Below are 87734 nucleotides of genomic sequence, written 5' to 3' on the forward strand. Positions count from 1 at the left end.
GAGGCCGCTCGTGCCGCCGTGCGCGAGGAGCTCGCGGCGGCGACCGGCGAGGCCGGCCGCGCACCCCAGGCCGACGCCGAGGGCGAGCAGGCCGCGGAGCAGCCCCGCCAGGGTCGCAGCCGCAACCGCGGCCGCCGTGGCGGAGAGCGCGAGCGCGCCGAGCGCACGGGCGACGACGCGCAGAAGGGCGCCGACGCGCAGGGCCAGGGCCGCCAGAACGGGCAGAACGCCCAGAACGGCAACGGTCAGGGCGGTCAGGGCGGCAACGCCGAGCCGCGCAAGGCCGACGAGCAGGGCGGCCGCCAGCCGCGCGAGCGCCAGGGCGCCGACACCGAGACCAAGCAGGGCGAGAACCGCCAGCAGGGCCAGCAGAACCGCGGCGGCAACGCCGAGGTGCTCGACGCCGACGGCGGCCGCCGCAACCGCTACCGCGATCGCAAGCGTCGCGGCCAGGCCGGTGGCGACGAGCTCGAGCCCGAGGTGCTCGACGACGACGTGCTGATCCCCATCGCGGGCATCCTCGACGTGCTCGACAACTACGCCTTCGTGCGCACGACGGGCTACCTGCCCGGCCCGAGCGACGTCTACGTCTCGCTCGGCCAGGTCAAGAAGTACAACCTGCGCAAGGGCGACGCGGTCGTCGGCTCCATCAAGCAGCCCCGCGACGGCGAGTCGAACAGCCGCCAGAAGTACAACGCCCTCGTCAAGGTCGACTCGGTCAACGGCCAGACCATCGAGGAGTCGGGCGCGCGCGTCGAGTTCCAGAAGCTCACGCCGCTCTACCCGCAGGAGCGCCTGCGCCTCGAGACCGAGCCCACCAAGCTCACCCAGCGCATCATCGACCTCGTCGCGCCCATCGGCAAGGGCCAGCGCGGCCTCATCGTCGCGCCCCCGAAGGCGGGCAAGACGATCGTGCTGCAGCAGATCGCGAACGCCATCTCGATCAACAACCCCGAGGTCCACCTCATGGTCGTGCTGGTCGACGAGCGCCCCGAAGAGGTCACCGACATGCAGCGCACGGTGAAGGGCGAGGTCATCGCCTCGACCTTCGACCGTCCGGCCGAAGACCACACGACGGTCGCCGAGCTCGCCATCGAGCGTGCCAAGCGACTCGTCGAGCTCGGCCACGACGTCGTCGTGCTGCTCGACTCGATCACGCGCCTCGGTCGCGCCTACAACCTGGCTGCGCCCACCTCGGGCCGCATCCTCTCGGGCGGTGTCGACGCCTCGGCGCTCTACCCGCCGAAGCGCTTCTTCGGTGCTGCGCGCAACATCGAGAACGGCGGATCGCTCACGATCCTCGCGACCGCGCTCGTCGAGACCGGCTCCAAGATGGACGAGGTCATCTTCGAGGAGTTCAAGGGCACCGGCAACAGCGAACTGCGCCTGAGCCGCCAGCTCGCCGACAAGCGCATCTTCCCGGCGGTCGACGTCAACGCTTCGTCGACGCGTCGCGAAGAGATGCTGCTGAGCCCCGACGAGGTCAAGATCACCTGGAAGCTGCGTCGCGCCCTCGCCGGGCTCGACCAGCAGCCGGCGCTCGAGGCCGTGCTGGGTCGCCTCAAGGAGACCCAGTCGAACGTCGAGTTCCTGATGCTCATGCAGAAGTCGATGCCGGTCGGTGCGAACGGCCACGGCGCTTCGCACGCGAACGAGCACGACCACCGCTGAGGCATCCGTGTTCGAATCCGTCAACAGCCTGCTCGTCGAGCACGGCGAGCTCCAGGAGGCACTCGCCGACCCGGCGCTGCATGCCGACGCCGCGCGCGCGAAAAGGGTGAACCGGCGCTACGCCGAGCTCAGCCGCATCGTGGCCGCGAACTCCGCGTGGCATCAGGCGCAGGACGACCTCGCCGCCGCGCGTGAGCTCGCGAAGGAAGACGACGCGTTCGCCGAAGAGGTCCCCGCGCTCGAAGAGGGTCTCGCGCAGGCTCAGGAGAAGCTCCGGCGACTCCTGATCCCGCGCGACCCCGACGACGGCCGCGACGTGATCATGGAGATCAAGGGCGGTGAGGGCGGCGCCGAGAGCGCGCTCTTCGCGGGCGACCTCCTTCGCATGTACATGCAGTACGCGCAGTCGAAGGGCTGGAAGGTCGAGCTCCTCGACCAGAACGAGTCCGACCTGGGCGGCTACAAAGACGTGCAGGTCGCGATCAAGTCGAACGCGACCGATCCGTCGCAGGGCGTCTGGGCGCACCTGAAGTACGAGGGCGGCGTGCACCGCGTGCAGCGCGTGCCCGTCACCGAGACGCAGGGCCGCATCCACACGTCGACCACCGGCGTGCTCGTCTTCCCCGAGGTCGACGAGCCCGAAGAGGTCGAGATCAACCAGAACGACCTCAAGATCGACGTGTACCGCTCGTCGGGCCCCGGCGGACAGTCGGTGAACACGACCGACTCGGCCGTGCGCATCACCCACCTGCCTACGGGCATCGTGGTGTCGATGCAGAACGAGAAGTCGCAGCTGCAGAACCGCGAGGCCGCCATGCGCGTGCTCCGCGCCCGCATCCTCGCGCGCCAGCAGGAGGAGCTCGACGCCGCGGCATCCGATGCCCGCAAGTCGCAGATCCGCTCGATGGACCGTTCGGAGCGCATCCGCACGTACAACTTCCCCGAGAACCGCATCGCCGATCACCGCACCGGCTACAAGGCGTACAACCTCGACCAGGTCATGAACGGCGCGCTCGAGCCGATCATCGAGTCGGCCATCCAGGCCGATGAAGAGGCGCAGCTCGCCGGCCTCGGCGACAGCTGATCCCGAACCGATGAGACCCGTCTCGCCGCACGAGCGGTGAGAACACGAAGGGGCGGATGCCGCGGCATCCGCCCCTTCGTCGTGCTCGGCCCGTTCGGCCTGCGTCAGATGTGCCAGTCGTGCACGCCGCGCGACGAGTCTGCGGCGGCGGCGCTGAGCGGTCGGGCCGTGGCGGGCACGCCGACGAGCAGCGAGTGCGGGGGAGCGCTGCGCGTGACGACCGCGTTCGCGCCAACGGCACTCCACTCGCCGATCGTGATGTCGCCGAGCACCTTCGCGCCGGCGCCGATCGTGACGCCTTCGCCGAGGGTGGGGTGCCGCTTGGTGCCCGGCGGCGTGTTGCGCGGCGCCTTTCCGCCGAGTGTGACGCCGTGGTAAAGCATGCAGTCGTCGCCGATCACTGCGGTCTCGCCGATCACGACGCCCATGCCGTGGTCGATGAAGAAGCGCCGCCCGATGGTCGCGCCCGGGTGGATCTCGATGCCGGTGAGGAACCGCGCGAGCTGGGAGACCACGCGGGCGGGGAACCGCAGGCCGGAGACCCACAGCCGGTGGGTCAGACGGGAGGCCCACACCGCGTGCAGGCCGGAGTACACGAGGAAGACCTCGAGATCGCTGCGTGCGGCGGGGTCGTGCGCACGAGCGGTCGCGAGGTCTTCCTTCAGTCGGGAGAAGAAGCTCACCCGGTCAGTCAAGCAGACCTTCGTACAGCACCGTGGACAGGTAGCGCTCACCGTAGCTGGCGAGGATCACGACGATGGTCTTGCCGGCGTTCTCGGGGCGCTTCGCGATCTCGAGCGCGGCGTACACGGTGGCGCCCGACGAGATGCCGCCGAGGATGCCCTCTTCGGTGCCGAGGCGGCGCGCGGTGGCGACGGCCTGGGTGATGTTGACGTCGAAGATCTCGTCGTAGACCTCGCGGTCGAGGATGTCGGGAACGAAGTTCGCGCCGATGCCCTGGATCTTGTGCGGGCCGGGTGCGCCGCCGTTGAGGATGGGGGACTCCTCGGGCTCGACGCCGATGATCTGGACCTCGGGCTTGCGCTCTTTGAGGACCTGGCCGACGCCCGAGATGGTGCCGCCCGTGCCGATGCCCGAGATGAAGATGTCGACGCCGCCGTCGGTGTCGGCCCAGATCTCCTCCGCCGTGGTGCGGCGGTGGATCTCGACGTTGGCCTGGTTGGCGAACTGCTTCGCGAGCACGGCGCCGGGGGTCTCGGCGACGATCTGCTCGGCGCGGGCGACGGCGCCCTTCATGCCCTCGGAGCCGGGCGTGAGCACGAGCTGCGCACCGTAGGCCTTGAGGAGCGCCTTGCGCTCGGCCGACATGGTCTCGGGCATCGCGAGGATGACGTTGTAGCCGCGCGCCGCGCCGACCATGGCGAGGGCGATGCCGGTGTTGCCGCTGGTGCCCTCGACGATGGTGCCGCCGGGGGCGAGCTCGCCGGAGGCCTCTGCGGCGTCGACGATGGCGATGCCGAGGCGGTCCTTGACGCTCGCGGAGGGGTTGTAGAACTCGAGCTTGCCGAGCACGGTGGCGCCCGCACCCTCGGTGACGCGGTTCAGGCGAACGAGCGGCGTGCGACCGAAGGCCTCGGTGATGTTGTCGAAGATCTGGGCCATGGGGCTTCCTCTCGGGTGTGGGTGCGGCAGCGAACGCCGTCGCCAAGCCTAGGCCGGGGGTTCCTCACGGTCACGTGCATTACATTCCATTTCATGGATGCACGGATGCCGGGGCCCGCCGACGATCGTTCGGTCAGGGCGGTGCGCGAGGCGATCGTCGCGCGCCTGAGCGCGGCCGGCGTGCCCGACGCCGAGGTCGACGCCGAGCTGCTCATGGGCCACGTGCTCGACCTCTCGCGCGGCGGCGTGCAGGCCCGCCTCATCATGGGCGGCGAACTCGGCGAGGCGGATGCCGCCGCGCTCCAGGTGCTCGTCGAGCGCCGCGCCGAGCGCGAGCCGTTGCAGCACATCACGGGGCGGGCGCCGTTCCGCAGCCTCGACCTGCTCGTCGGCCCGGGGGTCCTGGTGCCGAGGCCCGAGACCGAGACGGTCGCCCAGCTCGCGATCGACGCGTTGCGGGCGGTCCCCGCGGAGGCGCCGATCGCCGTCGATCTCGGCACGGGCAGCGGGGCGCTCGCGCTCGCGCTCGCGACCGAGGTGCCGCATGCTCGCGTCCACGCGGTGGAGCTCTCGCCCGAGGCCGCGGCCTGGGCCGCACGCAACATCGCCGAGGCCGGCGTCGACGTCGGGCTCGTGATCGGCGACCTGGCCGACGCGCTGCCCGAGCTCGACGGGCTCGTCTCGGTCGTCGTGTCGAATCCGCCGTACGTCCCGTCGGCCGAGCTTCCGCGCGACGTCGAGGTGCTCGTGCACGATCCGGATGTCGCGCTCTACGGCGGCGCAGACGGGCTCGACGTGATCCGGGCGCTGTCGGTGCGGGCGTTCGCGCTCCTGCACCCCGGCGGCACGCTCGTGTTCGAGCACTTCGAGACGCAGTCGGCGGCGATCGCGGAACTGCTGCGCGCCGACGGCTGGCGCGCGATCTCCCACCACCGCGACCTGACCGGGCGCGATCGAGCGACGACCGCGACGCGCTGACGCGCCGACGCGCTGACGCGCCGACCCGGTGACGCGCGCCGCACGCAGCGCCGCGACCCGCTGGGCGCCACCGCAGGCGGCTGAGACGCGCCACGACCCGCTGAGGCCGGCCCGCGGCATCCGCTCGACTCAGCCCTTGCGCTGCGCGCATTCCTGCTCTCGTTCGGCGCGTTCCCGGTCGCGTTCGGCTCGCTCGCGGGCGCCCTTGACCGCCTCGCGCTCCCGCTTCCGGGCTTCCCGCAGCGCCCGCTCGGCCTCGCGTCGCAGCCTGGCCGCCTCGCGGACCGCCTTGTCGCGCGGCGGGTCGAGCGTCGGCGGCAGGGCGGTCGGCGCCACCGGTGCGCCGTCGGCGTGCTGCTCGACATAGGTCTGGATGCCGTCGAGCATGCGCTGGAGGCCGAACACGAAGTCGTCGGCGGTGTTCGGCCCGGGCGGGGTGTCGGCCGCGCCCTCCTCGACGTAGCCGCCGCCCAGGAACAGCGGCGCCAGGTACGGGAACCGTTCGGGCGTGACGAACTCGGTGAGCGTCGCGAGGTAGCGCTCGCCGGTCACCTCCGCGGGGTCCGTCGCCGCCGCGGCCCGCGCGATGTCCCGGTCCTGTGCGCTCGTCGCGCGCGCGTAGCTGGTGAACATGAGCAGGCTCGACATCTTCTCGCCGTCGCTCAGCGGCAGGTCGCGCACCTCGCGCAAGAACCAGTCGACGATCATGAGCGCGTTCGGCGTGATCGGGGCACCGGAGACCGGGATGTCGACGAGCCAGGGGTGCTCCCGGTAGCCCGCCCTGATGCCGAGCACCCAGGCGGTGATGCCGTCGCGCCAGCCGTGTTCGAGGCTCGCATCGGGCACGGGCAGGTCGCTCGCGGCCTCCTGCATGAGCAGGATCAGGTCGTCCTTGCTCGTGACGTATCGGTAGAGCGACATGGTCGTGAATCCGAGCGTCGAGGCGACGCGGCTCATCGAGACGGCGGCGAGGCCCTCGGCATCCGCGATCTCGATGGCGACTTCGACGATGCGCTCGATCGAGAGCTCGCGCTTCGGGCCGCGCTGCGGGTGCGCGGCGACGCCCCAGGCGAGGGCGACGCCGCGGGGGAGTTCGGGGTCGGGCCGCTGCTCGTTCATGGACATCCGTTCGTCTCGGTGTTGACGACAGTCTAGAACTGTGTATTACTTATACAACTGTAGATGACATAAACAGTTTGCACCGCACGCAGAGGCGATCGAAGCCCGCGGAGGTGCAGGCCAGACCGATCGGAGGAACCATGCCACTCGCCATCGAAGCCCACAGGCTCCGCAAGCGCTTCGGCCGCACCGACGTGCTCGCGGGGCTCGACCTCGCCGTGCCCGCCGGCACGGTCTTCGCGCTGCTCGGCCCGAACGGTGCTGGCAAGACGACCACCGTCAACATCCTGACCACGCTCGTGCGGCCCGACGAGGGCACGGTGTCGGTCGCCGGGCACGACGTGCTCGCCCGGCCCGACGAGGTGCGGCGCCGAATCAGCCTCACCGGCCAGTCCGCCGCGGTCCACGAGGTGCTCACGGGCACCGAGAACCTCGTCATGCTCGGGCGGCTCTCGGGCCTCCCGGTCCGCGACGCACGGGACCGGGCCGCCGAGCTCCTCGAGCGCTTCGACCTGACGGATGCCGCGGGCCGCCGCGTCGGCACCTACTCGGGCGGCATGCGGCGGCGCCTCGACCTCGCGCTCAGCCTGGTCGTCGCCGTGCCCGTGATCTTCCTCGACGAGCCGACGACCGGACTCGACACCCGCAGCCGCCAAGAGCTCTGGGCCGTCATCCGCTCGCTCGCCGCCGACGGCGCCACGGTGTTCCTCACGACGCAGTACCTCGAGGAGGCCGACCGCCTGGCCGACCGCATCGCAGTGCTCGACCACGGGCGCATCGCCGCCGAGGGCACGGCCGACGAGCTCAAGGCGCGCATCGGGGGAGAGGTCGTCGAACTCCGCGACGAGTCCGGCGCGGTGCTCGCCGAGCTGCCGACCGACGGCACCGTGCACGGGCTCCGCGCGGCGGTCGAGCGGATCGACCTGCTGCCGGGGGCCGCGGCGGTCGGTGCGACGGTCGCGATCCGGCGGCCGAGCCTCGACGACGTGTTCCTGTCGATCACCGGCCGCGACGCGGTATCCGGCCCCGAGTCGACCGCCCATGAGACATCCGCCCCCGAACTGCAGGAAGCGAAGTGAGCAGCATGACCACCGTCACCCACCCCGCTGGGCCGAGCGCCGCCACGCTGATCGGCGAACGCCCGCGCATCGGGGCGCTCACGGCCGAGTCCGTGTTCATCGGGCGCAGCTTCCGCCACTCGGTGCGCGATGTCGAGTCCATGCTCATGGCCGTCATGCTGCCGGTGATGCTCATGCTGATGTTCACGTGGATCTTCGGCAACGCGATCGACCCCTCCGGCGGCTACGTCGACTACGTCGTGCCCGGCATCATCCTGCTCTGCGCCGGCTTCGGCGCGTCGTCGACCGCCGTCTCGGTGTCTCGCGACATGACCACGGGCGTGATCGACCGCTTCCGCACGATGCCGATCCGGAGCGGCGCGGTGCTCACCGGGCACGTCGTCGCGAGCCTCGTGCGCAACCTCGTCGCGACCGCGGTCGTGATCTGCGTCGGCCTGATCGTCGGGTTCCGCCCGTCGGCGACGCCGCTCGAGTGGGTCGCGGTCTTCGGCCTCGTCGCGCTCTACATCCTCGCGATCACCTACCTGTTCGCGGCGATCGGCCTCGCCGCGGGCACGCCGGAGGCGGCGAGCGGCTACGGCTTCATCCTGCTCTTCCTGCCCTACATCTCGAGCGCGTTCGTACCTGTGGCGACGATGCCCGAGTGGCTTCAGCCGATCGCCGAGCATCAGCCCATCACCCCGGTGATCGAGACCATCAGGGCGCTGCTCTCCGACGCCCCGCTCGGCGACGAGGGCTGGTGGGCGGTGGGCTGGTGCGTCGCGATCATCGTCGTCGCGGCGGTCTGGGGCGCGTGGCTGTTCGCACGCAAGGCCGGTCGGCGCTGACCCGCGCCCGAGCGAAGATCCGAACGGCGGATGCCGCGTGCCCGGCCAGGCACGCGGCATCCGCCGTCCGCCCGGTGCGCGGGCCCGAGACCACGGGGCCGGCTGGTCTAGAATCGACCGCGTCATGACTGCCATCTACGACTGTTCGGTCGAATCCCAGCTGCTCACGGGCATGCGCCTCGCGCGCGGAGCGATCGGCCGCGGCCAGCTCGTCGTGATCCCCACCGACACCGTCTACGGCCTCGCCGCCGACGCGTTCGACCCGGCCGCCGTCACGCGACTGCTCGATGCCAAGGGCCGCGAGCGCACGTCGCCGCCGCCCGTGCTCATCCCGGGCATCCCCACGCTCGACGCGCTCGCCCGCGAGGTGCCCGAGCCCGTGCGCGACCTCGTGGCCGAGTTCTGGCCCGGCGGGCTCACCGTGATCCTGCACGCGCAGCCGTCGCTCACCTGGGACCTCGGCGAGACCCGCGGCACGGTCGCCCTGCGCATGCCCGACAACCGCTTCGCGCTCGAACTGCTCTCCGAGACCGGCCCGCTCGCGGTCTCGTCGGCGAACCTCAGCGGTGAGCCCGCGGCGACGACCGCGGCCGAGGCCGAGGCCATGCTCGGCGAGTCCGTCGCCGTCTACCTCGACGGCGGCGCCGCCGGGGTCGACTACGACGCGATCGGCGAACGCCCCGGCGACACCTCGTCGACGATCATCGACGCCACCGGGCTCACCGGCGGCAGCGGCACGATCCGCATCGTGCGCGCGGGCGTCATCTCCCGCGAGCGCATCGCCGCGGTCGTCGGCGAGCAGCTCCTCGCCCCCGCGGCGGAGCCGGTCGTGCCCGCGGCCGATGCCTCCGGCGCCGACGCGGCGGCGACCGATGCCGCCGCCGCTGACGTGCCCGCGGCATCCGACCACGAGACCGGTGCCGCCGCCTCATGACCCTGTTCCTCGCGCTCGCGATCATCGCCGCGCTCGTGACCCTGGTCGGGTCGTACGTCGTCTGGAAGCTGAGCCTGAAGTACCGGCTCTACCCGAAGATCCGCGAGCGCGACGTGCACACGCGGCCGACGCCGCGCCTCGGCGGCATCGCGATGTTCGTCGGCATCCTCGTCGCGTTCGGCGCGGCCTGGTTCGTGTCGAGCCTCGGCCCGACGCGGTTCGCCAACGTCGCGATCATCTTCCAGGACCCGACGCAGGTGCTCTCGATCCTCGGTGCGGCGCTGCTCATCGTGCTCATCGGCGTGGCCGACGACATCTGGGACCTCGACTGGACCACCAAGCTCGCGGGCCAGTTCATCGCCGCGGGCCTCATCGCCTGGCAGGGCGTGTCGATCGTCTCGCTGCCCATCGGCGGCATCCTCGTCGGCTCCTCGTGGATGTTCGCGACCCTCACGGTCTTCGTGATCGTGCTCGTCATGAACGCCGTGAACTTCATCGACGGCCTCGACGGCCTCGTCGCGGGCGTCTCGCTCATCTCGAACGGCGTGTTCTTCGTCTACACCTACCTGCTGGTGCAGCAGACGTCGCCGACGAACTACTTCAACCTCGCGTCGATGATCGCCATCATCCTGGTGGGCGCCTGCGCGGGCTTCCTGCCGCTCAACTGGCGCCCGGCCAAGCTGTTCATGGGCGACGCGGGCGCGCTGCTCGTCGGACTGCTCATGGCGACGTCGGCGATCGCGGTGACCGGGCAGCTGAACCCCGCGGGCGTCGGATTCAACCAGCTCTTCGCGGCCTTCATCCCGATCATCCTGCCGGTCGTGGTGCTGCTCATCCCGCTGCTCGACTTCGGCCTCGCGGTCGTGCGCCGCCTGCGCGCGGGCAAGTCGCCGTTCGCGGCCGACCGCAAGCATCTGCACCACCGCCTGCTCGACATGGGGCACTCGCACCTGAACGCCGTGCTCATCTTCTACGGCTGGACCGCGGTCGCCTCCATCGGATGCCTCCTCACGTATGTCTTCCCGGTGTACATGGGCATCAGCGCACGCTGGGCGTTCCTGCTGCTCGGCGTCGGCTTCGTGGCCTGCGCGATCGTCACCCTCGCGCCGCTCGGCCGGCGCAAGCGGCTGACCGTCGCCGCCGAGGCGACGAGCGCCGCGCCCGTGGCGCCGCATCTCGACGAGCTCGAGACCGGTGCCGTCCCGATCGTCGACGCTCAGGCGACGGATGCCGCGGCGCAGGCGCCCGCGGCCCCGCAGGCGCCCGCGGCCCCGCAGGCGCCGCCCGCCCCGTAGGCACGTCGCAGTCGCAGTCGCAGTCGCGGTTGCGGGCGTCGTCGGTGTCGTCGTCGGCAGATTCGGCTCAGGCCGCATCGGTACAATCGGGCGACCCACGACTGGAGCCTGATGAACGACGCACGACCTGACAACACGCCCACCTCGAACCCCGTCCTGCGCCAGGCGCTCGTCTGGGGCGGCATCGTCGCTGCGGCGCTGCTCCTCGTGAGCGGGGTGCTGGGCTTCGTCTTCGCGGGGGCCGAGGGGCTCATCGGCGCGCTGATCGGCACGGCCATGGCGGTCGTGTTCATGGGCATCACCGCCGCGACCATCCTCATCGCGAACCGCTTCGCCTCGAGCGACCTCTTCGTGGGGGCGTTCTTCGGCATCGTGCTCGGCGGATGGATCGTGAAGTTCATCGTCTTCATCGTGCTCGTCGTGCTGTTGCGCGATGCGGCATGGCTCGACACGACCGTGCTCTTCCTCAGCCTCGTGGCCGGCGTGCTGGCCTCGCTCGTCGTCGACGTGGTCGTCATCACGAAGTCCCGGATGCCGCATGTCAGCGATGTCGAGCTGCCGCCGGCACCTCGAGAGGACTGATTTTCGACGCGTTGTCGAAAATGTCGGCTGAGACACGTCCGGCGATTCGTCCGATGCCCGAACTCTTGCTAGAGTAATGGGGATCCCCCCGGTAAACGCCTGCTTCGGCATGTGCGTGAGACCGTTCCGATGTTCGTCGTCGCGAGAGCCGAGCTCCACGCCCCGAAACAGGAGATAGCGCTGCTAGCTAACGCTCTGAACCTTCTGGTTCCGATGTCAACCAACGATGGTGAATTCCACGGGCCGTCGATCGACGAATTCTTCCCTGGAGCACTTTTCTTCGAAGGCACCAACTTCGAGATCAACCGCATCATGCTCGTCCGCTTCATCGCGGTCGTCGCATTGCTCCTGGTCTTCTGGCTCGGCACGCGCCACCTGCGCGTCGTGCCCGGTCGATTCCAGAGCCTGCTCGAGATGGGTCTCGACCTGGTGCGGGTCAACGTCGCCGAGGACCTCCTCGGCAAGAAGGACGGCAAGCGATTCCTGCCGATCCTCACGACGATGTTCTTCATGATCCTGTTCATGAACATCACGGGTGTCATCCCGTTCCTGAACATCGCCGGCACCTCCGTCATCGGCGTGCCGCTGGTCCTCGCGATCGTGTCCTACGTGACGTTCATCTACGCGGGTGTCAAGAAGAGCCCCGAGAACTTCTTCAAGAACTCCCTCTTCCCCTCGGGTGTTCCGTGGCCGGTGTACATCATCGTCACGCCGATCGAGCTCCTCTCGACCTTCGTGATCCGTCCGGTCACGCTGACCCTTCGACTCATGATGAACATGATCGTCGGTCACCTCCTGCTCGTGCTCTTCTTCGCAGCCACGCAGTTCTTCGTCTTCTCCCTCGGCGGTTGGTGGACCCTCGTCGGCGCCGGAACGCTGGCCTTCGGGTTCGCGTTCACGCTGTTCGAGATCCTCGTCGCCTTCCTGCAGGCATACGTCTTCACCCTTCTCACCGCGGTCTACATCCAGCTCGCGGTCGCCGAAGAGCACTGAGCCCGGGCACCCGCCCAGAAACATCCCTAGGAAAGGAAACCCAACGTGGACGCAACCACCGTTCTCGCTGAGATCAACGGCAACATCGCGACGGTCGGCTACGGCCTCGCAGCCATCGGCCCGGCCATCGGCGTGGGCATCGTCGTCGGCAAGACCATCGAGGGCGTCGCTCGTCAGCCCGAGCTGGCCGGCCGCCTCCAGGTCCTGATGTGGATCGGTATCGCCTTCACCGAGGCGCTCGCCTTCATCGGTATCGCGACCTACTTCATCTTCGTCTGATCCACCCGCCGCAACTGAGGAGGCCAACGTGCTCCATGCAGTACTGAGCGCTGCAACCGAGGGTGGCGAGACCCACAGCCCGGTCATTCCCGAGGTGTACGACATCCTCTGGTCGTCGGTCTGCTTCGTCATCATCCTGATCTTCTTCTGGAAGTACGTGCTCCCGCGCGTCCAGACGATGCTCGATGAGCGCGGCGAGGCGATCGAAGGCAACATCGCGAAGGCCGACGAGGCCCAGCGCAAGGCCGAGGCCGCCCTCGAGGAGTACACCGCCCAGCTCGCCGACGCGCGCGCCGAGGCCGGTCAGATCCGCGAGACCGCTCGTGAAGACGGCAAGAAGATCGTCGCCGAAGCCAAGGACACCGCGGTGTCCGAGGCGGCTCGCGTCACCGCGAGCGCACAGGCGCAGATCGAGGCGGAGCGCCAGTCCGCGCTCGTCTCGCTCCGCTCCGAGGTCGGCACCATCGCGATCGACCTTGCATCCGGCGTCATCGGCGAGTCGCTGACCGACGACCAGAAGGCCCAGGCCGTGGTCGACCGGTTCCTCGCCGACCTCGAGGCGTCCGAGACGGCCGCCGCAGGGGAGACGAAGTAACCCATGGGTAGCGCTACGAGAGAGGCCCTGGCCGCCTCGCGAGCCGGGCTCGCGTCGTCGGGCCGGGCCGACCTGTCGGTCGCCGAGGACCTCCTCGCCGCGGTTCGACTCATCGCCGGTTCCGGTCACCTGCGCACCGCGCTCACCGACACCGAAGCCGATGACGCCCAGAAGAGCGCGCTGGTCTCCAGCGTGTTCGGCGGTCGCATCGTGCCCGGCGCGGTGACGCTGCTCACCTCCGCGGCTTCGCAGCGGTGGTCGAACCAGGCCGACTTCCTCGACGGCGTCGAGGAGCTGGGCCTCCGGGTCGCGGCCGATGCCGCGGGCGAAGGCGTCGACCTCGACGACGAGCTGTTCACGTTCGAACGCGCGGTCGCCTCCGACGCGGAACTCGAGCTCTCGCTCGGTTCCAAGCTCGGCGCGAACGACGCCAAGGCACGTCTGGTCGAGCGTCTGCTCGGCTCGGGCAAGGCCGACCCGGCCACGCTCGTCGTCGTTCGCCACCTGGTGCTCTCGCCGCGCGGTCGCCGCATCGGTGCGATGCTTCGCGCCGCCGCCGGCGTGATCGCCGACCAGCGCGGATTCGAAGTCGCGACGGTCACGACCGCAGTGACGCTGAGCCCCGCTCAGCTGGCGCGACTCGAGCAGGGACTCGCCATCAAGGCGGGTCGCCGCATCCGATTCGACACCATCGTCGATCCTGCCGTGCTCGGCGGGGTCCGCGTGCAGATCGGCGACGACGTCATCGACGGCAGCGTCGCCTCTCGCCTCAGCTCGCTGAGGCAGAAGCTTGCCGGCTGACGCCGGACGACACCGACCGGCGTCCCGCGCCGTGACACACCAGTAGCTGTACAACCGGTACAGAAAAGGAAAAGACAATGGCAGAACTCTCCATCAGCCCCGATGAGATCCGCACGGCTCTCACGGAGTTCGCCGCGGCCTACGAGCCGGGCACGGCGCAGAAGACCGAGGTCGGATACGTCACCGATGCCGCCGACGGCATCGCGCACGTCGAGGGACTGCCCTCGGTCATGGCCAACGAGCTCATCCGCTTCGCGGACGGCACGCTGGGTCTCGCGCTGAACCTCGAGGAAGACGTGATCGGCGTCGTCGTCCTCGGTGAGTTCACCGGCATCGAAGCGGGCATGGAGGTGACCCGCACGGGCGAGGTCCTCTCGGTCCCCGTCGGCGAGGGCTACCTCGGCCGTGTCGTCGACCCGCTCGGCAACCCGATCGACGGTCTCGGCGAGATCACGGGCCTCGAGGGCCGCCGCGCCCTCGAGCTCCAGGCTCCCGGTGTCATGCAGCGCAAGTCGGTCCACGAGCCGCTCCAGACCGGCATCAAGGCGATCGACGCCATGATCCCCGTCGGCCGCGGCCAGCGTCAGCTGATCATCGGCGACCGCCAGACCGGCAAGACGGCCATCGCGATCGACACGATCATCAACCAGAAGGCCAACTGGGAGTCCGGCGACGTCAACAAGCAGGTTCGCTGCATCTACGTCGCGATCGGCCAGAAGGGCTCGACCATCGCTTCGGTGAAGGGCGCGCTCGAAGACGCCGGTGCGATGGAGTACACCACGATCGTCGCGGCTCCGGCCTCCGACCCCGCAGGCTTCAAGTACCTCGCTCCCTACACCGGTTCGGCCATCGGCCAGCACTGGATGTACGACTCCAAGCACGTCCTCATCATCTTCGACGACCTGTCGAAGCAGGCCGAGGCCTACCGTGCCGTGTCGCTCCTCCTCCGTCGTCCGCCGGGACGCGAGGCGTACCCCGGTGACGTCTTCTACCTGCACTCGCGTCTGCTCGAGCGTTGCGCGAAGCTGTCCGACGAGCTCGGCGCCGGCTCGATGACGGGTCTCCCGATCATCGAGACCAAGGCGAACGACGTCTCGGCGTACATCCCGACCAACGTGATCTCGATCACCGACGGCCAGATCTTCCTCCAGTCCGACCTGTTCAACGCCAACCAGCGTCCCGCTGTCGACGTCGGCATCTCGGTCTCGCGTGTCGGTGGCGACGCGCAGGTCAAGTCGATCAAGAAGGTCTCGGGCACGCTGAAGCTCGAGCTCGCCCAGTACCGCTCGCTCGAGGCGTTCGCGATGTTCGCATCCGACCTCGACGCGGCCAGCCGTCGTCAGCTCGCCCGTGGCGCCCGCCTCACCGAGCTGCTCAAGCAGCCTCAGTACTCGCCGTACCCCGTCGAGGAGCAGGTCGTCTCGATATGGGCCGGTACGAACGGCAAGCTCGACGAGGTCCCCGTCGAAGACATCCTGCGCTTCGAGCGCGAGCTGCTCGACTTCCTCGGTCGCAACACCTCGGTGCTGACCGACCTCCGTGAGACGAACGTGCTCTCCGACGAGACCGTGGCGACCCTCGAGTCGTCGGTCGACAAGTTCAAGCTCGAGTTCCAGACGGGCGAGGGCAAGCCGCTCGCATCCGTCGGCTCGGAGCAGTTCGAGCCGATCGACGCCGAATCCGTCAACCAGGAGCAGGTCGTCAAGTCGAAGCGCTGAGCGCCTCGACACGACTGATCGATCGACTCTAGGACTACAGGAGAGACATGGGAGCGCAACTTCGGGTCTACCGGCAGAAGATCAAGTCTGCCCAGACGACGAAGAAGATCACGAAGGCGATGGAGCTCATCGCCGCCTCGCGCATCCAGAAGGCGCAGGCTCGTGTGGCCGCGTCGTCGCCGTATTCGCGAGCCATCACGCGTGCCGTCTCGGCGGTCGCGACGCACTCGAACGTCGACCACGTGCTGACCACCGAGCCCGAGCGCATCGAGCGCGCGGCCGTCGTGATCCTCACGTCGGACCGCGGCCTCGCCGGTGCGTTCAACTCGCAGGTGCTCCGCGAAGCGGAGCAGCTCAGCGAGCTGCTCCGCTCGGAGGGCAAGGAAGTCAGCTACTTCCTCGTCGGGCGCAAGGCGGTCGGATACTTCGCGTTCCGTCGTCGCGAGTTCGAGCAGCAGTGGGTGGGCAGCTCGGAGAACCCCGACTTCGACCTCGCCAAGGAGATCTCCGACGCGGTGCTCGAGGCGTTCCTCCGCGATGCCTCCGACGGCGGCGTCGACGAGATCTTCGTGGTGTACAACCGGTTCGTCAGCATGATGACCCAGACCCCCTCGGTCGTGCGGCTCCTGCCGCTCGAGGTGGTCGAGGGCGTCGCCGAGGCGAACGCGCAGATCGAGCCGCTGTACGAGTTCGAACCCGACGCCGAGACGGTGCTCGACTCCCTGCTTCCGGTCTACATCGAGAGCCGCATCTTCAACGCGCTGCTGCAGTCGTCCGCGGCCAAGCACGCGGCGACCCAGAAGGCGATGAAGTCGGCGAGCGACAATGCCGACAAGCTCATCACCGACTACACCCGCCTTGCGAACAACGCACGCCAGGCCGAGATCACGCAGCAGATCTCCGAGATCGTGGGCGGCGCCGACGCGCTCGTCGCCGCCAAGTAGCAACTCAGAAAAGAGAGAGCAGAATGACTGACACCGCAACCGCGCCGGTCGCCGAGCGTGCCGCCGGCGCCGTCGGGCGCATCGCACGCGTCACCGGCCCCGTCGTCGACATCGAGTTCCCGCACGACTCGATCCCCGAGATCTACAACGCGCTGAAGACCACCGTCACGATCGGTGACCAGAGCACGGTCCTGACGCTCGAGGTCGCACAGCACCTCGGCGACGACCTCGTCCGCGCCATCGCACTGAAGCCGACCGACGGCCTCGTACGCGGCCAGGAGGTCACCGACACCGGCGAGGCCATCTCGGTGCCCGTCGGCGACGTCACCAAGGGCAAGGTCTTCAACGTCATCGGCGAGGTGCTGAACGGCGAGCCCGGCGAGCAGATCGAGATCACCGAGCGCTGGCCGATCCACCGCAAGCCCCCGGCATTCGACCAGCTCGAGTCGAAGACGCAGCTCTTCGAGACCGGCATCAAGTCGATCGACCTCCTGACCCCGTACGTGCAGGGTGGAAAGATCGGCCTCTTCGGCGGTGCCGGTGTCGGCAAGACCGTCCTCATCCAGGAGATGATCCAGCGCGTCGCGCAGGACCACGGTGGTGTGTCGGTGTTCGCCGGTGTCGGCGAGCGCACCCGTGAGGGCAACGACCTCATCCACGAGATGGAAGAGGCGGGCGTCTTCGACAAGACCGCCCTCGTCTTCGGCCAGATGGACGAGCCGCCGGGAACGCGTCTTCGCGTCGCCCTCTCCGCGCTGACGATGGCGGAGTACTTCCGCGACGTGCAGAAGCAGGACGTGCTGCTCTTCATCGACAACATCTTCCGCTTCACGCAGGCCGGTTCCGAGGTCTCCACGTTGCTCGGCCGCATGCCGTCCGCTGTGGGCTACCAGCCGAACCTCGCCGACGAGATGGGCATCCTGCAGGAGCGCATCACCTCGACGCGTGGTCACTCGATCACCTCGCTGCAGGCGATCTACGTGCCGGCCGACGACTACACCGACCCGGCTCCCGCGACCACGTTCGCGCACCTCGACGCGACGACCGAGCTCTCGCGTGAGATCGCGTCGAAGGGTCTCTACCCGGCCATCGACCCGCTGACCTCGACGTCGCGCATCATGGACCCCCGTTACCTGGGCGCCGACCACTACCGCGTCGCGACCACGGTCAAGCAGATCCTGCAGAAGAACAAGGAACTCCAGGAGATCATCGCCATCCTCGGTGTCGACGAGCTCTCCGAGGAGGACAAGATCACGGTGTCGCGCGCACGCCGTATCCAGCAGTTCCTCTCGCAGAACACCTACATGGCCAAGAAGTTCACGGGTGTCGAGGGTTCGACGGTTCCGCTCAAGGACACGATCGAGTCGTTCGACGCGATCGCCCGAGGCGACTTCGACCACGTCGCAGAGCAGGCGTTCTTCAACGTCGGCCCGATCACCGACGTCGAAGAGAACTGGGCCCGCATCCAGAAGGAGAACGGCTGAACATGGCCGCACTCAAGGTGAGCGTCGTCTCGGCCGACCGGGAGATCTGGTCGGGCGAGGCGTCCATGGTGGTCGCTCGCACCGTCGAGGGCCAGATCGGCATCCTGCCGGGCCACGAGCCGATGCTCGCGGTCTTGGCGGCAGGCGAGGTCAGGGTGTCCCTGCCCGATGGTGAGAAGATCACCGCCAACGCCGAAGACGGCTTCCTGTCGGTGCAGTCCAACGCAGTGCAGATCGTCGCCTCGCGCGCCGAACTGGCCTGAGGTCGAGCGGATGCCGGGGGAGCAGCCGCTGGATCGGCAGTTCGGTGAACTTTCGATCACGCAACTCGTCGTCATGGCGGGTCTGCCCGGAGCCGGGAAGTCGACGATCGCTGAGATCGTCGGCGCCCGGCTCGGGGCGACCGTCGTATCGGTCGACCCGATCGAGTCCGCGATTCTGCGGGCTGGGATCGACGCCGACGAGCCCACCGGGCTCGCGGCCTACCTCGTGGCCGAGGAGATCGCCGAGAAGGAGCTCTCCTCGGGCCGCACGGTCATCGTCGATGCCGTGAACGCCGCCGAGGCGGCTCGTCTGCAGTGGCGCGACCTCGCCGTGCGCACCGAGGTGCGGCTTCGCGTCGTCGAGGTGGTCTGCTCCGACGAGGAGCTCCATCGTTCGCGGCTCGTCAAGCGCGAGCGAAACCTGCCGCATCTCGAAGAGACCACGTGGCGCGCCGTCGAGCAGAGCCTCGAGGGATACGCCGCCTGGACTGGTCCGTCGTCGGCGCTCCCGCGCGTGACGATCGACAGCATCGAGTCCCTCGGCGCCAACGTCGACGCGACGCTCGCGTTCCTCGCCTCGTAGATGCTGTTCCTCCTGCCGCCTTCTGAGACGAAGCGCGCGGGTGGCGCCGGTGCGCCGCTCGACATGTCGACGCTCTCCTTCGCCGATCTCGCGCCGTTGCGCACCGAGCTCGCCGAGCGCCTCGTCGCGTTGAGCGCCGATGACGACGCCGCCATGCGTGCGTTGAAGCTCGGCCCACGTCTCATCGGGGAGATCGGGCACAATCGCGCGCTGTGGACATCTGCCACGATGCCGGCACTCGACCGGTTCACGGGCGTGCTCTTCGACGCGCTCGACGCCGAGACGCTCGACTCGAGTGCGCGTGCGTTCGCCGCCGACACGGTCTTCGTGCACTCGGCGCTCTTCGGGCTGGTCGGCGCCCTGGATCCGATTCCGGCGTATCGTCTCTCGCACGACTCCCGGATTCCGGGCGTGGCGCTCAAGCGCTTCTGGCGCGATTCGATCGCGCAGCGCATCGCGTCGCACGAGGGCCTCGTCGTGGATCTCCGCTCGGAGGCCTACGCGGAGCTCGGGCCGGCACCCGTCCGTGACGGCAGCGTCTTCGTGCGGGTCGTCGCGATCGACGACGGTGGACGCAAGCGTGCGCTCAACCACTTCAACAAGCAGGCCAAGGGCAGGTTCACGCGGCGTCTGCTGGAGACTCGACCGCAGCTCGAGTCGACGGACGATCTCGTGCAGTGGGCGGGAGCCGAAGGCTTCCGCATGGCCCTCGGTGCCGCGCCCGCGGGTGCTCAGGTGGAATTGGATCTCGTCGCCTGAGCCCGGCCGACGGGGTCGTGCGCCCGCGTCACCCTCGGAGCCGTGCGGCGTCGTGCCCGTCGTCGGGGCCCGTCGCGCTCGGCGATCGGAAGCACCCTCCCAGGTGGTCGTCGACGAGCCCGGCCGCCTGCATCAGCGCATACATCGTCGTGGGACCGACGAAGCGGAACCCTCGCGCGCGCAGCTCCTTGCTGAGCGCCGTCGACTCCGGCGTCACCGCTGGGACCTCGGCGAACGTGGACGGTGCCGAAGCGCGTGAGGGCGGCGCGAATCGCCAGATGAGCTGATCGATCGGCTGGTCGAGCTCGAGCGTCGCACGAGCGTTCTGGATCGTGGCCTCGATCTTGCCGCGGTGCCGGATGATGCGCTCGTCGCCGAGGAGGCGCTGGACATCGGGTTCGCCCATCGCGGCGACCTGTTCGACGTCGAAGTCGTGGAACACCTCGCGGAACGCCGGGCGACGGCGCAGGATCGTGATCCACGAGAGTCCGGCCTGGAACCCCTCGAGGCAGACCTTCTCGAACAGGCGCACGGGGTCGTGCTGCTGCGTGCCCCACTCGTCGTCGTGATACCGGCGGTACTCGGGATCGGTGCCGCTCCACCCGCATCGAACGAGGCCGTCGTCGCCCTGGACGAGCTCCGGTCGGGGGATGACGCTCACGCGGCGAAGCCGATGTGCTCGTGGCCGAGGAGCCAGAGCTTGGTCGGCACGCCCTCGCCCGCCGAGTACCCGGTGATGCGGCCGTCGGACGCGAGCACCCGGTGACAGCCGACGAGGATCGGCACGGGGTTCGCCCCGACGGCACCGCCGATCGCTCGCGCGGACCCGGGCTTGCCGACGGCGGCGGCCAAGGCGCCGTACGACGTGGCGTCGCCCCACTGCAACTGCTGGAGCCGGTTCCATACTGCGAGCTGGAAGGCCGTGCCGTGCAGCCGCACCGGCACGTCGAAGTCGGTGCGCTCGCCCGCGAAGTACTCGCGGAGCTGCGTGAGGGCGGCGTCGAGCACGGCGTTGCGGTGTTCGGGCTCGGCGTCGTGGGGGAGCGCACCGTCGCGTTCGATGGAGAGCGAGGTGACGGCGTCGTCGTCTGCGAGGAGCTCGAGTCGCCCGATGGGGCTGTCGAGCCGTGCAAGGAACTGATCGGTCATGTTCCGAGCGTAGCCGCGGCATCCGACATCGACTCGCGGGAATCGGACATGGCGGAACGGGTCGCGTTCACCGAGCTGTGGAGGACGGGAGGACCAGTGCTCCTCAACATGCTGCGTCTCTTCGCAGCAGACTCGTGAGCGGCGTCGTCGTCGACACCGTGCCGTTCCGGTGCTCGATGCTCGCCGCATGACCGCCATCATCCGCGCCGCCTCGGCGCACGACTTCCTCGCCCTCGTCCCCGCTCTGGCCGGGTTCCTGCCCGAGCGATCGCTCCTCTGCATCGTCTTCGCCGGCAACCGATCGGTCGGCGTGCTCCGGCACGACCTGCCCGCGACCGAAGCCGAGCACGACCGACTGGTCTCCGCGGTGATCGGAACCATCTGCCGTATCGCCGAGGTCGATGCGATCGTTCCGGTGGTCTACACAGACGACCGATTCGCCGACGGTGGTGGGATGCCGCAGCGAGCGCTCCTCGAACTCGTCGCCGATCGCGCCGGGCAGGCCGGGTTCCTCGTGCGTGACGCGCTCTGTCAGGCCTCCGACGGATGGAGTTCCCTGCTCGACCAGGACGCGCCCGCCACGGGGCGTCCGCTGGCCATGGTCGAGTCGAGCGCTGCGCTCGGCGACGTGCCCCATCGGGACCGCATCCCGACGGGCGCCGGTGGCGGCGCGATGCTGCCGTCGGCGAGTGCCGACCGTGTTGAGGCGGTCGCGAGGGCGCTGGAGGAGTTCCGCGACCTGCCGAGCATCGAGAGCGCCATGTCGGGGCTCGGGCGCGACGCCGATCCCGTGGAGCTCGTCGAGACGCTCGTCGGCAGAGCACGACGGCGGCCGGTCGACGCGCGGCGACTCGCATGGTTCCTGCACCTCGCCTCGCGGCCTCCCTTCCGCGACGCCATGATGCTGCAGATCGCGTTCGGGCGCATGGTCGGCGAACTCGCGCACGAGGTCTCGCACGTGCCGGGCGACACCGGCGACGTCGAGGACGAGGCGGAGGACGGGGGCCGGCAGGCCGGGGGCGGGGGCCGGCAGGTCGGGCAGACCGGGCGGGCCGGCAAGACCCGGAGGGCGAGGCGTGCCGAAGCCTTCGACGACGCCGAGCACGAGGGCGTCGACGACGTGCTCGCTCGGCTCATCATGGGCCGTTCGATGCTGCGGCCCGATCCGGCGCGCGTCGAACGCGGCCTCGCGGCACTGCGCGACGCCATCGCGCATGCTCCGGCGGCCGAACGCAGCGGATCCCTCTGCATCGCGGGCTGGCTCGCCTGGACTCAGGGGCGCGGATCGGACGCGGGCGCGTTCCTCGACTCCGCGCTCACATGCGAGCCGGGGCACTCGATGTCGAGCCTGCTCGCCGAGTACATCGGATCCGGAGCTCTGCCCGAATGGGTGTTCGTCCGCCCGGACCGGACGGACGAACACCACGGAGCCGTCAGCGGCCTGTAGCCGGTCGTCAGTGGCCAGTGAGGCGGCCGACGGCCTTGGCGACGAGCGAGGGGCGGCCCGTCGCCCGCTCCTCGAGGTCGGCGACCTGCATGCCGATCACGCCGAGGTTCGCGCCGACGAATCGCAACGGCTCGGGCTCCCAGAGGGGCGAGCGGTGGTTCGCCCACGGCAGCCGGGTCAGCTCGGTGTCGCGCTCGAACACGAGATCGGCGAGCGTGCGGCCCGCCAGGTTCGTGGTCGACAGCCCGTCGCCGACGTAGCCCCCGGCGAACCCGACGCCGGTGCGGGGGTTGTAGCTCGCCGTCGCGTTCCAGTCGCGCGCGACGCCGAGCGGCCCGCCCCAGCGATGGGTGACCGCGGCGTCGCCGACCGCGGGGAACAGGGACTTCAGCGTGCGGTGCAGATGCTCGAACACGCTGTCGACGCGCTCGAACGACGGATCGACCGCGCTGCCCCAGTGGTAGTTGGCTCCACGGCCGCCGAACGCGAACCGGTTGTCGGCCGTGCGCTGCCCGTAGATCAGCAGGTGCCGGTAGTCGCTGAAGGTCTGCCCGTGCTCGATGCCGATCTCGTTCCACACCTCGTCGGAGAGCGGTTCGGTCGCGATCATGAGCGAATACAGCGGCAGGATGCGACGCCGGACGCGCGGCAGCTGCGAGCCGAACCCCTCGAGCGCGACGATCACGCGCCGGGCGGAGACGGTGCCCTCGAAACCGCTGTCGACGGCGCGGAAGCGCACCCGGCCCGCGGCCCAGTCGAGCACCTCGGTGCGTTCGAAGATCGAGACGCCGGATGCCTCGACGACGCGCGCGAGTCCGCGCACGAGCTTGCCGGGATGCACTCGGGCGCAGTCGGGGTCGAACGTCGCCGTCGGTCGGGTCTCGCCGATGCCGGTCACGCCGAAGCGCGATGCGACCTCGTGCTCGTCGAGGAGTGCGGTGCGGTCGACCCCGTACTGCGCGGCCTCGGCGACGTCGGCGGCGGCGGCCCGCTGCTGCACGGCATCACGTGCGAAGACGAGGGTGCCGCCCTGCACGAAGTCGCAGTCGATCTCCTCCCGTCGCGTGACCGCGCCGACCTCGGCGACGGTGTCGAGCATCGCGCGTCGCATCGCGACCGCAGCCTCGAGCCCGTCGTGGCGCTCGATCGCTCCGGCCGTGCGCGGGAACAACGCGGAGCACCAGCCGCCGTTGCGTCCGGACGCGCCGTACCCGGCGATCTCGCGTTCGAGGATCGCGATGCGGAGCGTCGGGTCCTGGGCGAGCAGCGAGTGCGCCGTCCAGAGTGCGGTGAGCCCGCCGCCGATGAGGCACACGTCGAAACGGGCGTCGGAGGTGAGCGCGGGCCGGGGGCGGAGATCGTCGAGTCCGGCCTCGACGAGCGAGTCGAACCAGAAGCCCGTCGACCGGTATGCCGCCACGGACGAGTCCGTGGCGGCATGCATGGGTCGCGGCATCAGATCTTCGTTGCGGCTTCGGTCAGCACCCCGCGGAGGATCTGCTCGATCTCCTGGAACTCGGCCGGGCCGATGGTGAGCGGCGGCGCGAGCTGGATGACGGGGTCGCCACGGTCGTCGGCGCGGCAGTACAGGCCGGCGTCGAAGAGCGCCTTCGAGAGGAAGCCGCGGAGCAGTCGCTCGGCCTCGTCGTCGTTGAAGGTCTCCTTGGTGCCCTTGTCCTTGACCAGCTCGATGCCGAAGAAGTACCCGTCGCCGCGCACGTCGCCGACGATGGGCAGGTCGAGCAGCTTCTCGAGCTCGGCGCGGAAGAGCGGCGAGTTCTCGCGAACGCGCTCGTTCAGGCCCTCCTCCTCGAAGATGTCGAGGTTCTCGAGCGCGACGGCCGCGGAGACCGGGTGACCGCCGAACGTGTAGCCGTGGTAGAACGACGTCTCGCCGGTGGAGAAGGGCTCGTACAGCTTCTCGGAGATGATCGTCGCGCCGATCGGGGCGTAGCCCGAGGTCATGGCCTTGGCGCACGTGATCATGTCGGGAACGTAGCCGTACGCGTCGCACGCGAACATGTGGCCGATGCGGCCGAAGGCGCAGATGACCTCGTCGGAGACGAGCAGCACGTCGTACTGGTCGCAGATCTCACGCACCCGCTGGAAGTAGCCGGGGGGAGGCGGGAAGCAGCCGCCCGAGTTCTGCACGGGCTCGAGGAAGACCGCGGCGACGGTCTCGGGGCCCTCGAAGAGGATCTGCTCCTCGATGCGGTTCGCCGCCCAGATGCCGAAGGCCTCGAGGTCCTCGGCGGGGGCGCCCATCTCGGCCGCACGGTAGAAGTTCGTGTTCGGCACGCGGAAGCCGCCGGGGGTGACCGGCTCGAACATCTCCTTGATGGCCGGGATGCCCGTGATGGCCAGTGCGCCCTGCGGGGTGCCGTGGTAGGCGACCGAGCGGGAGATGACCTTGTGCTTGGTGGGTCGGCCCTGCAGCTTCCAGTAGTACTTGGCGAGCTTGAAGGCGGTCTCGACCGCCTCGCCGCCGCCGGTCGAGAAGAACACGCGGTTCAGGTCGCCCGGTGCATTGGTCGCGAGACGGTCGGCGAGCTCGATGGCGGCGGGGTGCGCGTACGACCAGATCGGGAAGAATGCGAGTTCCTCGGCCTGACGGGCGGCGACCTCGGCGAGGCGCCTGCGCCCGTGTCCGGCGTTCACCGTGAACAGGCCGGCGAGGCCGTCGAAGTACTTGCGGCCCTCGATGTCGAACACGTGGTGGCCCTCGCCGCGCGTGATGATCGGCACCCCGGAGGAGTGCAGCGTCGACTGCCTGGCGAAGTGCATCCAGAGGTGGTCGTTCGCCATCTGCTGCAGCGTGGCGTTGTCCCGTACCCGATCGGTCATGGTCGATCCCTTCTAGCGAGTGCCCCAGTTGTAGAACTGCTTCTGGAGTTTGAGGTAGACGAACGTCTCGGTCGAACGCACTCCTGGCAGGTTCCGGATGCGCGAGTTGAGCAACGTGATGAGCTCGTCGTCGTTCTCGCAGACCACCTCGGCCAGCACGTCGAAGCTGCCGGCGGTGAGCACGACGTAGTCGATCTCCGCCAGTTCGGCGAGGCTCGCCGCCAGCTCCCTGGTGTCGCCCGATGCCCGGATGCCGATCATCGCCTGGCGGGTGAACCCGAGCTGCATCGGATCGGTCACCGCCACGATCTGCATCACACCGGATTCGGTGAGGCGCTGCACGCGCTGGCGCACGGCGGCCTCCGACAATCCGACGGCCTTGCCGATGTCGGCGTAGGAGCGGCGTCCGTCGGCCTGGAGCTGTTCGATGATCGCCTTGGAGACGTCGTCGAGATGCACGGGCCGCGTCGCAGCCGTTCGTGCCGTGTTCGTCATGCGACCGATTGTGTCAGCGCGGAACGCCTTCGGCAAGGGATTCCGTTGAAATCCATTCGATACGCAACGAATTCCCACCAGATCGCTCCCGCTTCACGACGAGATCCGATGGGCGGGCAGCGCGCCGCCGCACGAGTTCCCGCGCATCGCGCCGTGGCTACGGCGGTCGCGGTGGCACCGGCCGGGGGCCTTCGACGCCGAGAGCACGGCGGGCGGTCGCCGTCGGGGCGACTCGGACTGGTGCAGACTGGGCACATGGTCGCCGGAACCGTGACGAGTGCGTCTCGCGTCGGGGCGATGGACTGGGACGTCGTGATCGGCGATCGGTTCATCGCCGCGCTCGCGGCCCCCGCCGACGAACGGGCGCTCGCCGCGCTCGCCGCGCTCACGGCCGACGCGATGGTGGGCATCGAACGGCTCGTCCAGGAGATCCCGGGTGCACCGGATGCCGGGGGCGAGGTGGATCGCGGGTTCGCCGTGGTGTGGTGGCCGGCCGACGGCTCCGCCGGTGTCACGGCCGTCGTCCGCGGCGAGGCGGTCGTCGACGTCGACTCGCCCGGAGGGTCGCGACGCTTCGATGCCCGAGGCATCCGCCCATGGCATCTGGCGGAGTTCCGCGATGTCAGCGGTGTCCGCATCACGGATGTCGGAGCTCCGCTGCACAACCAGGGCACGGCCGTGGGCGCCCTGGCGCCGGCCCGGGCGAGCCTTCGAGCGACCGACATCGAATGGGCGCCGGCGGGCGATGCGTCTCGTGGCGGTGGGTCTCGCGGGGATGCGTCCCTCGGGGGTGCCGCCCGCGGGGGTGCGTTCGACGCCACGCTCGCGTCGGCGGCCGACCCGCGCGGCGAGGCCGACGACGTCCTCGAGACCGGCGACGCGACGAGCGCCTTCTCGCCGGGGCCGCCGCCGCGGGTCCGCATCGACGGCGACGGGGCGCGCACGGTGACGGTGCCGATCCTGGTCGGCCGTCGTCCGCTCGCGCCGCGCGCACCCGCCGCCGCGACGACCGCGCCCGAACTCGTGCCGGTGCGCTCGCCGACGGGAGTGGTCTCCGGAACCCACCTCGAGCTCCGCGTCGAGGGCGAGCGCCTCGTCGCGACCGACCTGCGCTCGACCAACGGAACCGTGCTCCGCACCGCGACGGGTGTGCGGCGGATGCGCGCCGGCGAGTCGATCGTGGTCGTGCCGGGCAGCACCCTCGACCTCGGAGACGATACGATCATCGAGGTCCTCCCAGCCAGCGACGAAGCTCCTCGTCCGACCCGAACCGACAGGCCCCACTCGTGACACAGATCGGAAACGGCAACTCCCGCCATCCGGTCGTGCTGCCCGACGGCACGAAGATCACGCTCTCGTGGGCCGCGGGCACCGACGTCGGGCACCGTCGACAGGTCAATGAAGACAGCTTCGTCGCGCAGGCGCCGATCTTCGCCGTCGCCGACGGCATGGGCGGCCACGCCGCCGGCGACTTCGCCAGCGCGGCCGTCGTGACCCGCCTCGCCGAGCACGGCGGCAAGATCGTGATGGGCACCTCCGACATCGACCAGTCCCTGCGGCTCGCGGTGCAGGACATGCATCGCGGCACCGGTGTCACCGACGAGGGCAGCGGCACGACCGTGACGGGCGTCGCCCTCGGCCTCATCTCCGACGAGCCGGCCTGGATCGTGTTCAACATCGGCGACTCGCGGGTCTACCGACTCGTCGGCGGCATGCTCGAGCAGCTGACCGTCGACCATTCGATCGTGCAGGAGCTCGTCGACGCGGGGCAGATCACGCGCGACGAGGCCGACACGCATCCGCACTCCAACGTCATCACGCGTGCCGTCGGCTTCCACGAGTCGCCCATCCCCGACTACCGTGCGATCGCCGTCGAGCCCGGCATGCGACTGCTGATCTGCTCCGACGGGCTCACGAAGGAGCTCACCTCCTACGGCATCCGGCACTTCATGACGGCCGACCGATCGGCCGAACGCGTCACCGAGCACCTGCTCGACGCGGCGCTCGGCAACGGCGGGCGCGACAACGTCACCGTCCTCGTCGTCGACGTGCTCGACGTGACCCGCCCCGAGCGTTCGCCCGAACAGGCGGCGGCCGACGGCGCCCTCGATTCGCCCGCGGCATCCTGAGCCGTCGACCTCACGGGCCCGGGCACCGGCCTTCGGAGCGGCCCTCGAACGCGGGTCGGGCCGACTTAGAATGAGCAGACCGGATGCCGCCGGCATCAGCCGCGACGGCACCCGGACCAGGCACCGAGGTCAGGGAGGATCGTGTCGAGACGACTGCCTTCCACCGCGCCGAACCTCCCGGGGTTCTCGTTCATCCGCGTGCTCGGATCGGGCGGATTCGCCGACGTGTTCCTCTACGAGCAGAACATGCCCCGGCGCCTCGTCGCGGTCAAGGTGCTGCTCGCCGAGGTCGTCGACGACGCAGCTCGGCAGATGTTCCAGTCCGAGGCCGATGTCATGGCCCAGCTCTCGTCGCATCCGTCGATCCTGACGGTCTACCAGGCGAGCGTCGCGGCCGACGGCCGGCCGTACCTCGTCATGGAGTTCTGTCCGGCGACCCTCGGCCAGCGCTACCGCAACACGGCCCTGCCGCTGGCCGAGGTGCTCTCGATCGGCGTGCGCATCGCGAGTGCCGTCGAGACCGCGCACCGCAACGGAGTGCTGCACCGCGACATCAAGCCGTCGAACATCCTCACGACCGCCTACGGGCACCCGGTGCTCTCGGACTTCGGCATCGCCGCGAGACTCGGAGCGATCTCCTCGACCGACGCGGTGGGCCTGTCGGTGCCGTGGTCGGCGCCCGAGGTCCTCGTCGACGACGCGGGCACCGTCGCGAGCGAGGTGTGGTCGCTCGGCGCGACCGTGTACTCGCTGCTCGCGGGCCGCAGTCCGTTCGAGCAGCAGGGCGGCGACAACGCCGTCGGGCGCGTCTCGGCCCGCATCCGTGCCGCGAAGCCGCCCCGGACGGGTCGTGACGACGTGCCCGAATCGCTCGAACGGGTGCTGGCGCGAGCGATGTCGAAGCGACCCGCCGACCGGCAGTCGAGCGCCCTCGAGTTCGTGCGCGACCTGCAGGCCGTCGAGGAGGAGCTCGCGTTGCCGCAGACGCCGCTCGAGGTCGTCACCGAGGACTGGGCGCTCGCCGTCGGCGTCGACCTCGATGAGCGCACGCGGATCCTCTCGGCCCCGGCCGGGGCGGGCGTGCCGGGTGCGTCGGACCGTCGAGCCCGTCGCACGAGGCGATCCGCGGACCGGACCGGCGCGACCACGCTGCGGTCGGAGACCCGGTCCGGATCGACCGGGCCGCACCCGCCGTCGCCCCGCGCCCCGCGACGGGCGCTCTGGGCGATCTCGGCGGTCGCCGTCCTGCTCGTCGGGATCGCGATCGGGGGAGCGTACCTCGTCGCCTCCGCGACGTCCCCAATCCCGGTGGTCACCGGCGTGCGCGCCGTCACCGACGGCGTCGTCGTGACGTTCACCTGGGACGACCCCGGCCTGCAGAGCGGCGATGCCTACCTGGTGACCGTCGACGGCGCGGCCAGGCCGGTGCAGCGCGAGGCGCGTGCCGACGTGGTCGGCGCCGACGGCGACCACGTCTGCGCCGAGGTGACCGTCACCCGCGACGGCAAGACCGGTCGGCCGAGCGAGGAACGCTGCGTCGACATCGACGCGGAGGGCTGATGAGGCTGCGCTCGGTCGTCTCCAGACACCGATCCGCCGTTGCGACGGCGGCCGTCGGCGCAGCCGTCGTCGCCGTCATCGTGGGCGTCGCCGCGGCATCGGGAGGGTACTCGGCCGAGCGCATCGACCTCGGCGATGCGGCCGTGTGGGTCGCCAACGACGACCTCGAATCCGTCGGCCGGGCGAACACCGCAGTCCATGAGCTGAACTCGATCGTCGAGACCGGAGGGTCGACGCTCAGGATCGCGCAGCGCGGTCAGACGGTGCTCGCCTTCGACCCCGACCGGGCGACGGTCGCCGTCATCGACCCGACGACCTCGACCGTGGCCGAGACCGTCGTCGTGCCGCCCGATAGCAGCGTCGCGATCACGGAGTCCAAGGTCGTCGTCGCCGCCGGCGGCGACGTCTGGACCATGCCGTCCGACCAGATCGTCGACCTGCAGGTCGACTCCGACCCGACCCTGACGTTCGGTGCGGGGAGCGTCGTCTCCGTCGCGCCCGACGGACGGCTGTTCGCCTTCACCCCCTCCACCGGCATCGTGCGGCGGGTCGACGTCGACGAGTCGGAGTCCGTCGTCGAGCAGTGGCAGACCGACGTGGCCGACCCCGAATCGACGTTCCAGGTGACCTCGGTCGGCGGCCGATGGGCGGTGCTCGACGAGCGCACCATGGTGCTGCACCTCGCCGACGGCGCCGTCCCGCTCGCCGACGTGATGGGTGCGGCCGACGATCCGCACCTGCAGGAGCCCTCCGTCGACGGCGAGGTCGTGGCCGTCGCGTCGCGCACGGGCCTCGTCACGGTCGGACTCTCCGATCGCGCCGTCCGCGCAGCCGAGGTGGACCGCCCCGGTGAGACCCCGACCGCGCCGGTCCGGCACGGCGAGTGCCTCAACGCCGCGTGGTCCAACGGCTCGGCCTGGCGGTCGTGCGACGGCGAGGCGCCCGAGCCCTTCACGCTCGACATGCCGGCCGGCGCCGACCCCGCATTCTTCGCGAACGGGCGCTCGCTGGTGCTGAACGACCGTTCCTCCGGTCGCAGCTGGGCGGCGGCGACCGACTACCGCGTCATCGACAACTGGGCCGAACTGCTCGCGACCGAGACCGACGACGAGAAGGTCGAGCGACCCGACGCCGACAAGCCCGCCGAGCTCGAGCGAAGCCAAGCGGATCCCATCGCCGTCGACGACACGTTCGGCGCTCGCCCCGGGCGCGCCTCGGTGCTTCCCGTGCTCCTGAACGACTACGACCCGAACGGCGACGTGCTCGTGATCGGAGCGCTGGACGTCGCGCCTCCGGCGGGCGTGCGCCTCGACCTCGTCGCCGACCGTCAGCAGGTGCAGGTCACGTTGGATCCGAGCGTCACCGAGGGATTCACGTTCGGCTACGAGGTCGACGACGGTCGCGGCGGACGCGCGAAGGCGTCGGTCAACGTGCAGGTGCGCACCGACGACGAGAACGGGGCCCCCGAACAGGTTCGCGATCGCACCACGACGGTCGCGGTCGGAGCCCGATCGACCGCGGCGGTGCTGGGCGACTGGGTCGACCCCGACGGCGACCCGTTCTTCCTGCTCCGGGCCACCGCCCCCGATGGCGATTCGGTGTCCTTCACCGCCGACGGGTCCGTGGTGTACGACGAGCACGGCGGGCAGGGTGCCACGCGCCGTGTGCCGCTCATCGCCTACGACGGGCGCGACGAGGGCGCGGGCTCCCTCCAGGTGGACGTGCGGGAGCCGGGGACCGTCCCGCTCATCGCGGAGTCGTTCGTCGTGCTCGCGACGGCCGGCGAGGAGGTGCGCATCGATCCGCTCCGCCACGTGCACGGGGGCACGGGGCACATCGTGCTCACGAGCGTCCCGGCGAAGCAGGACACCCTGATCACGCCCGACTACGACGGCGGGACGTTCCGCTTCAAGAGCTCGGCCGAGCGCACCCACTATCTCGAGTACGTCGTCACCGACGAGACCGCGAACCCCGTCACCGGGCTCATCCGCGTCGAGGTCCAGGCCGGATCCGACCGGGACACGACACCGGTCACGGTGCCGCACACCGCGTTCCTCCGGGTGGGCCAGCCGATGGACGTCGACGTGCTCGCGACCGACATCGACCCGACGGGCGGGGTGCTCGTGCTCACCGACCTGCTCGGCGCCGACGCCCCCGAGATGCGGGTGGCGGTCATCGACCACCGCATCCTCCGCGTGCAGCTCCTCGGTCCGCTGCCGCTCGGATCGCTCACGTTCGGGTACCGCGTCAGCAACGGACTCGGCGATGCGGAGGGCGCCGTCACGGTGGTGGAGGTTCCGCCGCCGACCGTCTCGCAGCCGCCCGTCGCGAATCCCGACACGGCCTCGGTGCGCACCGGCGACGTCATCGACGTGCCCGTGCTCGCGAACGACGAGCACCCCGACGGACTCCCGCTCACCATCGATCCCGAGCTCGTGGTCGAGCCCACCGACGGGCTGCTGTTCGTCAGCGGCGATCGCCTGCGATACCTCGCCCCCGAGACGCCAGGCGAGTACGAGGCGACGTACCTCGTCCGCACGCCGGGGCAGACCGCGAGCGCGACGGTGCACCTCTCGGTGCGGGCGGCCGACCCCGAGACGAACGCCGCCCCGGTTCCGCCCGAGATCACCGCGCGGGCCCTCGCCGGAGACAAGGTCCGCATCGCCGTCCCGCTCGGCGGCACGGACCCCGACGGCGACTCGGTGCTGCTCGTCGGCCAGGAGTCCAACCCCGAACTCGGCACCGTCGTCGAGACCGGGCCCGACTGGCTCGACTACGAGGCCGGCGACTACTCGGCCGGCACCGACACGTTCACGTACTCCGTCGTCGACGCGCTCGGCGAGCGGGCGACCGGCACGGTGCGCGTGGGCATCGCCGCGCGCCCTGAGGGCGCCAGGAACCCGGTCGCCGTCGAGGACAGCGTGGTCGTGCGGCCCGGCCGCACGGTCTCGGTGCGCGTGCTCGAGAACGACAACGACCCCGACGGCGGCGTGCTCGAGCTGACCGGCGTCACCGCACAGCAGGACGGTGCCCCCGCGCAGATCGTGGGCGATCGCATCGACGTCGTGGTGCCCGACGTGGAGGGCTCCTTCAGCTTCCAGTACACGATCGGGAACGATCGGCTCGGCACCGCCTCCACCTTCCTCACGGTCGTCGCGAGCGAGGATGCGCCGTTCGCCAGGCCCGAGGTCGACGACGTGGTCCTGAACCTCACCGACATCCTCGACCGGCAGCGGGTGGACGTCGACGTGCTGGCCGACGCGTTCCTCGCCGACGCCGACGTGTCCGACCTCGAGGTACGGCTCGTCGACGGGTTCCAGACCGGCGCGGAGGTGCTGCGCGACGGTCGCATCCGCGTCGAGGTGGAGGATCGTCGGCGGATCATCCCGTTCTCGTTGACGCACCCCGACGACCCGGAGGTGGTCTCGTACGCGTTCATCCGCGTGCCGGGGCGCGACGACGCGATCCCGCAGCTCCGGCGTGATGCGCCCTCGGTCGCCGTGCGCAGCGGGCAGAGCGTCGAGCTCGACATCGAGGACTTCGTGATCGCGGCATCCGGTCGTCCCGTGCGCATCACGGATGCCGCGACGGTGCGTACCGCGCACGGCGACGGCAGCGACCCGTGGGTCGACGAGCGCACCCTGCGGTTCCGGAGCGAGGAGGGGTACTTCGGACCCGCATCGATCTCCTTCACGGTCACCGACGGCGAGTCCGGATCGGATCCGACCGGCCGCACCGGCACGATCGTGATCCCGATCCAGGTGAATCCGACGTCGAATCAGCCGCCGGTGTTCTCGGGCGGCTCGATCGACTTCGAGCAGGGCAAGGCGAAGACGATCGACCTCACCAGGCTGACGACCTACCCGTACGCCGACCAGAACGACGAGCTGCGGTACCGGATCGTCGATCCGCCGCCCGAGGGGTTCGGATTCGAGCTCGACGGCGACCAGCTGACCGTCACCCCGGCGGCGTCGAAGGCCGCGGGCACGCGGGCCTCGGTCGCGGTCGACGTCACCGATGCGTCGGGGCAGGGGGTTCCGGGGCGCATCGACCTCCAGGTCGTGCCGTCCACGAGGCCCCTCGCGCGGCCGGTGGCCGATTCGGCCGTCGTGCGGCGCGGTGCGACGACCAGCGTCGACGTGCTCGCGAACGACGTCGGCACGAACCCGTTCCCGGATTCGCCGCTCCGGGTCGAGGACCTCCGCGGACTCGACTCGCTGCCCGCCGGGGTCTCGATCACTCGCGATGAAGACGGGTCGACCCTGCTCGTGCGGGTCGCCGACGACGCGGAACCCGTGAACACCACGCTGCAGTACCAGGTCTCCGACGCGACCGGTGATCCCGACCGCTTCGCGTGGGGCACCGTGACGGTCTCGGTGCAGGACCGCCCCGACCCCGTCACGGCGCCCAGGGTGACCGGCTTCGGCGACCGCAGCCTCGACCTCGTGTTCGGTGCGGGCGCCTTCAACAACTCGCCGATCGTCGGCTACCGCATCAGCCTCATCGACCCGAGCTCGTCCGAGGCGGTCGCGACGAGCGAGTGCGCGGTGACGACCTGTCGTGTTCCGACCCTCGGCAACGGCCGTGCCGACGCCGTGGTGCTGCGCGTGCAGGCGCGCAACGGCATCGGGCTCTCCGACCCGGTCGACGCCCCCGGGCCGATCTGGTCGGACGTCGTGCCGCCGGCCCCGACCGCGCTCGGAGCCGCGCCGCTCGACGGCCGCCTCCGCCTCGGCTGGGCGCCGGTCTCGGCCGGCACCGGAAGCGCGGTGCACTCGTACGTCGTGGTCGTCGGGGGCGTTCCGATCGAGGTCGACGCGGCGTCGGTGTGCACCAGTTCGCGCTGCGAGGTCGACTCGCGCACGCTCGAGAACGGCAGCCTCGTCGAGTTCTCCGTGAGCGCGAGGAACGAGGCCTACCCGGCGATGGCCGTCTGGGCCGAGGCCACGGGCTCCGGCACGCCGTTCGGTCCGCCGGTTCCGGGCGACATCAGCGTGGCCGGCGACGCGCTCGCCGGAACGGTGACCGTGACCTGGAGCCCGTTCGACGGCAACGGCGACGCGATCGGCGGCTACTTCGTGCAGCGGCTCGCCGAGGGCGAGACCTCGCCGCCATCCGGCCCGCAGAGCTGCTCGGTCACCTCGCCCGCCCCGGGAGTCGTCGTCTCGCCGTCGCGCGGCGGCGCGGTGCTTGACATGGTGAGGACCGGACCGGATGCCTCGAGCGTGCAGTTCTCGGGGACGACCACCGAAGCGGCGAGCTACTCCTTCGTGGTCTGGGGCTTCAACCGTTCGGCGTGCGTGAGCACGGGGGTCGGCACGATCGTCGTGCGGCAGCCGCCGGGGCCGATCGCCTCGGTGCAGAGCGGCATGGACTGGATGACGCAGGATGCCTGGGACCGGTACATCTCGAAGGTCGAGCCGGGCAAGCGGCTCCAGATCGTCGCGGTCGACGCCGACGGGGCCCAGCTCGGCGCACCGAAGGACTTCGCCGGCACGGGGTGGCTCCGGGCGGTGCTCGGCCGCCCATTCGGCGAGACCGCGCGCTTCCAGCTGCGGGCCTGCTCTCCGTGGGGGAGCTGCGGCCCGTGGTCGGAGATTCTTCCGGCCGACGCCTCGCCGTCGCTGACCTTCGCGCTGCCCTCCCGCACGTGGGACCCCGATGCGGCGACCTGGACGTGGGACTCCGAGCCCGACAACTCGGGGATCCCCGCGAACTTCCGATGCGGGCTCGACGGCGACGAGGCGGGGGTGGTCGCGCAGCGTGCGACGAGCTGTCGAGTCCCGGGAGCCCGGCCCGGCGACCGCGTCTGGTTGGATGTTGAGGTCGCCGGCGTGAGAGTGAGGTATCAGAACCCGTGACGCACGATGGAGCCCGTATGACGATGACGCCCGACGAGGCCGCGCGCTTCGCCTCGAACCTCGACCGACTGGTCGGTGCGGTCGAGACCGTGCTGCTCGGCAAGAACCGGGTCGTGCGACTCGCCTTCACCGCCTTCCTGTCCGAGGGGCACCTGCTGCTCGACGACGTGCCCGGAACGGGCAAGACCTCGCTCGCCAGGGCGATGGCGCAGTCGGTGCACGGCACGAGCAACCGGGTGCAGTTCACGCCCGACCTCCTGCCCGGCGACATCACGGGGGTCACCGTGTACGACCAGCGCAGCGGGGCGTTCGAGTTCCACCCCGGGCCGGTCTTCGCCAACATCGTGCTCGCCGACGAGATCAACCGGGCGAGCCCGAAGACGCAGTCGGCGCTCCTCGAGGTCATGGAGGAGGGGCAGGTCACCGTCGACGGGCAGACCCACCCGGTGGGGCATCCGTTCATGGTCATCGCGACGCAGAACCCCGTGGAGCAGGCCGGCACCTACCGCCTGCCCGAAGCGCAGCTCGACCGGTTCCTCATGCGCACGTCGATCGGCTACCCCGATCACGCGTCGACGATCCGGATCCTCGAGGGCGCCGACCAGCGCGCGCACGACGTGCAGGTCGAACCGCAGCTCCACGCCGCCGAGATCGTGCAGATGGCGGCCTCCGCACGCACGGTGCACGTCGACCCGACGATTCACGACTACGTGTCCCGCCTCGTCGACGCGACGAGGACCACGCGGGAGGTGCGCCTCGGCGTGAGCGTGCGCGGCGCGCTGGCGCTCATCCGCGCCGCGAAGACGCATGCCGCGGGCCGCGGTCGCCACTACGTGGTGCCCGACGACGTGAAGGCGCTCGCCGAGCCGGTGCTCGCGCACCGACTGATCCTCGACGCCGAGGCCGAGTTCGACGGCGTCACGGCATCGAACCTCATCGCCCAGGTGCTCATCGAGACCCCACCGCCCTCGTCGAGGCAAGCAGTGTGAGCCTCGCCGAGACCCGCACCTCGATGCCGGAGGACGCCCGTCGGGAGGGCGTGCTCGCGGCGGTGATCGCGCATCTCGTGCGCGCGGTCGGGGGCGCTCTCGGCAGGCTCGACGAGTGGCGTCGCGTGGTCGCGTCCGTCGTGACGGCCCGCGGCTGGTCCGTGATCCTCGGCTCGGCCGCGGCGTTCGTGGTGGGTGCCGCGTTCGGCTGGCGCGAGTTCATCGCACTCGGGTGGGGTCTTGCGATCGTCGCGTGCGCGGCATCCGTCTGGCTGCTCGGTCGCGGTGCGTCGACCATCGGGCTCTCGTTGCCCACCCCTCGCGTCGTCGTCGGCGAACCCGCCGAGGCCCGACTCGTCGCCGAGAACCCCGGGCGACGCAGGTGGGGCGGCGTCAAGCTCGAGGTGCCGGTCGGGCGGGAGATCATGGAGTGGGTCCTGCCGGGGCTCGCGCGCGGCGCGGCGTTCGACCGCTCCTTCCGCGTGCCGACCGAGCGCCGAGGCGTCGTCGCCGTCGGCCCGGCGCGAACCGTCCGGGCCGATCCGCTCGGGCTCATGCGACGCGAGATCGTCTGGTCCGAGGTCGCCGAGCTGCACGTGCACCCTCGTACGGTGGCCATCGCCGCCCTCAGCTCCGGCTTCATCCGAGACCTCGAGGGCTCGCCGACGCGCGACCTGACCGCGAGCGACATCGCCTTCCATGCGCTCAGGGAGTACCTTCCCGGCGACGATCGGCGATTCATCCACTGGAAGAGCAGTGCGAAGACCGGCACGTTCATGGTGCGGCAGTTCGAGGAGACGCGACGCAGCCGACTCCTCGTGGTGCTCGATCTCGACCCCTCGGCGTACCGCGACGATGCCGAGTTCGAACTCGCGGTGAGCGCTGCGGCCTCCGTCGGGGCGAGGGCGATCCGCGACGCGCGCACCGTGTCGTTCGTCGTGTCGGGGCCGGGCTCGGCGCACGCCACGACGAGGGCTCCCGGCACGGGTGCCCACCACGCCGGCAGTGCGAGACGCACGTCGGCGCGCGGTCCCATCGGCATCGTTCGCGAGCTTCCGACCGTGAGCCGCGACCGCCTGCTCGACTCGTTGTGCACGATCGAGCGCGACGAGCGAGCGGCGATGATCACGGATGTCGCGCCCGCCGCGGCCGAGGCGCTGCCCGGCGTCTCGCTCGCCTTCCTGGTGACCGGCACGGCTCGCGGCACGGCGCCGCTCCGCGCAGCGGCGTCCCGACTGCCGATGGGCGTGGATGCGATCGGCGTGCAGTGCTCGCCCGAGGGCGACGCGTCGGCACGCACGGTCGCCGGGCTCACCGTCTTCGGCATCGGGTACCTGGAGGACCTGCGCGCCATGCTCGCCCGAACGGCGTCGGTCGCATGAGCGCGCGGCAGCGGGGCGACGTCGGGGCGGCGGCCGGCACCGCGGCCCGGGTCCGCGCCGGCATCGGCTCGGCGAGCGGGGTCGGTCGATCGGCCTGGTCGACGGCGATCTCGATCGCGCTGCTCGTGCTGTTGCTGGCCGCGGCGCTCATCCCGTGGTGGCCGGTGTACGAGAGCACGGAGTTCCTCGTCGCCGCGGCCGTCGCCGTCGTCGCGGGCATGGGCGTCGGCCTCCTCGGCGCGTGGCGGGCATGGCCGTCCTGGAAGGTGCTCGTCGCGCTCGTCGCCGCCTTCCTCCTGCTCGGCGTCCCCGCGGCCGTTCCGTCGCGTGCGTACGCCGGCGTGCTCCCGACTCCGCAGGGCGTGCTCGACCTGATCGCCGCGACCGCGTTGTCCTGGAAGCAGCTCGTGACGATCGCCGTTCCCGTCGGCTCCTATCAGGCGCTGCTCGTTCCGCCGTTCCTGCTGACGCTGCTCGCCTCGGCGGCGGCGGTCACGATCGCCTTCCGCACGCGGCATCCGGTCGTGGCCGTGCTGCCGTCGGCGCTCCTCATGGCCGCGGGCATCCTGCTCGGCGTCGTGCACGACGCGTTCGCGATCGCGGCCGGCCTGTGGTTCCTCGTCGCGACCGTGGCGTGGCTGGTGAACGTCGCGATCCTCGACCGCCAGGCGCTCGGCGGACGGTCGGCGGTCGAGCGGGCGCTCGGCGACGCCCGGCGCCTGCTCGGGGCATCCGCGGTCCTCGCCGTCGCGCTCGTGGGGGCGAGCGCCGCGGCGTTCCTCACGCCGGTGTCCGCCCGGACGGTCGTGCGCTCCGAGGTCCAGCAGCCGTTCGAGCCGCGCGCCCACGAGAGCCCGCTGGCCTCGTTCCGGGCCGCGTTCGACCCGCTCGCGGCCGACGACGTGATGCTCGAGGTTCGGGGCCTGCCGCCCGGAACGGGCCTCGCCGTGGCCACGCTCGACACGTACGACGGCATCGTCTACTCGGTCGGCGGCGCCGACGGCACCTCGGTGTCCGGCAGCTTCACGCGGCTCCCGTACCGACTCGACCAGACGGGCGTGGAGGGCGAGCCCGTGCGCATCTCCGTCGAGGTCGCCGCATACGACGACGTATGGGTGCCCGGCGTCGGCCAACTGGAGCGCATCGACTTCGGCGGCCCGAGGGCGGAGACGCTCGCCGACGGATTCGTGTACAACGACACGACCGGCACGGGGGCCGTCGCGACCGGCCTCGCTCGCGGTGACGCGTACACTGCCTGGTCGATCGCGATGCTCGACCCCTCGGAGCTCGCCGAGATGCAGCCCGGAACCAGCGTCGTCCCGGCCGCGCCCGAACCGCCGCCCGAGCTCGAGGAACTCCTCGACGCGTGGGCTCCGGTGTCGGAGGCCCCCGGCCAGCGGCTCGCGGCGGTCATCCAGGGCTTCCACGCCATCGGGTACGTGAGTCACGGAACGACCTCCGACTCCGTCCCGAGCCGCTCGGGGCACGCGCTCGACCGGATCGCCCAGCTCGCGACCGATCAGCCGATGGTCGGCGACGGCGAGCAGTACGCCGTCGCGGCCGCGCTGATGGCGCGGAGGATCGGCTTCCCCGCGCGGGTCGTCGTTGGCTACACGGTGCCCGAGCCGGCCGCCGGCGAGACCGCATCGGGCGAGACCGCATCGGGTGGCGCCGCGGCGGGCGACGCCGTCGCCGATGCGACGGCGACGACCACGGTGCTCCGGCGCGACGACCTGCAGGCGTGGATCGAGGTGCAGCGCGCCGACGGAGCGTGGATCGCGCTCGACCCGAACCCCGATCCGCGGGACATCCCCGAGCGCGAGCCCGACCAGCCCGAGATCGTGTCGAGGCCCGAGTCGGCGTTGCCGCCGCCGCCCGAGCGCACGCAGGTCGACGAGAACGACTCGCCCGCCGACGGCACCGACGAGCGACCGCAGGACGATCTCGGGCGCTGGCTCGGCGTGCTCACGACGGTGGCGACGATCGTGGGGCTCAGCGTGCTCGTGCTCGCCCTGATCGCGAGCCCGTTCCTCGCGGTCATCGTCGCGAAGATCCGCCGTCGACGCGTGCGTCGCCTCGCCGAGTCTCCCGTTGATCGCATCGAGGGCGGGTGGCAGGAGTTCGCCGACACGGCCGCCGACTACGGCTATCCGATCAGGGCCAACTCGACGAGGGCCGAGCAGGCGGTGACGGTCGGCGGGCTCGCCCCGCTCGTGCTCGCGTCGGTCGTCGACCGTGCGGTGTTCGCGCCCGGCGGGCCGCAGGACGGCGACGACGAGCGCGTGTGGAGGTCGGTCGACGAACTGCAGCGGCGGCTCGCGGCACCGCGCACTCGACGCGAGCGCCTGCGGGCGGCGATCTCGCTCACCTCCCTCGGCGGGTACGCTGTCAGCCGGAGAGGGGGTCGACGATGAGATGTCGCATCTGCGGCGCGGCACTGCCCGACGGGGCGATGTTCTGCGGACACTGCGGCAGTTCGACGAGCGCGACGCCCGAGTCGCGTCGCCGCCCCGACCCGCGCCCGGGCGACACGACGTCGCTCGGCCCAGGGTTCCGGCGCAGCGGGGTCGTGAGCGTGCCGGTCGGCCTGCAGGTCGACGTGACGGATGCCGCGGCAGACGCCTCGACCGGGCGCGGCGGCGTCGAGGCCGGCGCCGGTGACGTGCCGGCCGACGACGGCTCGGTGGCGACGCAGGCGGATCCCGGTGCGCCCGGGGCTTCCGAGAACTCCGAGCCGCTCGAGCGCCCGCGATTCGTGCTGCGGTTCGGAACGGGCGAGGTGCGGGTCGTCTTCGGCACCGGGCTCGTCGGCCGCCGTCCGCTCGCCCAGCCGGGCGAGTCGTTCGATCATCTCGTGACCATCGACGATCCGAGCCGGTCGGTCTCCAAGACGCACCTCGAGTTCGGCACGCACGACGGCACGCTCTGGGTCGCCGACCGGTTCTCGGCCAACGGCACGACCGTCCGCCGCGCCGACGACGTGATCCGGTGCGAGCCGGGGCGCCGGTATCTCGTCTCGTCCGGCACGGTCGTCGAACTCGCGGAGCAGTCCTTCACCGTCTCCTGAGGGCCTGGGAGACCGGTCCTCCACAGGGGTGCGGATGCCGCGGGCGTGCCCCCTCCGCGGTCGGCGGATCGCGCGTGAGCCCGTCGATGATCGACTGACCGGATGCCGACCCGACTGTTCGCCCCGCCCGACGGCACGCGGTTGCCGCTCGCCCTGCCCGCCGTCGTGCCCGAACCGACTCCGCCGGGGTTCCCGTTCCTCGCCGCGCTCGCGCCGGTGGTCGGCGCCGTCGTCCTCTGGTCGATCACGCAGTCGATGATCTCGCTCGCGTTCGCGGTGCTCGGCCCGGTGCTCGCGGTGGCCACGGTGCTCGACGGTCGTCGCCAGGCGCGTCGCTCGGTGCGCCGCGCGAACGCGGAGCGCATCGCCGCGTTCGCGAGACTTCGCGCCGAGGTCGCGGTGCGTCACCGAGAGGAGGCCGAGACGGCGTGGCTCCGGCATCCGTCGTCGGGTCGGCTCGTGTCGCGCGACGAGCCGCCGGAATGGCGAGCGCGCGGGCTCGCTCCGGTCGTGCTCGGTGCGGCGACGGTCGAGAGCGTGCTCCGCATCGACGGCTCGCCCTCCGACGACCTCGATCGCGCGGCGCTCGATCACGCCCGGCGGCTCGAGGGCGCCCCGGTCGTCGTCGACCTCGCCGGCGGAGTCGGGTTCGCGGGTCCGACGCCCCTCGTCCGTGCGGCGGCCAGGGCCGTGCTCGTGCAGACCGCGAACCTGGCCCGGCCCGACGCCGTCGCGTTCGATGCACCCGACACCGAGGTCTGGCGCTGGGTCGCCCGGTTTCCGCACGAGGGCTCCGCAGCGACGCTCGTCCTCCGGGACCTGACCCTTCCGGTCGTGCCCGGTGCCGTGCCCGGCCCGTCCGAGGCGCCGGCCGCCGCCGGTGGCGTCGTCGCGCTCGCGACCGACCAGGAGCAGCTGCCCCCTGGGCTCGCGTTCGTGGTGCGCATCGACGGACCGCGCACCGCGACCCTCCTGCAGCACGGCGCCGTGGCCGGGACGGCGCTCGCCCCCGACCTCCTCGGCGCTGAGGAGTCCTGCGCCTGGGCCGAGCGCTCCTCCGCCTACGCCGAGCGCGCGGGTCTCGGTCCGCGAGCGTCGGTGCTGCCCGAGATCGTGCGCGTGCGCGATCTTCCGGCGCCGGCCGCGGCCGGCCTGCGGAGATCGACGCTCCGGGCCGCCGTCGGACTGGTCGCCGGGGGAGCGCTCGAGGTCGACCTCGTCGCCGACGGTCCGCACGCGATCGTCGCCGGCACGACGGGAAGCGGCAAGAGCGAGTTCCTCCTCGCCTGGATCCTGCAGATGGCCGCCGCGCATCCGCCGGAACGCGTCGGGTTCCTCCTCGTCGACTTCAAGGGCGGGTCGGCGTTCGAGCCGATCGCCGGACTGCCGCACGTCGCCGGCATCGTCACCGATCTCGACGACGCCGAGGCGGAGCGGGCGGTTCTGAGCCTGGCGGCCGAGCTCCGCCACCGCGAACGCGTGCTCAGGGGCGCGGGTGTGCGCGACATCGGCGACCTGGCCGACGACGTGCCGCTCGGCCGCCTGGTGGTCGTGATCGACGAGTTCCAGGCGATGATCCAGCGGTTCCGCGGCCTCGGCTCGGTCGTCGCCGACATCGCCGCGCGCGGGAGATCCCTCGGCGTGCATCTCGTGCTCGCCTCGCAGCGCCCCAACGGCGTGCTCGGCGAGCAGATCACGGCGAACGCGCCGATCCGGGTGTCGCTGCGGGTGATGACCCGGGCCGACAGCCTTGCCGTGGTCGGCAGCGACGCGGCGGCGGGCATCCCCGCAGATCGGCCGGGCCGAGGCATCGCGGATCGCGGCGACGGGGTGCGCGTGCCGTTCCAATCCGTGCTCGTCGATGCGGAGGCCGTCGATGAGGTTCGACGGCGGTTCGCGGCGTCGCCGCCGGTTCGACGACCGTGGCTCGACCCGCTGCCGACCCGGCTCGCGCGTGCCGACCTCGAGGCGGCGCTCGGAGTCCCCGCATCGGATGCGCCGGCCTCGCCCGGCTCGCATGGCTCGCCGGGCTCCTCGGCCCGGCGGGCCGATTCGTCCGGCGGGCCGTCGCCCGTGGTGTTCGGCATCGTCGACGAGCCTGACCTGCAGCGTCGGAGTCCGGCCTCGTGGACGCCGGCGGTCGACGGGAACCTGCTCGTGCTCGGATCACCCGGCGCCGGGCGATCGACGGCGCTCGCCGCGATCGAGGCCGGGGTCCGTGCGCAGGCGGGCGCCTCGGCGGTGCTCCGACTCGGCCGGGGCGCGCCGACGGACTGGCAATTGCTCGCCGACCTCGTCACTGCAGCCCGCGGCGGATCTCTCGCGCACCGGCTCCTGGTGGTCGACGACCTCGACACCCGATTCGCGCCGTGGCCCGAGGAGTACCGTCACGCGGCGACCGCGATGCTGGCCGAGCTCCTCGCCGACGGGCGCCGTCTCGGGTTCGCGGTCGCGGCCGGCGCCGCGCTCGGACATCGGCTGGGCGGCGGCCTGCGCGAGCTCTTCGGCGAGTTCGTGCACCTGCGGCACCCGTCCAAGGCGGAGCTCTCGCACGCCGGGGGCGTCGGCGACCTCTGGCAACGCGACGCTCCGCCCGGCTCGGGCCAATGGCGTTCGCGTCGACTGCAGGTGATCGACGTGCCGCCGCTCCGCGAGCTGGTCGCCCCCGGTCCGCCGCCGGAGGTCGCACTCGACGAGGGGTTCGTCGCCCTGGTCTCGTCGGCGGCGCAGCGCGACCTCGATCTGCTGCGGGCGACCGGGCGGGTGCCCGTCCGGCTCGTGCCGGGAGGCGAGCGCGAGGTGCTCGCCGGGCTCGGGCGCGAGCCGCTGCTCGTCGTCGGCGACGCCGACGCCTGGGCGGCGTCCTACGCGCTGGCGGCGCGAGCCCGCGATACGGCCACGATCCTCGTCCGCGGCGGACTGCGTGAGTTCCGGGCGCTCGCGCCCGCGTCCGCCGGGCGTACAGGGCCGATCGCGCTCCCGCCGCTCCTGGGTGACGGCGGCGGCGAATGCTGGGCGGTTCGACCCGGTGGATCCGCTCTCCGGCGACGGTGGCCGACGACGGAAAACATCGCATATCACGTCAGCGGGCACTGAATCCGCACGTTCTGTTCCCAGAAATTAACGATTCTGACATCGATACGTGAATTGGACCCCCCAGTGTGGCACTATCGACGAACCCCTTGGCAACGTCGCTGAACCCGAATGGAGCACCCGTGAACGCTCGGCCCCTTCCCCAGGATCCGATGATCCGTTCGTTGATCGCCCGCGCCCGTGCTTCCCAGATGAGCCGGCGCACGATGCTCGCCGGTGCAGGCGCCGGTGCGTCCGCGCTCGCGCTCGCCGCGTGCTCGACCGGTGGAGCGGCGGTGAAGCCGACCGCGGCCGCAGACGGGTCGGCGACCGACAAGTCGCTCAACTGGGCGAACTGGGCTGCCTACATCGACGAAGACGACTCGGGCAACTACCCGACGCTGCAGGCCTTCGAGGAGCAGACCGGCATCAAGGTCAACTACGAGGTCGCCGTCGACGACAACAACACGTACTACGGCAAGGTCAAGGACCAGCTCGCGCTCGGCCAGGACATCGGGGCCGACACGGTGTGCCTCACCGACTGGATGGTCGCCCGTTGGATCCGGTTCGGCTACACGCAGGAGCTCGACCACGCGAACATCCCGAACATCGCGAACCTCAGCCCGGCGCTGCGCGACCCCGACTTCGACAAGGGCCGCGCGTTCTCGCTGCCGTGGCAGGGCGGCTTCGCCGGCATCTGCTGGAACAAGGAGGCCTTCCCCGACGGGCTCGCCTCCGTCGAGGACCTCTGGTCGTCCGAGCTCAAGGGCCGGGTCGGCGTGCTCTCCGAGATGCGCGACACGATGGGCCTGATCATGCTGCAGAACGGCGTCGACATCGCCGGCGACTGGGGCGACGCCGAGTTCGACGCCGCGATCGACGTGCTCACCGAGCAGGTCGAGAGCGGCCAGGTCCGCAACATCAAGGGCAACGCGTACCTCGAAGACCTGAAGAGCGGCGACACCCTCGCCGCGATCTGCTGGTCGGGCGACATCACGGTCATCAACGCCGAGGCCGGCGACAAGTGGGAGTTCGCGATCCCCGACGCGGGCGGCACGCTCTGGAACGACAACTTCCTCGTGCCGATCGGCTCCACGCGCAAGACCAACGCCGAGACGCTCATGAACTACTACTACGAGCCCGAGGTCGCGGCCGAGGTCGCCGCATGGGTGAACTACATCACGCCCGTCGTCGGTGCGAAGGAGGCGGCCGCGGCGATCGACCCCGAGCTCGCCGAGAACCAGCTCATCTTCCCCAACGAGGAGACGCTCTCGAAGGCCCACATCTTCCGCTCGCTCTCCGGAGCCGAGGAGCAGAAGTACCAGGCCCAGTTCCAGAGCATCCTGCTCGGCGCCTGAGCGAGGACGAGAGCATGGCTGTACGCGAATTCGCCGAGCGGGGCGCAGACCTCGAGCTCGTCGGCATCCAGAAGCGGTTCCCCGGGTTCACGGCGATCGAGAACCTCGACCTCACGATTCCCGCGGGTTCCTTCTTCGCGCTCCTCGGGCCGTCGGGATGCGGCAAGACCACGACGCTCCGACTCGTCGCCGGGCTGGAGGAGCCCACGCAGGGCCGCATCCTCATCGGCGGCAAGGACGTGACCTCGACGAGGTCGCACGAGCGGCCCGTCAACACGGTGTTCCAGAGCTACGCACTGTTCCCGCACATGAGCATCATCGAGAACGTCGCGTTCGGGCTCAAGCGACGTCGCATCGGCGACCCGCTCGGCAAGGCGCACGAGGCGCTCCGGCTGGTCGAGCTCGACCACCTCGCGCAGCGTCGGCCGCAGCAGTTGTCGGGCGGCCAGCAGCAGCGCGTCGCGCTCGCGCGCGCGATCGTGAACCGCCCCGCCCTGCTGCTGCTCGACGAACCGCTCGGCGCGCTCGACCTCAAGCTCCGCCGCCAGATGCAGCTCGAGCTGAAGACGATCCAGGAAGAGGTCGGCCTCACCTTCCTCCACGTCACGCACGACCAGGAGGAGGCCATGACCATGGCCGACACCGTGGCCGTCATGAACAAGGGCGCCATCGAGCAGATGGGGGCTCCCGCCGAGCTGTACGACCTGCCGAAGACCGCGTTCGTCGCGAACTTCCTCGGCCAGTCGAACCTCTTCTCCGGCGAGGTCGCCGGCTCGACCGACACCGCGATCGCGGTCGACGCCGGCGGAGCACGTCTCGTGGTTCCGAAGGCCAGGGCGCACCGCCACAACGGGGCGGTCACGGTCGGCGTCCGCCCCGAGAAGGTCTCGCTGCACGTCGAGGCCCCCGTGCCGTCGTCCGAGCGCAACGTGCTCGGTCCCGGCCGCGTGCTCGACGTCTCGTTCTCGGGAGTGAGCACCCAGTACCTCGTCGACGTGCCCGGTCACGGCACGATCCTCGTGTTCGCCCAGAACACCGGATCGGGTCCGAGCGTCGGCGTCGGCGCCGAGGTCTGGGCGAGCTGGCTCGTCGAGCACGGCTTCGGCCTCGACGACGGCGCGGTCGAGGTCGAGCGGTTCGCGGCCGACGACTCGACGACCTCGATCGCCGCGCAGCGCCGCGACGACCTGGTCGCCGAGCTCGGGGAGGGCTGAGCATGGCCTTCGCCGCGTTCGCGACCGCGGAGGCCCAGCCCCAGGCGCCACGCAAGTCGAGCCGCATCGCGCTCTTCCTGCTGCTGCCCGGCATCCTGTACCTGGTCCTGTTCTTCCTGACGCCGCTCGTCTCCCTGCTGCTGACCTCGTTGCAGGCGCCGCTCGAGTACGGCGACATCGGGCAGTACCAGTACGCGTTCAACTGGCAGAACTACGTCGACGTGATGACGGCCTACTGGCCGCACATCCTGCGTTCGTTCGGTTACGCGCTGGCGGCGACGGTGTTCGCGCTGCTGTTCAGCTATCCGCTGGCGTACTTCATCGGCGTGAAGGCGCGACGGTGGCCGCTGCTGCAGAGCCTCATGCTCGTGCTCGTCATCGCCCCGTTCTTCATCAGCTTCCTGCTGCGCACGCTCGCATGGAAGCAGATCCTCTCCGACGAGTCGTTCGTGATCACGTCGCTGAAGGCGCTTTCGCTCCTCGGGCCCGACGCGCACTTCACGGGCACGCCGTTCGCGGTGATCTTCGGTCTGACGTACAACTTCATCCCGTTCATGACCCTGCCGCTGTACACCGCGCTCGAACGCCTCGACCTGCGCTACCTCGAGGCGGGCAGCGACCTGTACGCGAACCCGTTCACGGTGTTCCGCAAGATCACCGTCCCGCTCTCGATGCCCGGCATCGTCGCGGGCACGCTGCTCACGTTCATCCCGGCGGCGGGCGACTACGTCAACGCGAGCCGCGACTTCCTCGGCGGCCCCGACACGCAGATGATGGGCAACGTGATCGAGGCGAACTTCCTCGTGCTGCTGAACTACCCGGCGGCCGCGGCGCTCTCGATCATCCTGATGGCGGCGATCCTCGTGCTCGTCGGCGTCTACGTCAAGCGTTCCGGAACGGAGGACCTGCTGTGAGCGGAGAAGTCCAGGCCGCCGCCGTGCTCGGCGGGCTCGCCGAGAGCGAGCAGAGCGAACTGTCGGCACGCGGTCGACGATCGAACGGGCCGACGCGCCAGGGGCGCATCGGACTCGGCTCGTGGCTGCTGCCCACGTACACGATCCTCGCGTTCGTGTTCCTGCTGATCCCCATCGTCTACACGTTCGTGTTCTCGTTCAACGACTCGGTGAAGTCGAACATCGCCTGGCGCGGGTTCACCTTCGACAAATGGCTGAACGTCTGCAACGTCGAGGGCGGCGCGGTGTGCGAGGCCTTCGCGAACAGCGTCATCATCGGCGTCGTCGCGACGATCATCGCCACGACGCTCGGCACCATGATCGCGATCGCGCTCGTGCGCTACCGGTTCCGGGCGCGCTCGGTCATCAGCCTGCTGCTCTTCCTGCCGATGGCGACCCCCGAGGTCGTGCTCGGCGCCGGCCTGGCCGCGCAGTTCCTCGCCGTCGGCGTGCCGAAGGACATGACGACGATCATCCTGGCGCACACGATGTTCTGCATCAGCTTCGTCGTGGTGACCGTCAAGGCGCGCGTCGCGAGCCTCGACCCGGCGCTCGAGGAGGCGGGGCGCGACCTCTACGGGTCGCCCGCGCAGGTCTTCTGGCGGGTCACGTTCCCGCTGCTGACGCCCGGCATCGTGGCGGCCGCGCTGCTTTCGTTCGCGCTGAGCTTCGACGACTTCATCATCACGAACTTCAACTCGGGCTCCGTCTCGACGTTCCCGAAGTACGTGTACATCTCGGCGTCGCGCGGCATCCCCGCCGAGGCCAACGTCATCGCCTCGGCGGTGTTCCTCTTCGCGCTCGTGCTCGTGATCGGCGCACAGGTGTCCCGTGCGGCGCGCGCGAAACGGCTCGCGAAGCTCGGCTGACCCGAACCGAGCGAACACGCGGATGCCGCGCCGGACACGTTCCGGCGCGGCATCCGTCGTTCGAGGTCAGATGGTGGCGCGAACCTCGCCGACGCGACGCTCGCCGCCCATGACCCAGAGGTCGAGTTCGGTGGCGACCCGGTCGACCGCGGAATCGTCGATCGCGCCCGTGCTCGCGAGCAGGCGCAGTCCGATGATCGTCGAGGCGCGCGACGAGCCGTCGAGCACCTTCAGGGCGGTCGTGGTGCCGTCGGGGGCGGTCATGACCATGACGCCCTCGGCGCCGAACTTCGCGAACACGCCGACGCGTTCGATGGCGACGGTGTCGGGCTGGCCGGGGCCCGCGATCGCCCAGGGGTTTTCGCGGACGGCCTCGGTGAGCGCAGCGCCCTCGCGGAACAGCGCGAACGGCGACGACGAGGCCGCGGTCGTGACCTTCTGGATGCCGCGGGCGAGCCCCGTGAGGCTGATCGCGTGCACCGGGGCACCGCAGCCGTCGATCGCCGTCGCCGTGGCCCGCTCGCCCGTGAGGCGTTCGAGCACGTCGAGGATGCGGCGCTGCAGCGGATGCGCGGGGTCGAGGTAGCCCTCGATCGGCCAGCCGTTGGCGACGCACGCGAGGAGCATCGCGGCGTGCTTGCCCGAGCAGGTCATGTACACCCGCTCGCGCTGACCGCCGGCGCGCACGAGGTCTTCGTACGCGGTGCGATCGGTCGGCACGGCCGGCGGGCAGCCGAGTGCGGATTCGGGCAGCGACGCACGGGCGAGGAGCCCGCGCACGAGCGCCACGTGCGCGGCCGTGCCCGAGTGGCTCGCGGTCGCGATGGCCGCGTCTTCACCGCGGAGGGTCACGCCGGAGGACATGACGGCGACCGCGATGAACGGCTTCAGGGCGGAGCGGGGGAGGACGGGCGATGCCACGTCGCCGAGGGCGCGCAGCAGCTCGCCCTCGGGGGAGAGCACGACGGCGGAGCCGGCGTGCCTGGACTCGGTGAAACCATTGCGTTCGACCACGGCGAGTTCGACGGCGTCTGCTGAGGAGAAGGTGCCGGTCATCCGAGTGCCGCGAAGCCGTCGTCGAGCACGCGGAGGGCGTCGTCGATGAGGGCATCGGTCACCGCGAGACTCGGGAGGAACCGGAGCACGTTGCCGAAGGTGCCGGCGTTGAGCAGCAGCACGCCGTGCTGGGCGGCGTACGCGACGAGCGCGGTGACGGCCTCGGCGTTCGGCGCCTTCGTGGTGTCGCGCGTGCCGGGCTGCACCAGTTCGATCGCGATCATCGCGCCGATGCCCCGGATGTCGCCGATGAGGTCGTAGCGCGCGCGCAGCCGCTCGAGGCCCGCCGTGAGGGTCGCCTCGATGCGGGCGGCCTCGCCGAGGAGGTCGTTCGCCTCGATCGACTCGAAGACCGCGACGGCTGCGGCGCAGGCGACGGGGTTGCCGCCGAACGTGCCGCCGAGGCCGCCGGCGTGGGCGGCGTCCATGATCTCGGCGCGGCCGGTCACGCCCGCGAGCGGAAGGCCGCCCGCGATGCCCTTGGCCGAGAGCACGAGGTCGGGGATCCAGCCGAAGTGCTCGCTCGCGAACCAGGTGCCGGTGCGGGCCATGCCCGACTGGATCTCGTCGGCGATCATGACGACGCCGTGCTCGGTGCACCAGGTCTGCAGTGTCGTGAGGAACCCCTCGGCGGGCACGATGAAGCCGCCCTCGCCCTGGATGGGCTCGACGACGAGGCAGGCGAGGTCGCTCGCCCCGACGGCCTTCTCGAGGTACGAGATCGTGCGTGCCGCGGCATCCGCACCGGAGAGGCCGTCGCGGTAGGGGTAGGAGTTGGGCGCGTGGTAGACGTCGCCGGCGAACGGGCCGAAGCCGGTCGCGTAGGGGTGCGCCTTGAAGTTCATGGCCATGGTGAGGTTCGTGCGGCCGTGGTACGCGTGATCGAGCACGGCGACGGCGCGGCGGCCGGTGAACTTGCGGGCGATCTTGACGCCGTTCTCGACGGCCTCGGCGCCGGAGTTCACGAGCACGGTGCGCTTGGCGTGCGTGCCGGGGGTGTGCTCGGCGAGGAGCTCGGCGACGCGCACGTACTCCTCGTAGGGGGTGATGGTGAAGAGCGTGTGGATCACGTCCTGCAGCTGCGAGGCGGCGGCGCGCACCACGTTCTCCTCGGTGTGGCCGATGGTGGTCACGCCGATGCCGGCGCCGAAGTCGAGGAACTGGTTGCCGTCGACGTCGACGAGCACGGCGCCGCTGGCACGTTCGATGTAGACGGGCAGCGCCGACGAGACGCCGGCCGACACGACGGCCGCGCGTCGCTCGTGCAGCGCCTGCGACTTGGGGCCGGGGATCGCCGTCACGATGCGGCGCTCCTGCGGCACCGTGTAGACGGGGGCGGCCGTGGTCTCTGCGGGTGTCTGCGTGTCAGTCATTATGTCTTCCAGACTAGCGCCGAGGCGTGGTCGGCTAGCGTGGATCGGGTCGCGACGACCGGCGCGACGGGGAGGCGGCATCCGTGAGGCTGGGCGAGCACGCGTACGCGATCGAGGTCGAGTGGACCGGTGCGCGCGGCACCGGCACGACCGGCTACCGCGCCTACGGCCGCGACCACGTGGTGCGCGCCGCGGGCAAGGCGCACGAGCTCGAGGGGTCGAGCGACCGCACCTTCCACGGCGACGCCGAACGCTGGAACCCCGAGGAGCTCCTGCTCGCGGCGCTCAGCCAATGCCACATGCTCTCGTACCTGCACGTCGCGACCCTGCACGGCGTGGTCGTGACGGGCTACACCGATGCCGCGACCGGCGTGCTCGTCGAAGACGGCCGGGGCGGCGGCGCGTTCCGCGAGGCCACGCTGCGTCCGCGCGTCACGGTGGCGGATGCCGCGATGCTGGCGCTCGCGGACGAGATCCACGCCGAGGCGGCCGCGAAGTGCTTCATCGCGGCATCCGTCGCCTTCCCGGTGCACCACGAGGCGATCGCGGTCGTCGCCGGCTGACGGCGACCCGGCATCCGGAGCTCAGGGGGTGACGGCGACCGCCGGCAGCGTCGGCTCGAGAGGGCAGGCGTGCCCGCCGACGAGCCGCGTGCACGGCGAGAAGAACGCCGGGAACCGCTCGAGCGTCGGGTCGCCGAACCAGCGGTTCCAGAGGACCCAGAAGTTGAGGTTGCCGTAGGCGCCGCACGCGTCGCCGCCGGCGGGGTCGGCGAGGGTCGCGGGGTTCGGCTGGTACGGCGTGTAGTTGTAGAGGTTGGCCGTGGCCTGGTTGCGGATGTCGACCGTCGATGCGCCGCATGCGGCGTCGGGGTTGTAGCCGATGTCGGTCGCACCGATCATGTACCGGCGCTCGGGGTGCTCGGTGTACTGCCGGAACTGCCACGCGGCGTTGTACACCTGGTTGAAGAAGCCGAAGTACTTCTGATCGCAGTCGGCCGTGTCGGGGCAGGCGTAACCCGTGGCGCGCTCGTAGCCCGAGGCCGTGGGCCTGGTGAGCAGCGACTGCTCCTTCTGCAGCAGCACGAGCAGGGTCTTCGGGCTGATGCCGCACGCGACCGCCGTCTTCGCGATGATGCGGCTCGCCGGCTCGTCGACGCCGCCGCGGTACTCGCCGCAGTGCGAGCCGCCGACCGCGGGCTGGGTGGTGGTCGTCTCGGTGTACTCGGCCAGGCACGGGATGCCCTCGTCCGCACGACACGAGACGCCCTCGAGGAACGCCTGGATCTGCCGCTCGCCGAGCGCGCTGCTGTCGTAGAACGCGTCGTCGCTCACGATGAGCGACGGGTCGAACTCGGTCGTCGGCGGCTCGGGCAGCGTGCGGTCGACCCGGAGCGGTGCGGTGTCGGCGGGGGCGCACGACGCGAGCAGCAGGATCGCCGCGACCGCCGCGGTCAGGCGTGCGAATCGGCCGAGGGAGCTCATCGGCTCGACCCTACCGGTCGGCACGTCGACGGCGCTGGGAATCGCCTCAGCGCCGCTCGCGCGGCACGATGCGGTCGGCGAGCTTCGCGAGCGTGCCCTCGGGCGGCTTCTCGTTGTAGACGCCGGCGAGCTCCTGCTCGGAGAGCGCGTGGATGGCGGCCATGATCTCGTCGGTGGCCGTGCGCCGGGCGCGGCCCGAGGTCGCGGGGCCGTGCGACGAGAGGTCGAGGGGCGCGCCGAACCGCACGGTGACGGGGCGCACGCGGGGCAGCTTCGCGCCGACCGGCTGGATCTCCTGGGTGCCGATGAGGCCGACGGGCACGACGAGGGCGCCGGTCTGCAGGGCGAGCCAGGCGACGCCGGTGCGTCCGCGGTAAAGGCGCCCGTCGAGCGAACGCGTGCCCTCGGGGTAGATCGCGAAGGCGTTGTCGTGCTCCAGGATGCCGCGACCCGCGTCGAGCGCGGCCTGCGCGTCGGCACCGGCGCCGCGTTCGACGCCGACGGCGCCGATGGCCGTGAAGAAGGTGCGCGAGACCCAGCCTCGGAAGCCCTTGCCGGTGAAGTAGTCGTTCTTCGCGAGGAACTGCACGGGCCGCGGCGAGGCGAGGGGGATCACCACGCTGTCGATGAACGACAGGTGGTTGCTCGCGAGGATGACCCGGCCGGTGGCGGGCACGTGCTCGGTGCCGGTGATCTTCGGACGGTAGACGAGCAGCGCCAGCGGCCGCAGGATTCCGCGGAAGATCCGGTAGGCGGGCCCCTGCCGAACGGGTTCGGCGACCTCGGGGCTCTGGACTTCGTCGTGCTCTGTCACCCTAAGACCTTAGGCGGCACGTCATTCCGCGATGGGTATATGGGGCTCATCGGTCCCGGTGCGGGATGATGGTGGCGTGGACGTGACCGCCGAGGGCGAGCTCATCGAGCTCGGGGAGACGGGCGCACGCGCGCTCGTGCTGGCCAGCGCCCGGCGCCCGCCCGGCGTCGACCTCGTGCTGCGCGGGCTCCTCGCGCGATCGGCCTCGGTGCCCGCCGACGACGTCGAGCTCGTGCACTCGTGCGCCGAGTGCGGAGCGCGGCACGGACGGGTCTCCGTCGTGTATCCGCTCACGGTGTCGGGCGCTCCCTGGTTCGCGGATGTCGCGATCGACGGCGACACGATCGTCGCCGCGGCCGGCACGCGGCATCCGCTCGGGGTCGCCGTCGAACCGGCCGCGACCGACCCGGGCGGCCGCATCGACGAGGCGGCCTTCCACCCGCTCGAACGCGCAGCGCTGACGGGGCTCGGCGCCGAGCGGGGCGCCTTCGTTCGCGCGACGCTCTGGGCGCGCAAGACCGCGCTGCTGCGCGCGATCGGGCACACCGAGTTCATCGAGCCGTCTCGGCTCGCGCTCTCGTTCCCCGGCGACGACGGCGGGCTCGGGCGCATCGAGCGGAGCGTGCCCGAGTTCGGGTCGTTCTGGCGCCAGGTCGTCTTCCACGACCTGCCCGTGCGCGGGCCGCGCGCGGCATCCGTCGCCGTCATCGGCTGACGCGGGCTCGCGCAGGGCGCCGGGTCGCTCGCGCACGGCCCGCCCCACGCGAGCGGGGCATCGCGCGGCCTACAGTGGTGACGTGCGTTCAGTCATCATCCTCGGCTCCACCGGTTCCATCGGCACCCAGGCCCTCGACGTGATCCGCGCGAATCCGCGCCGGTTCGAGGTCGTCGGCCTCGCGGTCGGCTCGAACCGCGCGACGCTCGAGGCGCAGGCCGCCGAGTTCGGCGTCGAGAACACCGCCGTCGGCATCGACGAGGCCGTGCAGCTGGTTCGGGATGTCGACGCCGACGTCGTGCTGAACGGCATCACCGGATCGGTCGGCCTCGGTCCGACCCTCGCCACGCTCGAACGCGGCACGACCCTCGCGCTCGCGAACAAGGAGTCGCTCATCGTCGGCGGCGACCTCGTCACGCGCCGCGCCGCGCCCGGGCAGATCGTGCCCGTCGACTCCGAGCACTCCGCGATCGCGCAGGCGCTCCGCTCGGGCACCGAGGACGAGGTGCGCCGGCTCGTGCTGACGGCGTCGGGCGGGCCGTTCCGCGGACGCAGCCGCGAGTCGCTCGTCGATGTCACCCCTGCGGAGGCGCTCGCGCACCCGACCTGGGACATGGGGCTCGTCGTCACGACGAACTCCGCGACCCTCGTGAACAAGGGGCTCGAGGTCATCGAGGCGCACCTGCTCTTCGACGTGCCCTACGACCGCATCGACGTGACCGTGCACCCGCAGTCGATCGTGCACTCGATGGTCGAGTTCGTCGACGGGTCGACGATCGCGCAGGCCTCGCCGCCCGACATGCGGCTGCCCATCTCGCTCGGCCTCGACTGGCCGAACCGGGTCGCCGCCGTCGGACGACCGCTCGACTGGACCGTCGCCTCGTCGTGGACGTTCGAGCCGCTCGATCATTCGGCGTTCCCCGCGATCGCGCTCGCGAAGCAGGTCGGCCGCGCCGGCGGCGACTACCCGGCCGTGTTCAACGCCGCCAACGAGGAGGCCGTCGCCGCGTTCCACGCCGGACGCATCGGGTTCCTCGACATCGTCGACACCGTGCAGGCCGTCGTCGAGGCGCACGAGTCGCCCGAACGCGAACTCACGCTGGCCTCCCTCGCCGAGTCGGAGCGGGCCGCGCGGGCCGCGGCGAACGCGCGCATCGCGAAGGCCTGAGCCGCGGCATCCGATCACCGCGCTGAAGCCCCTGCGCGGGCCATAGCGCGCTCACAGCGGAGCGTCAGGCGACACCCGGGGTCTGGCAGTACGCTCATCGGATGGATTCCGTGCTGCCGTTCATCCTCGGCGTGGTCGTCGTCGCTCTCGGCCTCGCCGTCTCGATCGCGCTGCACGAGATCGGGCACCTCGTTCCGGCCAAGCTCTTCAAGGTCAAGGTCACGCAGTACATGATCGGCTTCGGGCCGACCGTCTGGTCGCGTCGACGCGGCGAGACCGAGTACGGCGTCAAGGCCGTGCCGCTCGGCGGCTACATCTCGATGATCGGCATGTTCCCGCCCGCCAAGGGCGGCCAGGTGCACGCCGACTCCACCGGGTTCTTCAAGGGACTCGCGCAGGACGCGCGCGACGCCAGCCAGGAGTCCATCACCCCGGGCGACGAGGCGCGCGCCTTCTACCTGCTGCCCGTCTGGAAGCGCATCATCATCATGTTCGGCGGTCCGTTCATGAACCTGGTGCTCGCGGTGCTGCTGTTCGGCGTGCTGCTCATGGGCTTCGGCGTGCCGCAGACCACGACCACGGTCGCCTCGGTCAGCGAGTGTGTGCTGCCCGCGACGAGCGAGCGGCAGACGTGCGCGGCCGACGACCCGGCGGCGCCCGGCGCCGAGGCCGGCATCAAGCCCGGCGACGTCATCGTCTCGATCGACGGCGAGGCGATCACCTCGTGGGAGCAGTCCACCGCGATCATCCGCTCGCACCCCGGCGACCCGCTCGCCGTCGTGGTCACGCGCGACGGCGCCGAGCAGACCCTCACCATGACGCCGGCGCTCACCGAGCGCTACGTCACTGACGAGAACGGTCAGGTCGTCGAAGACGAGACCGGCACGCCCGTCACGACCGAGGTCGGCTTCGTCGGCATCGGCCCCACCGCCGCACGCGTGCAGCAGCCCGCGACCGCCGTGCTGCCGACCGTCGGCGAGAACATCGCCGGCGTCGCCGGCATCATCGTGAACCTGCCTCAGCGCATGGTCGACGTGGCCAACGCCGCGTTCGGACCCGACGAGCGCGACCCGAACGGCCCCATCAGCGTCGTCGGCGTCGGCCGGGTCGCCGGCGAGGTCGCCGCGACCGACCAGCTCGCCCTGAGCGACAAGGCCGCCGGACTCATCGGCATCCTCGGATCGCTCAACATCGCGCTCTTCGTGTTCAACCTGATTCCGCTCCTGCCGCTCGACGGCGGTCACATCGCGGGCGCGCTCTGGGAGGCGATCCGTCGAGGCTTCGCGAAGCTCTTCGGCCGCCCCGACCCTGGCCCGGTCGACATGGCCAAGCTCATGCCGGTGACGCTCGCCGTCGTCGTCGTGCTCGGCGCGATGAGCGCGCTGCTCATCTACGCCGACCTGGTGAAGCCGGTGCAGCTGTTCTGATCGTCATGCCGCGCTCCGTCTCCGCCGCCGTCGTCGAACCGACGGCCACCCGGTACTCCCACGGGAGCAGCCGGTGAGCCTCCGGGCGGAGGACGCCGGCGCGGCATCCGATCGATACGATCAGAAGATGCCCGTTCCGCCGTGGGATGCCCGATCAGATCGGGGCGGCCCGACGTCGGGCTCCGCCGAATGGGCCGGGCCGCACACGTGGGGCGGTCCGCCGCCGTGGGCCGGCGGCCAGGGCGGCGATCCGGGTGATCGGCGCTTCCGCCCCTCCGCAAGGTTCCGGCTGCTCGCGCCGGTCGTGTTCAGCCTGCTCGTGCAGGTGCCCGCCGCCATCGGCATCGCGATCGGCACGCAGACGGGCTGGGGGCTCGGGGTGCTGCAGGTGCTGCTCGCGGCCGCCGGCCCGCTCGTGCTGCTCATGGCACGACGCCTGCCCGGGGTCACGGTCGCCGTCGTCACGGCCATGGCGCTCGCCGACGTCGTGCTCGTGCCCGTCGCGGGGCCGCCCTACATCGCGCTGGCGTTCGCGATCGTCCTCGCCGTCGTCCGCGGCGCCGTGGTCTGGGCGGTCTCGTCGGTCGTCGTCGGGTGGATCGCCGCCGTCGTGCTCGTCTCGGCCTGGGGCGAGCCGTGGCATCCGGTGCGCGTGGCCTTCACGACCCTCGCGCTCGCGGCCTGCTTCGGCATCGGCGCCTTCGTGCGCACGCGCGACGAGCGCCTGCGCCGCTACCGCGCCGACGCGGTGCGCCGACGCCAGACCGCCGAGGAGCGCGAACGCGTGCGCATCGCCCGCGAACTGCACGACGTCATCGGGCACGCGCTCTCGCAGATCAACGTGCAGGCCAGCGTCGGCCTGCACCTCATGGACCGCGATGCCGAGCAGGCCCGCACCGCGCTCGCGAACATCAAGGACACCTCCAAGACCGCGCTCGAGGAGGTGCGCAGCGTGCTCGGCGCGATCCGCAGCGACGCCGACGCGCCGCTCTCGCCGCAGGCCGAGCTCGCCGAGCTCCCGCGCCTGCTCGCGGGCGTCACGACGGCCGAGTTCGAGGCGACCCTCATCGATCGCCTCGACGGCGACGCCCCCGGCCGCGCCGTGCAGTTCGCGGCGTACCGCATCGCCCAGGAGGCGCTCACGAACATCGTGCGGCACGCGCAGGCCACGCACGCGGTCGTGACAATCGACCGTGTCGGCGACGTGCTGCGCCTCACGATCGACGATGACGGCAGCGGCGTGCCCGCGGCGTCCGGCGAGGGCAGCGGGATCCTCGGCATGCGCGAGCGCGCCGTGCTGCTGGGCGGGTCGGTCGCGGTCGGGCCGGTGCCCGCCGACGCGGGCGGCGCGGGCGGTTCAGGCGGAACGGGCGGTGCAGGCGGTGCAGGCGGTGCAGGCGCTGCGGGCAGAGCGCCGGGCACTCGCGTCGAGGCTCGGCTGCCGTGGAAGGCGACGCCGTGATCCGCGTCGCCCTGGCCGACGACCAGCTGCTCGTGCGCGCCGGCTTCCGGGCGCTGCTCGAGGCCGAGGAGGGCATCGAGGTGGTCGGCGAGGCGTCGACCGGCGCCGAACTGCTCGAGGTCGTGCGGCGCCATCCGGTCGACGTCGTGCTCATGGACATCCGCATGCCGGACGGCGACGGGCTCTGGGCGACCGAGCAGATCGCCGCCGACCCCGCGCTCGCCGGTGTGCACGTCGTGATCGTGACGACGTTCGAGCTCGACGAGTACGTCGCGCGGGCCGTGCGCGCGGGCGCCAGCGGGTTCCTCGTGAAGGACACCGAGCCGGTCGACCTGATCCGCGCCGTGCGCGTCGTCGCGAGCGGCGACGCGCTGCTCTCGCCCGGGGTCACGAAGCGCCTGCTCGAGCGCATGGCGACGGGGCTCCGCGACGCACCCGACGCCCAGCGCGAGCGCCTCGCCGGGCTCACCGAGCGCGAGCGCGAGGTGCTGCGCCTCGTCGGACTCGGCCTCACGAACGACGAGATCGCCGCCGAGCTCGTGCTCTCGCCGCTCACGGCGAAGACGCACGTGTCGCGCATCATGGCCAAGCTGCACGCGCGCGACCGGGTGCACCTCGTCGTCACGGCGTACGAGTCGGGGCTCGTCGCGCCGGGCTGGCAGTAGCGCGGCGCTCGCACGTGCTCCCGCGGGAGCAGTCGAAGTGCCTCCCGTGGTCGGATTCGCCCGAGGCCGCGGGTGACGAGACTCGGATCGACGGCCTGACCAGCAGGCCACGATCAAGGGATCACACCATGCTCACCACCCTCGCCACCGCAACCGTGGTCGCCCACGCCGGACCCTGGGCGGCCGGCTTCGGCTGGGTCTTCTTCCTCATCCCGCTGTTCTGGTTGCTCGTCGTCGGCCTCATCATCTTCGGCGTGAGCCGCGGCCGTCGCCGGTACTGGGCCAACGGCGGCCCTGAGGGCTACGGCCCGCCGTGGGCCCGCACCGCGAGCGCCGAGCAGACCCTCGGCCAGCGCTTCGCGAACGGCGACATCGACGAGACCGAGTACCGCGCCCGCCTCGAGGTGCTGCGCGCGAACCGTCCGGGCGCCTAGCCCGGGCGAGCGGTCGCGCACGGCAGGCCGCCTGAGCGGCTGCAGACGAGGGGCGGATGCCGCGGCATCCGCCCCTCTGTCCGTCGGGTCACTCGGGGAGCACCTCGCGCAGTGCCTCCGCCTGGTGCCGGTGCCCGATCGTCTCGAACGCGACCACCACGACGACCGGCGAGAACGCCGTGATCAGGATGCCCGCCGGCAGGCTCGCCCCGCCGGACACGGCCAGCACGGCGACCGCGAGCACCGCGAGGCTCCCGGCGAAGACGACGAGGTGGAACGGGTCGAACCGTCGAAGCAGATAGGCGTAGAGCAGGAACAGCATCGCGAGGAACACCGCGACCGGCACGGTGATCGTCAGGAGCGCCTCGACGTCGCCGATGTGCGCATCGCCGGCGATCACGTTCGCGGCCACGTGCAGCCCGGCTCCGGTGGCCGCGAGCGACCCGAACACGATCAGGTGGCCGTAGCCCCACACGTACGACCGGGATCGGAATGCGGCGAGCAGCCGGCCGGACGGCACCGTGAAGTAGCTCCACCAGAGGCCGAACACGAGCAGCGTGCCGCCGAGGGCGACGCCGGCCGCCTCGGTCGACCATCGCTGCTCCTGGACGACCGCCGAGATCGCGAGGATCGTGCCGAGCACGATCTCGCCGAGCGTGATGATGACGAGCAGGCTGTACCGTTCGGCGATGTGGTGCGGATGCCACGGCGTCTCGCCCCCGCGTCGCTCGGCGATCGGCGGCACGATCATCTCGCAGACGCCGAGCACGAACATGAGTCCGAGCGCGATCACCAGCGGCGGGTCGACGAAGATCATCGCGATCCAGGCCACCTGGATCACCCCGAGCCCGAGCGCGTAGCCGTGCGCCGTGCGCCGTGCCGACGGGTCGTCGTGCGCGATGCGCAGCCAGAGCGCGATCGTCGAGATCCGCATGACGACGTACCCGGCGATCACGACCGCGTTGTCGACATGCTGGCCCTCGTCGATCGAATGGAAGAAGTCGGGCAGCCCGAGGGCCAGCACGAGCACGCCGAGCATCTGCACCATCGTCGCGACGCGCACGAAGACGCCGTCGTTGTCGTAGGCGGAGGCGAGCCACGAGTAGTTGATCCATGCCCAGCAGATCGCGAATACCGCGAAGGCGAAGGCGATCGCGGCCGTTCCGAAGTGCCCGATCTCGAGCAGGTGCGCGGCCTGGCTGCCCGCCTGGCTGAACGCCACGACGAACGTGAGGTCGTAGAGCAGTTCGAGCGGGGTCGCGGCGCGGTGCGTCTCGCCGGGGTCGCGTCCGACCATGCGGCGCAGTCGGTGGTGCAGCGGCGGCTGGGCGGTCTCACTCATGCCGTTATCGTGGCATGACTCGACGCGACGACGGGCGGATGCCGCGGCATCCGCCCGTCGCGGGGTCGGGGTGCTGCGGCATCCGCCCGTCGGGGTGGTGCGCGATCGACGTCAGCGCGAGAGCAGGAGCGCCTCGCCCTGGCCGCCGCCGCCGCAGAGCGCGACGGCCGCGCGACCGCCGCCGCGGCGCGAGAGCTCGAGTGCGGCGTGCAGTGCGAGGCGTGCGCCGGAGGCGCCGATGGGGTGGCCGAGCGCGATGGCGCCGCCGTGCACGTTGACCGTGTCGGCGTCGAGGTCGAGGTCGCGCATCGACTGCAGCGAGACCGCGGCGAACGCCTCGTTGATCTCGACGAGGTCGAGGTCGGATGCGGCGAGGCCCTCGCGTTCGAGGGCGGCGGCGATCGCGTTCGAGGGCTGGGAGTGCAGCGAGTTGTCGGGGCCGGCGACCTGACCGGAGGCGCCGATGAGCGCGAGCCAGGGGAGCCCGCGGGACTCGGCCCAGTCGCGGCTCGCGACGACGACCGCGGCCGCGCCGTCGGAGATCGGCGAGGAGTTGCCCGCCGTGATCGTGCCGCCCTCGGCGAAGGCCGGGCGGAGGCGGCCGAGCACCTCGGCGGTGGAGTCGGGGCGCACGCCCTCGTCGGCGGTGACGACGACGGGGTCGCCCTTGCGCTGCGGCACCTCGACGGGCACGATCTCGTCGTCGAGGAGGCCCTGCGCGGCGGCTTCGCCCGCGCGTCGGTGGGAGGCCGCGGCGATCTCGTCCTGCGCTTCGCGGGTCAGGCCGTAGCGGCCGTTGAAGCGCTCGGTCGAGGCGCCCATCGACTCTCGGTCGAACGCGTCGGTGAGGCCGTCGTGCGCGGCGTGGTCGAGCATCTCGACGCTGCCGTAGGCCCAGCCCTTGCGCGAGCCGGGGAGCACGAGCGGCGCCTGCGTCATCGACTCCTGGCCGCCGGCGACGACGACGGACGCCTCGCCGAGCCGGATCAGGCGCGCTGCGTCGGTGATCGCGACGAGGCCCGAGAGGCACACCTTGTTGATCGTGACGGCGGGCACGCGCCACGGGATGCCGGCGGCGATGGCGGTCTGCTTGGCGGGGTTCTGCCCGGCGCCGGCCTGGAGCACCTGGCCGAGGATGACCTGGTCGACGTCGTCGGGGGAGACGCCGGCCTTCGCGAGCGCGCCGCGGACGGCGACGGCTCCGAGCTCGACCGCCGAGCGGGTGCCGAGGTTGCCGCTCATGCGGCCGAACGGCGTGCGGGCTCCGGCGATGATGACGACATCGGTGGTGGGCATTCGGTGAACTCCTTCGTTCGGGTTGCGCGGGTTCGTCTTCGAGCATATTGTACTTTCCTGAGACCTGAACCACCTGTCAGGTTCTCGCACCAGTCCCAGCCGTTCACTGTTGAGAGGCACTCCCATGCGGGTTACGAAGAAGTACCTCGCGACGGCCGTCATCGCCGCCGCGACCATTGCACTGGTCGGATGCGCCCCGACCGCACAGGCCGGCGGCGACGCCGGCTCCACCGATCCGGGCGAGCCGGTGAAGGTCGCCATGCTGACCAGCCAGACCGGGCCGCTCGCCGCCTACGGCGCCGCCTACACCGCGGGCTTCGAGGCCGGCCTCGACTACGCGACCGACGGCACCGGCACCGTCGACGGCCGCGAGCTCGACATCGAGTGGGGCGACGACCAGGGCAACCCCGACACCGCCGTCTCCAAGGCCAAGGACTTCATCGGCCAGGGCTATCAGATCCTCGCCGGCACGGCCGCCTCGGGCATCGCGCTCGCACTCGCCGAGCAGGCCGAGCAGAACAAGATCCTCTACATCTCGGGTCCGGCCGCCGCAGACGCGATCACGGGCGTCAACGACTACACCTTCCGCTCCGGCCGCCAGACCTACCAGGACGTCGCCACCGCCGGCACCTTCATCGGCGACCCCGAGGGCAAGAAGGTCGTCGTGTTCGCCCAGGACAACGCGTTCGGCCAGGGCAACCTCGCCGGCGTGCAGGCCGTGCTCGGCGGTCAGGGCGCCACGGTCGAGGGCGTGCTCGTCGCCGAGGACGCGACCGAGTTCACCCCGTTCGCGCAGCAGCTCATCGGCGCGGCACCTGACCTCGTCTTCGTGGCATGGGCCGGAGCCTCGTCGGGCGCGATGTGGACCGCGCTCTCGCAGCAGGGCGTGTTCGAGGCGGTCCCCGTGGTCACCGGCCTCGGTGACGTCGCGACGTACGGCGCCTACGGCGACGCGTCCTCCGACATCTCGTTCCTGAACCACTACTTCGGCGGAGCCGCGGGCACCGACGTCGAGGCCGCGATGATCGAGCACCTCGAGGCCGCGGGTGCCGAGCCCGACCTCTTCTCGCCCGACGGCTTCGTCGCCGCGCAGATGATCGTGCAAGCCGTGCGCGAGGGCGGAGACACGGTCGACGGCATGATCGAGGCCCTCGAAGGCTGGACCTTCGACTCCGTCAAGGGCGAGATCACGGTTCGCGCCGAGGACCACGCCGTGATCCAGCCGATGTTCCAGGCGAAGCTCGTGAAGGCGGGCGACAGCTGGGCGCCCGAACTCGTCGACACGATCGACGCTGAGACGGTCGCCCCGCCGGTCGCCGGCGAGTGACTGCGCCCTCGGGCGGCCGCCGCACCCTTCGGCGGCCGCCCGAGGCCACCGCTCGCTCCGCTTCGTTCCGCGCCGACATCCGTTCCGCCCCGACCGCGTTCCGCCCCGACCCCACGTGAGGCAGCCATGACCGACCATCCGATGCTCGCGCTCGAGCACGTAGGACTCCGCATCGGCGGAGCCCGCATCCTGCACGACGTCTCGCTCGAGGTCCGCACCGGCGAGATGCTCGGCGTCATCGGCCCGAACGGCGCCGGCAAGACGACCCTGTTCAACGTCATCTCGGGCGTGATGAAGCCGACCGAGGGCGTCGTCGCGCTCGACGGCCGCGACGTCACCGGCGAGCCGATCCACCGCAGGGCCGCAGCCGGCCTGGGCCGCACGTTCCAGACCTCGAGCCTGTTCCCCGCGCTCTCGGTGCTCGAGAACGTGCGGCTCGCGGCCCAGGCGCACGCCGGCGGCGCGACATCCGTGCTCCGGATGCCGCGCCGCACCGATGCGGCCACCGAAGCCGCCTTCGCCGCGCTCGCCGAGGTCGGGCTCGCCGACCGGGCCGACGCCGAGGCGTCGGGTCTCGCGCACGGCGAGAAGCGCAAGGTGGAGATCGCGATGCTCATCGCGATGAACCCCAAGGTCGTGCTCCTCGACGAACCCATGGCCGGCGTCGCCTCGGGCGACGTGCCCGCGATCACCGAGGTGATCCGCGGCCTGCACCGCGGCGGCCGCACCGTGCTCATGGTCGAGCACCACATGGACGTGGTGCTCGGTCTCGTCGACCGCGTCGCGGTCATGCATCACGGCGAGCTCCTCGCCGCAGACACCCCGGAGGCCGTCATGGCGAACCCCCTCGTGCAGTCCGCCTACCTCGGGGAGGCGGTGTGAGCGAGCCGATCCTCGTCGTCGACCGCCTCGCCGGGCGCATCGCCGGCCAGCAGGTCGTCGAGGACGTCTCGTTCGAGGTACCGGCGACCGGCGTCACCGCCCTCCTCGGCCGCAACGGCGTGGGCAAGACCTCGACCATCAAGTCGATCCTCGGCCTCATCGATCGCACCGGCGAGGTGCGCCTCGCCGGAACCCGCATCGACCGCCTGCCGACGCACCGCATCGTGCAGCGCGGCGTGGGCTACGTTCCCGAGGACCGCGAGGTCTTCGGCGCCCTCACCGTCGCCGAGAACCTCCGGCTCGCCGAACGCGACGCCAGGCCGCGCCGCGAGCTCGTCGAGCAGCTCTTCCCCGACCTCGTGCAGCGTCGCGCCCAGCGCGCCGGCACCCTCTCGGGCGGTCAGCAGCAGATGGTGTCGCTCGCCAGGGCCCTCGTGAACGAGAACCGCATCCTGCTCGTCGACGAACCCACGAAGGGCCTCGCGCCGAAGCTCGTCGACGAGGTCGCCGCCGCGCTCGCCGCGGCCGCGAAGACCGTGCCGATCCTGCTCGTCGAGCAGAACCTGCACGTCATCCGCAAGCTCGCCGACCGCGTCGTGGTGCTCTCGGGCGGCCGCGTGGTCTTCACCGGCGCCGCGACCGAGCTCCTCGACGACGAGGACCGCATCCGCCGCTACCTCGGCGTCCACGACGCCGCCGACGCCGTCGAGAACACCGGCACCCTGGAGGAGACCCGATGAGCACCCTGCTCCTGCTCGTCATCACCGGACTCGGGCTCGGCGCCCTCTACTTCCTCGTCGCGAGCGGCCTCTCGCTCATCTACGGGCTCATGGGCGTGCTGAACTTCGCGCACGGATCGTTCCTCACGATCTCGGCCTTCCTCGGCTGGGAGGTCGGCCGCCGCGTCTCCGACGGCACCTGGTGGGGGCTCGCGATCTCGGCGCTCGTCGGCATCGCGGTCGGCGCGATCGTCGCGGCGCTCACCGAGTACCTGCTCATCCGACGGCTCTACGAGCGCCACATCGAGCAGGCGCTCGTGACCGTCGGCCTCTCGCTCGCGACCGTCGCGCTCTTCGAGGGCATCTGGGGCACCGACCCGATCTACACCGAGAAGCCCGACTGGCTCGGCCAGACCACCGAGATCCTCGGGGCGAAGATCCCGAACGACCGGTTCCTGCTCATCGCGTGCGCACTGCTCGTGCTCGGCGGCATCGTGCTCTTCCTCCGCCGCACCCGCTACGGGCTCATCATCCGCGCCGGCGTCGAGAACCGGTCGATGGTCACCGCCCTCGGCATCGACGTGCGCCGCTCGTTCACGCTCGTGTTCGCCATCGGCGGCGCGGCGGCCGGCCTCGGCGGGGTGCTCGCCTCGGTCTACTACGGATACGTCTCGGCGCACCTCGGCTCGACGCTGCTCATCTTCGCGTTCATCGTGACGGTGATCGGCGGACTCGGCTCGCTCACGGGGGCGGCGATCGCCTCGGTGCTCGTCGCCGTGCTGCAGCAGTTCGCCAACTTCTACCTCGGCGGCACCGGCGACCTCGTGGTCGTGGTCGCGCTCGCCGCGGTCCTGCTCGTCCGCCCGCGCGGACTCATGGGGAAGGTCGCATGATGCACTCGCCCGACACCGACACCGACACGCCGACGACGGATGCCGCGGCATCCGCCTCCACCACGGCGCCCACCGCACGCGCGGCGGCGGGGGCGAAGGGCCGCGCCGCGGCATCCGCCCCTCGTATGAAGCGGACGCTCATCGGCGGCCTCGCGCTGGTGGTGCTGCTCGCGGTGCTGCCACTGCTCGCGATCGACATCCCGGGCGTGCTGCCGGGCCCGACGTACACGCCGGGCACGCTGCAACTGCTCGCCTACGCGATGCTCATCGCGGCGCTCTCGCTCAGCTACCGCATGATGTTCGGCCTGGCCGGCCTGCTCTCGTTCGGGCATGCGCTGTTCTTCGCGGCGGGCGCGTACGGGCTCGGCATGACGCTCGAGGCGTTCGCCCCGGTCGCCTGGCCGAGCGAGCTCGTCTTCGTCGTGTCGATCCTCGTGAGCCTGGCGTTCGGCCTCGTGCTCGCGGCCACGGTCGGCGCGCTCGCCCTGCGCGTCACGGGCATCTCGTTCGCGATGGTCACGCTCGCGTTCGCGCAGGCGGGATCGGTCATCATCCGCCGCAACCCGGGCGGTGCGACGGGCGGCGACGAGGGGCTCTCGCTCGACATCGCGAACGTGCCCGGCGCGCTCGTCGGCGTGCTGAACACCCGCAACCTCTACTGGGTCGCGCTCGGGGTGCTCGTCTTCGTCTACCTCGTCGTGCTGTGGGTCGAGAAGAGCCGCGCAGGCCACGTCGCCGAGGCGACCCGCGAGAACGAGCTGCGCGTGCGCGTCATCGGCATCCGTCCGTACACCGTCAAGCTGCTCATCTTCATCGTCGCCTCGGTGCTCGCCGCCGTCGCGGGCATGGGCTACCTGCTGCTGCAGTCGGGTGCCTCGCCCCGCGTCGCGACCGCGGACTTCACCCTGACCCTGCTCGTGATCGTCGTGCTCGGCGGGGTGGGGTACCGGTGGGGCGCGATCGTCGGCGGTATCGTCTACACACTGCTCGACCAGCGGCTCACGGCGCTCGCGGGCTCCGACTTCATCGCCGGGCTGCCAGCCGTGCTCCGAGTGCCGCTCTCCGAGCCGTTGTTCATTCTGGGAACGCTGTTCATCCTCGTGGTGCTGTTCCTGCCCGGGGGGATCGCGGGGATCCCGCAACGCATCCGCTCAGGACGCACGCAGCACCCGGTCGAAGCTGAGGAGGCCACCGATGCCTGACGGCCTGCACACCCTCGGGCGCTGGACCGGGGACCGCGCCCGCGCGACGCCCGAACGCGTCGCGATCGACGACCGGGGCGTGGCGCTCACGTACCGCGAGCTCGACGCCAGGGCCGAACGCCTCGCCGGAGCCTTCCGAGACGCCGGCTACGCGATCGGCGACCGCATCGCCACGATCACGGGCAACAGCGCCGACCACGTCGTGCTGTTCTTCGCCTGCGCGAAGGCCGGACTCGTGCTCGTGCCGCTCTCCTGGCGGCTCGCTCCGCGCGAGATCGCCGAGCAGCTCGAGATCGCCGGCCCCGCACTGCTCCTCGTCGAGAGCGAGTTCGAGTCGCTCGCGAAGGCGACGCTCGGGCGGCTCGTGCGCCGCATCCCGAACGCACCGCTCGGCGCGCACGGCGTCGAGGCCGAGGTGCCGGCTCCCGCCCTGCCCGCGGGACGCGAGGCGATCGAGGCGCGGGCGGCCGCCGCCCTGCGCCGCGACGTCGCCGACGACGACGCGCTGCTCATCATCTTCACGTCGGGCACGACGGCGCGCGCCAAGGGCGCCGTGCTCACGCACCTGAACTGCTTCTGGACCAACCTGTCGTTCTCGCGCATCGCCGAGATCCGGGCGGCCGACACGGTGCTCGCGGTGCTCCCGCAGTACCACGTGGGCGGGTGGAACATCCAGCCGCTGCTCGCCTGGTGGACCGGCGCCACCGTCGTGCTCGAGCGCACGTTCGACCCAGGCCGCGTGCTGCACCTCATCCAGGAACGGCGCATCACGACCATGATGGGCGTGCCGGCCAACTACCTGTTCCTGGCCCAGCATCCCGACTTCGACGGCACCGACCTCTCGAGCCTCGCGCATGCGATCGTCGGGGGAGCGCCCATGGCCCCCGCGCTGCTGCGGGCCTGGCACGCGCGGGGCGTCGCGCTCACGCAGGGCTACGGACTCACCGAGGCCTCGCCGAACGTGCTCTGCCTGCCCGACGAGGACGCACGCACGCACGCCGGGTCCTCGGGCCGCCCGTACCCGCATGTCGACGTCGCCGTGGCCGACCCCGTCACGGGCGAGCACCTCGACGGCGAGGCCGAGGGCGAGCTGCTCGTGCACGGCCCCTCGGTGTTCGCCGGCTACCACGAGGACGCCGCCGCGACCGAGGCCGCGCTCGTCGACGGCTGGCTCCGCACGGGCGACCTCGTGCGCCGCGACGCCGACGGCTACTACACCGTCGTCGACCGCATCAAGGACATCTACATCTCGGGCGGCGAGGGCGTCGCACCCGCCGAGGTCGAGGCCGTGCTCATGGGCCACCCGGCAGTGGCCGACGTCGCCGTCGTCGGGGTTCCCGACGAACGCTGGGGCGAATCCGGGGTCGCCTGGGTCGTGCTCCAGCGCGGTCGGGTGACGGATGCCGCCGAGCTCATCTCGTTCGCCTCCGCCTCGCTCGCGCGCTACAAGGTGCCGCGCGCAGTGCACCTCATCGACGAGCTCCCGCGCTCGACCGCGGGAAAGGTGCTGCGCCGCACGCTCGCGGAGCGCGGCGCTGCCGAGGCCGACGCCGACGCCGACGCCGACGCCGAGGCCGACGCCGACGCCGGGGCCGACGCCGAGGCCGCTCGTGCCGCCGCCCTCGCACCAGCCCGCACCCCAGCACGCACCGATCCGACCGAGGAGGTCGCCCGATGAGCGCCAAGCCCAGAACCGCCCGCGGCGAGCAGACGCGTCGCAAGCTGCTGGCCGCCGCCGAGGTCGTGTTCGCCGAGCACGGCTACCACGAGGCATCCGTCTCGCGCATCACCGACCGCGCCGGCGTGGGGCAGGGCACCTTCTACCTGTACTTCGCGACCAAGCTCGACGTCTTCAACGAGCTCGTCGAGGACCTGAACCAGCGGGTGCGCCACGCGATGAGCGAGGGGGCGCGCGGCGCCTCGAGCCGCCTCGAGGCCGAGCGTGCGGGCTTCGCCGCGTTCTTCAAGTTCACGGCCGCGCATCCGGCGCTCTACCGCGTGGTCCGCGAGGCCGAGCTCGTCTCGCCCGACGCCCTGCGCCTGCACTACAGCCGCATCGTCGAGGGCTACATCGACGGGCTCCGCGAGGCGGCGGCCGACGGCGAGATCGGCGACATCGATCCGACGGTCGCGGCCTGGGCGCTCATGGGCATCGGCGAGATGATCGGCATGCGCTGGGTGCTCTGGGGCGACCCCGACGCCGAGCCTGGCGACGACGCCGATCCGACCGCGAGCGGCACCCGCGAGGTTCCGCCGCATGTGCTCGACGAGATGATGCGGTTCATCGGGGGAGCGCTCGGGCGGCCCGATCTCGCGGGCGACCCGGTGGTCGCTCCCTCGAACGACGACGCAGCCGGTCGCGACGATGCGCCGGAGAGGGGGGAATCGTGACCGACCTGACCGGACGGAGGGCCGTCGTGACCGGCGGTGCGAGCGGCATCGGCGAGGCGTGCGTGCGCGCCTTCGCCGCCGCGGGCGCGCAGGTCGTGATCGCCGACCTGAACGGCGAAGCCGCACAGCGCGTTGCCGACGAGGTCGGCGGCGAGGCGTGGCAGGTCGACCTCGGCGACACGGCCGCGCTCGCGACCCTCAGCCTCGAGGCCGACATCCTCGTGAACAACGCGGGCATCCAGCACGTGCGCCCGATCGAGGAGTTCGAACCCGAGCGGTTCGCGCTGATCCTCCGGCTCATGCTCGAGTCGCCGTTCCTGCTCATCCGCGCCGCACTCCCGGGCATGTACGAGCGCGGCTTCGGTCGCGTCATCAACGTCTCGAGCGTCCACGGCCTGCGCGCCTCGCCGTTCAAGTCGGCGTACGTCGCCGCCAAGCACGGACTGGAGGGCCTGTCGAAGGTCACCGCGCTCGAGGGCGGCCCGCACGGCGTCACCTCGAACTGCATCAATCCGGGGTACGTGCGCACCCCGCTCGTCGAGAAGCAGATCGCCGACCAGGCGCGCCTGCACGAGATCCCCGAGAGCGAGGTCGTCGCGAAGATCATGCTCACCGAATCGGCGGTCAAGCGCCTCGTCGAACCCGCCGAGGTCGCGAGCCTCGCCCTGTGGCTCGCCGGCCCCGACTCGGGCATGGTCACCGGCGCGAGCTACACCATGGACGGCGGATGGAGCGCCCGGTGAACGCGACCCTGTCCACGACCGCGTTCCAGGCGCCCGTCGCCGGCGGGCTGCTCGCGGGCGGCCGATGGCGACCGGATGCCGCGGGCCTGCCGGTGCTCGCGGTCCATGGCATCACGGCCACCCACCGCAGCTGGGACGTGGTCGCCGCCGGGCTGCACGATCGCCGCATCATCGCCCCCGACCTCCGCGGACGCGGCCGCAGCAACGCGCTGCCCGGTCCGTACGGGCTCGTGCAGCACGCCGACGACCTCGCGGCCGTCCTCGACGCGCAGGGTGTCGAGCGGGCGTTCGTCGTCGGTCATTCGATGGGCGCGTTCGTCGCGGTGCGGTTCGCCGAGCGCCACCCCGACCGCGTCGCCGGGCTCGCGCTCGTCGACGGCGGGCTGCCGCTGCCGAATCCCGAGGGCGTTCCGGTCGACGACCTGCCCGCGGTGCTGCTCGGGCCTGCGCTCGAACGGCTGTCGATGACCTTCCGCAGCCGGGCGGACTACGTCGCCTTCTGGCGGCGGCATCCGGCCCTCGGGCCCTACTGGAGCGACGCGATCGAGGCCTACGTCGAGTACGACGTCGACGGCGTCGAACCGGCGCTGCGCAGTTCGGCGAACCCAGACGCCGTCGCCGTGAACACGGTCGAGCTCGACGGCGCGGGCGGCTACACCGAGGCGCTGCTCGGCCTGCCGGGGCCGGTCGACGTGTTCCGGGCGCCGCGCGGGCTCCTCGACGAGGCGCCCCTGTACCCCGAGGCGCTCGTCGCCGAATGGGCCGGGCGGATGCCGCAGCTCGCCGTGCACGAGATCGCCGACGTCAACCACTACACGATCGTCATGTCCGACCACGGCGCGGGTAGCGTGATCCCAGTGATCCGTGCCCGCATCGAGGCGGCGGAAACACAGGAAGGTTCATCGTGACACTCGACAAAGTCGTCGGGTCCGCTCAAGAGGCGGTCTCCGACATCCCTTCAGGAGCCAGTCTCGCCGTCGGCGGGTTCGGTCTCTGCGGCATCCCCATGGTGCTGATCCAGGCCCTGCTCGACGCGGGCGTCGACGGCCTCAGCGTCGTCAGCAACAACTGCGGCGTCGACGACTGGGGGCTCGGCGTGCTGCTCGCGGAGCAGCGCATCGCGAAGATGACCTCGTCGTACGTCGGCGAGAACAAGGAGTTCGAGCGGCAGTACCTCTCGGGCGAGCTCGAGCTCGAGCTGACGCCGCAGGGCACGCTCGCCGAGAAGCTCCGCGCAGGCGGCAGCGGCATCGCCGCGTTCTTCACGCAGACGGGCGTGGGCACGCAGGTCGCCGAGGGCGGGCTGCCCCGCCGGTACGCGGCAGACGGGTCGATCGCGGTCGCGAGCCCCGTGAAGCCCGTGCAGACCTTCGAGTTCGCCGGCGCACCGCGCGAGTTCGTGCTCGAGGAGGCCATCACGACCGACTTCGCGCTCGTGCACGCGCTCAAGGGCGACCGGCACGGCAACCTCGTGTTCGACAAGTCGGCGCGCAACTTCTCGCCCCTCGCCGCGATGGCGGGGCGCATCTGCATCGCGCAGGTCGAGGAGCTCGTCGAGCCCGGCGAGCTCGACCCCGACACCGTGCACCTGCCCGGCGTCTACGTCGACCGGGTGCTCGTCGTGGGCCCCGACATCGAGAAGCGCATCGAACGCCGCACCGTGCGAGAGGGGAACTGACATGGCACTGACCAGACTCGAGATGGCGGCCCGTGCCGCCCGCGAACTCGCCGACGGCTCCTACGTGAACCTCGGCATCGGCCTGCCGACGCTCGTGCCCAACTACGTGCCCGACGGCGTGACCGTCGTGCTGCAGTCGGAGAACGGCATCCTCGGCGTCGGACCGTACCCGGCCGAGGCCGACGTCGACCCCGACCTCATCAACGCCGGCAAGGAGACCGTCACGGTGCTGCCCGGCGCATCGTACTTCGACTCGGCGCTGAGCTTCGGCATGATCCGCGGCGGCAAGATCGATGCGGCCATCCTCGGCGCCATGCAGGTCTCGGCCTCCGGCGACCTCGCCAACTGGATGATCCCCGGCAAGATGGTCAAGGGCCCCGGCGGCGCCATGGACCTCGTGCACGGCGCCCGCCGCAAGATCGTGCTCATGGAGCACGTCGCCAAAGACGGCTCGCCCAAGATCGTGAACGACTGCTCCCTGCCGCTCACCGGCAAGGGCGTCGTCGATCGCATCATCACCGATCTCGCCGTCATCGACGTGACGCCCGACGGGCTCGTGCTCGTCGAGTGCGCGCCCGGAGTCACGGTCGACGAGGTCGTCGCGGCCACCGAGCCTCCGCTCGACATCTCGTCGGTGGGGTAGGCGGCATGGTCGAGACGCTCCTCCCGGGCATCCGCGCGCGCTCGGCGGTCACGCCGCGCCTGCGCGCCAACGTGCTCGAACGCGAGGCGGATGCCGCATCCGCCGCCGGGCAGACGGTGCTGTTCGTGCACGGCAACGTGTCGTCGTCGCTGTTCTGGCAGCCGACGATGCTCGGCCTGCCCGGCGACATCCGTGCCCTCGCCGTCGACCTGCGCGGATTCGGCGACAGCCAGACGTTGCCGGTCGACGCCTCGCGCGGCGTGCGCGACTTCTCCGACGACGTGGCCTCGGTGATCGACGCCCTCGACCTCGGCGCCGTGCACCTCGTCGGCTGGAGCATGGGCGGCGGCGTGACCATGCAGCTCCTGCTCGACCGGCCGGGGCTTGTGGCGAGCCTCACGCTCGTCGCGCCCGTGTCGCCGTACGGGTTCGGCGGCACCGCGCTCGACGGGTCGCTCCTGGTGGCGGATGCCGCGGGCACGGGCGGCGGGGGAGCGAACCCCGACTTCGTGGCCCGCCTGGCCGCCGGCGACCGCGGCGATGAGCCGGGTTCGCCGCGCACGGTGTACCGCTCGAGCTACGTCGCCGCCGGATTCGTCTCGGAGCACGAGGACGTCTGGGTGGAGTCGATGCTCTCGACCGTCACCGGCGTCGACAACTACCCGGGCGACGCGTCGGCCTCCGAGAACTGGCCCGGGTTCGCCCCGGGCGGCCGCGGCGTGCTGAACACCATGGCGCCGACCGTCTTCGACACGACGGGCATCGTCGACCTCGAGGTCAGGCCGCCGATCCTCTGGATCCACGGCGCCCAGGACGCGATCGTCGGCGACGCCTCGTTCTTCGACCTCAACCAGCTCGGCGCCGCCGGCATCATCCCCGGCTGGCCGGGCGACGCGGTCGCCCCGCCGCAGCCCATGATCGCGCAGACGCGCGCCGTGCTCGACCGGTACGGCGCACGCGGCGGCGCGGTCACCGAGGTCGAGCTCGAGAACTGCGGCCACTCGCCGCATCTCGAGCACCCGGAGGCGTTCCGCGACGCGCTGGTGGCACTGGTGACCGCCGGCGTGTCCGCCTGAGTGATCGATCGCCCCGGCCCACCGCATCAGGGCTGGCCCGGTCGCTCGGGGTTCGCGCGGTGCACGATACTGTCAGGAACCCCGAAGCGGAGGACGATGAGCCATTTCCCGACGATTCGTCGCGCCCTTGCCAGCGCCGCGATCCTCGCACTCGCAACGACCCTGCTCGCGGGGTGCTCGGCTGCCGCCGAGCCGCCGACGGCGCTGTCGCCCGTCGTGTCCGAGGCGCCTGCGCCGACCCCGACCCCGACGCCGAGCCCGACGGAGACAACGGCTGCGGCGATCGTCCTGGCGCCCGATGCACTGCGGGTGCTCGCCGCAGACGACACGGTCATCACCTCCTTCGACTACTACGAAGACGACGCCGCATCGGTCGTGGTCGCGCTCGACGAGCTGATGGGCGAGTCCGCCGCCACCGAGGAGGTCCACGGCAGCCAGGAGACCCTCCCCGCGACGAGGCACACGTGGGGTTCGCTCACCTTGGTCGAATACCGATACGTCGACGGATGGGATCGCAGCAAACTCATGCCGACACGAGCCCCTTCGTTCAGCGTCGAACTCACCGGGAGCGACTCGAACGGCATCGAACTCGCGACGGCCGATGGCACGTCGGTCGGCCGATCATGGGCCGAGCTCCAGGCCGATCCCGCATTCCTCATCGCGGGGGAGTGCGCCCACGCCTACACCGAGTCGGTCGAGCGGGAGATCACCTGGTACGACGGATCGCTCCGTATGGAACGCATCGTGGTCGACCTCGTTCCGAGCGGCGACGCCGGCTCGCTGGCGATCGTCCGAGCTCCGGTCGTGGAGACCGGTTGCGTCTAGGCCGCCCGACATTCACGCCTCGAAAGGGATGCTGCTCACGACGGCTCATGATGGCGCCCTATGGCGAAGCCGACGGATGCGCCTGACGACCAGGACCGCCTGAGCGTCGGCTGAGGCCTCCGTTCGATGGAGGCACCGCGTACCTGAGCCGGAACTAGACTGGCACCGTGCCTGCTGTGAATCTCGGAATGCCGAAAGTCCCCGAAGTCCTGGCCCCGCGACGCAAGTCCCGCCAGATCAAGGTGGGCAAGGTGCTCGTCGGCGGCGACGCCCAGGTGTCGGTGCAGTCGATGACGACCACGCCCACCACGAACATCAACGCGACCCTCCAGCAGATCGCCGAGCTCACGGCCTCCGGCTGCGACATCGTGCGCGTGGCCGTGCCGAGCCGCGACGACGCCGAGGCGCTGCCGATCATCGCCAAGAAGAGCCAGATCCCGGTCATCGCCGACATCCACTTCCAGCCGAACTACGTGTTCCAGGCGATCGACGCGGGCTGCGCGGCGGTTCGCGTGAACCCGGGCAACATCCGCAAGTTCGACGACAAGGTGGGCGAGATCGCCGCGGCCGCGAAGGCCGCCGGCGTGAGCCTGCGCATCGGCGTGAACGCCGGCTCGCTCGACCCGCGCCTGCTCGAGAAGTACGGCAAGGCGACGCCCGAGGCGCTCGTCGAGTCGGCCGTCTGGGAGGCGTCGCTCTTCGAGGAGCACGACTTCCACGACTTCAAGATCTCGGTCAAGCACAACGACCCGATCGTCATGGTGAAGGCCTACCGGCTGCTCGCCGAGCGCGGCGACTGGCCCCTGCACCTCGGCGTGACCGAGGCCGGCCCCGAGTTCCAGGGCACCATCAAGAGCGCGACGGCGTTCGGCATCCTCCTCGGCGAGGGCATCGGCGACACGATCCGCGTCTCGCTCTCGGCGCCGCCCGCGCAGGAGGTGAAGGTCGGCCTGCAGATCCTGCAGTCGCTGAACCTGCGCGAGCGCAAGCTCGAGATCGTCTCGTGCCCGTCGTGCGGCCGCGCGCAGGTCGACGTCTACAAGCTCGCGAACGACGTGACCGACGGACTCGAGGGCATGACCGTGCCGCTCCGCGTCGCCGTCATGGGCTGCGTCGTCAACGGACCGGGCGAGGCCCGCGAGGCCGACCTCGGCGTGGCATCCGGCAACGGCAAGGGGCAGATCTTCGTCAAGGGCGAGGTCATCAAGACCGTGCCCGAGTCCGAGATCGTCGCGACGCTCATCGAAGAGGCGAACCGCATCGCCGACGAGATGGGTGCGGATGCCCCGGTCGGCAGCCCGCAGGTCCTGACTCCGTAGTCCAGGGCGCCCGCGAGCGGGTCCGCGACCGGCTGCGCGGTCGGCCGTTCGGCGTGCGGACAGTCGTGTCCGAACCGTGATCCGCACGGCGAAGAACGCACGACTCGGAGCACTACCGTTATCGACGTGTCTCGACTCCCGAAGGTCGCCGTGACGGCCCTTGTCGCCCTGTCCACCGTCGTGCTGCTGAGCGGCTGCGTCGCTGCCGAAGCTGCGCCGGCGCCGGCGCCCGCATCGACGCCGTCGGCTTCGCCGTCTCCCGAGCCCACGACCCCCGCCGTCCTGCCGAAGCCGGTGGCCGCGTTCGGCGGCGACTGCGCGGCCGTGTTCGGCGATGCAGGCGGCGCGACGCTCACGGTGGGTGCGACCGCGCTCCCGATCGAGCCCGCCGCCCTGACTGGCCCGGCACGCACCATCTCGGTGATCGGCGGCTTCCGCTGTTCTGGAAGGGATGTCGGGAGTGGTGACTCGATCGGCGCCACCGTCGTTCCCGCCGCGGCCATCGCCGATCGGGCACCCGCTCAGCCGATCACGTGTTCGGAGTCCGACTCCGGCTCCGGCATGCAGCGCGAGTGCTGGGCCACCGTCGTCGTCGGCGGATACGCGATGTCCGCTCGGGCGAACGCCGGCCCCGGCTCGTCATTCGATCTCGAGGCGGCGATCGACACGCTGTCGGTGCGGCTGTCCGCTGCGGCAGAGCGCGAGGCGCCCGTTGCGATCGCCTCGCCGGCGGGAATGTGGGCGCACCGAACGGATTGCGAACCGATCGCCGACGCCGCAGCCGCCGTCCTCGGCGATGCGGTGACCGGCCGAGCCGACCGTACGACCAGTGCAGGTCCCGGCATGGACGTCGACTTCGCGGCGTACGACGCGGGCGGGTGGGGCACGTGCATCCTCAGCTCCGAAACCGGCGATCCCACGAAGGACCTCGCGGTGCTGTACTTGCCCGGCGCCGGGTGGGCCCTCGAGGAATCGTTGAGCGACGGATCGGCGACGCCGACCGAGGTCGACGGCGCCGTGCTCGCCGGCATCGTGAACGCCGAGTCGGGCGACCAGGCCGGCCGCGGCATCGCCGTGACCGACGGCGTCAACCTGTTGTTCGTCACCACTCGCGACCTGAACGCCCTGGCGCCGACCGAAGCGGTCGCCGCGGCGATCCTCGCCGCTTCCTGAGCCGGGGCATCGCAGGTGGCTCTAGAGGCCCGCGGCACTCCGGTGCCGCGGGCCCGCCCGCGTCAGTCGGGCTCGTCGCGACCAAGCACGCGAGAGAGGTGCCGCAGGGGCGCCTCGCCCCACTCGACGACCTCGTCGTCGGTCGCGTCCTCGAGGCAGTCCCACCAGGTCGTCGCCCGATTCACGGCCTGCGTGGCCTCGGCCGCCGCGGTGAGCTCCGTCCACTCGTCGACGTCGAGCGGCGCGATGTCGGACCAGGCCCTACGGGCCGCGTCGAGCATGGGCGCGGCGTCGAGCGAGCCGTACTCCATGACTGCCGCGGGAATGAGCAGCGCTTCGACGGGGTGCGCCCACTGGGCATCGCCGAAGTCGAACACGCGCAGGTTGCCGTGCTCGCCGGCGGCCGCGGCGAAGACGTTGCCGGGGTGCAGGTCGCCGTGCTGCAACGTCGCGGGCAGGCCGCTTGCGAGCAGGATCCCGGTGGCATCAGCGACGTGCGGCCAGGCGGCCTCGAGCGCGGCGGCGGTCTCGGCGTCGGGCGCCGACGGATGGCCTGTCGGCAGTCCGAGCACCCGTGCGAGCATGAGCTCGAAACGGTCGGGCACGGTCGCGGGCGAGCAGTCGGGCACGCCGAGCGCCGTGATCTCGGGACCGAGGCCGACGAGGGCGTCCTGCATGCGCGTCCACTCCGCGGTCACGGCGAACCAGTCGTCCGCGGTCGGACCCGCATCGCCGCGCACCTCGCGCAGCGTCGAACCGTGGTCGGCGGTGAGCATCCACCCGCGCCCGGCGTCGACGGCGACGGGCGCGGCGACCGATTCGGGCAGCGCGTCGGCGAGCAGCGCCTGCAACGCGGGCTCGAACGACTGCGCGGGGCACGTCGCCTTGAACCAGTAGCGGGTCGGTCCGGCGGGCGATTCGGCCGAGACCACGAGTTGCGTCGACCAGGGGCGCACCCGCGTCTGGTCGACGCGCGTCACCTGCCTGCCGAGCGGTTCGAGGACGTTCGAGATCCACTCACGCGCCTCGGCGCGCCACGGCTCCGATGCGACCTCGACGGAGAACGGCGTTCGGCGCTGATCCATGGCAGCACGATAGGGCAGATCCGCGGTGCCGTCAGCGAGGGTTGACGAGGGAGTGCAGGCGAGGCGAATCCGGTGCCAGCGCGTACGCGACCGCGACGGCCGATCGAATGGCGCTCTCATGGGAGTCCACGTCGTGCATGTACAGCCCGGCGAGCCAGAGGCCCTGCTGCCCGTTGAGTCCCTTCAGCGTCGACTGCGCGTCGAAGTACTCGGGCGTAATGCAGCCGTGCTCGTAGGTGGCGAGCGCGTACAGCGGCTCGGGCAGGTCGTCGTCGTGCGTGATCCAGCTCTTGAACACGGGTGCACCGTGCCGCGGGTTCCAGACGGTCAATGAACTGTGGGTGCCGTCCCACCTGGCGTTCACGACCGACCAGGATGCCTCGTCGCGCGGCATGAGCCTGCGGTCGCCGTGGATCGCGATGCGCGTGTCGAAGGTGCGGAACCGACCGAGCTGCTCGCGCAGGCGCTCGAGCCCGGGAATGCCGGAGACGAGTTCACCGGCCTGCCGCGCGTTGCAGGCGAGGACGACCCGGTCGAACTCCGCACGCACGCCGTCGGACGTCTCGACGAGGAACGACTCGCCCGCTCGTGAGAGACGCGTGATCGCGGCATCCGTTCGCACCTGCGTGCGTTCGAGCGACGAGGCGAGCGCATCGACGTAGACCTTCAGCCCGCCCGGGATCTCGCTCTGCACCGGTGCCCGGAGCCCGCTGTCGGCGTTGACGCCGAGGTAGTAGAGGGCGTTGCAGGCGGCGAACCCGAGGAACTCCTCGCGATCGACGCACCAGAACGAGAGCAGCAGGGGCACGAGGAACTCGTCGGCGAACGACTTGGGCAGCTCGGCCTGTTCGAGGTATTCGGCGACGGTGACCGTCGTGTCGCGTCGCGCGAGGAACGGCGGGATCGCGTTGAGGAACCTCCGGAACCGCAGGAGCGTGTCGAGCGAGGCAGGGGCGAGCGATGGCCAGGCGACCTGCCGCCCTCGGGTCGGTGGCATGGCGAGTGCGCGACCCGACCGCGTGTCGGAGACCGTGATGGTCGCCGGATAGGTGTCGCGCACGACGCCGAGCGCGTCGAGCAGGCGGTTGAACGTCGCGTAGGCGGGCCCGGGGGAGAAGAACTGGAAGCCCGCGTCGACGTCGATCGGCCGGCCGTCGATCTCGATCGTGCGGGTGTCGGCGTGGCCGCCGAGCCGGTCGTCGCGTTCGAAGAGCGTGACGTCGTGCTCGCGGTCGAGCAGCCACGCGGTCGTAAGGCCCGCGGCGCCGCCGCCCACGACGGCCACTCTCATCTGACGTTCCGCTCGTCGGCTTGCTGCACGCGCTCACCATAGCGGGGTCCGGAGACGGCGCGGGCAGGCGCCGAGATACGCGTGTGGTTGACAGCGATGCGTTAACGATATATCGTTGACGCATCACAGAACTTCTGTGAGTCATCTTCCAAACGAACGAAAGGATGTGTGCGCATGACTCGCGAACACTTCATCGAAGCAGATCACCGGGGCTTCGGCCGTCGACACGACCGGATGTCCCACCACGACCACCAGCGCGGCGAGGGCCGCTTCCACCACGACCCCGGCTTCGGTCGCCCGCACCACGGGCCCGGCGCCTGGGGCGACCCCGGGTTCCCCGGCGGCCCGGGCTTCGGCCCCGGCTTCGGCGGCCGCGGCGGCCGACGCCGCTCCAAGGGCGACGTGCGCGCGGCGATCCTCTCGCTGCTCGCCGAGAGCCCGAGCAACGGCTACGCCATCATCAAGGCCGTCTCCGAGAAGACCGAGGGCGCCTGGCGCCCGAGCCCCGGCTCGGTCTACCCGACGTTGCAGCAGCTCGTCGACGAAGACCTCATCGTCGCCGTCGGCGAGGGTCGCAAGACCGAGTTCCAGCTCACCGACGAGGGCCGCGCCTACATCGCCGAGCACGAGGACGAGATCGCAGGAGCCTGGGCGTCCGTGCCCAAGCCGAGCGAGTCCTCGACCGAGCTCTTCCAGGCGCTCGGCAAGCTCATGGGCGTCGCGGGCCAGTTCCGCCATGGCGCGACCGACGAGCAGCGTGCGGCCGCAGCCGCGAAGATCGACGAGGCGCGCAAGGCGCTGTACCTGATCCTCGCGGAGTGATCCCGGCGCCGTCGCGGCTCCACCACGTCGAGGGCATCGGCCCGTCCCGAGGGCGGGCCGATGCCCTTCGGCGTGCCGGGCGGGCCTCGGCCGGAACACGGTTTCGATCGCGGCATCCGACGCTCACTAGAATCGTCGGGTGCCCACACGCCTCACCAACTACTTCCTCCGCACGCTCCGCGAAGACCCCTCAGACGCCGAGGTGGCCAGCCACCGCCTGCTCGTGCGCGCGGGGTACATCCGCCGACAGGCCCCCGGCGTGTTCGCCTGGCTGCCGCTCGGCCTGCGCGTCAAGGCCAAGATCGAGTCGATCATCCGCGACGAGATGACGAACGCGGGCGCGCACGAGGTGCACTTCCCGGCGCTGCTGCCCCGCGAGCCCTACGAGGCGACCGGTCGCTGGACCGAGTACGGCGACGGCCTCTTCCGCCTCCAGGACCGCAAGGGCGCCGACTACCTGCTCGCGCCCACGCACGAAGAGGTCTTCACCCTCCTCGTGAAGGACCTCTACAACTCCTACAAAGACCTTCCGCTGTCGATCTACCAGATCCAGGACAAGTACCGCGACGAGGCCCGCCCCCGTGCCGGCCTCCTGCGCGGGCGCGAGTTCACCATGAAGGACGCCTACTCGTTCGACATCTCCGACGAGGGCCTCGACGCGAGCTACCAGGCGCAGCGCGACGCCTACGAGCGCATCTTCACGCGCCTCGGTCTCGAGTACGTCATCGTCAAGGCGGATGCCGGTGCCATGGGCGGCTCGAAGAGCGAGGAGTTCCTGCACCCGACGCCCGTCGGCGAGGACACGTTCGTGCGTTCGGCAGGCGGCTACGCCGCGAACGTCGAGGCGTTCACGACCGTCGTCCCCGAGCCCACCCCGATCGAGGGGCTGCCCGAGGCCGAGGTGTTCGACTCCCCGAACACGCCGACGATCGCGACCCTCGTCGACCTCGCGAACGCGAACCACCCCCGCCCCGACGGACGCGAGTGGACCGCCGCCGACACGCTGAAGAACGTCGTGCTCGCGCTCACCCAGCTCGACGGCACGCGCGAGATCGTGGTCGTCGGCCTGCCCGGCGACCGCGACGTCGAGATGAAGCGCGTCGAGGTCGCGTTCGCACCCGCCGTGGTCGAGCCCGCGACCGAGGCCGACTTCGCCAAGAACCCGGGGCTCGTCAAGGGGTACATCGGACCCTGGTCGCCCGAGGGCGCCGTGCTCGGCGAGACGTCGGCCACCGGCATCCGCTTCCTCGTCGACCCCCGCGTCGTCGACGGCACCGAGTGGATCACGGGCGCCAACATCGACCAGAAGCACGTCTTCGGTCTCGTCGCAGGGCGCGACTTCGTCGCCGACGGCACCGTCGAGGCGTCGAACGTGCGCGCCGGCGACCCCGCCCCCGACGGCTCCGGTCCGGTCGAACTCGCCCGCGGCATGGAGATCGGACACGTCTTCCAGCTCGGCCGCAAGTACGCCGAGGTGCTCGGCCTCAAGGTGCTCGACGAGAACGGCAAGCTCGCGACCGTGACCATGGGCTCTTACGGCATCGGCGTCACGCGCATCCTCGCGATCATCGCCGAGGGCAACAACGACGAGAAGGGCCTCGTGTGGCCCGAGTCGATCGCGCCGTTCGACGTGCACGTCGTCGCGACCGGCCGCGACGCGGTCGCCTTCGAGCTCGCCGAGCAGCTGGCCGGCGAACTCGAGCGAGCCCGCCTCGACGTGCTCTACGACGACCGCCCCAAGGTCTCGCCCGGCGTGAAGTTCGGCGACGCCGAGCTCATCGGCGTGCCGCGCATCCTCGTCGTGGGCCGCGGTGCGGCCGACGGCGAGGTCGAGCTCTGGAACCGCCGCACCGGCGAGCGTCAGACGCTCTCGGCCGCCGACGCGGTCGCGCAGCTCACCGCGTAGCGACCCGACCGCTCGCACATGCACGGCTTCCGCCGTGCATGTGCGAGGCTGGCGGCATGAGCGAGACGATGCCCGGCATCGAACCGGAGTCGCTTCCGTCGCAGCAGGCGGAGATGATCGAGCAGCTCGCGCGGCAGGCATCCGCGCCGGGACGCAACCGTGCGTTGATCGCACGGATCCTCGCCGCAGGCGTGCAGCTGGGGCTCGACGACGCCGACCGGCTCGATCTGAAGATCACCGCGGCGGCGCTCGAGGAGATGCGCCACGCGTTCCGCCTCTTCGCGCCGTACGACGACGTGCCGAAGGTGACCGTGTTCGGTTCGGCGCGCACCAAGCCCGACGACCCCGGCTACCGACAGGCGCACCGGGTCGCCGCGGCGCTCGCGCGCGACGGTTGGATGGTCGTCACCGGGGCCGGACCCGGGATCATGGAGGCCGCCGGATCCGGCGCCGGCCCCGAGCAGTCGCTCGGCGTCTCGATCAGGCTCCCGTTCGAGGAGGCCCCCGACCCGGGGCTCGCCGAACCGAACCGGGTCACGATGAAGTACTTCTTCACCCGGAAGCTGATGCTGGTGAAGGAGTCGAAGGGGTTCGTCTGCCTGCCCGGCGGGTTCGGCACGCTCGACGAGGCCTTCGAGCTGTTGACGCTCCAGCAGACCGGCAAGGCCGAGCCCGTGCCGATCGTGCTGCTCGACGCGCCCGGCGGCGGCTACTGGCGAGCACTCGCCGAGTTCGTGCGAGCCGAGCTCGGCGGCGGCGGCTTCATCGCGCCCGATGACCTCGACCGCGTGCTCGTCACCGATTCGGCCGACGCCGCCGTCGCCGAGATCACCGGGTTCTGGCGCAACTACGACTCGCTGCGCTGGGTCGGCGATCGGCTCGTTCTGCGCCTGAACGCCGAGCCGAGCGACGTCGAGGTCGAGTCGTTGAACGCCGGCTTCGGCTGGCTCGCCGCCTCGGGAGGCATCGAGCGCAGCGGACCCCTGGGCCCGGAGCGCTCGGACCACGATGCGCTCGCCAAGCCCAGGCTCGTGCTCCGCCTCGACCCGCACCGGGTCGGCGACCTGCACCGGCTGATCCGGGCGATCAACGGGCTGTCGTCCGCGCCCGGCGCAGCCACGCCGCCGAGCGTCTAGTCGTCCTCGATCAGACCTTGGCGTAGCGTGTCCGTGCGAAGCAGTAGACGCCGTAGACGATGAGCCCGGCGCCGACGAGCCAGAGGATCACCTGACCGAAGGGGAGCGCGGCCAGACTCTTCAGGGCGGCATCGAGACCGCCCGCCTTCTCGGGATCGTGCGTGAACGCGGCGACGACGAACAGCACGCCGACCACGCCGAGCACGATGCCCTTGGCCACGTACCCGACGATGCCGAGCGTGCGGATGCCGCGGCCGACCGCCCCCGCCGGGAGAGACAGGTGCTTCTCGAAGGTCCTGCGCACCCCGCTCACGACGAAGCCGACGCCGATGCCGATGACCACGAGGCCGACGAGCACGAGCAGGAACACACCGCCGGGCGTGGCGAGCAGCGTGGCGCTCAGCGAAGTCGACGACTCCGAGGAGTCGGAGCTGCCGCCGAGGGCGTAGACGAGACCGGTGGCGCCCGTCGCGAAGTAGGCCAGCGCCGTGCCGACGTCCTTGACGCGCTTGCCCCACTTCTTCTTCGCGTCGGGTTCCTGCTCGAGGAAGGCCTCGGCCACCTGCCAGACGCCGAGTGCGAAGAGGCCGAGCACGATGATCCAGAGCACGACCACACCGAACGGAACGCGGGAGATCTGCGCCATGGCGCCGCTCTGGTCGGCCTCGCCGTCGCCGGCGCCGATCGCCACCGAGACGGCGATCGCGCCGATCACGATGTGCACGAGGCCGAGCACGGCGAAGCCGGATCGGGCCAGGATGCGGAAGGTGCGTGAGTGCTGGGCGGCGCTCGCGGTCGACTTCAGGGTGTCGGGGGTCATCGGCACAGCGTATCGACGGTGTCATCCTGATCGCGGCCCCTTGCGCGGCATCGCCGGTGGGGGTAACGGGCGCCGGAGCGGCCCCCTCGGATGCGGCGCTGCGACCCGGGTTCGCGCCGCCGACGCGCAAGAACGCGTCCCGCGGGGCCCCCGACATCCGCTAACCTAGAGAGTCGTCCGCACGTGGGGAGCGGCAACTGAGAGCTGAATAGAGGAGGCCGGCGATGGATATCGACCTCAGCGTGCTTCGCATGATGGAGCGCGAGAAGGAGATCCCGTTCGACGAACTGGTGCAGATCATCGAACAGGCCATTCTCATGGCCTATCTGAAGCACACGAACCCCGGCCAGCACGGCCACGCGAACCCCGATGGTGCGCGAGCCGAGCTTGATCGAAAGACCGGCCACGTGTCGGTGTACATTCCCGAACTCGACGAAGAGGGCAACGTCATCGGCGAGGCCGAAGACAGCCCGAGCGACTTCGGACGCATCGCGGCCTTCGCCGCCAAGCAGGTCATCAACCAGCGTCTGCGCGACCTGGCCGACGACGCCGTGCTCGGCGAGTTCCGCGGCCGCGAGGGCGACATCGTCGCCGGCGTGATCCAGCAGGGGCCCAACCCCCGCATGATCCACATCGACCTCGGCTCCGTCGAGGCGATCCTGCCCCCCGAGGAGCAGGTGCCCGGCGAGGAGTACCCGCACGGCCAGCGCATCCGCGTCTACGTCACGAGTGTCGCGAAGGGCGCCAAGGGCCCCTCGATCACCGTGTCGCGCACGCATCCGGCGCTCGTTCGCAAGCTCTTCGCCCTCGAGGTTCCCGAGATCGCGAACGGCGTCGTCGAGATCGTCTCGCTCGCCCGCGAGGCCGGTCACCGCACCAAGATCGCGGTGCGTGCGAACCAGCCCGGCATCAACGCCAAGGGCGCGGCCATCGGCGAGCTGGGTCAGCGCGTCCGCGCCGTCACGGCAGAGCTCGGCGCAGAGAAGATCGACATCGTCGACTACTCCGACGACCTCGCGACGTTCGTCGCGAGCGCGCTCTCGCCGGCGAAGGTCACGAGCGCATTCGTCATCGACGAGTCCACCCGGGCCGTCCGCGCACTCGTGCCCGACTACCAGCTTTCGCTCGCGATCGGCAAGGAGGGGCAGAACGCCCGCCTCGCCGCCAAGCTCACGGGCGCGAAGATCGACATCCAGCCCGACTCGGTCCTCGAGTCGAACTGAGCCGGCCGAGCCGAGCCGGTCGCACGGAGCCAGGTCCGGGCGTCGAAAGGCGCCCAGCCCCGGAGGTGTAGGATGGAACCCGTCAGAACGTGCATCGGATGCCGTTCGCGCGCTCCGCGATCCTCGCTTCTGAGGGTCGTCTCCCAAAACTCGCAAGTCGTGGCCGATGATTCGGCCGTGCTTCCGGGCAGGGGTGCGTGGCTGCATCCGACACTCGAGTGCTACCGCCTCGCCGTTCGGAAGCGCGCCTTCGGGCGTGCACTCCGCATTCGCGGCGAGGTGGACACCGGCAACGTAGAGAACAGGCTGAACACAAGTGATGACCAATGAGTAACAACTCATGAGCGGCTCGAAATGAGTCCCGTCCGCCATTGATGGTCTGCCCCTGTCCGGGGTCGGACCCGGAACAGGAGAGAAGTGGCTGCCAAACCACGCGTACACGAGATCGCATCCGAACTCGGCGTCGACAGCAAGATCGCCCTTGAGAAGCTCAAGGAGATGGGCGAGTACGTCAAGGGACCCTCGTCGTCCATCGAACCCCCCGTCGCGCGCCGCCTGAAGGCCGCGCTCGAAGCAGCAGGCGCTGCGGCCAAGGACGCCGCACCCGCCGCCGCTGCCCCCGCCGCACCGGCACGTCCGTCCGCGGCCAAGCCCGGTGCGAAGCCCGGCCCCAAGCCGGCGCCCAAGCCCGCAGCGGCACCCGAGGCCCCGGCCGAGGCTCCCGCAGCAGCAGCGCCCGCCGATGCACCCCTGACCGTGGCCGAGCGCCAGGTCCAGGCCGAAGAGCGCGCCGCGCAGGCCGCAGCCGAGAAGGCTGCAGCCGCAGACGCGCCCGAGGCCGCCGCGACCGAGTCGTCCGACGCCGTCAAGCCCGGTTCCGCGCCGAAGCCCGGTGGGGCGGCTCCGCGTCCCGGCGCGCCGCGTCCCGGTGCCCCGGCACCGCGCCCCGGCAACAACCCCTTCTCCAGCTCGCAGGGCATGGGGCAGAAGCCCGCGATCCCGCGTCCGGGCAACAACCCGTTCGCGAGCGCGCAGGGCATGGGCCAGCGGCCCAGCCCCGGCAACATCCCGCGCCCGCAGGCGCCCCGTCCGGGTTCGCCCCGTCCGGGTGCCCCGCGTCCGGCCGGTGCAGGCGGTCGCCCCGGCGGCGGCTTCCAGCGCCCCGGCGGCGCAGGCGCCGGTGCCGGTGCACGCCCGGGCGGCGGTGGCTTCCAGCGCCCCGGTGGCGGCGCTCCCGGTGCAGGCGGCGGCTTCGCGCCCCGTCCCGCAGGCGGTGGCGGCGGCCGTGGCCGTGGCCCCGGCGGTGGCACGGCAGGTGCCTTCGGTCGCGGTGGCGGCAAGAGCAAGGCTCGCAAGTCGAAGCGCACGAAGCGTCAGGAATTCGAGATGCGGGAGGCCCCGTCGCTCGGCGGCGTGAGCGTTCCCCGCGGCGACGGCAACACCGTCATCCGCCTGCGTCGCGGCTCCTCGATCTCGGACTTCGCCGACAAGATCGACGCGAACCCCGGTTCGCTCGTGACCGTGCTGTTCCACCTCGGTGAGATGGCCACGGCGACCGAGTCGCTCGACGAGGCCACCTTCGAGGTGCTCGGCGCCGAGCTCGGCTACAAGATCCAGGTCGTCTCGCCCGAAGACGAGGACAAGGAGCTCCTCGAGGGCTTCGACATCGACCTCGATGCCGAGCTCGAAGACGAGGGCGACGACGTGCTCGAGCAGCGTCCGCCGGTCGTGACCGTCATGGGTCACGTCGACCACGGTAAGACGCGACTCCTCGACGCGATCCGCAACGCCAACGTCGTCGCAGGCGAGGCCGGCGGCATCACGCAGCACATCGGTGCGTACCAGGTGCACACCGAGCACGAGGGCATCGAGCGCGCGATCACCTTCATCGACACCCCGGGCCACGAGGCGTTCACCGCCATGCGCGCCCGTGGTGCGCAGGTCACCGACATCGCGATCCTCGTGGTCGCGGCCGACGACGGCATCATGCCCCAGACGATCGAGGCGTTGAACCACGCGCAGTCGGCCAACGTGCCGATCGTGGTCGCGGTCAACAAGATCGACAAGGACGACGCCAACCCGGCCAAGGTGCGCCAGCAGCTCACCGAGTTCGGCCTCGTGGCCGAGGAGTACGGCGGAGACGTCATGTTCGTCGACGTGTCGGCTCGCAACAATATCGGCATCCAGGACCTGCTCGACGCAGTGCTCCTCACCGCCGATGCCGGCCTCGACCTGCGCGCGAACCCGAACAAGGACGCACGCGGTGTCGCGATCGAAGCGAAGCTCGACAAGGGCCGCGGCGCCGTCGCGACCGTGCTCATCCAGTCCGGAACGCTGCGCGTCGGCGACGCGATCGTCGCGGGCACGGCCTACGGCCGCGTCCGTGCGATGACCGACGAGAACGGCGACGCCGTGCTCGCGGCGACGCCGTCGCGTCCCGTCCAGGTGCAGGGCCTCTCGAGCGTCCCGCGCGCCGGCGACACCTTCCTCGTCACCGAGGAGGACCGCACCGCGCGTCAGATCGCCGAGAAGCGCGAAGCCGCAGAGCGCAACGCCCAGCTGGCCAAGGCCCGCAAGCGCATCTCGCTCGAGGACTTCACCCGTGCACTCGAAGAGGGCAAGGTCGAGTCGCTCAACCTCATCATCAAGGGTGACGTCTCGGGTGCCGTCGAGGCGCTCGAGGAGTCGCTCCTCAAGATCGAGGTCGACGACTCGGTGCAGCTGCGCATCCTCCACCGCGGTGTGGGTGCCATCACCGAGAGCGATGTCAACCTCGCGACGATCGACAACGCGATCATCGTGGGCTTCAACGTGCGTCCCGACACGAAGGCGCGCGAGCGCGCCGCTCGCGAGGGCGTCGACATCCGCTTCTACTCGGTCATCTACAACGCGATCGACGAGATCGAGGACTCGCTCAAGGGCATGCTCAAGCCCGAGTTCGAAGAGGTCCAGTCGGGTGTCGCCGAGATCCGCGAGGTGTTCCGCTCCTCGAAGTTCGGCAACATCGCCGGTGTCATCGTGCGGTCGGGAACGATCACGCGAAACGCCAAGGCACGCGTCATCCGCGATGGCGTCGTCGTCGGCGACAACCTCGCGATCGAATCGCTGCGTCGTTTCAAGGACGACGTCACCGAGGTTCGCACGGACTACGAAGCCGGTATCGGCCTCGGCAAGTTCAACGACATCCAGGTGGGCGACGAGATCGAGACCACCGAGATGCGCGAGAAGCCTCGCGCATAGTCGAGGCGGCCGGGGTGGCGAGAGCCACCCCCGCCACACATCGGAAGGAGACAGTTCAGGGCTGATCCCGCCCGCGCCCCCCACAAGGCGGGCCGCACCAAGGA

77 protein-coding genes are annotated in these 87734 nt (G+C 71.0%); 60 read left to right on the forward strand and 17 right to left on the reverse strand.

Going from position 1 to position 87734, the window contains the following annotated elements; translation table 11 throughout:
- On the forward strand, positions 1-1671 hold a 1671-nt coding region (rho, locus tag GQR16_RS18205; RefSeq protein ID WP_170298567.1), incomplete at its 5' end, for a transcription termination factor Rho.
- Positions 1672-1678: 7 nt separating this feature from the next.
- Positions 1679-2755: a peptide chain release factor 1 gene (prfA, locus tag GQR16_RS18210; RefSeq protein WP_157416590.1), complete on the forward strand. Its 1077-nt coding sequence runs from the start codon at positions 1679-1681 to the stop codon at positions 2753-2755.
- Positions 2756-2859: 104 nt separating this feature from the next.
- Here prfA and epsC read toward each other — a convergent pair whose 3' ends face one another.
- Together epsC and cysK are read right to left on the reverse strand one after the other, a co-directional pair.
- The gene (epsC, locus tag GQR16_RS18215) at positions 2860-3438 is read right to left on the reverse strand and encodes a serine O-acetyltransferase EpsC (protein WP_157416591.1); all 579 of its coding nucleotides are present in this window, start codon (positions 3436-3438) and stop codon (positions 2860-2862) included.
- Between the two features lie 4 nt (positions 3439-3442).
- Positions 3443-4378, reverse strand: coding sequence for a cysteine synthase A (gene cysK / locus GQR16_RS18220; protein WP_157416592.1), 936 nt, complete (start codon positions 4376-4378; stop codon positions 3443-3445).
- Positions 4379-4471: 93 nt separating this feature from the next.
- On the opposite strand from cysK, the gene prmC reads away from it, so the two are divergent.
- Positions 4472-5356: a peptide chain release factor N(5)-glutamine methyltransferase gene (gene prmC, locus GQR16_RS18225; protein ID WP_425482628.1), complete on the forward strand. Its 885-nt coding sequence runs from the start codon at positions 4472-4474 to the stop codon at positions 5354-5356.
- A gap of 129 nt (positions 5357-5485) precedes the next feature.
- Here prmC and GQR16_RS18230 read toward each other — a convergent pair whose 3' ends face one another.
- Positions 5486-6475 carry a TetR/AcrR family transcriptional regulator gene (locus GQR16_RS18230; RefSeq protein ID WP_157416593.1) on the reverse strand — a complete coding sequence of 330 codons (990 nt, stop codon included), beginning with the start codon at positions 6473-6475 and terminating at the stop codon, positions 5486-5488.
- Between the two features lie 140 nt (positions 6476-6615).
- Between GQR16_RS18230 and GQR16_RS18235 the strand changes: the two genes are divergently transcribed.
- From GQR16_RS18235 to GQR16_RS18305, 15 genes are all read left to right on the forward strand, one after another.
- Positions 6616-7554, forward strand: a complete 939-nt coding sequence (locus tag GQR16_RS18235; RefSeq protein WP_157416594.1) for an ATP-binding cassette domain-containing protein — start codon at positions 6616-6618, stop codon at positions 7552-7554.
- 5 nt (positions 7555-7559) lie between these two features.
- A complete protein-coding gene (locus tag GQR16_RS18240; protein WP_157416595.1) occupies positions 7560-8381 on the forward strand; it encodes an ABC transporter permease in 822 nt (273 codons plus the stop codon).
- A 124-nt stretch (positions 8382-8505) separates the two neighbouring features.
- Complete coding sequence (locus tag GQR16_RS18245) at positions 8506-9315, forward strand: L-threonylcarbamoyladenylate synthase (protein ID WP_157416596.1); 810 nt, start codon at positions 8506-8508, stop codon at positions 9313-9315.
- Positions 9312-10610 carry an MraY family glycosyltransferase gene (locus GQR16_RS18250; protein WP_157416597.1) on the forward strand — a complete coding sequence of 433 codons (1299 nt, stop codon included), beginning with the start codon at positions 9312-9314 and terminating at the stop codon, positions 10608-10610. The genes GQR16_RS18245 and GQR16_RS18250 overlap by 4 nt, the downstream gene beginning before the upstream one ends.
- A 111-nt stretch (positions 10611-10721) precedes the next feature.
- Complete coding sequence (locus GQR16_RS18255) at positions 10722-11192, forward strand: Cg1360 family ATP-synthase-associated protein (RefSeq protein WP_157416598.1); 471 nt, start codon at positions 10722-10724, stop codon at positions 11190-11192.
- Between the two features lie 213 nt (positions 11193-11405).
- The gene (atpB, locus tag GQR16_RS18260) at positions 11406-12185 is read left to right on the forward strand and encodes a F0F1 ATP synthase subunit A (RefSeq protein WP_246200927.1); all 780 of its coding nucleotides are present in this window, start codon (positions 11406-11408) and stop codon (positions 12183-12185) included.
- Positions 12186-12230: 45 nt separating this feature from the next.
- Positions 12231-12464: an ATP synthase F0 subunit C gene (gene atpE / locus GQR16_RS18265; protein ID WP_022888426.1), complete on the forward strand. Its 234-nt coding sequence runs from the start codon at positions 12231-12233 to the stop codon at positions 12462-12464.
- A gap of 28 nt (positions 12465-12492) precedes the next feature.
- The gene (locus tag GQR16_RS18270; protein WP_157416599.1) at positions 12493-13059 is read left to right on the forward strand and encodes a F0F1 ATP synthase subunit B; all 567 of its coding nucleotides are present in this window, start codon (positions 12493-12495) and stop codon (positions 13057-13059) included.
- 3 nt (positions 13060-13062) lie between these two features.
- Entirely contained in the window at positions 13063-13860 is a 798-nt protein-coding gene (locus GQR16_RS18275) for a F0F1 ATP synthase subunit delta (protein ID WP_157416600.1), read from the forward strand.
- A 77-nt stretch (positions 13861-13937) separates the two neighbouring features.
- On the forward strand, positions 13938-15578 hold the full coding sequence (gene atpA, locus GQR16_RS18280) for a F0F1 ATP synthase subunit alpha (protein WP_157416601.1): 1641 nt from the start codon (positions 13938-13940) through the stop codon (positions 15576-15578).
- 47 nt (positions 15579-15625) lie between these two features.
- A complete protein-coding gene (locus tag GQR16_RS18285; RefSeq protein WP_157416602.1) occupies positions 15626-16522 on the forward strand; it encodes a F0F1 ATP synthase subunit gamma in 897 nt (298 codons plus the stop codon).
- Positions 16523-16545: 23 nt separating this feature from the next.
- Positions 16546-18006, forward strand: coding sequence for a F0F1 ATP synthase subunit beta (gene atpD, locus GQR16_RS18290; protein ID WP_157416603.1), 1461 nt, complete (start codon positions 16546-16548; stop codon positions 18004-18006).
- A gap of 2 nt (positions 18007-18008) precedes the next feature.
- Positions 18009-18269: a F0F1 ATP synthase subunit epsilon gene (locus tag GQR16_RS18295; protein WP_157416604.1), complete on the forward strand. Its 261-nt coding sequence runs from the start codon at positions 18009-18011 to the stop codon at positions 18267-18269.
- Positions 18270-18279: 10 nt separating this feature from the next.
- Positions 18280-18852: a P-loop nucleotide/nucleoside kinase family protein gene (locus GQR16_RS18300; protein WP_157416605.1), complete on the forward strand. Its 573-nt coding sequence runs from the start codon at positions 18280-18282 to the stop codon at positions 18850-18852.
- On the forward strand, positions 18853-19611 hold the full coding sequence (locus tag GQR16_RS18305) for a YaaA family protein (protein ID WP_157416606.1): 759 nt from the start codon (positions 18853-18855) through the stop codon (positions 19609-19611).
- 28 nt (positions 19612-19639) lie between these two features.
- Here the strand turns inward: GQR16_RS18305 and GQR16_RS18310 are convergent, their stop codons facing one another.
- Both GQR16_RS18310 and GQR16_RS19805 read right to left on the reverse strand, forming a co-directional pair.
- Positions 19640-20263 carry a DNA-3-methyladenine glycosylase I gene (locus GQR16_RS18310; RefSeq protein ID WP_157416654.1) on the reverse strand — a complete coding sequence of 208 codons (624 nt, stop codon included), beginning with the start codon at positions 20261-20263 and terminating at the stop codon, positions 19640-19642.
- A gap of 5 nt (positions 20264-20268) precedes the next feature.
- The gene (locus GQR16_RS19805) at positions 20269-20760 is read right to left on the reverse strand and encodes a methylated-DNA--[protein]-cysteine S-methyltransferase (protein WP_157416607.1); all 492 of its coding nucleotides are present in this window, start codon (positions 20758-20760) and stop codon (positions 20269-20271) included.
- A 187-nt stretch (positions 20761-20947) separates the two neighbouring features.
- Between GQR16_RS19805 and GQR16_RS18320 the strand changes: the two genes are divergently transcribed.
- Entirely contained in the window at positions 20948-22207 is a 1260-nt protein-coding gene (locus GQR16_RS18320; RefSeq protein WP_157416608.1) for a DUF4192 family protein, read from the forward strand.
- Positions 22208-22214: 7 nt separating this feature from the next.
- On the opposite strand, the gene GQR16_RS18325 is transcribed toward GQR16_RS18320, so the two are convergent.
- Genes GQR16_RS18325 through GQR16_RS18335 form a run of 3 tightly spaced genes read right to left on the reverse strand, consistent with a single transcriptional unit; the run spans position 22215 to position 25546 of the window.
- Entirely contained in the window at positions 22215-23663 is a 1449-nt protein-coding gene (locus GQR16_RS18325) for an NAD(P)/FAD-dependent oxidoreductase (RefSeq protein ID WP_246200928.1), read from the reverse strand.
- Positions 23663-25051: an aspartate aminotransferase family protein gene (locus GQR16_RS18330; protein ID WP_157416609.1), complete on the reverse strand. Its 1389-nt coding sequence runs from the start codon at positions 25049-25051 to the stop codon at positions 23663-23665. Before GQR16_RS18330 ends, GQR16_RS18325 begins: the two co-directional genes overlap by 1 nt.
- A 12-nt stretch (positions 25052-25063) precedes the next feature.
- Positions 25064-25546, reverse strand: a complete 483-nt coding sequence (locus tag GQR16_RS18335; protein WP_157416610.1) for an Lrp/AsnC family transcriptional regulator — start codon at positions 25544-25546, stop codon at positions 25064-25066.
- A gap of 255 nt (positions 25547-25801) precedes the next feature.
- On the opposite strand from GQR16_RS18335, the gene GQR16_RS20010 reads away from it, so the two are divergent.
- From GQR16_RS20010 to GQR16_RS18400, 13 genes are all read left to right on the forward strand, one after another.
- The gene (locus GQR16_RS20010) at positions 25802-26836 is read left to right on the forward strand and encodes an FHA domain-containing protein (RefSeq protein WP_157416611.1); all 1035 of its coding nucleotides are present in this window, start codon (positions 25802-25804) and stop codon (positions 26834-26836) included.
- Positions 26833-27675: a PP2C family protein-serine/threonine phosphatase gene (locus GQR16_RS20015; RefSeq protein ID WP_157416612.1), complete on the forward strand. Its 843-nt coding sequence runs from the start codon at positions 26833-26835 to the stop codon at positions 27673-27675. The genes GQR16_RS20010 and GQR16_RS20015 overlap by 4 nt, the downstream gene beginning before the upstream one ends.
- A 141-nt stretch (positions 27676-27816) precedes the next feature.
- Positions 27817-29235 (forward strand): serine/threonine-protein kinase, encoded by a 1419-nt coding sequence (locus GQR16_RS18350; protein ID WP_157416613.1) that lies wholly within the window; start codon positions 27817-27819, stop codon positions 29233-29235.
- Positions 29235-35096, forward strand: a complete 5862-nt coding sequence (locus tag GQR16_RS18355; RefSeq protein ID WP_157416614.1) for an Ig-like domain-containing protein — start codon at positions 29235-29237, stop codon at positions 35094-35096. Before GQR16_RS18350 ends, GQR16_RS18355 begins: the two co-directional genes overlap by 1 nt.
- 17 nt (positions 35097-35113) lie before the next feature.
- Positions 35114-36085: an AAA family ATPase gene (locus tag GQR16_RS18360; RefSeq protein WP_157416615.1), complete on the forward strand. Its 972-nt coding sequence runs from the start codon at positions 35114-35116 to the stop codon at positions 36083-36085.
- On the forward strand, positions 36082-37467 hold the full coding sequence (locus tag GQR16_RS18365; protein ID WP_157416616.1) for a DUF58 domain-containing protein: 1386 nt from the start codon (positions 36082-36084) through the stop codon (positions 37465-37467). The genes GQR16_RS18360 and GQR16_RS18365 overlap by 4 nt, the downstream gene beginning before the upstream one ends.
- Positions 37464-39881: a transglutaminase TgpA family protein gene (locus GQR16_RS18370; RefSeq protein WP_157416617.1), complete on the forward strand. Its 2418-nt coding sequence runs from the start codon at positions 37464-37466 to the stop codon at positions 39879-39881. Before GQR16_RS18365 ends, GQR16_RS18370 begins: the two co-directional genes overlap by 4 nt.
- Complete coding sequence (locus GQR16_RS18375) at positions 39878-40534, forward strand: zinc-ribbon domain-containing protein (RefSeq protein ID WP_157416656.1); 657 nt, start codon at positions 39878-39880, stop codon at positions 40532-40534. The genes GQR16_RS18370 and GQR16_RS18375 overlap by 4 nt, the downstream gene beginning before the upstream one ends.
- A gap of 102 nt (positions 40535-40636) precedes the next feature.
- Positions 40637-43630 (forward strand): FtsK/SpoIIIE domain-containing protein, encoded by a 2994-nt coding sequence (locus tag GQR16_RS18380; RefSeq protein ID WP_157416618.1) that lies wholly within the window; start codon positions 40637-40639, stop codon positions 43628-43630.
- A gap of 188 nt (positions 43631-43818) precedes the next feature.
- Complete coding sequence (locus GQR16_RS18385; RefSeq protein ID WP_246200929.1) at positions 43819-44964, forward strand: ABC transporter substrate-binding protein; 1146 nt, start codon at positions 43819-43821, stop codon at positions 44962-44964.
- A gap of 14 nt (positions 44965-44978) precedes the next feature.
- A complete protein-coding gene (locus GQR16_RS18390) occupies positions 44979-46178 on the forward strand; it encodes an ABC transporter ATP-binding protein (RefSeq protein ID WP_157416620.1) in 1200 nt (399 codons plus the stop codon).
- Positions 46179-46180: 2 nt separating this feature from the next.
- Positions 46181-47092 carry an ABC transporter permease gene (locus GQR16_RS18395; protein ID WP_157416621.1) on the forward strand — a complete coding sequence of 304 codons (912 nt, stop codon included), beginning with the start codon at positions 46181-46183 and terminating at the stop codon, positions 47090-47092.
- Between the two features lie 59 nt (positions 47093-47151).
- A complete protein-coding gene (locus GQR16_RS18400; protein WP_425482631.1) occupies positions 47152-48000 on the forward strand; it encodes an ABC transporter permease in 849 nt (282 codons plus the stop codon).
- A 66-nt stretch (positions 48001-48066) separates the two neighbouring features.
- Here the strand turns inward: GQR16_RS18400 and GQR16_RS18405 are convergent, their stop codons facing one another.
- On the reverse strand, positions 48067-49056 hold the full coding sequence (locus tag GQR16_RS18405; protein ID WP_157416622.1) for an asparaginase: 990 nt from the start codon (positions 49054-49056) through the stop codon (positions 48067-48069).
- On the reverse strand, positions 49053-50429 hold the full coding sequence (gene gabT / locus GQR16_RS18410; protein ID WP_157416623.1) for a 4-aminobutyrate--2-oxoglutarate transaminase: 1377 nt from the start codon (positions 50427-50429) through the stop codon (positions 49053-49055). The genes GQR16_RS18405 and gabT overlap by 4 nt, the downstream gene beginning before the upstream one ends.
- Positions 50430-50512: 83 nt before the next feature.
- Between gabT and GQR16_RS18415 the strand changes: the two genes are divergently transcribed.
- Positions 50513-50992 (forward strand): OsmC family protein, encoded by a 480-nt coding sequence (locus GQR16_RS18415; RefSeq protein WP_157416624.1) that lies wholly within the window; start codon positions 50513-50515, stop codon positions 50990-50992.
- A gap of 21 nt (positions 50993-51013) precedes the next feature.
- On the opposite strand, the gene GQR16_RS18420 is transcribed toward GQR16_RS18415, so the two are convergent.
- The gene (locus tag GQR16_RS18420; protein ID WP_157416625.1) at positions 51014-51913 is read right to left on the reverse strand and encodes a hypothetical protein; all 900 of its coding nucleotides are present in this window, start codon (positions 51911-51913) and stop codon (positions 51014-51016) included.
- Positions 51914-51959: 46 nt separating this feature from the next.
- Positions 51960-52727, reverse strand: a complete 768-nt coding sequence (locus GQR16_RS18425) for a lysophospholipid acyltransferase family protein (protein ID WP_157416626.1) — start codon at positions 52725-52727, stop codon at positions 51960-51962.
- A 76-nt stretch (positions 52728-52803) separates the two neighbouring features.
- Between GQR16_RS18425 and GQR16_RS18430 the strand changes: the two genes are divergently transcribed.
- The 6 genes from GQR16_RS18430 (at position 52804) to GQR16_RS18455 (ending at position 58598) form a co-directional block, all read left to right on the forward strand.
- Positions 52804-53442, forward strand: coding sequence for a 4'-phosphopantetheinyl transferase family protein (locus tag GQR16_RS18430; protein WP_157416627.1), 639 nt, complete (start codon positions 52804-52806; stop codon positions 53440-53442).
- Positions 53443-53524: 82 nt separating this feature from the next.
- Positions 53525-54610, forward strand: coding sequence for a 1-deoxy-D-xylulose-5-phosphate reductoisomerase (gene dxr, locus GQR16_RS18435; RefSeq protein ID WP_157416628.1), 1086 nt, complete (start codon positions 53525-53527; stop codon positions 54608-54610).
- A 101-nt stretch (positions 54611-54711) separates the two neighbouring features.
- On the forward strand, positions 54712-56037 hold the full coding sequence (locus GQR16_RS18440; protein WP_157416629.1) for a M50 family metallopeptidase: 1326 nt from the start codon (positions 54712-54714) through the stop codon (positions 56035-56037).
- A gap of 127 nt (positions 56038-56164) precedes the next feature.
- Positions 56165-57499, forward strand: a complete 1335-nt coding sequence (locus GQR16_RS18445; protein WP_157416630.1) for a sensor histidine kinase — start codon at positions 56165-56167, stop codon at positions 57497-57499.
- The gene (locus GQR16_RS18450; RefSeq protein ID WP_157416658.1) at positions 57496-58164 is read left to right on the forward strand and encodes a response regulator transcription factor; all 669 of its coding nucleotides are present in this window, start codon (positions 57496-57498) and stop codon (positions 58162-58164) included. The genes GQR16_RS18445 and GQR16_RS18450 overlap by 4 nt, the downstream gene beginning before the upstream one ends.
- A gap of 128 nt (positions 58165-58292) precedes the next feature.
- Positions 58293-58598: an SHOCT domain-containing protein gene (locus tag GQR16_RS18455; RefSeq protein WP_157416631.1), complete on the forward strand. Its 306-nt coding sequence runs from the start codon at positions 58293-58295 to the stop codon at positions 58596-58598.
- A gap of 88 nt (positions 58599-58686) precedes the next feature.
- Here GQR16_RS18455 and GQR16_RS18460 read toward each other — a convergent pair whose 3' ends face one another.
- On the reverse strand, positions 58687-59940 hold the full coding sequence (locus GQR16_RS18460; RefSeq protein ID WP_211373581.1) for a low temperature requirement protein A: 1254 nt from the start codon (positions 59938-59940) through the stop codon (positions 58687-58689).
- A 111-nt stretch (positions 59941-60051) separates the two neighbouring features.
- Positions 60052-61236, reverse strand: a complete 1185-nt coding sequence (locus tag GQR16_RS18465; RefSeq protein ID WP_157416632.1) for an acetyl-CoA C-acetyltransferase — start codon at positions 61234-61236, stop codon at positions 60052-60054.
- 124 nt (positions 61237-61360) lie between these two features.
- Here GQR16_RS18465 and GQR16_RS18470 point away from each other — a divergent pair, with 124 nt between their 5' ends.
- The 15 genes from GQR16_RS18470 (at position 61361) to GQR16_RS18540 (ending at position 76107) form a co-directional block, all read left to right on the forward strand.
- Complete coding sequence (locus tag GQR16_RS18470) at positions 61361-62563, forward strand: substrate-binding domain-containing protein (RefSeq protein WP_157416633.1); 1203 nt, start codon at positions 61361-61363, stop codon at positions 62561-62563.
- A 126-nt stretch (positions 62564-62689) separates the two neighbouring features.
- Positions 62690-63445, forward strand: coding sequence for an ABC transporter ATP-binding protein (locus tag GQR16_RS18475; RefSeq protein ID WP_157416634.1), 756 nt, complete (start codon positions 62690-62692; stop codon positions 63443-63445).
- Positions 63442-64185, forward strand: a complete 744-nt coding sequence (locus tag GQR16_RS18480; protein ID WP_157416635.1) for an ABC transporter ATP-binding protein — start codon at positions 63442-63444, stop codon at positions 64183-64185. The genes GQR16_RS18475 and GQR16_RS18480 overlap by 4 nt, the downstream gene beginning before the upstream one ends.
- Positions 64182-65057 carry a branched-chain amino acid ABC transporter permease gene (locus GQR16_RS18485; protein ID WP_157416636.1) on the forward strand — a complete coding sequence of 292 codons (876 nt, stop codon included), beginning with the start codon at positions 64182-64184 and terminating at the stop codon, positions 65055-65057. The genes GQR16_RS18480 and GQR16_RS18485 overlap by 4 nt, the downstream gene beginning before the upstream one ends.
- Positions 65054-66259, forward strand: a complete 1206-nt coding sequence (locus GQR16_RS18490) for a branched-chain amino acid ABC transporter permease (RefSeq protein WP_425482629.1) — start codon at positions 65054-65056, stop codon at positions 66257-66259. The genes GQR16_RS18485 and GQR16_RS18490 overlap by 4 nt, the downstream gene beginning before the upstream one ends.
- Positions 66252-67937, forward strand: a complete 1686-nt coding sequence (locus GQR16_RS18495; protein WP_157416637.1) for a class I adenylate-forming enzyme family protein — start codon at positions 66252-66254, stop codon at positions 67935-67937. The genes GQR16_RS18490 and GQR16_RS18495 overlap by 8 nt, the downstream gene beginning before the upstream one ends.
- Entirely contained in the window at positions 67934-68650 is a 717-nt protein-coding gene (locus tag GQR16_RS18500) for a TetR/AcrR family transcriptional regulator (protein ID WP_157416638.1), read from the forward strand. Before GQR16_RS18495 ends, GQR16_RS18500 begins: the two co-directional genes overlap by 4 nt.
- Positions 68647-69393: a 3-hydroxybutyrate dehydrogenase gene (locus tag GQR16_RS18505; RefSeq protein ID WP_157416639.1), complete on the forward strand. Its 747-nt coding sequence runs from the start codon at positions 68647-68649 to the stop codon at positions 69391-69393. Before GQR16_RS18500 ends, GQR16_RS18505 begins: the two co-directional genes overlap by 4 nt.
- Positions 69390-70301: an alpha/beta hydrolase gene (locus tag GQR16_RS18510; RefSeq protein WP_246200930.1), complete on the forward strand. Its 912-nt coding sequence runs from the start codon at positions 69390-69392 to the stop codon at positions 70299-70301. Before GQR16_RS18505 ends, GQR16_RS18510 begins: the two co-directional genes overlap by 4 nt.
- Positions 70298-71071, forward strand: a complete 774-nt coding sequence (locus GQR16_RS18515) for a CoA transferase subunit A (RefSeq protein WP_157416641.1) — start codon at positions 70298-70300, stop codon at positions 71069-71071. The genes GQR16_RS18510 and GQR16_RS18515 overlap by 4 nt, the downstream gene beginning before the upstream one ends.
- Before the next feature lies 1 nt (position 71072).
- Complete coding sequence (locus tag GQR16_RS18520) at positions 71073-71714, forward strand: CoA transferase subunit B (protein ID WP_211373582.1); 642 nt, start codon at positions 71073-71075, stop codon at positions 71712-71714.
- 5 nt (positions 71715-71719) lie between these two features.
- Positions 71720-72790, forward strand: a complete 1071-nt coding sequence (locus tag GQR16_RS18525; protein ID WP_157416642.1) for an alpha/beta hydrolase — start codon at positions 71720-71722, stop codon at positions 72788-72790.
- A 96-nt stretch (positions 72791-72886) separates the two neighbouring features.
- Positions 72887-73615 carry a hypothetical protein gene (locus GQR16_RS18530; RefSeq protein WP_157416643.1) on the forward strand — a complete coding sequence of 243 codons (729 nt, stop codon included), beginning with the start codon at positions 72887-72889 and terminating at the stop codon, positions 73613-73615.
- A gap of 188 nt (positions 73616-73803) precedes the next feature.
- Positions 73804-74934: a flavodoxin-dependent (E)-4-hydroxy-3-methylbut-2-enyl-diphosphate synthase gene (ispG, locus tag GQR16_RS18535; protein ID WP_067877968.1), complete on the forward strand. Its 1131-nt coding sequence runs from the start codon at positions 73804-73806 to the stop codon at positions 74932-74934.
- A 126-nt stretch (positions 74935-75060) separates the two neighbouring features.
- On the forward strand, positions 75061-76107 hold the full coding sequence (locus tag GQR16_RS18540; protein WP_157416644.1) for a hypothetical protein: 1047 nt from the start codon (positions 75061-75063) through the stop codon (positions 76105-76107).
- A 62-nt stretch (positions 76108-76169) separates the two neighbouring features.
- Here GQR16_RS18540 and GQR16_RS18545 read toward each other — a convergent pair whose 3' ends face one another.
- Together GQR16_RS18545 and GQR16_RS18550 are read right to left on the reverse strand one after the other, a co-directional pair.
- The gene (locus tag GQR16_RS18545; protein ID WP_170298569.1) at positions 76170-77192 is read right to left on the reverse strand and encodes a phosphotransferase; all 1023 of its coding nucleotides are present in this window, start codon (positions 77190-77192) and stop codon (positions 76170-76172) included.
- 31 nt (positions 77193-77223) lie between these two features.
- A complete protein-coding gene (locus GQR16_RS18550) occupies positions 77224-78483 on the reverse strand; it encodes an FAD-dependent oxidoreductase (protein WP_157416646.1) in 1260 nt (419 codons plus the stop codon).
- 234 nt (positions 78484-78717) lie between these two features.
- On the opposite strand from GQR16_RS18550, the gene GQR16_RS18555 reads away from it, so the two are divergent.
- The 3 genes from GQR16_RS18555 (at position 78718) to GQR16_RS18565 (ending at position 82347) form a co-directional block, all read left to right on the forward strand.
- Entirely contained in the window at positions 78718-79305 is a 588-nt protein-coding gene (locus tag GQR16_RS18555) for a PadR family transcriptional regulator (RefSeq protein WP_157416662.1), read from the forward strand.
- A gap of 139 nt (positions 79306-79444) precedes the next feature.
- The gene (locus tag GQR16_RS18560) at positions 79445-81211 is read left to right on the forward strand and encodes a proline--tRNA ligase (RefSeq protein ID WP_157416647.1); all 1767 of its coding nucleotides are present in this window, start codon (positions 79445-79447) and stop codon (positions 81209-81211) included.
- Between the two features lie 56 nt (positions 81212-81267).
- Positions 81268-82347 carry an LOG family protein gene (locus tag GQR16_RS18565; RefSeq protein WP_425482630.1) on the forward strand — a complete coding sequence of 360 codons (1080 nt, stop codon included), beginning with the start codon at positions 81268-81270 and terminating at the stop codon, positions 82345-82347.
- A 10-nt stretch (positions 82348-82357) separates the two neighbouring features.
- On the opposite strand, the gene GQR16_RS18570 is transcribed toward GQR16_RS18565, so the two are convergent.
- Positions 82358-83167, reverse strand: coding sequence for a DUF1206 domain-containing protein (locus tag GQR16_RS18570; protein ID WP_157416648.1), 810 nt, complete (start codon positions 83165-83167; stop codon positions 82358-82360).
- 224 nt (positions 83168-83391) lie between these two features.
- On the opposite strand from GQR16_RS18570, the gene nusA reads away from it, so the two are divergent.
- The 3 genes from nusA to infB all read left to right on the forward strand — a co-directional run bounded on the left by nusA (position 83392) and on the right by infB (position 87630).
- Positions 83392-84390, forward strand: a complete 999-nt coding sequence (gene nusA, locus GQR16_RS18575; RefSeq protein ID WP_157416649.1) for a transcription termination factor NusA — start codon at positions 83392-83394, stop codon at positions 84388-84390.
- A gap of 72 nt (positions 84391-84462) precedes the next feature.
- Positions 84463-84720: a YlxR family protein gene (locus tag GQR16_RS18580; protein ID WP_157416650.1), complete on the forward strand. Its 258-nt coding sequence runs from the start codon at positions 84463-84465 to the stop codon at positions 84718-84720.
- A gap of 87 nt (positions 84721-84807) precedes the next feature.
- The gene (gene infB, locus GQR16_RS18585) at positions 84808-87630 is read left to right on the forward strand and encodes a translation initiation factor IF-2 (RefSeq protein ID WP_157416651.1); all 2823 of its coding nucleotides are present in this window, start codon (positions 84808-84810) and stop codon (positions 87628-87630) included.
- Positions 87631-87734 lie beyond the last annotated feature (104 nt).

Source organism: Agromyces allii (genome assembly GCF_009749385.1).
Taxonomy (GTDB): domain Bacteria; phylum Actinomycetota; class Actinomycetes; order Actinomycetales; family Microbacteriaceae; genus Agromyces; species Agromyces allii.

Coding starts and splice junctions, on each gene's coding strand:
- cysK (WP_157416592.1), bottom strand. CDS start 4,378: ATGGCCCAGATCTTCGACAACATCACCGAGGCCTTCGGTCGCACGCCG.
- prmC (WP_425482628.1), top strand. CDS start 4,472: ATGGATGCACGGATGCCGGGGCCCGCCGACGATCGTTCGGTCAGGGCG.
- GQR16_RS18230 (WP_157416593.1), bottom strand. CDS start 6,475: ATGAACGAGCAGCGGCCCGACCCCGAACTCCCCCGCGGCGTCGCCCTC.
- GQR16_RS18235 (WP_157416594.1), top strand. CDS start 6,616: ATGCCACTCGCCATCGAAGCCCACAGGCTCCGCAAGCGCTTCGGCCGC.
- GQR16_RS18240 (WP_157416595.1), top strand. CDS start 7,560: ATGACCACCGTCACCCACCCCGCTGGGCCGAGCGCCGCCACGCTGATC.
- GQR16_RS18245 (WP_157416596.1), top strand. CDS start 8,506: ATGACTGCCATCTACGACTGTTCGGTCGAATCCCAGCTGCTCACGGGC.
- GQR16_RS18250 (WP_157416597.1), top strand. CDS start 9,312: ATGACCCTGTTCCTCGCGCTCGCGATCATCGCCGCGCTCGTGACCCTG.
- GQR16_RS18255 (WP_157416598.1), top strand. CDS start 10,722: ATGAACGACGCACGACCTGACAACACGCCCACCTCGAACCCCGTCCTG.
- atpB (WP_246200927.1), top strand. CDS start 11,406: ATGTCAACCAACGATGGTGAATTCCACGGGCCGTCGATCGACGAATTC.
- GQR16_RS18275 (WP_157416600.1), top strand. CDS start 13,063: ATGGGTAGCGCTACGAGAGAGGCCCTGGCCGCCTCGCGAGCCGGGCTC.
- atpA (WP_157416601.1), top strand. CDS start 13,938: ATGGCAGAACTCTCCATCAGCCCCGATGAGATCCGCACGGCTCTCACG.
- GQR16_RS18285 (WP_157416602.1), top strand. CDS start 15,626: ATGGGAGCGCAACTTCGGGTCTACCGGCAGAAGATCAAGTCTGCCCAG.
- atpD (WP_157416603.1), top strand. CDS start 16,546: ATGACTGACACCGCAACCGCGCCGGTCGCCGAGCGTGCCGCCGGCGCC.
- GQR16_RS18295 (WP_157416604.1), top strand. CDS start 18,009: ATGGCCGCACTCAAGGTGAGCGTCGTCTCGGCCGACCGGGAGATCTGG.
- GQR16_RS18300 (WP_157416605.1), top strand. CDS start 18,280: ATGCCGGGGGAGCAGCCGCTGGATCGGCAGTTCGGTGAACTTTCGATC.
- GQR16_RS18305 (WP_157416606.1), top strand. CDS start 18,853: ATGCTGTTCCTCCTGCCGCCTTCTGAGACGAAGCGCGCGGGTGGCGCC.
- GQR16_RS19805 (WP_157416607.1), bottom strand. CDS start 20,760: ATGACCGATCAGTTCCTTGCACGGCTCGACAGCCCCATCGGGCGACTC.
- GQR16_RS18320 (WP_157416608.1), top strand. CDS start 20,948: ATGACCGCCATCATCCGCGCCGCCTCGGCGCACGACTTCCTCGCCCTC.
- GQR16_RS18325 (WP_246200928.1), bottom strand. CDS start 23,663: ATGCCGCGACCCATGCATGCCGCCACGGACTCGTCCGTGGCGGCATAC.
- GQR16_RS18330 (WP_157416609.1), bottom strand. CDS start 25,051: ATGACCGATCGGGTACGGGACAACGCCACGCTGCAGCAGATGGCGAAC.
- GQR16_RS18335 (WP_157416610.1), bottom strand. CDS start 25,546: ATGACGAACACGGCACGAACGGCTGCGACGCGGCCCGTGCATCTCGAC.
- GQR16_RS20010 (WP_157416611.1), top strand. CDS start 25,802: ATGGTCGCCGGAACCGTGACGAGTGCGTCTCGCGTCGGGGCGATGGAC.
- GQR16_RS18355 (WP_157416614.1), top strand. CDS start 29,235: ATGAGGCTGCGCTCGGTCGTCTCCAGACACCGATCCGCCGTTGCGACG.
- GQR16_RS18360 (WP_157416615.1), top strand. CDS start 35,114: ATGACGATGACGCCCGACGAGGCCGCGCGCTTCGCCTCGAACCTCGAC.
- GQR16_RS18370 (WP_157416617.1), top strand. CDS start 37,464: ATGAGCGCGCGGCAGCGGGGCGACGTCGGGGCGGCGGCCGGCACCGCG.
- GQR16_RS18375 (WP_157416656.1), top strand. CDS start 39,878: ATGAGATGTCGCATCTGCGGCGCGGCACTGCCCGACGGGGCGATGTTC.
- GQR16_RS18380 (WP_157416618.1), top strand. CDS start 40,637: ATGCCGACCCGACTGTTCGCCCCGCCCGACGGCACGCGGTTGCCGCTC.
- GQR16_RS18385 (WP_246200929.1), top strand. CDS start 43,819: ATGAGCCGGCGCACGATGCTCGCCGGTGCAGGCGCCGGTGCGTCCGCG.
- GQR16_RS18390 (WP_157416620.1), top strand. CDS start 44,979: ATGGCTGTACGCGAATTCGCCGAGCGGGGCGCAGACCTCGAGCTCGTC.
- GQR16_RS18395 (WP_157416621.1), top strand. CDS start 46,181: ATGGCCTTCGCCGCGTTCGCGACCGCGGAGGCCCAGCCCCAGGCGCCA.
- GQR16_RS18405 (WP_157416622.1), bottom strand. CDS start 49,056: ATGACCGGCACCTTCTCCTCAGCAGACGCCGTCGAACTCGCCGTGGTC.
- gabT (WP_157416623.1), bottom strand. CDS start 50,429: ATGACTGACACGCAGACACCCGCAGAGACCACGGCCGCCCCCGTCTAC.
- GQR16_RS18420 (WP_157416625.1), bottom strand. CDS start 51,913: ATGAGCTCCCTCGGCCGATTCGCACGCCTGACCGCGGCGGTCGCGGCG.
- GQR16_RS18440 (WP_157416629.1), top strand. CDS start 54,712: ATGGATTCCGTGCTGCCGTTCATCCTCGGCGTGGTCGTCGTCGCTCTC.
- GQR16_RS18445 (WP_157416630.1), top strand. CDS start 56,165: ATGCCCGTTCCGCCGTGGGATGCCCGATCAGATCGGGGCGGCCCGACG.
- GQR16_RS18455 (WP_157416631.1), top strand. CDS start 58,293: ATGCTCACCACCCTCGCCACCGCAACCGTGGTCGCCCACGCCGGACCC.
- GQR16_RS18460 (WP_211373581.1), bottom strand. CDS start 59,940: ATGAGTGAGACCGCCCAGCCGCCGCTGCACCACCGACTGCGCCGCATG.
- GQR16_RS18465 (WP_157416632.1), bottom strand. CDS start 61,236: ATGCCCACCACCGATGTCGTCATCATCGCCGGAGCCCGCACGCCGTTC.
- GQR16_RS18470 (WP_157416633.1), top strand. CDS start 61,361: ATGCGGGTTACGAAGAAGTACCTCGCGACGGCCGTCATCGCCGCCGCG.
- GQR16_RS18475 (WP_157416634.1), top strand. CDS start 62,690: ATGACCGACCATCCGATGCTCGCGCTCGAGCACGTAGGACTCCGCATC.
- GQR16_RS18485 (WP_157416636.1), top strand. CDS start 64,182: ATGAGCACCCTGCTCCTGCTCGTCATCACCGGACTCGGGCTCGGCGCC.
- GQR16_RS18490 (WP_425482629.1), top strand. CDS start 65,054: ATGATGCACTCGCCCGACACCGACACCGACACGCCGACGACGGATGCC.
- GQR16_RS18495 (WP_157416637.1), top strand. CDS start 66,252: ATGCCTGACGGCCTGCACACCCTCGGGCGCTGGACCGGGGACCGCGCC.
- GQR16_RS18500 (WP_157416638.1), top strand. CDS start 67,934: ATGAGCGCCAAGCCCAGAACCGCCCGCGGCGAGCAGACGCGTCGCAAG.
- GQR16_RS18520 (WP_211373582.1), top strand. CDS start 71,073: ATGGCACTGACCAGACTCGAGATGGCGGCCCGTGCCGCCCGCGAACTC.
- GQR16_RS18525 (WP_157416642.1), top strand. CDS start 71,720: ATGGTCGAGACGCTCCTCCCGGGCATCCGCGCGCGCTCGGCGGTCACG.
- GQR16_RS18530 (WP_157416643.1), top strand. CDS start 72,887: ATGAGCCATTTCCCGACGATTCGTCGCGCCCTTGCCAGCGCCGCGATC.
- ispG (WP_067877968.1), top strand. CDS start 73,804: ATGCCGAAAGTCCCCGAAGTCCTGGCCCCGCGACGCAAGTCCCGCCAG.
- GQR16_RS18545 (WP_170298569.1), bottom strand. CDS start 77,192: ATGGATCAGCGCCGAACGCCGTTCTCCGTCGAGGTCGCATCGGAGCCG.
- GQR16_RS18550 (WP_157416646.1), bottom strand. CDS start 78,483: ATGAGAGTGGCCGTCGTGGGCGGCGGCGCCGCGGGCCTTACGACCGCG.
- GQR16_RS18555 (WP_157416662.1), top strand. CDS start 78,718: ATGTCCCACCACGACCACCAGCGCGGCGAGGGCCGCTTCCACCACGAC.
- GQR16_RS18565 (WP_425482630.1), top strand. CDS start 81,268: ATGAGCGAGACGATGCCCGGCATCGAACCGGAGTCGCTTCCGTCGCAG.
- GQR16_RS18570 (WP_157416648.1), bottom strand. CDS start 83,167: ATGACCCCCGACACCCTGAAGTCGACCGCGAGCGCCGCCCAGCACTCA.
- nusA (WP_157416649.1), top strand. CDS start 83,392: ATGGATATCGACCTCAGCGTGCTTCGCATGATGGAGCGCGAGAAGGAG.
- GQR16_RS18580 (WP_157416650.1), top strand. CDS start 84,463: ATGGAACCCGTCAGAACGTGCATCGGATGCCGTTCGCGCGCTCCGCGA.